At 67.2% G+C, this 113,094-nt stretch carries 101 protein-coding genes and 1 tRNA gene (2 of these 102 only partly in view); 53 read left to right on the top strand and 49 right to left on the bottom strand.

Features of this window, described 5'->3' with window-relative positions; translation table 11 throughout:
* From RM543_RS09615 to RM543_RS09585, 7 genes are all read left to right on the top strand, one after another.
* A protein-coding gene (locus tag RM543_RS09615) for an ABC transporter permease (protein WP_311690958.1) crosses the window boundary here: on the top strand, positions 1-743 show its 3' portion. Its footprint begins 283 nt before the window's first position; the window shows 743 of its 1,026 coding nt (coding positions 284-1,026); the start codon falls outside the window, past its left edge; it ends in the stop codon at positions 741-743.
* Positions 740-1,705 carry a galactofuranose ABC transporter, permease protein YjfF gene (gene yjfF / locus RM543_RS09610; protein ID WP_311690956.1) on the top strand — a complete coding sequence of 322 codons (966 nt, stop codon included), beginning with the start codon at positions 740-742 and terminating at the stop codon, positions 1,703-1,705. Before RM543_RS09615 ends, yjfF begins: the two co-directional genes overlap by 4 nt.
* Before the next feature lie 23 nt (positions 1,706-1,728).
* The gene (locus tag RM543_RS09605; protein WP_311690954.1) at positions 1,729-2,670 is read left to right on the top strand and encodes a Gfo/Idh/MocA family protein; all 942 of its coding nucleotides are present in this window, start codon (positions 1,729-1,731) and stop codon (positions 2,668-2,670) included.
* A 138-nt stretch (positions 2,671-2,808) separates the two neighbouring features.
* Positions 2,809-3,675, top strand: a complete 867-nt coding sequence (locus RM543_RS09600; RefSeq protein WP_311690952.1) for an SMP-30/gluconolactonase/LRE family protein — start codon at positions 2,809-2,811, stop codon at positions 3,673-3,675.
* Between the two features lie 117 nt (positions 3,676-3,792).
* Positions 3,793-4,806, top strand: coding sequence for a TRAP transporter substrate-binding protein (locus RM543_RS09595; RefSeq protein WP_311690950.1), 1,014 nt, complete (start codon positions 3,793-3,795; stop codon positions 4,804-4,806).
* Entirely contained in the window at positions 4,806-5,303 is a 498-nt protein-coding gene (locus RM543_RS09590) for a TRAP transporter small permease (protein ID WP_311690948.1), read from the top strand. The genes RM543_RS09595 and RM543_RS09590 overlap by 1 nt, the downstream gene beginning before the upstream one ends.
* The gene (locus tag RM543_RS09585) at positions 5,300-6,547 is read left to right on the top strand and encodes a TRAP transporter large permease (protein WP_311690946.1); all 1,248 of its coding nucleotides are present in this window, start codon (positions 5,300-5,302) and stop codon (positions 6,545-6,547) included. The genes RM543_RS09590 and RM543_RS09585 overlap by 4 nt, the downstream gene beginning before the upstream one ends.
* A 33-nt stretch (positions 6,548-6,580) precedes the next feature.
* Here the strand turns inward: RM543_RS09585 and RM543_RS09580 are convergent, their stop codons facing one another.
* Positions 6,581-7,042 (bottom strand): MarR family winged helix-turn-helix transcriptional regulator, encoded by a 462-nt coding sequence (locus RM543_RS09580; protein ID WP_311690944.1) that lies wholly within the window; start codon positions 7,040-7,042, stop codon positions 6,581-6,583.
* A 179-nt stretch (positions 7,043-7,221) separates the two neighbouring features.
* On the opposite strand from RM543_RS09580, the gene RM543_RS09575 reads away from it, so the two are divergent.
* The gene (locus RM543_RS09575) at positions 7,222-8,601 is read left to right on the top strand and encodes an NAD-dependent succinate-semialdehyde dehydrogenase (RefSeq protein ID WP_311690942.1); all 1,380 of its coding nucleotides are present in this window, start codon (positions 7,222-7,224) and stop codon (positions 8,599-8,601) included.
* Between the two features lie 101 nt (positions 8,602-8,702).
* Here RM543_RS09575 and RM543_RS09570 read toward each other — a convergent pair whose 3' ends face one another.
* Positions 8,703-9,482, bottom strand: coding sequence for a DeoR/GlpR family DNA-binding transcription regulator (locus RM543_RS09570; RefSeq protein ID WP_311690940.1), 780 nt, complete (start codon positions 9,480-9,482; stop codon positions 8,703-8,705).
* 340 nt (positions 9,483-9,822) lie between these two features.
* On the opposite strand from RM543_RS09570, the gene RM543_RS09565 reads away from it, so the two are divergent.
* The 7 genes from RM543_RS09565 to RM543_RS09535 all read left to right on the top strand — a co-directional run bounded on the left by RM543_RS09565 (position 9,823) and on the right by RM543_RS09535 (position 16,217).
* Positions 9,823-10,908, top strand: a complete 1,086-nt coding sequence (locus RM543_RS09565; RefSeq protein ID WP_311690938.1) for an ABC transporter ATP-binding protein — start codon at positions 9,823-9,825, stop codon at positions 10,906-10,908.
* On the top strand, positions 10,908-12,014 hold the full coding sequence (locus RM543_RS09560; protein ID WP_311690936.1) for an ABC transporter ATP-binding protein: 1,107 nt from the start codon (positions 10,908-10,910) through the stop codon (positions 12,012-12,014). The genes RM543_RS09565 and RM543_RS09560 overlap by 1 nt, the downstream gene beginning before the upstream one ends.
* A complete protein-coding gene (locus RM543_RS09555) occupies positions 12,011-12,883 on the top strand; it encodes a carbohydrate ABC transporter permease (protein WP_311691368.1) in 873 nt (290 codons plus the stop codon). The genes RM543_RS09560 and RM543_RS09555 overlap by 4 nt, the downstream gene beginning before the upstream one ends.
* Positions 12,883-13,776 (top strand): carbohydrate ABC transporter permease, encoded by an 894-nt coding sequence (locus tag RM543_RS09550; RefSeq protein ID WP_311690934.1) that lies wholly within the window; start codon positions 12,883-12,885, stop codon positions 13,774-13,776. The genes RM543_RS09555 and RM543_RS09550 overlap by 1 nt, the downstream gene beginning before the upstream one ends.
* Positions 13,776-14,006: a DUF1413 domain-containing protein gene (locus RM543_RS09545; protein ID WP_311690932.1), complete on the top strand. Its 231-nt coding sequence runs from the start codon at positions 13,776-13,778 to the stop codon at positions 14,004-14,006. Before RM543_RS09550 ends, RM543_RS09545 begins: the two co-directional genes overlap by 1 nt.
* 1 nt (position 14,007) lies before the next feature.
* Positions 14,008-14,433 carry a DUF2160 domain-containing protein gene (locus RM543_RS09540; RefSeq protein WP_311690930.1) on the top strand — a complete coding sequence of 142 codons (426 nt, stop codon included), beginning with the start codon at positions 14,008-14,010 and terminating at the stop codon, positions 14,431-14,433.
* Positions 14,434-14,498: 65 nt separating this feature from the next.
* Positions 14,499-16,217 (top strand): ABC transporter substrate-binding protein, encoded by a 1,719-nt coding sequence (locus RM543_RS09535; RefSeq protein ID WP_311690928.1) that lies wholly within the window; start codon positions 14,499-14,501, stop codon positions 16,215-16,217.
* A 1,587-nt stretch (positions 16,218-17,804) separates the two neighbouring features.
* Here RM543_RS09535 and katG read toward each other — a convergent pair.
* Both katG and RM543_RS09525 read right to left on the bottom strand, forming a co-directional pair.
* The gene (katG, locus tag RM543_RS09530; protein WP_311690926.1) at positions 17,805-20,012 is read right to left on the bottom strand and encodes a catalase/peroxidase HPI; all 2,208 of its coding nucleotides are present in this window, start codon (positions 20,010-20,012) and stop codon (positions 17,805-17,807) included.
* 228 nt (positions 20,013-20,240) lie between these two features.
* Positions 20,241-21,284, bottom strand: a complete 1,044-nt coding sequence (locus RM543_RS09525) for an Ldh family oxidoreductase (RefSeq protein ID WP_311690923.1) — start codon at positions 21,282-21,284, stop codon at positions 20,241-20,243.
* Positions 21,285-21,500: 216 nt separating this feature from the next.
* Between RM543_RS09525 and RM543_RS09520 the strand changes: the two genes are divergently transcribed.
* Entirely contained in the window at positions 21,501-23,042 is a 1,542-nt protein-coding gene (locus RM543_RS09520) for a malonate--CoA ligase (protein WP_311690922.1), read from the top strand.
* 67 nt (positions 23,043-23,109) lie between these two features.
* Positions 23,110-23,186 (top strand) — tRNA-Arg (locus tag RM543_RS09515).
* A gap of 165 nt (positions 23,187-23,351) precedes the next feature.
* Here the strand turns inward: RM543_RS09515 and RM543_RS09510 are convergent.
* From RM543_RS09510 to iscR, 9 genes are all read right to left on the bottom strand, one after another.
* Positions 23,352-24,575: a cysteine desulfurase gene (locus tag RM543_RS09510; RefSeq protein ID WP_311690920.1), complete on the bottom strand. Its 1,224-nt coding sequence runs from the start codon at positions 24,573-24,575 to the stop codon at positions 23,352-23,354.
* Positions 24,572-25,186 (bottom strand): YIP1 family protein, encoded by a 615-nt coding sequence (locus RM543_RS09505; RefSeq protein ID WP_311690917.1) that lies wholly within the window; start codon positions 25,184-25,186, stop codon positions 24,572-24,574. Before RM543_RS09505 ends, RM543_RS09510 begins: the two co-directional genes overlap by 4 nt.
* The gene (locus tag RM543_RS09500; RefSeq protein WP_311690915.1) at positions 25,183-25,686 is read right to left on the bottom strand and encodes a YIP1 family protein; all 504 of its coding nucleotides are present in this window, start codon (positions 25,684-25,686) and stop codon (positions 25,183-25,185) included. Before RM543_RS09500 ends, RM543_RS09505 begins: the two co-directional genes overlap by 4 nt.
* Before the next feature lie 2 nt (positions 25,687-25,688).
* Positions 25,689-26,981 (bottom strand): SufB/SufD family protein, encoded by a 1,293-nt coding sequence (locus RM543_RS09495; protein WP_311690913.1) that lies wholly within the window; start codon positions 26,979-26,981, stop codon positions 25,689-25,691.
* Positions 26,981-27,733 (bottom strand): Fe-S cluster assembly ATPase SufC, encoded by a 753-nt coding sequence (gene sufC / locus RM543_RS09490; RefSeq protein ID WP_311690911.1) that lies wholly within the window; start codon positions 27,731-27,733, stop codon positions 26,981-26,983. Before sufC ends, RM543_RS09495 begins: the two co-directional genes overlap by 1 nt.
* A gap of 79 nt (positions 27,734-27,812) precedes the next feature.
* The gene (locus RM543_RS09485; RefSeq protein WP_311690909.1) at positions 27,813-28,130 is read right to left on the bottom strand and encodes a heavy metal-binding domain-containing protein; all 318 of its coding nucleotides are present in this window, start codon (positions 28,128-28,130) and stop codon (positions 27,813-27,815) included.
* A 32-nt stretch (positions 28,131-28,162) separates the two neighbouring features.
* The gene (gene sufB / locus RM543_RS09480; RefSeq protein ID WP_311690907.1) at positions 28,163-29,686 is read right to left on the bottom strand and encodes a Fe-S cluster assembly protein SufB; all 1,524 of its coding nucleotides are present in this window, start codon (positions 29,684-29,686) and stop codon (positions 28,163-28,165) included.
* Between the two features lie 35 nt (positions 29,687-29,721).
* Entirely contained in the window at positions 29,722-30,771 is a 1,050-nt protein-coding gene (locus tag RM543_RS09475) for a cysteine desulfurase family protein (RefSeq protein WP_311690905.1), read from the bottom strand.
* A 40-nt stretch (positions 30,772-30,811) separates the two neighbouring features.
* Complete coding sequence (gene iscR, locus RM543_RS09470; RefSeq protein ID WP_311690903.1) at positions 30,812-31,270, bottom strand: Fe-S cluster assembly transcriptional regulator IscR; 459 nt, start codon at positions 31,268-31,270, stop codon at positions 30,812-30,814.
* Between the two features lie 242 nt (positions 31,271-31,512).
* On the opposite strand from iscR, the gene RM543_RS09465 reads away from it, so the two are divergent.
* From RM543_RS09465 to RM543_RS09455, 3 genes are all read left to right on the top strand, one after another.
* Positions 31,513-32,166, top strand: a complete 654-nt coding sequence (locus tag RM543_RS09465; protein WP_311690901.1) for an alpha/beta hydrolase — start codon at positions 31,513-31,515, stop codon at positions 32,164-32,166.
* A 7-nt stretch (positions 32,167-32,173) separates the two neighbouring features.
* Positions 32,174-32,407 (top strand): hypothetical protein, encoded by a 234-nt coding sequence (locus tag RM543_RS09460; RefSeq protein ID WP_311690900.1) that lies wholly within the window; start codon positions 32,174-32,176, stop codon positions 32,405-32,407.
* Between the two features lie 111 nt (positions 32,408-32,518).
* Positions 32,519-33,733 carry an NADP-dependent isocitrate dehydrogenase gene (locus RM543_RS09455; RefSeq protein WP_311690898.1) on the top strand — a complete coding sequence of 405 codons (1,215 nt, stop codon included), beginning with the start codon at positions 32,519-32,521 and terminating at the stop codon, positions 33,731-33,733.
* 76 nt (positions 33,734-33,809) lie between these two features.
* On the opposite strand, the gene RM543_RS09450 is transcribed toward RM543_RS09455, so the two are convergent.
* The 6 genes from RM543_RS09450 to RM543_RS09425 all read right to left on the bottom strand — a co-directional run bounded on the left by RM543_RS09450 (position 33,810) and on the right by RM543_RS09425 (position 41,995).
* Positions 33,810-34,607, bottom strand: a complete 798-nt coding sequence (locus tag RM543_RS09450; protein ID WP_311690896.1) for a glycosyl transferase — start codon at positions 34,605-34,607, stop codon at positions 33,810-33,812.
* A gap of 129 nt (positions 34,608-34,736) precedes the next feature.
* Entirely contained in the window at positions 34,737-35,897 is a 1,161-nt protein-coding gene (locus tag RM543_RS09445; RefSeq protein ID WP_311690894.1) for a M20 aminoacylase family protein, read from the bottom strand.
* A 13-nt stretch (positions 35,898-35,910) separates the two neighbouring features.
* Positions 35,911-36,498: a hypothetical protein gene (locus RM543_RS09440; RefSeq protein ID WP_311691367.1), complete on the bottom strand. Its 588-nt coding sequence runs from the start codon at positions 36,496-36,498 to the stop codon at positions 35,911-35,913.
* Between the two features lie 113 nt (positions 36,499-36,611).
* Positions 36,612-38,774 carry an esterase-like activity of phytase family protein gene (locus RM543_RS09435; RefSeq protein WP_311690892.1) on the bottom strand — a complete coding sequence of 721 codons (2,163 nt, stop codon included), beginning with the start codon at positions 38,772-38,774 and terminating at the stop codon, positions 36,612-36,614.
* A 196-nt stretch (positions 38,775-38,970) separates the two neighbouring features.
* Positions 38,971-40,410 (bottom strand): NAD(P)(+) transhydrogenase (Re/Si-specific) subunit beta, encoded by a 1,440-nt coding sequence (locus RM543_RS09430; RefSeq protein WP_311690890.1) that lies wholly within the window; start codon positions 40,408-40,410, stop codon positions 38,971-38,973.
* 13 nt (positions 40,411-40,423) lie between these two features.
* The gene (locus tag RM543_RS09425; protein ID WP_311690888.1) at positions 40,424-41,995 is read right to left on the bottom strand and encodes a Re/Si-specific NAD(P)(+) transhydrogenase subunit alpha; all 1,572 of its coding nucleotides are present in this window, start codon (positions 41,993-41,995) and stop codon (positions 40,424-40,426) included.
* 268 nt (positions 41,996-42,263) lie between these two features.
* Between RM543_RS09425 and RM543_RS09420 the strand changes: the two genes are divergently transcribed.
* Positions 42,264-42,605, top strand: coding sequence for a DUF3140 domain-containing protein (locus tag RM543_RS09420; RefSeq protein ID WP_311690886.1), 342 nt, complete (start codon positions 42,264-42,266; stop codon positions 42,603-42,605).
* Between the two features lie 239 nt (positions 42,606-42,844).
* Here the strand turns inward: RM543_RS09420 and RM543_RS09415 are convergent, their stop codons facing one another.
* From RM543_RS09415 to RM543_RS09385, 7 genes are all read right to left on the bottom strand, one after another.
* Positions 42,845-43,873, bottom strand: coding sequence for a GGDEF domain-containing protein (locus tag RM543_RS09415; protein WP_311690884.1), 1,029 nt, complete (start codon positions 43,871-43,873; stop codon positions 42,845-42,847).
* The gene (locus tag RM543_RS09410; protein ID WP_311690883.1) at positions 43,851-44,351 is read right to left on the bottom strand and encodes a methanogen output domain 1-containing protein; all 501 of its coding nucleotides are present in this window, start codon (positions 44,349-44,351) and stop codon (positions 43,851-43,853) included. The genes RM543_RS09415 and RM543_RS09410 overlap by 23 nt, the downstream gene beginning before the upstream one ends.
* 162 nt (positions 44,352-44,513) lie before the next feature.
* Positions 44,514-45,908: a dihydrolipoyl dehydrogenase gene (gene lpdA, locus RM543_RS09405; protein ID WP_311690882.1), complete on the bottom strand. Its 1,395-nt coding sequence runs from the start codon at positions 45,906-45,908 to the stop codon at positions 44,514-44,516.
* 87 nt (positions 45,909-45,995) lie between these two features.
* On the bottom strand, positions 45,996-46,595 hold the full coding sequence (locus RM543_RS09400; RefSeq protein ID WP_311690880.1) for a DUF924 family protein: 600 nt from the start codon (positions 46,593-46,595) through the stop codon (positions 45,996-45,998).
* Positions 46,592-47,893, bottom strand: coding sequence for an MFS transporter (locus RM543_RS09395; protein ID WP_311690878.1), 1,302 nt, complete (start codon positions 47,891-47,893; stop codon positions 46,592-46,594). The genes RM543_RS09400 and RM543_RS09395 overlap by 4 nt, the downstream gene beginning before the upstream one ends.
* An 81-nt stretch (positions 47,894-47,974) precedes the next feature.
* Positions 47,975-49,039 (bottom strand): tRNA preQ1(34) S-adenosylmethionine ribosyltransferase-isomerase QueA, encoded by a 1,065-nt coding sequence (gene queA / locus RM543_RS09390; RefSeq protein WP_311690876.1) that lies wholly within the window; start codon positions 49,037-49,039, stop codon positions 47,975-47,977.
* 109 nt (positions 49,040-49,148) lie between these two features.
* Complete coding sequence (locus RM543_RS09385) at positions 49,149-52,604, bottom strand: AsmA-like C-terminal region-containing protein (protein ID WP_311690874.1); 3,456 nt, start codon at positions 52,602-52,604, stop codon at positions 49,149-49,151.
* A 69-nt stretch (positions 52,605-52,673) separates the two neighbouring features.
* Here RM543_RS09385 and bcp point away from each other — a divergent pair, with 69 nt between their 5' ends.
* The 3 genes from bcp (at position 52,674) to RM543_RS09370 (ending at position 55,234) form a co-directional block, all read left to right on the top strand.
* Positions 52,674-53,135, top strand: a complete 462-nt coding sequence (bcp, locus tag RM543_RS09380; protein WP_311690872.1) for a thioredoxin-dependent thiol peroxidase — start codon at positions 52,674-52,676, stop codon at positions 53,133-53,135.
* A 214-nt stretch (positions 53,136-53,349) separates the two neighbouring features.
* Positions 53,350-54,669 (top strand): DUF5930 domain-containing protein, encoded by a 1,320-nt coding sequence (locus tag RM543_RS09375; protein ID WP_311690870.1) that lies wholly within the window; start codon positions 53,350-53,352, stop codon positions 54,667-54,669.
* Entirely contained in the window at positions 54,659-55,234 is a 576-nt protein-coding gene (locus RM543_RS09370) for a bactofilin family protein (protein WP_311690868.1), read from the top strand. Before RM543_RS09375 ends, RM543_RS09370 begins: the two co-directional genes overlap by 11 nt.
* Positions 55,235-55,693: 459 nt before the next feature.
* On the opposite strand, the gene prfB is transcribed toward RM543_RS09370, so the two are convergent.
* The 5 genes from prfB to tgt form a co-directional block, all read right to left on the bottom strand.
* Positions 55,694-56,818 carry a peptide chain release factor 2 gene (prfB, locus tag RM543_RS09365; RefSeq protein ID WP_311690867.1) on the bottom strand — a complete coding sequence of 375 codons (1,125 nt, stop codon included), beginning with the start codon at positions 56,816-56,818 and terminating at the stop codon, positions 55,694-55,696.
* A 109-nt stretch (positions 56,819-56,927) separates the two neighbouring features.
* Positions 56,928-59,462: a penicillin-binding protein 1A gene (locus RM543_RS09360; protein ID WP_311690865.1), complete on the bottom strand. Its 2,535-nt coding sequence runs from the start codon at positions 59,460-59,462 to the stop codon at positions 56,928-56,930.
* 327 nt (positions 59,463-59,789) lie between these two features.
* Positions 59,790-62,207 (bottom strand): endopeptidase La, encoded by a 2,418-nt coding sequence (gene lon / locus RM543_RS09355; RefSeq protein WP_311690863.1) that lies wholly within the window; start codon positions 62,205-62,207, stop codon positions 59,790-59,792.
* Between the two features lie 269 nt (positions 62,208-62,476).
* The gene (locus RM543_RS09350) at positions 62,477-63,577 is read right to left on the bottom strand and encodes an alkene reductase (protein ID WP_311690861.1); all 1,101 of its coding nucleotides are present in this window, start codon (positions 63,575-63,577) and stop codon (positions 62,477-62,479) included.
* A gap of 320 nt (positions 63,578-63,897) precedes the next feature.
* On the bottom strand, positions 63,898-65,028 hold the full coding sequence (tgt, locus tag RM543_RS09345; RefSeq protein WP_311690859.1) for a tRNA guanosine(34) transglycosylase Tgt: 1,131 nt from the start codon (positions 65,026-65,028) through the stop codon (positions 63,898-63,900).
* A 129-nt stretch (positions 65,029-65,157) separates the two neighbouring features.
* Here tgt and RM543_RS09340 point away from each other — a divergent pair, with 129 nt between their 5' ends.
* From RM543_RS09340 to RM543_RS09325, 4 genes are all read left to right on the top strand, one after another.
* Positions 65,158-65,511, top strand: a complete 354-nt coding sequence (locus RM543_RS09340) for an SUF system Fe-S cluster assembly protein (RefSeq protein WP_116082527.1) — start codon at positions 65,158-65,160, stop codon at positions 65,509-65,511.
* 72 nt (positions 65,512-65,583) lie between these two features.
* A complete protein-coding gene (locus tag RM543_RS09335) occupies positions 65,584-67,308 on the top strand; it encodes a mechanosensitive ion channel family protein (protein WP_311690855.1) in 1,725 nt (574 codons plus the stop codon).
* 97 nt (positions 67,309-67,405) lie between these two features.
* Positions 67,406-67,756, top strand: coding sequence for a HesB/IscA family protein (locus RM543_RS09330; RefSeq protein WP_311690853.1), 351 nt, complete (start codon positions 67,406-67,408; stop codon positions 67,754-67,756).
* A gap of 1 nt (position 67,757) precedes the next feature.
* The gene (locus RM543_RS09325) at positions 67,758-68,159 is read left to right on the top strand and encodes a TfoX/Sxy family protein (protein WP_311690851.1); all 402 of its coding nucleotides are present in this window, start codon (positions 67,758-67,760) and stop codon (positions 68,157-68,159) included.
* Here the strand turns inward: RM543_RS09325 and RM543_RS09320 are convergent.
* Entirely contained in the window at positions 68,134-68,997 is an 864-nt protein-coding gene (locus RM543_RS09320) for a fumarylacetoacetate hydrolase family protein (RefSeq protein ID WP_311690849.1), read from the bottom strand. The genes RM543_RS09325 and RM543_RS09320 overlap by 26 nt on opposite strands.
* 106 nt (positions 68,998-69,103) lie before the next feature.
* On the opposite strand from RM543_RS09320, the gene RM543_RS09315 reads away from it, so the two are divergent.
* Positions 69,104-70,117 (top strand): NAD-dependent epimerase/dehydratase family protein, encoded by a 1,014-nt coding sequence (locus RM543_RS09315; protein ID WP_311690847.1) that lies wholly within the window; start codon positions 69,104-69,106, stop codon positions 70,115-70,117.
* A gap of 3 nt (positions 70,118-70,120) precedes the next feature.
* Here RM543_RS09315 and RM543_RS09310 read toward each other — a convergent pair whose 3' ends face one another.
* Complete coding sequence (locus tag RM543_RS09310; protein WP_311690845.1) at positions 70,121-71,005, bottom strand: dihydrodipicolinate synthase family protein; 885 nt, start codon at positions 71,003-71,005, stop codon at positions 70,121-70,123.
* A gap of 176 nt (positions 71,006-71,181) precedes the next feature.
* Here RM543_RS09310 and RM543_RS09305 point away from each other — a divergent pair, with 176 nt between their 5' ends.
* From RM543_RS09305 to hflX, 6 genes are all read left to right on the top strand, one after another.
* Positions 71,182-71,742, top strand: a complete 561-nt coding sequence (locus RM543_RS09305; RefSeq protein WP_311690843.1) for a type 1 glutamine amidotransferase domain-containing protein — start codon at positions 71,182-71,184, stop codon at positions 71,740-71,742.
* Between the two features lie 132 nt (positions 71,743-71,874).
* A complete protein-coding gene (locus RM543_RS09300; RefSeq protein ID WP_311690841.1) occupies positions 71,875-72,750 on the top strand; it encodes a lysophospholipid acyltransferase family protein in 876 nt (291 codons plus the stop codon).
* 93 nt (positions 72,751-72,843) lie between these two features.
* On the top strand, positions 72,844-74,220 hold the full coding sequence (gene trkA, locus RM543_RS09295) for a Trk system potassium transporter TrkA (protein ID WP_311690839.1): 1,377 nt from the start codon (positions 72,844-72,846) through the stop codon (positions 74,218-74,220).
* 4 nt (positions 74,221-74,224) lie between these two features.
* Entirely contained in the window at positions 74,225-75,727 is a 1,503-nt protein-coding gene (locus RM543_RS09290; protein ID WP_311690837.1) for a TrkH family potassium uptake protein, read from the top strand.
* A 183-nt stretch (positions 75,728-75,910) separates the two neighbouring features.
* Positions 75,911-76,144, top strand: coding sequence for an RNA chaperone Hfq (hfq, locus tag RM543_RS09285; protein WP_116082543.1), 234 nt, complete (start codon positions 75,911-75,913; stop codon positions 76,142-76,144).
* Positions 76,141-77,430, top strand: coding sequence for a GTPase HflX (hflX, locus tag RM543_RS09280; RefSeq protein ID WP_311691364.1), 1,290 nt, complete (start codon positions 76,141-76,143; stop codon positions 77,428-77,430). The genes hfq and hflX overlap by 4 nt, the downstream gene beginning before the upstream one ends.
* A 54-nt stretch (positions 77,431-77,484) precedes the next feature.
* Here the strand turns inward: hflX and RM543_RS09275 are convergent, their stop codons facing one another.
* Positions 77,485-78,474 carry an aldo/keto reductase gene (locus tag RM543_RS09275; protein WP_311690835.1) on the bottom strand — a complete coding sequence of 330 codons (990 nt, stop codon included), beginning with the start codon at positions 78,472-78,474 and terminating at the stop codon, positions 77,485-77,487.
* A 64-nt stretch (positions 78,475-78,538) separates the two neighbouring features.
* Positions 78,539-80,998, bottom strand: a complete 2,460-nt coding sequence (locus tag RM543_RS09270) for a penicillin acylase family protein (protein ID WP_311690833.1) — start codon at positions 80,996-80,998, stop codon at positions 78,539-78,541.
* Between the two features lie 227 nt (positions 80,999-81,225).
* Between RM543_RS09270 and RM543_RS09265 the strand changes: the two genes are divergently transcribed.
* Positions 81,226-81,921 (top strand): HAD-IA family hydrolase, encoded by a 696-nt coding sequence (locus RM543_RS09265; RefSeq protein WP_311690831.1) that lies wholly within the window; start codon positions 81,226-81,228, stop codon positions 81,919-81,921.
* A 4-nt stretch (positions 81,922-81,925) separates the two neighbouring features.
* On the opposite strand, the gene RM543_RS09260 is transcribed toward RM543_RS09265, so the two are convergent.
* The gene (locus tag RM543_RS09260) at positions 81,926-82,420 is read right to left on the bottom strand and encodes a D-galactarate dehydratase (protein ID WP_311690829.1); all 495 of its coding nucleotides are present in this window, start codon (positions 82,418-82,420) and stop codon (positions 81,926-81,928) included.
* A gap of 121 nt (positions 82,421-82,541) precedes the next feature.
* Between RM543_RS09260 and moaA the strand changes: the two genes are divergently transcribed.
* Complete coding sequence (gene moaA, locus RM543_RS09255; RefSeq protein ID WP_311691362.1) at positions 82,542-83,549, top strand: GTP 3',8-cyclase MoaA; 1,008 nt, start codon at positions 82,542-82,544, stop codon at positions 83,547-83,549.
* Positions 83,550-83,623: 74 nt separating this feature from the next.
* Here the strand turns inward: moaA and RM543_RS09250 are convergent, their stop codons facing one another.
* Positions 83,624-83,944, bottom strand: a complete 321-nt coding sequence (locus RM543_RS09250; RefSeq protein ID WP_311690827.1) for an Hpt domain-containing protein — start codon at positions 83,942-83,944, stop codon at positions 83,624-83,626.
* A gap of 47 nt (positions 83,945-83,991) precedes the next feature.
* The gene (locus RM543_RS09245; RefSeq protein ID WP_311690825.1) at positions 83,992-85,005 is read right to left on the bottom strand and encodes a response regulator; all 1,014 of its coding nucleotides are present in this window, start codon (positions 85,003-85,005) and stop codon (positions 83,992-83,994) included.
* A 228-nt stretch (positions 85,006-85,233) separates the two neighbouring features.
* Between RM543_RS09245 and ku the strand changes: the two genes are divergently transcribed.
* Both ku and ligD read left to right on the top strand, forming a co-directional pair.
* Positions 85,234-86,139 (top strand): non-homologous end joining protein Ku, encoded by a 906-nt coding sequence (gene ku / locus RM543_RS09240; RefSeq protein ID WP_311690823.1) that lies wholly within the window; start codon positions 85,234-85,236, stop codon positions 86,137-86,139.
* Entirely contained in the window at positions 86,136-88,595 is a 2,460-nt protein-coding gene (gene ligD / locus RM543_RS09235; protein WP_311690821.1) for a DNA ligase D, read from the top strand. The genes ku and ligD overlap by 4 nt, the downstream gene beginning before the upstream one ends.
* A 541-nt stretch (positions 88,596-89,136) precedes the next feature.
* Here ligD and RM543_RS09230 read toward each other — a convergent pair.
* Complete coding sequence (locus RM543_RS09230) at positions 89,137-90,147, bottom strand: GGDEF domain-containing protein (protein WP_311690819.1); 1,011 nt, start codon at positions 90,145-90,147, stop codon at positions 89,137-89,139.
* Positions 90,144-90,761, bottom strand: a complete 618-nt coding sequence (locus tag RM543_RS09225; protein ID WP_311690817.1) for a heme NO-binding domain-containing protein — start codon at positions 90,759-90,761, stop codon at positions 90,144-90,146. The genes RM543_RS09230 and RM543_RS09225 overlap by 4 nt, the downstream gene beginning before the upstream one ends.
* A 105-nt stretch (positions 90,762-90,866) precedes the next feature.
* Between RM543_RS09225 and RM543_RS09220 the strand changes: the two genes are divergently transcribed.
* The gene (locus RM543_RS09220) at positions 90,867-91,751 is read left to right on the top strand and encodes a DMT family transporter (RefSeq protein ID WP_311690815.1); all 885 of its coding nucleotides are present in this window, start codon (positions 90,867-90,869) and stop codon (positions 91,749-91,751) included.
* Between the two features lie 5 nt (positions 91,752-91,756).
* On the opposite strand, the gene RM543_RS09215 is transcribed toward RM543_RS09220, so the two are convergent.
* Together RM543_RS09215 and RM543_RS09210 are read right to left on the bottom strand one after the other, a co-directional pair.
* Entirely contained in the window at positions 91,757-92,428 is a 672-nt protein-coding gene (locus RM543_RS09215) for an NUDIX hydrolase (RefSeq protein ID WP_311690813.1), read from the bottom strand.
* Positions 92,409-92,840 carry a DUF983 domain-containing protein gene (locus RM543_RS09210; RefSeq protein ID WP_311690811.1) on the bottom strand — a complete coding sequence of 144 codons (432 nt, stop codon included), beginning with the start codon at positions 92,838-92,840 and terminating at the stop codon, positions 92,409-92,411. The genes RM543_RS09215 and RM543_RS09210 overlap by 20 nt, the downstream gene beginning before the upstream one ends.
* 254 nt (positions 92,841-93,094) lie before the next feature.
* Here RM543_RS09210 and RM543_RS09205 point away from each other — a divergent pair, with 254 nt between their 5' ends.
* The 4 genes from RM543_RS09205 (at position 93,095) to RM543_RS09190 (ending at position 95,320) form a co-directional block, all read left to right on the top strand.
* Positions 93,095-93,697, top strand: coding sequence for an EF-hand domain-containing protein (locus RM543_RS09205; RefSeq protein ID WP_311690809.1), 603 nt, complete (start codon positions 93,095-93,097; stop codon positions 93,695-93,697).
* Between the two features lie 123 nt (positions 93,698-93,820).
* On the top strand, positions 93,821-94,414 hold the full coding sequence (locus RM543_RS09200; protein WP_311690807.1) for an RNA polymerase sigma factor: 594 nt from the start codon (positions 93,821-93,823) through the stop codon (positions 94,412-94,414).
* A complete protein-coding gene (locus tag RM543_RS09195) occupies positions 94,411-94,824 on the top strand; it encodes a hypothetical protein (protein ID WP_311690805.1) in 414 nt (137 codons plus the stop codon). The genes RM543_RS09200 and RM543_RS09195 overlap by 4 nt, the downstream gene beginning before the upstream one ends.
* Positions 94,817-95,320, top strand: coding sequence for a periplasmic heavy metal sensor (locus tag RM543_RS09190; RefSeq protein WP_311690803.1), 504 nt, complete (start codon positions 94,817-94,819; stop codon positions 95,318-95,320). Before RM543_RS09195 ends, RM543_RS09190 begins: the two co-directional genes overlap by 8 nt.
* Positions 95,321-95,419: 99 nt before the next feature.
* Here the strand turns inward: RM543_RS09190 and RM543_RS09185 are convergent, their stop codons facing one another.
* Positions 95,420-96,949, bottom strand: coding sequence for a diguanylate cyclase (locus RM543_RS09185; protein ID WP_311690801.1), 1,530 nt, complete (start codon positions 96,947-96,949; stop codon positions 95,420-95,422).
* A gap of 89 nt (positions 96,950-97,038) precedes the next feature.
* Between RM543_RS09185 and RM543_RS09180 the strand changes: the two genes are divergently transcribed.
* Positions 97,039-97,317 (top strand): DUF3572 domain-containing protein, encoded by a 279-nt coding sequence (locus RM543_RS09180; RefSeq protein WP_311690799.1) that lies wholly within the window; start codon positions 97,039-97,041, stop codon positions 97,315-97,317.
* A 22-nt stretch (positions 97,318-97,339) separates the two neighbouring features.
* Here the strand turns inward: RM543_RS09180 and RM543_RS09175 are convergent, their stop codons facing one another.
* Positions 97,340-98,386: an aldo/keto reductase gene (locus RM543_RS09175; protein WP_311690797.1), complete on the bottom strand. Its 1,047-nt coding sequence runs from the start codon at positions 98,384-98,386 to the stop codon at positions 97,340-97,342.
* Positions 98,387-98,496: 110 nt separating this feature from the next.
* On the opposite strand from RM543_RS09175, the gene RM543_RS09170 reads away from it, so the two are divergent.
* On the top strand, positions 98,497-99,144 hold the full coding sequence (locus RM543_RS09170) for an ImuA family protein (RefSeq protein WP_311690795.1): 648 nt from the start codon (positions 98,497-98,499) through the stop codon (positions 99,142-99,144).
* A 4-nt stretch (positions 99,145-99,148) separates the two neighbouring features.
* Here RM543_RS09170 and RM543_RS09165 read toward each other — a convergent pair whose 3' ends face one another.
* Positions 99,149-99,502: a DUF6476 family protein gene (locus RM543_RS09165; RefSeq protein WP_311690793.1), complete on the bottom strand. Its 354-nt coding sequence runs from the start codon at positions 99,500-99,502 to the stop codon at positions 99,149-99,151.
* 20 nt (positions 99,503-99,522) lie between these two features.
* Between RM543_RS09165 and RM543_RS09160 the strand changes: the two genes are divergently transcribed.
* The 4 genes from RM543_RS09160 to RM543_RS09145 all read left to right on the top strand — a co-directional run bounded on the left by RM543_RS09160 (position 99,523) and on the right by RM543_RS09145 (position 103,839).
* Positions 99,523-100,536 (top strand): RluA family pseudouridine synthase, encoded by a 1,014-nt coding sequence (locus RM543_RS09160; protein WP_311691360.1) that lies wholly within the window; start codon positions 99,523-99,525, stop codon positions 100,534-100,536.
* A gap of 197 nt (positions 100,537-100,733) precedes the next feature.
* Positions 100,734-101,633: an RNA polymerase sigma factor RpoH gene (gene rpoH / locus RM543_RS09155; RefSeq protein ID WP_311690791.1), complete on the top strand. Its 900-nt coding sequence runs from the start codon at positions 100,734-100,736 to the stop codon at positions 101,631-101,633.
* Positions 101,634-102,081: 448 nt separating this feature from the next.
* Positions 102,082-103,059, top strand: a complete 978-nt coding sequence (locus RM543_RS09150; protein ID WP_311690789.1) for a Gfo/Idh/MocA family protein — start codon at positions 102,082-102,084, stop codon at positions 103,057-103,059.
* Positions 103,060-103,125: 66 nt separating this feature from the next.
* A complete protein-coding gene (locus RM543_RS09145) occupies positions 103,126-103,839 on the top strand; it encodes an NAD(P)-dependent oxidoreductase (RefSeq protein ID WP_311690787.1) in 714 nt (237 codons plus the stop codon).
* A gap of 63 nt (positions 103,840-103,902) precedes the next feature.
* Here the strand turns inward: RM543_RS09145 and RM543_RS09140 are convergent, their stop codons facing one another.
* The 4 genes from RM543_RS09140 to RM543_RS09125 form a co-directional block, all read right to left on the bottom strand.
* Positions 103,903-105,723 (bottom strand): M3 family oligoendopeptidase, encoded by a 1,821-nt coding sequence (locus RM543_RS09140; protein WP_432280445.1) that lies wholly within the window; start codon positions 105,721-105,723, stop codon positions 103,903-103,905.
* A 142-nt stretch (positions 105,724-105,865) separates the two neighbouring features.
* Positions 105,866-107,464: an ATP-dependent DNA ligase gene (locus RM543_RS09135; protein ID WP_311690783.1), complete on the bottom strand. Its 1,599-nt coding sequence runs from the start codon at positions 107,462-107,464 to the stop codon at positions 105,866-105,868.
* A complete protein-coding gene (locus RM543_RS09130; RefSeq protein ID WP_311690781.1) occupies positions 107,461-108,486 on the bottom strand; it encodes a ligase-associated DNA damage response exonuclease in 1,026 nt (341 codons plus the stop codon). Before RM543_RS09130 ends, RM543_RS09135 begins: the two co-directional genes overlap by 4 nt.
* 201 nt (positions 108,487-108,687) lie before the next feature.
* Entirely contained in the window at positions 108,688-109,284 is a 597-nt protein-coding gene (locus RM543_RS09125) for a riboflavin synthase (protein ID WP_311690779.1), read from the bottom strand.
* Between the two features lie 204 nt (positions 109,285-109,488).
* Here RM543_RS09125 and RM543_RS09120 point away from each other — a divergent pair, with 204 nt between their 5' ends.
* The 3 genes from RM543_RS09120 to RM543_RS09110 all read left to right on the top strand — a co-directional run.
* Positions 109,489-110,799, top strand: coding sequence for a capsule polysaccharide biogenesis protein (locus RM543_RS09120; protein ID WP_311690778.1), 1,311 nt, complete (start codon positions 109,489-109,491; stop codon positions 110,797-110,799).
* 147 nt (positions 110,800-110,946) lie between these two features.
* Positions 110,947-112,092 carry a polysaccharide biosynthesis/export family protein gene (locus RM543_RS09115; RefSeq protein ID WP_311690776.1) on the top strand — a complete coding sequence of 382 codons (1,146 nt, stop codon included), beginning with the start codon at positions 110,947-110,949 and terminating at the stop codon, positions 112,090-112,092.
* A gap of 7 nt (positions 112,093-112,099) precedes the next feature.
* Positions 112,100-113,094, top strand: the beginning of a protein-coding gene (locus RM543_RS09110) for a capsule polysaccharide biogenesis protein (RefSeq protein ID WP_311690774.1). It continues 1,036 nt past the right edge of the window; only the first 995 of its 2,031 coding nucleotides appear in the window; it begins with the start codon at positions 112,100-112,102; its stop codon lies beyond the right edge, outside the window.

Raw genomic sequence — 113,094 nt, 5'->3', positions numbered from 1 at the left:
GGCCCGCAATCCTTCTGGCGCTCGCGACCGGCCTCGTCTGCGGGCTCTGGAACGGCTGTCTCGTCGCGATCATCGGCATCCAGCCGATCGTCGCGACGCTGATCCTGATGACCTCCGGCCGCGGCATCGCGCAGCTCATCACCGAGGGACGGATCCTGACCTTCAACGATCCGGCCTTCTCCTGGCTCGGCTCCGGCAGCCTCGCCGCCGTGCCCGTCCCGATCTTCATCTGGGTGCTGACGGCGATCGCCTTCGCGGCGCTCATGCGGCGGACGGCGCTGGGGCTGCTGGTCGAGGCCATCGGCATCAACCGCTCCGCCTCGGCCCTCGCCGGGATCAACGCGAAGGTGCTCCTGATCGCGGTCTACATGGCCTCCGGCCTCTGCGCCGCGCTCGCCGGGATCATCGCGACGGCGGACATCCGCGGCGCGGACGCCAACAATGCCGGGCTCTGGCTGGAGCTCGACGCGATCCTCGCAGTGGTGATCGGCGGCAACTCGCTCCTCGGAGGGCGGTTCTCCATCGCCGCCTCCGTCCTCGGCGCGATGATCATCCAGACCATCGACACCGGCATCCTGCTCTCGGGCTTCCCGTCCGAGTACAACCTCGTCATCAAGGCCGGGCTGGTGCTGACCGTCCTCGTCGTGCAATCGCCGAACATGGCCCGGCACTGGTTCCTTCTGCGCCGGCGCGCGCAGCGCCTTCGCGAACCGGCCCCGGCCGAAGGGAGCGCACCGCGATGAGCCTCAATCCCCGCCTCTACCCGCTCCTTGCGACGATCGGCATCTTCGTCGCCGCTTATATCGTCTGCTGGTTGCAGTTTCCCTACATGCTCTCCACCCGCGTCGCCGGGAACCTGCTGACGGACAACGCCTATCTCGGGATCGTCGCGGTCGGCATGACACTCGTCATCCTGTCGGGCGGGATCGACCTGTCCGTCGGCTCGGTGATCGCCTTCTCGGGCGTCTTCATCGCCGTCGTCCTGCGCGAGACGGGGCTGCATCCGCTGATCGTCTTCGCCCTGCTTCTGTCGATCACGACGGCCTTCGGCGCCGCGATGGGCGGGATCATCCACGGCCTCGCCATGCCGCCGTTCATCGTCACGCTGGCGGGGATGTTCCTCGCACGCGGCGCCTCCTACATGCTGACCATCGACTCCGTGCCGATCGCCGATCCGTTCTACGACGCGCTGAAGGACGCCTACTGGCTGATGCCGGGCAAGGGGCGACTGACCTTCATCGGCATCGTGATGCTGCTGTCGGTGGCGGCGGGGGCCCTCGTCGCGCATCGCACCCGCTTCGGCGCGTCCGTCTTCGCCATCGGAGGCGGAGAGCAGACGGCCCGGCTGATGGGCGTGCGCGTGGGCCGGGTGACGGTCGGGATTTATGCGTTCTCGGGGTTCATGGCGGGCCTCTCCGGCATCGTCTTCTCGATCTATACCGGCTCCGGCTACCCCCTCGCGACGGTGGGCGCCGAGCTCACCGCCATCGCCGCGGTCGTGATCGGCGGCACGCTCCTGACTGGCGGTGCAGGCTACATGGTTGGGACGCTCTTCGGGGTCCTGACCATGGGCCTCATCCAGACCTACATCGTGTTCGACGGCTCGCTGTCGAGCTGGTGGGCCAAGATCGTCATCGGCGTGCTGCTGCTTCTGTTCATCCTGCTCCAGCGCGGCCTCCTTCGGGTCACCGCGCTGCGGGCGTGATCCCTGCTTCTGACGGAGAAACCATGTCCTCCTCCCTGCCCCGCCCCCTGCCCGTCGCCCTCGTTGGCATCGGCAAGATCGCCCGGGACCAGCATGTCCCTGCCCTTGCCGGATCGGACGCCTTCGCCCTCGCCGCCTGCGTCAGCCGCTCCGGCGGCATCGAGGGCATCGAGACCCACGCGACGCTGGAGGCCCTTCTGGACGCGCGGCCGGACATCCCTGCCGTGTCGCTCTGCATGCCTCCCGTCCCCCGGTTCGCAGCCGCGCGCGCCGCGATCGCCGCGGGCAAGCACGTGATGCTCGAGAAGCCGCCCGGCGCGACGATCGCCGAGGTGCTGCGCCTGCGGCAGATGGCCGACGGCGCCGGCGTCACCCTCTTCGCCTCCTGGCACTCGCGCATGGCCGGTGGCGTGGCGCCGGCGAAGGCATGGCTCGCGGACAAGAGGGTCCGGCGCATCCGGATCGACTGGAAGGAGGACGTCCGGAAGTGGCATCCCGGCCAGGAGTGGATCTGGGAGGCGGGCGGGCTCGGCGTCTTCGATCCCGGCATCAACGCGCTGTCGATCCTGACCGAGATCTGTCCGGGCCTGCTGCACCTGACCGCCGCGACGCTCACCTTCCCGGAGAACCGCGACACGCCGATCGCCGCCGATCTGACCTTCACGGGCGGGGACGATGTGGAGGCGACAGCAGGGTTCGACTGGCGCCAGGAGGGGGACGACATCTGGCAGATCGAGGTGGAGACGGATGCCGGACCCTTGCGCCTGACCGAGGGTGGCTCGCGTCTCTTCATCGATGGCGCGGAGCAGGAAGCCGGCACGCTAGGCGAGTATCCCGCCCTCTACGCCCGGTTCGACGAGCTGATCGCCGGGCGTCACTCGGATACGGATGCAGCCCCGTTGATCCATGTCGCCGACGCGTTCATGCTCGGGCGCCGGGTGGCGGGCGCCGCCTTTCACGACTGATCGGGACACCGACCCCCACACGGAGCTTCGAATGACCGACCTTTCAGGACGCCGCTGCATCGGCGGGAGCCGGACCGGGACCGACGCCCCCTTCCGCGTCGGCGCCCCCCTGAACCGGCGCCTCGCGGATATATGCACATGAGCGCGGCGGACATTCACGACACGACCCGCTGTCTTCTCGGAGAGGGTCCGCTCTGGCACCCCGAGCGGGAGCAACTCCTGTGGTGCGACATCCTTTCTCGCCGCGTCCTTGGACGACAGGACGGAGCGCTGCAGGACTGGTCCTTCGACCGGTTCGTGTCCTGCCTCGGCTGGGTGGACCGCGCTTCGGTGATCGTCGCGACGCAGACCGATCTGACCCTCCTCGATCTGGACAGCAACGCGCGGGAGCGCGTCTGTCCGCTCGAGGCCGAGAACGTCGCGACCCGCTCCAATGACGGCCGCGCCGATCCGTGGGGGGGCTTCTGGGTCGGAACGATGGGCATCGACAAGGCGGACGGCGCCGGCGCGATATACCGCTATTACAAGGGGGAACTGACCTGCCTTCGCCCCGGCATCACCATCCCCAATGCCATCTGTTTCAGTCCCGACGCCCAGTTCGCCTATTTCGCCGATACCCCGACCTCCTGCATCTTTCGCTGGGAGCTGGACGACGAGGGCTGGCCAATGGGGGAGCCCGAGATCTTCATAGACGAACGCGCCTCCGGCAGCTTCCCCGACGGGGCCATCACCGACCGCGAGGGGCGTCTTTTCGTGTCCCATTGGGGCGCCTCCCGGATCGGGGTCTTCACCGCGGAGGGAAGGCCGGAGACGGCGGTCAGCGTGCCAGCAACCCAACCCTCCTGCCCCGCGTTCGGGGGCGATGACCTTTCGACGCTCTACTGCACCACCGCCGCGATCGGGCTGTCCGAAGAGACCCTGACCGAGCGGCCGGGGGAGGGATTGACCTTCGCCCTCCGCGGAGCGGGGACGGGACGCCGGGAATACCGGGTGCGGGTGGACTGAGGGCCGCGCCCGAAGCCGCGGGGCGCCGCCCCCTCGCCCCGATCGTCCTTCCGTATGGTTGACGCTCCGGCGCAGAATGGACATTGCTCGTCCAGCACTTGAGGAGGAGATTTTCCGATGCTGCGACGTTCATTCCTTGCGACCGCGTCGGTCGCCGCCCTTGCCGGTCTGATCGGCTCCGCCGCCAGCGCGGCTCCCGAGGATTTCGCCGACATGGAGCCCGTCTCCCTGCGTCTGGCCCACGTGGTCAACGAGCAGGACGGCTTCCACGTCGCCGCCGAGCGCTTCGCCGAACTGGTCTCCGAGCGGACCGGCGGCAAGATCGAGGTCGAGATCTTCCCGAACGCCACGCTGGGCGACGAGCGCACGCTTCTCGAAGGCATGCAGATCGGCAGCATCGACATGGGCGTGATCACCAACGGCCCGGTCTCGAACTTCCTGCCCGAAATGGCGGTGTTCGAACTGCCGTTCCTGTTCCCCTCCAACGAGGACGCCTACGAGGTGCTCGACGGCGAGATCGGGCAGGAGCTGCTCGACCGCCTCGAGACCGTGAACCTCAAGGGGCTGGCCTATGCCGAGCGCGGCTTCCGCAACCTGACCAACTCCGTCCGTCCGGTGGCGAGCCCCGACGACATGGGCGGCCTGCGCATCCGCGTCATGGAGAACCCGGTCTACATCGACACTTTCCGCGAGCTCGGCGCCAACGCCATTCCCATGGCTTGGACCGAAGCCCTGACGGCGATGCAGCAAAGCACGATCGACGGGCAGGAAAACCCGGTCAACGTCGTGCACAGCTTCAAGCTGGACGAGACGCAGAGCTACATGACGATGACGCGGCACAGCTACGCCCCTGCCATCTTCGTGATGGGCCAGCCGGCCTGGAACAAGGTCCCGGAAGAGGCGCATGACGTCCTCGTCGAAGCCGCGCGCGAGGCCTCCGCGCACGAGCGCGAGGTCAATGCCGAGATGGAAGCCCAGCAGCTCGACGAGCTGCGCGAGCGCGGCATGGAGATCGACCTCGATCCCGACCTCGATGCGTTCAAGGCCCAGATCCAGCCGGTCTACGACGAGTACGGCGAGAAGTTCGGCGAGCTTCTGGAGCGCATCCAGGCGCAGACCACGGCGAACTGATGGAGCGGCTCGCGAGCTCTCTGGAGCGCGGTCTCGCCGCCGTGCTGCGCCCGGTGGTCTTCGCCGGGATGGCGGCCCTCGCGGCCGTGATCACGCTCCAGATCGTCTCGCGGGTCCTCTTCACGGCGGTCAGCTGGACGGAGGAGGTCGCGCGCTTCCTGCTCGTCTGGCTGACCTTCCTCGGCGCCACGCTCGCCCTCGCCGAGAAGCGCCATATCGCCGTGACGATCGTGACCGACCGGTTGCCCGCCGGGCTTCGCCGCGGCGCCGTGCTCGCGGGTCTCGTCGCCATGACGGCCTTTCTCATTGCGCTGACGTGGATCGGCTGGACCTACATGTCCATGCAGTCCTTCCAGCGCTCCGCCTCCATGCAATTGCCGATGATCTACGTCTATGCCGTGATCCCGATCAGCGGCGCGCTCATGGCCGCCCTCTGCCTCGCCGATCTCGCGGCGACCGCATCGGGACGGGACACGGGCCCGAAGGACCCCGCATGAGCCTCGTTCTGTTCGGGATCTTCGCCGTCCTCATGGTCATCGGCGTTCCGGTCGCCATCGCCATCGGCGCCGGCACCCTTGCCGCGATCTGGGCCAGCGGCACGCCGCTCCTCGTCGTGCCGCAGCAGATGTTCTCCGGCGTCAACAGCTTCGCTCTCGTTGCCGTGCCGATGTTCATCCTCGCCGGGGACATCATGGCGGCGGGCAAGATCAGTACCCGTCTCGTCCAGCTTGCCGACGCTCTGATCGGCTTCCTGAAGGGCGGGCTCTCCATCGTCTCCATCCTCGCGGCTATGTTCTTCGCCGCGATCTCTGGGTCCGGCGCCGCGACGACCGCCGCCGTCAGCGCGACGCTGGTGCCCGAGCTGAAGGCGAAGGGCTACGACGCGGCCTCCGCCGCCAGCCTCATCGCCGCCGGCGGCACGATCGGCGTCGTCATTCCGCCCTCGGTCCCGATGATCCTCTACGCGGTCATCGCGCAGGAATCCGTGGCGGAGCTGTTCCTGAGCGGCTTCCTGCCGGGTGTGGCCATGGGGCTCGGCCTGATGGCAATCGCGCTCTGGCAGGGCTATCGCCGCGCCTATCCCAGCGGCAGCGCCTTCTCGCTCCGGACCATCGCACGCAGCTTCGTCTCCGCGTTCTGGGGCCTGATGACGCCCGTGATCATCCTCGGCGGCATCTTCTCCGGGATCTTCACGCCGAGCGAGGCGGCCGTGGTCGCCGTCGACTACGCGATCCTCGTGTCGCTCTTCATCTACCGGGACCTCACCTTGCGGGACATCTACCGCATCGTGATCCGCTCCGGCGTGACGACGGCGGTGGTGATGTTCGTCATCGCGGCCTCGGCGGCCCTGAGCTGGGCGCTCTCCAACTGGCAGGTGCCAGCGAGCATCGCATCGGGCGTTCTCTCGCTCAGCCAGGAGCCGATGGTCGTCCTTGCGATGATCCTCGTCGTGGTTCTCGTCACGGGCATTTTCATCGAGACCGCCTCGGCGCTCATCATCCTGACCCCGATCCTGCTGCCGCTGGTGATGCAGCTCGGCATCGACACGATCCATTTCGGAATCATCATGGTGGTGGGATTGTCGATCGGAATGATCACGCCGCCGGTGGCGATCAATCTCTACGTGGCGGCCTCGGTCACGAATATCGGGCTGGAGCGGATCGCGAAGGCGGTCCTGCCCTATCTTGCCGTGCTGATCGGGGTGCTGATCATGGTGACGTACCTGCCGCTGGTGCTCTGAGGGCGCAGGGTCCGCCTGCGGGCGCGCCCGGCTTCAGGGGATGCCGGCGCCCCTCGGCGTCTCCAGCGCCTTCACCAGTGACCACACGCTTCGGCGCAACGCCTCGAACTCCGCTTCGCTGAGGCCCAGATCGCCGGCGAGCTTCCGCGGGATTGGCTCGGCACGCGCGCGCAGGGCGGCGCCGGCCTCCGTCAGGGAGACCTTCACCCTCCGCTCGTCCTCGGCATCCCGCGCGCGCGCAACGTAGCCCGCGGTTTCCAGACGCTTCAGGAGCGGCGTGAGGGTGCCGCTGTCGAGATGGAGCCGGGCGCCGAGGGAAGACACGCTTTGCGGCGCCTCTTCCCAGAGGACCAGCATCACGAGGTACTGGGGATAGGTCAGCCCGAGCGGGCCGAGAGCCGGCCGGTAGAGCCGCGTCAGCATGTTGGACGCGGCGTAGACGGGGAAGCAGATCTGTTGCCCGAGCGCCAGGTCGTCCGTGCTCTTCTCGGTCATCGCGCGCCGCCTCTCCCCCCCGGGTCGCTCCTGCCGCCGATGCCGGAGATCGGCGCGGCCGCATCGCCGGAACGACGCAGCGTCGCGAAATGAATTGCACGCAATTGGGTCCCGCACAAGGAAACATTTCCCGCGCCCCGCGTTGCCTATCCGACATTCCATATACGACGAGGCGCGACATGGGCGACCAGATCAAGACGATCAATCCCGCCACCGAAGAGGTCCTCGAGACCTACGACTACATGACGGACGCCACGGCCAAGGCCGCGGTGGAGGCCTGCCACGAAGCGTTCCTGTCCTGGAGGCTGAAGAGCCACGACGACCGCGCCGAGATCATCCGCGCGATCGGCAAGGAGCTGAAGGCCAGCAAGGACGCGTTCGCGGAGCTGATGTCCCGCGAGGTCGGCAAGCGGATCGGCGACAGCAAGCAGGAAATCGACCTCTGCGCGCAGATCTGCGAGTTCACCGCGGCGAACGGGCCGAAGGAACTGGCCGACGAGGAGCGCGAGATCCCCGGCGGCACAGGCGTCGTCACCCAGTCGCCGATCGGCGTGATCTACGGCATCCAGCCGTGGAACTTTCCCTGCTACCAGGTCGTGCGTTATGCCATCGCCAACCTCATGGCGGGCAACGGCATCCTGCTGAAGCACGCCGAGAGCTGCACCGGCAGCGGCCTTTTCCTCCGCGACGTGATGGAGCGCGCGGGCCTGCCGAAGAACCTCTTCACCGTCCTGATCATCGACCATGACCAGTCCGACAAGGTCATCGAAAACGACCTCGTCCGCGGTGTGACCCTCACCGGCAGCGACGGCGCCGGCCGGGCCGTCGGCCAGAAGGCCGCGGAGCAGCTCAAGAAGTCCGTTCTCGAGCTTGGCTCGAACGATGCCTACATCGTCCTCGACGACGCCGACCTCGACCTCGCCGTGAAGACTTGCGTCATGGGACGGATCTACAACAACGGCCAGACCTGCGTGAACGCCAAGCGCTTCGTCGTGACCGAGAAGCATTACGACGCCTTCGTCGAGCGCTTCACCCAGCAGATGAGCGCCATCGAGATGGGCGATCCGTTCGACGAGAAGACCGGGCTCGGCCCGATGTCCCGCACCGAGCTGCGCGACGAGCTGGCAAAGCAGGTGGACGACAGCATCGAGAAAGGTGCGCGGGCGCTCTGCGGCGGCAAGGTTCCGGACCGGATGGGCGCCTATTACCCCGCCACGGTGCTGGTGGACGTCGCACCTGGCCAGCCGGCCTATGACGACGAACTCTTCGGCCCTGTCGCCTCCGTCATCAAGGCGAAGGATGACGAGGACGCGATGCGCATCGCCAACGACAGCCGCTACGGTCTCGGCGGCGGCATCTTCTGCAAGGACGAGGGCCGCGCGCGGGAGCTTGCGAGCAAGCACTTCGACACCGGCATGGTCTCGATCAACGGCTACAACATCGCCATTCCCAACATGCCCTTCGGCGGCGTCAAGAACTCGGGCTACGGCCGGGAGCACGGCGGCTTCGGCATGAAGGAATTCGTCAACACCAAGTCGGTCTACATCACCGGGCAGTAACGGGGTTGGAGAGGCCGGCGGCCTCTCCCTGCCCCTGCCTGTATAAAGCGGCCCGGCGTGCTGATGCGGCCGGGCCGTTTGCCGTTTTGCCGGTCCTGCTGTCAGTCCAGGACCGTCTCCTCACCCGCGACATGCACGTCGACGGAATGGTCCGCGCAGCGGCGGAGGAACGCCTCCGGCAACGCGCGGTCGGTGAAGAACGCATCGAGGTCCGCCAGCGTCGCGACGCGGACGGGTGCCTTGCGCAGGAACTTCGAATGATCGGCGACAAGCAGGATGCGCCGCGCCTGGTCGATGATGGTGCGGGTCACACCGACCTCCTGCATGTCGAAATCGAGGACGTCCCCCTCGTCGTCGAGGGCGGAGCAGCCGATGACGGCAACGTCGAACTTGAAATGCCGGATGGTCCGCGTTGTGAGATCTCCGACCAGCCCGCCATCCGAACGCCGCAGCGTTCCGCCCGCCACGACGATCTGGCAATCGGGGTTCTTCTCGAGGAGTGCGGCGACGTTGATGTTGTTCGTCACGGCGAGAATATTGCGGTGCGCGAGCATCCGGGAGGCCACCGCCTCCGTGCTCGTGCCGATGCTCAGGAACACGGAGCAGTCGTTCGGGATCGCTGCGGCGCAGGCAGCGGCGATCGCGCCCTTGGCGCCGGCATGCAGGCCGCGGCGGTCCTCGTACCCGATATTGGTGACGCCCGACGGCAGGACCGCTCCGCCATGCACCCGCTCCAGCCGTCCGGTCTCGGCGAGGTCCGCCAGATCCCGCCGGATGGTCTGGAAGGTCACGCCGAAATGCTGCGCGAGCGCGTCGACTGTCACCTTCCCGTCGCGGCGGGCAATTTCGAGAATCTCGGGGTGTCGGATCGTCTGGGACATCGATGGGTTCACCGGTTCGGGACGCGCGAGACGGTTATACGTCCCCGGACGCCCGGCAGAAGACATAAAAATCAATCTCGCCCTGAAAATACGCCATAAACGCACATTTACGAACGTTGACGCGACCATATTCTGAGTGTCGCGGCGTAAAACGAACATTGGCGAAAGTTAAAACTTGCCACATCGAGAGCGCCCCGCTAGCGTTGACGGGACCGTGAGGCTTGGGAGGGCCGATGACCGTTCGGGAGGAGCTCATATCAAATCCGGCCGCCCTCGGCGGCAAGGGCGCGCCCCTGCGGCGCCATCTCTCGCTGCATGCGGCCGCATTCTGGAGGGCCATATGAGCCTGACGCTCGAGAACGTCTCCAAGGTCGTCGGCGGGGCGACGCACATCCACAAGACGGACCTTACCCTCAATCCCGGAACGATGAACGTGCTCCTCGGCCCGACCTCGTCCGGCAAGACATCCCTGATGCGCCTCATGGCGGGGCTGGATCAGCCGACGACGGGCCGCATCCTCTGGAAAGATGAGGATGTGACGGGCCAGAGGGTACAGGATCGCAAGGTGGCGATGGTGTACCAGCAATTCATCAACTACCCGTCGATGAGCGTCTACGACAACATCGCCTCCCCCTTGCGCCTTCTGAAGCTGGACAAGAGCGAGATCGACCGCCGGGTGCGGGAGGCCGCGGAGCTGATGCAGCTCACGCCCCAGATAGACCGCAAGCCGCTGGAGTTGTCGGGCGGGCAGCAGCAGCGCTGCGCCCTGGCGCGGGCGCTCGTGAAGAATGCGGGCCTCGTCCTGCTCGACGAGCCGCTGGCGAACCTCGACTACAAGCTGCGCGAGGAGCTGAGGGCGGAAATTCCGAAGATCTTCGAGCGCTCCGGCTCCATTTTCGTTTACGCCACGACCGAACCCGAGGAAGCGCTGCTCCTCGGCGGGCATTGCGCGACGCTCTGGGAAGGCCGCGTGACGCAGTTCGGGCCCACCCCGTCGGTCTATCGCCGCCCCGTGGATGCGACGACGGCGCGGGTCTTCTCGGACCCCCCGATGAACTTCGTCGATGTCGAGAAGCGGGGCGCCATGCTCCGGTTCGGCAAGGGGGCGGAGGTTCCGGCCGCGGCCCTCGGCGGCGATCTGGCGGACGGCACATACAAGGTGGGGTTCCGGCCCAACCACTTGAGCCTCGAGGGCGGGGAGGACACGCTGACCTTCGACACGACGCTGATCGTGACCGAGATCACGGGGTCCGAAACCTTCGTCCATCTCGACCACGAGGGACAGCGCTGGGTCGGCCTCGTCCACGGCGTCCGGCATCTCGAGCCGGACCAGCCGCTGCGCGTCCACCTGCATCCGCGCCATGTCTATCTCTTCGGCGAGAGCGGCCGTCTCGTACAGCCCGCGCCCTATGCGGAGGCCGCGTAATGGCCAAGATCACCCTCCAAGGCCTCGCCCATTCCTACCTCGAAACACCGACATCGCCCGAAGACTTCGCGCTTCAGGAGCTGAACCACGACTGGACGGACGGCGAGGCCTACGCGCTTCTCGGCCCCTCCGGCTGCGGCAAGTCCACGCTTCTGAACATCATTTCGGGCCTGCTCATCCCCTCGCACGGCCGGGTGCTTTTCGACGGCAAGGACGTGACACACCTGTCGACCGCGGATCGCAACATCGCCCAGGTGTTCCAGTTCCCGGTGGTCTACGACACGATGACCATGCGCGAGAACCTCGCCTTTCCCCTCAAGAACCGGGGGCTTGCAGCCTCCGAGATCAACGCGCGGGTGGAGCGCATCGGCCGCATGATCGACATGACGGACGTGCTCGATCGCCGCGCCGCCGGCCTGACCGCGGATGCCAAGCAGAAGATCAGCCTCGGTCGCGGGATGGTGCGGGACGACGTCAACGCCCTGCTGTTCGACGAGCCCCTGACGGTAATCGACCCCCACATGAAGTGGGAGCTGCGCACGCAGCTGAAGAAGCTGCACCACGAGTTCGGCCATACCATGATCTACGTCACCCACGACCAGACCGAGGCGCTGACCTTCGCCGACAAGGTGGTCGTGATGTATGACGGGCGGGTGGTGCAGATCGGAACGCCGGACGAGCTCTTCGAGCGGCCAGCGCACACCTTCGTCGGGTACTTCATCGGCTCGCCGGGCATGAACCTCTTCGACGCCGAGGTTCAGGGCCGGACGGCCGGGATCGGCGGCGCCGAGATCGATCTGGGCGAAGGCTACAGGCCCGGACCCGGCGCGACGAAGATCGGTGTGCGTCCCGAATACATCCGCCTGGGTCAGACCGGCATTCCTGCCCGCGTCACCCGCGTCGAGGATGTCGGGCGGCACAAGATCGTCCGGCTCGATGCCGGCGGAACGCAGGTCGCCGCAATCGTCGGCGAAGGCGCCCCCGTCCCGGACGGCGGCACGCACATCGTCTTCGCCCCCGGCGGCGTGAACGTCTACGAGAACGAATGGCGCGTGGTGCCAGAGGGCGGCGAAGCGCCGCTCGGCGCAGGCAGGGAGGCCGCCTGATGAAGACGGACAATCAGAAAGCCTGGCTCCTCGTCCTGCCCGTGCTGATCCTCGTCGCGTTCTCGGCGGTGATCCCGCTCATGACCGTGGTCAACTACTCGGTGCAGGACACGTTCGGGAACAACCAGTTCTTCTGGGCCGGGCTCGCCTGGTTCGAGGACATGATCCATTCGGAGCGGATGTGGAACGCGCTCGGCCGGCAGATCGTCTTCTCCGGCATCATCCTCGCCATCGAGGTGCCGCTCGGCATCTTCATCGCGCTCAACATGCCGAAGAAAGGCTTCTGGGCGTCCTTCTGCCTCGTCCTGATGTCCCTGCCGCTCCTCATCCCATGGAACGTGGTGGGCACGATCTGGCAGATCTTCGGCCGCGTGGATATCGGCCTTCTCGGCTACACGCTCGATGCGCTGGGGGTCGACTACAACTACACGCAAGGTTTCTACGCCGCGTGGGCGACCGTCATCGTCATGGATGTCTGGCACTGGACCTCGCTCGTCGCGCTTCTGGCCTATGCCGGGCTGCAATCGATCCCGAACGCCTATTACCAGGCCGCCAAGATCGATCAGGCCAGTCGCTGGGCCGTCTTTCGCTACATCGAGCTGCCGAAGATGAAGGGGGTTCTGACCATCGCCATCCTCCTGCGCTTCATGGACAGCTTCAAGATCTACACCGAGCCGTTCGTGCTCACGGGCGGCGGGCCGGGCAACGCGACGACGTTCCTGTCCATCGACCTCGTGAAGATGGCGCTCGGGCAGTTCGACCTCGGCCCCGCAGCCGCCTTCTCGCTCATGTATTTCCTCGTGATCATGGTGATTTCCTACGTGTTCTACATCGTCATGACCAATGCCGACAAAGAAGGAGGCGCGTGATGAGCGACGAGACCGCAGCCGCGCCCGGCGCCGCCCATCTGCCGGGCGATCTTTCCCCCGAGGACGCGAACACCAAGCTCAGGCGCGGCTCCCGCTTCAGCGGCTCCGCCGTGGTCATGACACTCTATCTTCTGTTCCTGCTGGTGCCGATCTACTGGCTGCTCAACATGAGTTTGAAGACCAATGCCGAGATCCTCGGCAGCTTCTCCCTCGTGCCGCAGAACCTGACGCTGGCCAATTACGAGACGATCCTCACCGATCCATCCTGGTACATGGGCTACGTGAACTCGCTGATCTACGTGGTGATGAACACGGTCATCTCGATCACCGTGGCGCTTCCCGCGGCCTATGCCTTCTCCCGCTACAATTTTCTCGGGGACAAGCACCTGTTCTTCTGGCTGCTGACGAACCGGATGGCGCCGCCGGCGGTTTTTGCCCTGCCCTTCTTCCAGCTCTATTCCTCGGTCGGTCTTTTCGACACGCATATCGCCGTGGCGCTGGCGCACTGCCTCTTCAACGTGCCGCTCGCGGTCTGGATTCTCGAAGGCTTCATGCGCGGCGTGCCCAAGGAAATCGACGAGACGGCCTATATCGACGGCTTCTCCTTCGGGCGGTTCTTCGTGAAGATCTTCATGCCGCTCATCTCCTCCGGGATCGGCGTCGCGGCGTTCTTCTGCTTCATGTTCTCCTGGGTGGAGCTGCTCCTGTCGCGCACCCTGACGAGCGTGAACGCCAAGCCGATCGCAGCCACGATGACCCGGACCGTCGGCGCAGCCGGCATCGACTGGGGTGTCCTCGCCGCGGCCGGCGTCCTGACGATCATCCCGGGCGCACTCGTGATCTACTTCGTGCGCAACTACATCGCCAAGGGCTTCGCCCTGGGGAGGGTGTGATGACCGGCGAGGAGATCGAGACCCTTGCCCGCAAGGCAAAGGATCAGCCCGCGGGCGAGTTTCACCTTCCCGACCTCTACGGCGACGGCTGGGACGCGCTGCCGATCGGGCAGAAGGTCGCCAAGGGCAATGCCTTCCTCCGTCTCGTGCGTCGCGGCGATGTCCCGGACATCGAGGATACCGGGACGAAGGCCGGCGGCGGCCGCATCTATCGCAAGAAGGACAGCTGACATGGCCGCCACGTCCCCCGTCTCCCGCGGCCACAAGGGCCTCTTCGCAGGGCTCGTCCTGCCATGGCTCGCGGCCGGCATCTTCATCCTCGTCGTCGCCATGGGCGCGAGCGGCGAGAACAGCGCCATCGCCTGGACCGACAGTCTGGCCCCCGGTGGCTGGATGGCATGGGTCCTGCCGACGGCGCTCTTCTTCTGGCTGGTGGCGGGGGTGCTGGTGACGCTCTCCATCCTCGCCATCCGCTACCCCGAGACGCCCCGACGCGGAATGCTCGGCATCGAGACCACGCGGGGAGACAGGCTCTTCATCGCCCTTCTCGCATCGGGCTTCATCAATCTCGCGTGGCTGGGACTGGCCTTTGGCCCCCAGTGGATCGCGCTGATCGTATGTCTTGTCGTTGCGGCAGGCATATTCCGGTTCGTCTGAAAGGGCGAACCCAAAACCAAGGCCAAGACTAACGCTCACCACACGTTCACCCAGGGAGGACCAACATGAACGTCTCACTCAGATCGACCACCGCGCTTGCGGCGGCGCTGGGGCTGCTCTCGGCCCCGGCCTTCGCCGACATGGACGCGGCGATGGAATTCCTCGACACCGAAATCGACGGCGTCACCACCCTGTCCCGCGAGGAGCAGGAAGCGGAGATGCAGTGGTTCATCGACGCCGCGGAACAGTTCCAGGGGATGGACATCAACGTCGTCTCCGAGACCATCACGACGCATGAATACGAAGCCCAGGTGCTGGCTCCGGCCTTCTCCGCGATCACGGGGATCAACGTCACGCACGACCTGATCGGCGAGGGCGACGTGGTCGAGCGTCTGCAGGTGCAGATGCAGTCCGGTCAGAACGTCTACGATGCGTTCGTCAACGACAGCGACCTGATCGGCACCCACTGGCGCTACGGCCAAGCGCGCAACCTCACCGAATGGATGGCCGGGACCGGCGCGGACGTGACCTCGCCCACCCTCGATCTCGACGACTTCATCGGCACCGAGTTCACCACCGGGCCGGACGGCAACCTCTACCAGCTTCCGGATCAGCAGTTCGCGAACCTCTACTGGTTCCGCTACGACTGGTTCAACGACGAGAAGAACAAGACGGATTTCCAGGAGGAATACGGCTACGAGCTCGGCGTTCCGGTCAACTGGGCGGCCTATGAGGACATCGCGGAGTTCTTCACCGGGCGCGACCTAAGCCACATGGGGATCGACGACGAGATCTATGGCAACATGGATTACGGCAAGAAGGACCCCTCCCTCGGCTGGCGCTACACCGATGCATGGATGTCGATGGCCGGCATGGGCGACACGGGCGAGCCGAACGGCCTGCCGGTGGACGAATGGGGCATCCGGGTGAACGAGAACTCCCAGCCCGTCGGCGCCTGCATGGATCGCGGCGGCGCAACCAACTCGCCCGCCGCCGTCTACGCCGTCGACAAGGCGATCCAGTGGCTTCAGGACTACTCGCCGCCCGCCGCCGCCGGCATGACCTTCTCCGAGGCCGGCCCGGTCCCGGGACAGGGCAACATCGCTCAGCAGATGTTCCTCTACACCACCTTCGTCGCTCCGCTCGTCGACAGCCCGGCGGTGATGAACGAGGATGGCACGCCGAAATGGCGCCTCGCCCCCTCGCCCCACGGCGTCTACTGGGAAGAGGGCATGAAGGTCGGCTATCAGGACGTGGGCTCCTGGACGATCCTCGACTCGACGCCCGACGACCGCGCCAAGGCCTCCTGGCTCTACGCGCAGTTCGTCACCTCCAAGACGGTCGACGTGAAGAAGGCCGACGTGGGTCTGACCTTCATCCGGGACAGCACGATCAACTCGGAGCACTTCACCGAGCGTGCGCCGAACCTCGGCGGTCTCGTCGAGTTCTACCGCTCGCCCGACCGCGTGCGCTGGTCCCCCACCGGCACGAACGTTCCCGACTACCCCAAGCTGGCGCAGCTGTGGTGGCAGAACATCGGTGACGCCATGTCCGGCGCCAAGACCTCGCAGGAAGCCCTCGACACGCTCTGCTCCGACATGGAGGACGTGATGGAGCGCCTTGAGCGCGCCGGCGTTCAGGGGGACCTCGGCCCCGCGCTCAACGAGCCCGAAACGGCCGATTACTGGCTCGAGCAGCCCGGCGCCCCCAAGCCCGCGCTCGAAAACGAGGACGAGGAGCCCCAGACCATCCCCTACGACGATCTGGTCGCCTCCTGGCAGTAACCCCCGGCTCCCCGCCTTCGGGGATCAGCCGAGACAAGAGCACCCCCGCGAGAGATCGCGGGGGTGTTTTTTTCATGCGGCGCCGGATGTGCCCAGTCGCTGCGTCCGGGACCTGGTCGACCCGGGCCGCCTCCACACTGCCGCGGGCCGCACCATGGGTGCCGGAGAGGACAACGCGGACGCCACCGCAATCCCCTGCCCCGCCATTGTCAGGTGCCAGACAAAAGTGCCTTTACTGTCAGGTCGCTGACCCAGATCGCATGTGCAAAGGAAGAGCTGTCGTCCTTGCCCCACGCAGCGAAGGTCGGCTTCGAGCCCCTTCCTCCTCATTCGACGGGCTGCAGCGAACGGCCGCTCTCGCGAGCAGCCCAAAAACGTGCCAGAACCATATGGGTTTAAATTGGGGTTATGTCCCGGCTAACCTTCGGTAGACGCAAGCACCCCTAGGGAGGGCAGAAACGTCCGATTTAGGACGGATGGTTCTGGGAGGAGGTTTGTTTCCGCTATCGTTGTTCGTTAAGTTCGCGACGAAAGTCTGGACAGAGCTTTGAGTGACGGGTGGCTTGAATCGCGCTGGCCGAGATTTGGCGCGTGGCTTGCTGTGGACCCTTGGTTTTCTATATTGAATGGCGGCTTTCGTCGGTGCGATTTGTAAGGCGCCCTGGGCATGTTGTCGGCGTCACATTAGTCAATCCTCGAAAGGAAGTTCTGGATGAATAATATCTGTCGCTTTGGCCTGCTGAGCGTTGCTTTCTGTGGTGCTATCGTCCTGACGACCGCCTCCTGCGAGCGACAGCTGCGGCGCTCTCTTGACCCGAACGGCAGCACGCGCCAGTCGTGCAATGCCGAAAATTATGTTCAACTTCTCGGTCAGGAATTCGCGACCTTTGATCGTAGCGTCCTACCCCGGCGGTGGTCGCGGGTTCCGTTCGGCTCTGCACCACCCGAGAGAATTGTCGCTGACAACGTCCTGCGGCTATACCTCGGCCGTGACAATCGCATCGTTGCGATAGATTGCGACGATGGCGGACCGATTTATCGGCAGGCGGGATAGCAGACATGTCCGCGGATCGTCGCTGGTCCAGATGAAACCTGTCGTCAGTTTGTTTCGCAGCACCCGTCAAGCCAAGCTCTATCTAGGTCTTCACCGCAAGCGCGTGACGTGACAAAGCTCATGCGTTTGTGTCACCGGCGATAAGGACCGTTTTTGACCGGCTCTGCTCACTAAAGCGGCCATTGGCGCAACCGCAGCGAAAGCTCACTAAGTCCCGCATCGCTGACATTCCGGCTGTCCCGCGCCCTAGGTCCGGTCTGGGTCGGAAGTGCTCGGCGGTTGGGTCGGGATAGCTTGCCACGGCAAGCTGTCGCGACCCGGAAGACCCTGGCTTCGATTCCCTCTCGCTTGACCTTCGACAGCCATCACGGTGCTACGGGAGGCCAAGGCCCGACACCTTCGGGACATGTCGATCCCGAAGCGGCAAGCCGATGCGCCGGCACCGTCCTCACCCCCCGGGCGAAAAAGCCCGGGGCGACCTGCATCGCCCCGGGCTATCTCAAGTCATGGCGCCTCTCACAGAGGCGGGACCGTTACGTCAGGTCGAAGCGATCGGCGTTCATGACCTTGGTCCAGGCGGCGACGAAATCGCGGGCGAACTTCTCGCCGGCGTCGTCGGCGGCATAGACTTCCGACAGGCTCCGGAGCTGCGAATTGGAGCCGAAGACGAGGTCGACGCGGCTCGCGGTCCACTTCAGCTCATCGCTCGCGCGGTCCCGGCCCTCGTAGACGTGCTCGTTCTCCTCGGACTTCTTCCATGCAACGTCCATGTCGAGCAGATTGACGAAGAAGTCGTTGGTGAGCTGACCCTTGCGGGCGGTGAAGACCCCATGGGGCTGGTCCCCGTAGGTCGCGCCGAGGACGCGCAGGCCACCGACGAGGACGGTCATCTCGGGCGCCGTCAGGGTCAGGAGCTGCGCCCGGTCCACCATGATCTTCTCGGTGGGGACGGTGATCTGCGCGTGGACGTAGTTGCGGAAGGCATCTGCATGCGGCTCCATCGCGTCGAAGGAGGCGGCGTCCGTCTGCTCCTCGGTGGCATCCGTCCGGCCGGGCGCGAAGGGCACCTCGATGGGGTGACCTGCGTCCTTCGCCGCCTTCTCCACCGCAGCGCTGCCGCCGAGGACGACGAGGTCCGCCAGCGACACTTTCTTCGGCGCGTTGGCTGCGTCGAAGTCCGACTTGATGCCGTCGAGGGTGCCCAGAACCTTGCTGAGCCGGGCCGGCTCATTGACCTCCCAGTCCTTCTGCGGCGCGAGCCGGATGCGGGCTCCGTTCGCCCCGCCCCTACGGTCCGAGCCGCGGAAGACGGAGGCAGAGGACCACGCGGTGTAGACCAGGTCCGCCACCGAGAGGCCGGAGCCGAGAATGGTCACCTTCAGCGCCGCGACGTCGGAGGCGTCGATCTGATCGTAATCCGCCTTCGGCAGCGGGTCCTGCCAGATCAGGTCCTCGTCCGGGACCTCCTTGCCGATGTAGCGGACCTTGGGGCCCATGTCCCGGTGCGTCAGCTTGAACCAGGCGCGGGCGAAGGCATCGGCGAACTCCTCGGGATTCTCGTAGAACCGGCGGGAGATCTGCTCGTAGGCGGGATCGACCCGCAGGGCGAGGTCCGTCGTCAGCATGTTCGGCGTGCGTGTCTTGCCGGGCTCGTGCGGATCGGGAACGGTCCCCTCCCCTTCACCACCCTTCGGCGTCCACTGGTTCGCGCCGGCCGGGCTCTTGGTCAGTTCCCACTCGTACTCGAAGAGGATGCGGAAGTACTCGTTGCTCCACTCGGTGGGCTTCGTGGACCAGATCACCTCGAGGCCGGAGGTGAAGGTGTCGTTGCCGTGCAGCCCGTGCTTGTGTTTCCAGCCGAACCCCTGCTCGGTGATGTCCGCGCCCTCGGGTTCGAAATCGACATCATCGGGGCTGCCGGCGCCGTGGGTCTTGCCGAAGGTATGCCCGCCGGCGATCAGCGCGACGGTTTCCTCGTCGTTCATCGCCATGCGGCCGAACGTCTCGCGGATGTCCTGCGCGGAGGCCATCGGATCGGGCGTGCCGTCCGGCCCCTCGGGATTGACGTAGATCAGGCCCATCTGGACCGCCGCCAGCGGGTTCTCCAGCGCGCGGCCTTCGGAATAGCGGCTGTTCGGCTTGTCGGAGGTGGCGAGCCATTCCTCCTCGGAGCCCCAGTAGATGTCCTCGCCCGGCTCGTGGACGTCGGCGCGTCCGCCCGAATATCCGAACGTCTTGAAGCCCATGCTTTCGAGCGCGACGTTACCGGCGAGGATCATGAGATCCGCCCAGGAGATCGCCCGGCCGTACTTCTTCTTCACCGGCCAGAGCAGGCGCCGGGCCTTGTCGAGGTTGGCATTGTCCGGCCAGGAGTTCAGCGGGGCGAACCGCTGCGAGCCGCTCGTCGCGCCGCCCCGACCATCGCCGATGCGGTAGGTTCCGGCGGAATGCCAGGCCATGCGGATGATGAAGGGCCCGTAATGACCCCAGTCGGCCGGCCACCAGGGCTGGGTATCCGTCATCAGCGCGGTGAGATCCTGCTTCACCGCATCGAGGTCGAGCGCCTTGAAGGCCTCGGCATAATCGAAATCCGGATCCATGGGATCGGACAGGTCGGACTGCTGGTGCAGGATCTTGAGGTTAAGCTGTTCGGGCCACCATTCGCGATTGCCGCGTCCCATCTGTTTCGGCGTATGGATGACGGGGCATCCGCCCGCCCCTTGTGCGTCGTTTCCGTCCATGTCGGTCTCCCGTGGCTTTCGTCGTGTCGGCTGCGGTCTCGGGGGCCGGGGCCGTCGCGCGCCCCTTTCCGCCTCCCCTTGAGAGAGCGCCGCGGAACGGGGCGACGTGTCCGGCGCGGTCCCGATCGGTCCGAGCGTCGTTCTGCGCAACCGTCTAACCGATGGACCCCATCGGTTTAAGTTATTTTTCCTGATGCAATCTGCAAGTTTCGCTTATGACTGCGCGCATCAGCCCGGCTCCCTCACGGCATCCAGACCGCCTTCGGAGAGCCGATCCAGGGTTGCCATCTGCTCCGCGCTCAAGGCGATGCCGTCCGCCTCCGAGATCTTCCGGGCGGCGTAGCGGCGCTGTGACGGCAGGCGGCCGGTCTGTCCGCCGAGCGCTTCGATCAGGCGTTCCCCCTCCCGGCCCGGATCGCGGCCGGAGCCGGCGGCGAAGGTGCCGGGATCGAAGGCGAGGATCAGCGCGCCATGGCGCGGCGGCAGCGCGGCGCCGCCGGCGAACTCCCGCGCCTCGACGCTCATCCTGTCCCCCAGCATCGCGCCGGCCAATAGCTCGATCATCGCCGAGATCGCCGTGCCCTTGTGCGCCCCGAAGGTCAGGAGCGCCCCATCGAGCGCGGCTTGCGGCTCTCTCGTCGGTGCGCCTTTGGCGTCGACGGCCCAGCCCTCGGGCAGTTCCGTACCGGCCTTGCGATGCAGTTCGACCTCACCGCGCGCGGCGACGCTGGTGGCGAAGTCGAAGACGTAGGGATCGGCGTCCGGCCGAGGCCAGCCGAAGGCGAAAGGGTTGGTTCCGAGTAGCGGTTCGGTGCCGCCGAACGGGGCCACGGTGGCATAGCTCGGACACATCGAGATCGACGCGAGCCCGGCCCGCGCGAGATCCTCGACCTCGGGCCAGAGCGCCGCGAAATGCAGGCAATCGGTGATCGCGAGCGCCGCCAGACCCAACTCCCGCGACCGCGCGATCAGGGCCGGGCGAGCCAGTTCCCATGCGGCGGACGCGAAGCCGCCACCGGCATCGACCCTGAGGATCGGCCCCTCGCCGGCGGCGAGGCGCGGCTCGGCCTCCGGCTCGACCTGCCCCGCCTTCAGGACCTGAAGGCATTGTTCGAGCCGGTGCAGGCCGTGCGAGGCGCAGCCATCCCGCTCCCCCGCCACGATGACCCGCGCAACGGCACCTGCGGGCATCGGCGCGACCCCGCAGATCTCCAGGATCCCCTGGACCCGTGCCTCCAGCGCTGCAATCCCGACCCTCACAGAGTCCCCCATCGACATCTCCCCCTCGCGATCTGGACGATGAACGGTTTAACCCATGTCGCCTCGGGAGAACATATCGGGCCGGGATCGACGGCGGTGCGGGCGCGTCCGCCCGTCCCTGTCCGCCCGCCTTCCACCCCGCGCGTCCAGGCGCGCCCGCCGATGGACAGACCGTCCCGTTCCATGGAAGAAGGGGGCGGAATGACGAGCGAAGGAGCACCCCCCCGGATGACCACGCTGACCGGAAACGCCCTGTGGGATACGCTGTTCGCCCCGCACGAGGGTTCGGAGTCGATCTTCCTGCACCTGCCGGACGGACGGACGATCTCCTACGCCGAGTTCCTGGGCCACTCCGCCCGCCTCGCAGGCGCGCTGCGGCAGGCGGGGCTCGCGCCGGGAGACCGCGTCGCGGTGCAGGCTGCCAAGTCGGCGGACGCCCTCGCGCTCTATGCCGCCTGCGTGCGCACCGGATTGATCTACCTGCCGCTCAATACCGGGTACACGGCGGCCGAGGTCTCCTACTTCGTCGAGGACAGCGCCGCGCGGATCCTCGTCTGCGATCCCTCCTCCGAGGAGACGCTCGCTCCCGTCTGCGAGGCTGCGGGTGCGCGGCTCCTGACGCTGGACGCGGCCGGCACCGGGACGCTGGCAGATCTGGCCATTGATGCCGCCGCCTTCCCCGGCGCCGAGCCCCGGACGGATGACGACCTTGCCGCCTTTCTCTACACCTCCGGCACCACGGGGCGCAGCAAGGGCGCGATGCTGACCCATGCCAACCTCGCGTCCAACGCCCTGACGCTCCGGGAGCACTGGCAGTTCACCGAGGCCGACACGCTGCTTCATGCGCTGCCGATCTTCCACACCCACGGCCTCTTCGTCGCCACCAACGTGACCCTCGCCGCCGGCGGCGCCATGGTGCTCATGCCGAAACTCGACACCGCCGAGCTGGTCCGCTGGATGCCCGAGGCGACTGCGCTCATGGGCGTGCCGACCTTCTATACCCGCCTTCTGGCCGATCCGGGCTTCACGGCGGAGGTCGCGGGGGGGATGCGTCTCTTCATCTCCGGCTCCGCGCCGCTTCTGTCCGAGACCCATCGGGACTTCGAGGCCCGCACGGGGCACCGCATCCTGGAGCGCTACGGCATGACGGAGACGAACATGTCCGTCTCCAACCCCTACGAGGGCGCGCGCAAGCCCGGCACGGTCGGCCGCCCCCTGCCCGGCGTCGAGCTGCGCGTCGTCGACCGGGAGAGCGGCGCGCCCGTGCCGCAGGGCGAGACGGGCATCGTCGAGGTACGCGGACCGAACGTTTTCAAAGGGTACTGGAACATGCCCGAGAAGACCGCCGCCGAGTTCCGCCCCGACGGGTTCTTCATCACCGGCGATCTCGGCCGGCTGGACGAGGACGGCTACCTCACGATCGTCGGCCGGGACAAGGACCTCGTGATTTCGGGGGGATACAACGTCTACCCCAAGGAAATCGAAGAAATTCTGGACGAGATGGAGGGCGTTCTCGAAAGCGCGGTCATCGGCTGCCCCGATGCCGATCTGGGCGAGGTTCCGGTCGCCATCCTCGTTCCCTCGCCGGGCGCCACCCCGGATCTGGACGCGATCGCGGCGCGGCTCGGCGAGACACTCGCGCGCTACAAGCAGCCAAGGGGCTACGAGGTCGTCGAAGAGCTGCCGCGCAACACCATGGGGAAGGTCCAGAAGGCAGAGCTCCGGCGCCGCTTTTCGGCCAGCCGAGGGGGCGAAGAGGCCCCGCGTTGACGCCGCAGGCAGCCCTCCGATCTTACGCTTGCGGAGGATGTCCGCATCCAGTAGGAGACGCCCCAAGGCACCCGTAGCTCAGCTGGATAGAGCGCTGCCCTCCGAAGGCAGAGGCCATAGGTTCGAATCCTATCGGGTGCACCATTTACTGACATGATCGCTTTCGATTGACGCGCCAGACGCCTCGCCGTGCAGCGATGTCGCGTGAGGCCTGGGGTCGGCCCGTTGAGCCTCACGCTGTTCCTGGTCAGAGCGCAACAGGCCCTGCCCGCGCCGCTGAAGCCGTCACCCCTTAGGCCTGCGTCCGCGTCAGGCGAAAAGGTCGTGGCAGAGCTCCAGGGCGTCCACCAGCGTGTCGACCTCCGACTTGGTGTTGTACATCCCGAAGGACGCGCGGCAGGTGGCGCTGACGCCGAGCCTGTCCATCAGGGGGCCCGCGCAATGGTGCCCCGCTCGAACGGCGACGCCCTTCTTGTCCAGAACGGTCGCGATGTCATGCGGATGCGCGGCGCCGTCGAGCGTGAAGGAGAAGATCGCGCCCTTGCTCGGAGCCTGCCCCTGGATGTGCAGCCAGTTCAGACCCGTCAGCTTCTCCCGCGCATAAAGCGCGAGCTCGGCCTCCCACGCCGCGATGTTCTCCATGCCGATCGCGGAGACGTAGTCGATGGCCGCACCGAGGCCGATCTGGGCGACGATGGAGGGGGTGCCCGCCTCGAACAGCATCGGCGGATCGGCGTAGATCACCTCGTCCTTGTGGACCTCGCGGATCATGTCGCCACCCCCGAGGAAAGGGCGCATCTCGGCGAGCCGCTCGGGGCGGACATGCATCCCGCCCGAGCCGGACGGTGCGTAGAGCTTGTGGCCGGTGAAGAGATAGAAATCGGCGCCGATCGCGGCAACGTCCACCGGGCGATGCACGGCCGCCTGGCTGCCATCCACGAGGACCGGAACGCCGGCCTCATGCGCCCCCTCGACGATGGCTTCGACGTCCACCACCGTGCCGAGGACGTTGGACATGTGAGTGACGGCGACGAGCTTGGTCTTCGGGCCGATTGCATCGATCACGGCCTGCGGATCGAGCGCGCCGCTTTCGTCCACGTCGACCCACTTGATGACGACGCCCTGACGCTCACGCAGGAAGTGCCAGGGAACGATGTTGGCATGGTGCTCCATCACGGACAGGACGATCTCGTCCCCCGCCTCCATGCGTGGCATCGCCCAGGAATAGGCGACGAGATTGATCCCCATCGTCGTGCCTGTGGTGAAGATGATCTCGTCTTCCGACGGGGCGTTCAGAAAGCGCGCGATCTTGCCGCGGACGCTTTCGTACTTGTCGGTCGCAACATTAGAAAGGTAATGCAAGCCTCTGTGAACGTTGGAATATTCTTCAGCGTACCCGCGCGTCACGGCATCGATCACGGCCTGCGGCTTCTGCGCCGAGGCTCCGTTGTCGAGGTAGACGAGCGGCTTGCCGTTCACCTCGCGGGAGAGGATCGGGAAGTCGGCGCGGATCGCGCTCACGTCGTAGGTCATGCGGGAACGCCCCCGATGAAGAGAATGAGAATCGCGTAGAGGATCGCCATCCCGACCGCGAGGAAGAGCAGCGCGGTCATGGCCCCGCCGAGGACGAGCCACGGGGAGCCGAAGCCGTAGAGCGCGGTTCCGAACTGGGCGAGCAGCCAGAAGAAGATCAGGACGGCGGCCAGGCCGAGAAGTCCGGAGAGGCCGGGAGCGACGGGCAGAAGCAGCGCCTGGATCGCCTGGATGCAGACGAGGACGAACTGAAGCCAGGCGGAGATCGCGACGGCATCCGAAAGCTCTCCCCGTCCGCCCATCCGCTCGGCGACCTTGTGCAGGAACACCGTTCCAAGCGCGAGAAGCCCCCCTTGCATGGCCGCGAGGATCATGGGGTTGCCGAAGAGCATCAGGATGGCGGCGTATTCGTCGTCCTGCGGCAGATCCGTCGTCGCGACCCCGGCCGACATCGTCGCCAGAAGCGTGCCGAGGATGACGGACAGCGCGAGGGCCATCCATGCCGCATGGAGCGGAATCCCGAGCGCACGAATGACCGCGACGGTCGCTTTCGGATCGCGCAGGGAGAGGCCGAGGAGGGCGGGGACGGATGGGAGTTCTCTGTCGCTCATGCGGCCACCCTGCCCCGTCCCCGCTCCGCTTCCCAGAGACACGCGCCCCAGATCGCGAAAAAAGCGAGCGTCGCGACCGAGGCGACGATCGTGAGGATCGGCCCGGGCCCGGCAAGCCCGGCGGCAAGACCGTGAAGAAGCCAAAGCGGCGCGGCGGCGAGGAGAGACCAGAAGAGCGCGAGGCGCGCGGCGTAGAAACTCCCCCGTCCACCGAACGGCCGCAGGGCGAGGTGGGACAGGCCGGCCACGGCATAGAAGACCAGCGGCGCGAGGCAGACCCAGCCGAGGAGCGCGCCCCCGAGGCGCATGTCGAGCGGCGGCCCGTCCGGATCGAGATGCGCCGCGCGGGCCAGGATCGGCCAGGACGACACGAACAGAAGCGCGCAGGCGAGGAGAAGGAGGGCCGCGGCGCGATCCTCCCTCTGCCCCGCGGAGAGACGCCGCCGGAACACGGCCCGCGGCGCGCGCCAGCTTGCGAGCATGTCGGCGGCGACGCCCATGGTCAGTCGCCCCGGCGCCGGGCCAGCCAGTCCTCGAGACGCGCCAGCATCTGCTCGCCAAGGGAGCTGTCCTCGATTTCCGCGATAGCTTCGGCGATGAACGCGATGGTCATCAGGTCCGTCGCCTGGTCCTCCGGGATCCCCCGCGAGCGAAGGTAGAACTTGCCTTCCTCGTCGATGGCGCCCGACGTCGAGCCGTGCGAGCAGACGACGTCGTCGGCATAGATTTCCAGTTCCGGCTTCGCGAGGAAGGTGCTGTCCTCGTCCAGAAGGAGCGACTGGCTGATCTGGTAGCCATCCGTCTTCTGGGCCCCCTCGCGGACAAGGATCTTGCCCTGGAAGATCCCGGTCGCACCGTTGCGCAGCACCTTCTTGAAGACCTGACGGCTCTCGCAGCGCTCGGCTCCGTGGGTGACGAAGACGGTGTCGTCGTGGTGGAAGTCCTTGCCGTCCCCGAGGCAGGCGCCGGCAACGTGGGCGGCCGCGTCGTCCCCGGTGAACTCGATCACCGCCTCGTTGCGGGTGAGAGCGCCATTCGCGGTCAGTGTGAACGACTTGAAGGTGCTCTCCTGCCCGAGCCGCGCGAAGACATGGGTGATCGCCCGCCGCTCGGGCGCCCTGCCCTGCGCGCGGACATGGTGGAAGGCGCCGGTGGAGGCCACGTCCACTTCCATCACCATGTTCATCCGCGCCGCGGCCGGTCCGTCTTCCAGGATCGTCAACTCGGCGCCGCTCTCGACGCGCACGACGAGACGCACCATCGTGTCCGCCCCCGCCTCGGATCGGGCGTGATGGATGTGGATGGGTCTCGCCGCCTTGCCGGTCGCCCGGATCACGAGGCCGCTCGTCGCATAGGCCGTGTTCAGCACCGCGAAGGGCCGCGCCACCGGGCTTTGCCCGGCCGCCTCGAGCTGACCGTAGACGTCCCGCGCCCAGTGGATATCCGCCGAGCCCGCACCCTCCAGCGTCTCGATCTCGACGCCCTCGAGCGCCAGATCGTCCGATTTGCCCGTGTCGAGCACGCCATCGGTGAAGACGAGGGTCAGGCGATCATGCTCGCCGAACAGCATCTCCGACTCGCCGTCGTGGAGCGCCGCGGTGTCCGCCTCAGGGGCGTTGAGCGTCGCAGGATTGGTCCAGCGCCAGTATTCGTCCCTCCGGCCGGGAAGCCCCATATCGGCCAGACGCGAGCGGGCCGCCTCACGGATCTGGGTGATCCATGCGCCCCCGGAGGGCATCGTGAGCGCGGCAAGCCGTGCGTCGGTCGCGTCCTGTTTCGCCTGCGGCAATGCCATCACGCGTCCTCCAGGAACTCGGCGTAGCCGTTCTTCTCCACCTCGAGGGCGAGATCCGGACCGCCCGTCTTCACGATCCGGCCGTTCGACATGATGTGAACCACGTCCGGCACGATGTGATCGAGAAGGCGCTGGTAGTGCGTGATGACGAGGAAGGACCGGCCCGCATCCCGCAGCTTGTTCACACCGTCGGCGACAAGGCGCATCGCGTCCACGTCGAGACCGGAATCGGTTTCGTCGAGGATGCACATCTTCGGCTGGAGAACCGCCATCTGCAGGATCTCGTTGCGCTTCTTCTCACCGCCGGAGAAGCCCATGTTGACGGGCCGCTTCAGCATGTCGGCATCGATCTGCAGCTCGGCCGCCTTCTCGCGGATGAGCTTGAGGAACTCGGCCGCGCTGATCTCGGGCTTGCCGCGCGCCTTCTGCTGGGCGTTGTAGGCCGTGCGCAGGAACGTCATGTTGCCGACGCCGGGGATCTCCACCGGGTACTGGAACGCGAGGAAGAGGCCCGCGGCGGCGCGCTCTTCGGGCTCCAGCTCCAGGATGTCCTCGCCCTCGAGCTGGGCCGACCCGTCCGTCACCTCGTAGCCGTCCCGGCCCGAGAGCACGTAGGAGAGCGTGGACTTGCCGGAGCCGTTCGGCCCCATGATGGCGTGGACCTTGCCGGTCTCGACTTTAAGATCGAGCCCCTTGAGGATCGCCTTGTCCTCTTCCTCGAGCTTCACGTGCAGGTTCTTGATATCGAGCATGTCTTTGTCGTCCTCGTATGTCGGGGAGGCGGCCCGCGCATGGGGCCCCCTCGCTGTCTGTCATGGTGCGCGGGTGGCGCTAGAGGCGGACCGCGGTACCCGAGGCGCTGACCATCAGCATTCCGGATTCCTTGCCGACGACCTCGTAGTCGAGATCGACGCCGATCACGGCGTTGCCGCCAAGGCGCTCCGCCTCTTCCTTCATCTCCGCAAGCGCGGTCTCCCGAGCCTCGCGCAAGGACTTCTCGTAGGCGCCCGAACGGCCGCCAACGATGTCCCGCACCCCGGCGAAGAGATCGCGGAAGATGTTCGCCCCGAGGATCGCTTCCCCGGTGACGATGCCGAGATACTCGGCCACCGGCCGGCCCTCGACACTCTGCGTGGTGGTCACGAGCATGTCGCGGCTCTCCCTGCCTCCGAACAACGCCATCAGCCCACGGACCCCTCGAGCGAGATCGCGACGAGCTGCTGCGCTTCCATCGCGAATTCCATGGGCAGCGCCTGCAGCACTTCCTTGCAGAACCCGTTCACCACGAGCGCAACGGCCTCCTCCTCGTCCATGCCGCGCTGGCGGCAGTAGAAGAGCTGGTCGTCATCGACCTTGGACGTGGTCGCCTCGTGCTCCACCCGGCTCGAATTGTTGCGCACCTCGATATAAGGCACCGTGTGCGCCCCGCATTCGGAGCCGATCAGAAGGCTGTCGCACTGGGTGTAGTTGCGGCTGTCCTTCGCTTTGGGATGCATCGCCACCTGCCCGCGATAGGTGTTCTGGGCATGTCCGGCGCTGATCCCCTTGGAGACGATGCGCGAGCGCGTATCCCGGCCGAGATGGATCATCTTGGTGCCGGTATCGGCCTGCTGCCAGTTGTTGGTGATGGCGATGGAATAGAACTCGCCCTGGCTTTCGTTGCCGCGCAGGATGCACGACGGGTACTTCCAGGTGATTGCCGAGCCGGTCTCGACCTGCGTCCACATCACCTTGGAGCGGTCGCCCCGGCAATCGGCCCGCTTGGTGACGAAGTTGTAGATGCCGCCCTTGCCGTTCTCGTCGCCCGGGAACCAGTTCTGGACGGTGGAGTACTTCACCTCCGCGTCCTCCTCGGCGATGATCTCGACGACCGCCGCGTGAAGCTGGGCGGTGTCCCTCTGCGGCGCGGTGCACCCTTCGAGATAGGAGACGTAGGACCCCTTGTCGGCGATGATCAGCGTCCGCTCGAACTGGCCGGTATTCTCGGCGTTGATGCGGAAATAGGTGCTGAGTTCCATCGGGCAGCGCACGCCCGGCGGGACATAGACGAACGAGCCGTCGGAGAAGACCGCGGAGTTCAGCGTGGCGAAGTAGTTGTCCGACTGGGGCACGACGGAGCCGAGGTACTTCTTGACGAGTTCGGGATGCTCGCGGATCGCCTCGGAGATCGAGCAGAAGATCACGCCGGCCTTCGCCAGTTCCTCCTTGAAGGTCGTGCCGACCGAGACGCTGTCGAAGACGGCATCGACGGCCACGCGACGCCCCTCGGCCGGAGCGTCCTCGGCCCCATCGACGCCTGCGAGGATCGCCTGCTCCTTCAGCGGAATCCCGAGCTTCTGATAGGTTTCGAGGAGTTTGGGATCCACCTCGTCCAGCGATTTCGGCTTTTCGCGCATGGTGGCGGGCCGGGCGTAGTAATACTGCTCCTGGTAATCGATGGGCGTGATGTTGAGCATCGCCCAGTCCGGCTCGGTCTTGGTCTGCCAGCGCTCGAACGCCTCGAGACGCCACTCGGTCATCCAGCCCGGCTCCTCGTTGCGCTCGGAGATCAGCCGGACGATGCTCTCGTCCAGACCCTTCGGCGCGAAATCCATTTCGATTTCGGTATTCCAGCCGTGCTTGTAGGCGCCCATGTTCGCGACGGTTTCCACCGTCTCGCGGTCGACGCCCTCGCGAACCTCCAGCTTTCCATCGGGTGCGGTCATCGTGTGATCCCTGTCATTCGTCGGGGAAGCGGCCCTCAGGCCGCCCTCTCCCGCCATTTGCGGTACCGCGCCGTCCACGCCTCTGCGAAGCGGCGCACATCTTCTTCCGTCGTCTCCGGTCCGAGGGAGACACGGATCGCGCATCCGGCCTCGTCCTCGTCGTATCCCATCGCCTTGAGCACGCCGCTCGACCGGACCTTGCCGCTCGAACAGGCCGATCCGGCGGACACGGCGAACCCGGCGAGGTCCATCTGCATGACCTGTGTCTCTCCTCGCCAACCGGGAACGAGAAACATGCTCGTGTTCGGCAGGCGCGGCGCGTCTCTGCCCACGCAGATAACATCTGTCACGGCATCTTCCAGCCGACTTTCTAGAATATCTCTAAGTTTCGCCACCCCGGCCCAGACATCGGCATCGAGATCCCGCGCCGCCTCTTCTGCCGCCGCGCCGAACCCCGCGATCGCGGACACGTTCTCCGTCCCCGCCCGCCGGCCCTCTTCCTGGCCACCGCCGCGGATCCGCGCGGCAAGCTCCGTGCCCCGCCGCATCACCAGCGCGCCGATTCCCTTCGGCCCGCCGATCTTGTGCGCCGAAATCAATGCCATGGACGCGCCGCTCCAGTTGAACGCCACCGGAAGCTTGCCGAAGGCCTGAGTCATGTCGCTGACCGCGATACCGTCCGGCAGGTCCTGCAGGATCCCCGTCTCGGAGTTCGCCGCCTGAAGCGCCGTCCGTGGCGCATCGAGGACCGTCACGCGGCCGGCGGCATCCACCGGCAGGGTCCCGTCCGTCCAGGCGCCCACGGCATCGTGTTCCACCAGCGCAGAGCTGAGGCCCCGTCCCTCGAGCGCCAGCGCCGCAGCCTCCGTTGCGCCAGAGGTGAAGACGATATCCGCCCCGTCCGCCCCGAACGCCGCGGCGACCTGCGCCCGCGCCCGCTCCACGATGGCGCGTGCCGCCCGGCCCTCGGCATGGACCGAGGACGGATTGCCGACGGCATCCATCGCGGCAAGCATCGCCTGCCGCGCGCCGGGCCGCAGGGGGGCCGTCGCATTCCAGTCGAGATATGTCCTGTGTCCGTTCACGTGCCCGCCTTCGCCTTTCCCAAAGAGCCCCCGCCGCAGCTCACTCATCCACCACCTGGAACAGGTGCGGCACGGCCGGACAAGGCGCGAGCGCGTTCTTCGTCACGTCGGACAGCCGCGCCTGATGCAGGAAGACGTAGACATGGGCCGACAGCCCCTCCCAGAGCCGGTTGGTCATGGATTGCGCCCGGCTGCCGGATATCGCGCCCTTGGCGCCGGCGCCCGTGTGCAGCGCGCTCACCGTCTCGTCCACGGCGTCCAGTATCTCCGACACGCGGATCTCTGCGGCGGGACGCGCCAGCTTGTAGCCGCCTCCCGGCCCCCGCACCGACGCCACGAGACCGGCCCGGCGCAGCTTGACGAAGAGCTGTTCGAGGTAGGGCAAGGAGATATTCTGGCGCGAGGCGATGTCCGACAGCGTCAGAAGCCGTTCATCCGATGCAAGCGCCAGATCGACCAGCGCGACCATCGCGTATCGTCCCTTCGTGCTCAGCTTCATAATCCCTGCCTCTCCGTCAGACCCGTTCAAGTCCCGAAGCCGGCGCCTGCTCCCCGCCCGTGATCCATTGACGTCGCCCCGTCTGGGGCGTAACTGCCATTGACCCGTGGCGGCGGACCCTGAGCGGTTCGCCTTCAGATTAGAATTATTCTAGAATGCGGCGCGTGTCCGGTCAAGCGGACCCTGCCGCCCCCCGCCGCCCTCAAGGGCGAGGAGGCGGTGGCCGCTGATAAGAGGTGTGGATGCCCGAGGTTATCTTCCCCGGACCCGAAGGACGGCTCGAAGGCCGCTACCACCCCCAGAAGCAGAAGGATGCGCCGATCGCGATCATGCTGCACCCCCATCCGCAATTCGGGGGCACCATGAACAACAAGGTCGTCTACAACCTTCATTATACCTTCTACCGCATGGGCTTCACCGTGATGCGGTTCAATTTCCGCGGCGTCGGCCGGTCCCAGGGGGAGTACGATCAGGGCGTCGGCGAGCTGTCGGACGCGGCCTCCGCCCTCGACTACCTCCAGTCGCAGAACGCCAACGCCAAGCATTGCTGGGTCGCGGGCTTCTCCTTCGGCGCCTGGATCGGAATGCAGCTGCTGATGCGGCGGCCGGAGATCACCGGATTCATCTCCGTCTCTCCGCCGGCGAACATGTACGACTTCTCGTTCCTCGCCCCCTGCCCCTCCTCCGGGTTGATCATCAACGGCTCGGCGGACCGCGTCGCTCCGCCGAAGGACACGCGCACCCTCGTCGGCAAGCTGCAGGAGCAGAAGGGCATCACCATCACCCACGAGGAGATGGAAGGCGCCGGGCACTTCTTCGAGGATCCCTACATGGATCCGATGCTCTCTTCGGTGGACACCTACGTCCGCCGCCGCCTCACCGAAACAACGCGCTGAGACGGGCGTGGGGATCACTGAGGATATCGCGGACGGCCTCGCGAAGGACGCCATCGAGGCCGCCGACAGGCTCGGCGACGACAGGGTGATCGACGAGGTGTCCCGAACCCTCTCCAACACCTCACAGACGACGCAGGAGGCCTTCCTGACGGCCGTCCGCGTCCGTCTCGCCGAGCGGCGGGCGCGCGGCGTCCTGCTGTCGTTCCTGAAGGATGCCCCCGAGGCGCCGAAGCCGGACTAGCGCTCCCGGTTCATCCTGTCCCCACGCTTGCCTTTCATTCTCCCCTTCTGCGCGCTAGGTCGATCCCGCGTGCGGGAGGACGACCTTCAAAGCGGACCAGAGGGACATAAGATGAGCAAGATCAAGGTGGACGGCCCCGTCGTCGAACTCGACGGCGACGAGATGACCCGCATCATGTGGGACTTCATCAAGCAGAAGCTCATTCTGCCGTATCTCGACATCGACCTGCTCTATTACGACCTCGGCATCGAGGAGCGCGATCGGACCGACGACCAGATCACCGTGGACGCCGCGGAGAAGATCAAGGAGGTCGGCGTCGGCGTCAAATGCGCGACGATCACGCCCGACGAGGCCCGCGTGGAGGAGTTCGGCCTGAAGAAGATGTGGCGCTCTCCCAACGGGACGATCCGCAACATCCTCGGCGGCGTCATCTTCCGGGAGCCGATCATCTGCCGCAACGTGCCCCGCCTCGTGCCGGGCTGGACGCAGCCCATCGTCGTCGGCCGGCACGCCTACGGCGACCAGTACAAGGCGACCGATTTCCACTTCCCCGGCAAGGGAACGCTGACGCTCAAGTTCGTCGGCGAGGACGGCGAGACGATCGAACGCGAGGTCTTCCAGGCGCCCGGTGCAGGCGTGACCATGGCGATGTACAACCTCGACGAGTCGATCCGGGACTTCGCCCGTGCCTCCTTCAATTACGGCCTGCTGCGGGGCTGGCCGGTCTACCTCTCCACCAAGAACACGATCCTCAAGGCCTATGACGGCCGCTTCAAGGACCTGTTCCAGGAGATCTTCGAAGCCGAGTTCGAGGCCGATTTCAAGAAGGCCGGCATCTGGTACGAGCACCGCCTGATCGACGACATGGTCGCCTCCTCTCTCAAGTGGTCCGGCGGATATGTCTGGGCCTGCAAGAACTACGACGGGGACGTGCAGTCCGACACCGTCGCGCAGGGCTTCGGCTCGCTTGGCCTGATGACATCCATCCTGATGACGCCCGACGGCAAGATCGTCGAGTCCGAGGCGGCCCATGGCACGGTCACGCGCCACTACCGCCAGCACCAGGCCGGTAAGCAGACCTCGACCAATTCCATCGCCTCGATCTACGCCTGGACCGGCGCCCTCAAGCATCGCGCCAAGCTCGACGACAACGCGCAGCTCAAGACCTTCGCGGAGACCTTGGAGAAGGTCATCGTGGATACCGTCGAGAGCGGCCACATGACCAAGGATCTCGCCCTCCTCGTCGGCCCGGAGCAGTCCTGGCTGACCACGATGGGCTTCCTCGAGAAGCTGGACGAGAACCTAGACAAGACCCTCCAGATCTGAGTCCCGCGGCGGCGTCCAAGGGGCGCCGCCCCCTCTACCGGGCCGGGAGCGGTCGGGACAGGAGTGGACTGCGGGCCTAGCCCCAGCCCTCCCCGAGATCGGCGCGGGTGCGGTCGATCCAATGATCCTTCAGCCAGCCGCATGGCCGAGCGCGGCGCAGGCCGCCCATCCCGGTCCAGCCTGCCACGGCCTCCTCCATCTTCGGCCGTCCGTGGAAACACACGACGGACGCGCCCGCCGGCAGATGCGGCTCGCGGAGGTAACTCATCGGCGGCCAGCGCAGGCAATCGTGCTTGAAGCTCACAACCCGGTCCTCCGGCAGGTAGGCGAACGCGCCGCGCTCCTGCGCGAGCGTCGACGTATATCGCTGCTCGGAGCCGCGCGCCCAGGCGACGCGGGAGGCTGGATCGGCGGCCAATTCCTCGTAGAGCCAGGGATGGAGGGCCGGATCGTAGCGGAAGACCGAGCCGTGCCCCGTCGCCCGCCCCCGCCGGGCCTCGACCCAGTCCGCCCGCATGGCGACGCAGCCCGGAGCGACGTCCACGAGATCGTCCAGCGGCCCCGTGACGACGACGTCGAGATCGAAACCGAGGACAGGTCCCTCCAAGTCCTCGATCAATCCCGGACGAAAGAGAGACACCTTCCGCATCGCCCCCTTGCGATCAGCGACCGCCAGAGCGGCCTCCATCTCCTCCGCGAAGGGCTCCCGCGGAAGCTCCAGCACCTCGACATCGGGGTGCAGGCCCTCCGAGTGCTCCGTCATGCACAGAAAGCGCACCGGACTGCGCAGGTTGCGCCGGACGCCCGAATAGAGCCGGTTCACATAGGCCGGCCCGAAGGCCGTCCCCCACTTGATGCATACGACAGTCGCCATGCCGGGGGGCTTAGCCGCGGCGGCGCCGGAAGGAAAGCCGGAGGCCGGGTCGGCCCGCGCGCCGGGGGGCACTGACGCGCCGGTGCAAGCGCGCCTGCCTTCCCCGAGGGCGATCGCCGCCGGCCTCGCTCATTGCCGGCCGAGACGGCGCTCCGCGACCTCAACCCACCAGGACACGCCCATCGGGATCGCGGCATCGTCGAATTCGTATTCGGGATGATGGACCGGCGCGGTGTCGCCGTTGCCGAGGAGGATATAGGCCCCGGGCCGCTCCTCCAGCATGTAGGCGAAATCCTCGCCCCCCATGACAAGGGGCGCCTCGGCGCAATCGCCGGAGACCGCCGTGGCGGCCTCGGCGGCGAACACGGTTTCCCCGGGATGGTTCGCCATGACCGGGTAGCCATCGAGGTGGGTGACATCCGCCCGCGCCCCGAACGCCGCCGGCACATGGGCGCAGATCTCGTCCAGCCGCTCGCGCGCCAGCGCCCGCATCTCGCGCGACATCGTCCGCACCGTACCGCGCAGGGACACGCGCGGCGGGATCACGTTGAAGGCCTTGGAGAAGCTCTCGATCGCCGTCACCGAGACCACCAGCTGCTCCACCGGATCGGCATGGCGGGAGGCGATGGACTGGATCGCCAGAACGAGATGGGACGCCGCGACCACGGGGTCCACCCCCTCGTGCGGCTTGGCGGCATGGGCGCCCTTGCCCACCACCTCGATCTCGAACTGGTCCGTCGCGGCGAAGAACGGGCCGGCTCTGATGGCGAAGGTGCCGAGCGGGACGCCCGGCCAGTTGTGCATCCCGTAGACCTCCTCGATGCCCCAGCGCGTCATCAGGCCGTCCTCGCACATCTCCCGGCCGCCGCCGCCGCCCTCCTCGGCCGGCTGGAAGATCAGCACGATGCGACCGTCGAAATTGCGCGTCTCGGACAGGTAGCGCGCCGCCCCGAGGAGCATCGCGGTATGCCCGTCATGGCCGCAGGCATGCATCACGCCCGGAGCGGTGGAGGCATGGGGCACGCCGGTCGCTTCCGTGATCGGCAGCGCGTCCATGTCCGCGCGGAGCCCGATGGTGCGCCCCGGCCCCCTGCCCTCGATCACGGCCACGACGCCGGTCCCCCCGATCCCTTTCGTCACCTCGTCGCAGCCGAACTCCTCGAGCTTCCCCGCCACGATCCCGGCGGTACGGTGCACATCGAAGAGGAGCTCGGGGTTCGCGTGGAAATCCCGTCTCCACGCCGCGATCTCGTCCTGCAGCTCGGCGATACGGTTGCGGATGGGGGCCAAGGGCGATCTCCTCTCAGGAAAAGTAGGTTTCTGCGGGAACGTAGCCGGCCAGCATACCGGCCGCGCACCATTCGCGCTCGAAGCTGGTATCACCGACGAGGACCACGCGTCCCGGCGAAAGGCGCTCCGGTGCGAGCGCCGCGAGCAGGGCCCCCCGCTGTTGGCCCCATCCGGCCGGGAAGCCCGGCGCGGGGCGGGCCGCATCGAGAGGTGCGCCGCTCTCTCTGAGCCGCGCCTCCAGCCGCGCCGCCTCGAGAGGGGGACAGGCCAGCGCGATCCGCCCCGCCCGTTCGATCGCGGAGAGTTTTGCCGTGTGCGCCTTCGGCAGCTCGTCCCTCTCCCGCAGGAGGCGCAGGGCGTTGCTCGAGAACAGGAACGCGACGATGTCGCCGCCGCCAGTCGCCCGGATCGTCGCATAGGTGGGATAGTCGAGGCCGAGCGCCTTGGCCCGAGCCACCCGTGTCCGGATGACCTCGAGCGGAAGCGTGGGCAAAAGCTGCCGCCGCGCCGCGCCCCAGCAGTGCCGGCGCCAGGAGGCGCCCCGCTCCAAAGTCGGCCCGCCATTGTGACCAAGCCCTCCGCGCACGCCGCGATCCGTCATCTCGCCCACCTCATCGTCCTGCAGGGAGCGGCAGCGTGGGACCCGCTCCCCGGAACGTCAAGCGGCGGCCCCTGCCGGGGGCCGCCGCGCGTTGCGTCATTCTGCCAAGGCGATCAGTCGCGCGGAACGCTCCAGAGCATCGTCTCGCCGGAGCTGTCGTCCACGCCGTCATTGTCCGTGACGATCCACATCGTGCCGCCTTCGGTGATGGCGAGGCCCTCGACCTTGTCCTGAACATAGCCGTTCGTGGCGACAAGATCCGGGATCAGATCCCGAACGACTTCCTTCTCGACCAGCGGCAGCTCGCCTCCAAGGGGGGCAGGTTCGAGGGCCGAGGCCGCGACGCGGGTGATCTGCTTGACCGCCGCGCTCTGCCCGAGCTGGTTGTCACGCTCGATCAGGTACACCCACTCACCGTCCGCGACGATTTCGGACAGGCCGGTCCAGCCCGCCTCCGGGGTCTCCAGCGGGTAGCGCACGCCGCCCCACTCGCCGCTCTCGGGATCGTAGGAGACGAGCTTGACCTCGCCCTTGGCATCGTCCGCCCATTCGCGCTGAACGGCCATCCAGAGGCGCCCCTCCAGCATCGTGATCCCCTCGAAGCCGAACCGCTTCTCGACATGGGACAGCTCTTCGGGCAGGCCGATCTCCCGGTCGATCTCGCCGCCCGCGTCCACGTGGTAGATCGCGTGCGGGATCGCGCGCTCGGTGCGTCCCTCGGAGGCGAGCCAGTAGCCGCCCTCACCGTCGAGTGCGATGCCCTCGAGATCCAGCTTCTGGGCTGCATCGCCATCGCGCGTGACGAGCATAGCATCCGTGATCCGAGCCGGCGTCCGGGAGACGTCGATGGTGAAGATCTTCGGCTCGAGGCCGTAGAAGCTGTCGGAGATGGCAACGAGCGTGCTGTCGTCCACCGCCGCGAGGCCGGACAGGGCGCCCCAGCCGGTCAGCTCGTCCATGCCCTCGGAGGTCAGGTGCGGGTAGACCGCCGGGCCATCCTGCAACTCGTAGATCATCACGTGGCTGCGCGCTCCGCCATCCTCGATCAGGTCTTCCTCGTTCGCGGTGACGAGAAGGTTGCGGGACGGGATGGCGAGCAGACCCTCCGGCCCGATGCCAGACGGCAGCATCTGGCGCAGGACCGGCGCCCCGGGATCGGTGATGTCGTAGACGCCGACGACACTGCCCCGCTCGGAGCCGACGAAAGCCATCGGCAGATCGCCGAATGTTCCGATCTCGACGGATTCGGGCTCGACGCCCTTCGCGTCGGAGCGCTTGTCGGGATAATGACCGATCATCACCGCGGCGTGCTCGAAGCTCGCGCCGGCCTCCCAGGCCACGGTGCCGTCGCGGTTGAAGACCGTCCAGCCGCGGGAGCCGCCCTCGTAGTCGCCTTCGTCGGCGGTCGCGATGTAGTCCGTTCCGATCCAGGCGATGGCGTCGGGCTCGCGGCGGCGCTCGTCCTGCGCCCCGTCGAACACCAGCGCGCCGTCATCCTTGGTGTCGATCCCCTCGAGATCCGTGGTCCCGGCCGTGAAATCCGCGAGGATCTCGCCGTCCCGGCTCACGATGACGAGGTGGTTGTTCTCCTGAAGGGAGACGACCGTCTCTCCGTCCTCGTTGATGTCGACGAATTCGGGCTCCGGATCCGAGGGGCCGACCTCGGCAAGTCCGGTCAGGTCCACCTCGGTCAGGCTGTCGCACTCCGCACCGGTCTCGCCGAGATCGATCATGGAGAGGTAGCCCGCCGGCATCTGCGGCAGGACGCCGTCATCCAGATCCTCGTCGCGCTCGTTCTCGATGGCGATGGACAGGAAGGCGCCGTCCCCGGACGCGGCGATGGAATCGGGCTGCCCGCCGAGATCGCAGCGGGAGACGATCTCCTGCGTCGCGACGTCGATCGTCAGAAGCTCGCCCGAGGTGTTCACGTAATCCTCGGAGGTGTTGACCGCGACATAGGCGGTCTGCCCCACGACCGCGACGGAGGTCGGCTCGCCCTCGAGCTCGATCCGCCCGAGCGCTTCGGGGGAGGCAGGATCCTCGATCCCGATGAAGCCGACGGTCATCGCCGGGCTGTCGGTGTAGACGAGGGTCATCCCGTCTTCGGTCGCGGCGATGATCTCGGAGGATGTCATTGCATCCCCGGATCCCTCGGGCGCGTTGAGCGCGACCGGGAAGGACGCGATGCGATTGAAATTCTGCTCCGTACCCTGCGCATGGGCGGCGCCGGCAAGAAGCGCGGCTGCGGACGCAGCGGATAGAAGTTGGCGTGTCACTCGGATTGTCCCCCTTGGTTATCCGGACCGGCACCGCGACTTGATCGCGGTGCTCGCGGGGTCCATGCCAAAGGGATGTAACGCAGCCGTGACGACGCGCCCCTTCCTTGCGATCACGGGAACGCTTGCGGGAGGCGCCACGAAAAAGGGCCGCCCCCTTGGGACGGCCCCTTGTCTTGATCCCGAATGGGCCCGCTCAGCCGAGCTTGGTCAGGAGCTTGTTGAGCGAGTCCTTGGCGTCACCGTAGAACATCCGCGTGTTGTCCTTGAAGAACAGCGGGTTCTCGATGCCCGAATAGCCCGTGCCCTGACCGCGCTTGGACACGATGACGTTCTTCGCCTTCCACACTTCGAGGACCGGCATCCCCGCGATGGGGGAGTTCGGATCGTCCTGTGCGGCGGGGTTCACGATGTCATTCGAGCCGATGACGATGGCGACGTCCGTGTTCGGGAAGTCGTCGTTGATCTCGTCCATCTCCAGCACGATGTCGTAGGGCACCTTCGCCTCGGCGAGGAGCACGTTCATGTGCCCCGGAAGACGGCCGGCGACGGGGTGGATCGCGAAGCGCACTTCCTTGCCCTGACCGCGCAGACGGCGGACGAGCTCGGACACCGATCCTTGGGCCTGCGCCACGGCCAGACCGTAGCCCGGCACGATCACGACGCTGTCCGCATCCTCGAGCAGCGCCGCGACGCCGTCCGCATCGATGGCGACCTGCTCCCCTTCGATCTCTGCCGCCGGGCCGGACGTTCCGCCGAAGCCGCCGAGGATGACGGAGACGAACTTCCGGTTCATCGCCCGGCACATGATGTAGGACAGGATCGCACCCGAGGAGCCGACGAGGGCCCCCGTGACGATCAGCAGGTCATTGCCGAGCGTGAAGCCGATCGCCGCGGCCGCCCAGCCCGAGTAGCTGTTCAGCATGGAGACGACGACCGGCATGTCCGCCCCGCCGATCCCCATGATGAGATGCCAGCCGATGAAGCCCGCGATGATCGCGACGAGGACCATGGTCCAGAGACCCGCCCCGCCGAAATACATCAGGCCGAGGATGACGCAGGCCGCCAGCGCCGCGGCATTGATCATGTGCCCGCCCGGCAGCTTGTTCGGCTTGCCGTCGACACGGCCCGCCAGCTTGCCGAAGGCGACGACGGAGCCGGTGAAGGTCACCGCGCCGATGAAGATGCCGAGGAACACCTCGACCTTCATGATCGCGATCTCGACACCGTCCTTCATCGCAAGCGCCGCCGAGAACCCGGACAGCTCCAGAACGGAGCCCCCTTCGGCGATGGTGCGCTGCACCTCGGTCAGCTCCAGATCGGCGTTCAGACCGATGAAGACGGCCGCGAGTCCGACGAAGGAGTGAAGCGCCGCGACGAGCTGCGGCATTTCCGTCATCTGCACCTTGGCGGCGACGTATTGCCCCGCGAAGGCGCCCGCCGCGACCGCGAGCAGGATGAGGATGATGTTCTCGACACCCGGCCCGAAGACCGTCGCGATCACCGCGATGGCCATGCCGATGATCCCGTACCAGACAGCGCGCTTGGCGCTCTCTTGGTTCGACAGACCGCCGAGCGAGAGGATGAAGAGGATGGCGGCGGCGACGTAGGCCGCTGAGGTCATACCGATGGACATTTCCCGCGCCCCCTCAGGATTTCTGGAACATTGCGAGCATCCGGCGCGTGACCAGGAAGCCGCCGACGACGTTGATCGTCGCGATGAACACCGAGACGAAGGCGAGGATCACGACCAGCCACGAACTCGACCCGATCTGCAGGAGCGCGCCGAGGATGACGATGCCGGAGATCGCGTTCGTCACCGCCATGAGCGGCGTGTGCAAGGCATGGGACACGTTCCAGATGACCTGGAACCCCACGAAGCAGGCCAGCGCGAAGACGATGAAGTGCTGCAGGAAGCTCGCCGGCGCGAACGCCCCGATCAGGAGCATCAGCAGGCCACCCGCGACGAGCAAGCCGACCTGGAAGCGGGTCTGCTGGCGGAAGGTCTCCGCCTCGGCCGCCTTCTTCTCCTCGGGCGTCAGATCCCGTGCCGCTGCCTTCTTCGGTGCCGCGGCGATCGCCTTCACCTTCGGCGGCGGCGGCGGGAAGGTGACCTCTCCGGCATGGGCGACGGTCGACCCGCGGATCACGTCGTCCTCCATGTTCTGGTTGACCGTGCCGTCCTTCTCGGGCGTCAGGTCCGTCAGCATGTGCCGGATGTTGGTGGCGTAGAGGGTCGAGGACTGCGTCGCCATCCGCGAGGGGAAGTCGGTGTACCCGACGATCGTGACGCCGTTATCGGTCACGATCTTCTTGTCCTTCTGCGTCAGCTTGCAGTTGCCACCCTTCTCTGCGGCGAGGTCGACGATCACGGAGCCCGGCTTCATGGCCTTGACCATGTCCTCGGTCCACAGCTCGGGCGCCTCCCGGTTCGGGATCAGCGCCGTGGTGATGACGATATCCACATCGGGGGCCTGCTGGCGGAACAGCTCGAGCTGCTTCTCGCGGAATTCGGGGGAGGACGGCGCGGCGTATCCGCCGGACCCGGAGCTGTCCTGGCTGTCCTCGAAGTCGAGGAAGAGGAACTCGGCCCCCATCGATTCGATCTGCTCGGACACTTCGGGGCGCACGTCGAAGGCGCGCACGATGGCGCCGAGAGACGTCGCCGTGCCGATGGCCGCGAGACCCGCGACACCGGCGCCGACCACGAGCACCTTTGCCGGAGGCACCTTGCCCGCCGCCGTCACCTGCCCGGTGAAGAACCGTTCGAAATTGGCGCTCGCCTCGATCACCGCGCGATAGCCGGCGATGTTGGCCATGGAGGACAGCGCGTCCATTTTCTGGGCGCGGGAGATCCGCGGGACCATGTCCATCGCGATGATCGTGGCACCGCGCTCCGAGGCGCGCTCCAGAAGATCCTCGTTGGCCACCGGCCAGAAGAAGGAGATCAGCGTCTGGCCGGAGCGAAGCATGTCCACCTCGGCATCGCTCGGTGGCTGCACCTTGGCGATTATGTCCGCCTCGTCGTACAGCGCCTTGGCATCCGGTACGACGTCTGCGCCGGCGGCCTCGTAATCGGCGTCCGAGAAACCCGCGGCCGCACCGGCCCCGGTTTCGATCAGACAGGAATGGCCGAGTTTCGCGATGTCCTCGACGCTCTTCGGCGTCATCGCGACCCGCTTCTCGCCCTCGAACGTCTCGACGGGCGTTCCGATCAGCATTCTTGCCGTCCTCCCTCGATGTGGAATGGTCCAATATGCCCGGGCTTGGGCGCCCGCACTTTAGGTCAGCGCCTGCTGGACCACAATCGCGTCGGCCAAGTTCCTGTGATCAGCCCCGCGTTTCGGCGGCGCTCGTGCCTCGGGATTAGCCGTCATGCGGTCCGGGGCGGCGCCTGTCGCCCGGCGCGCCGGGGATGCTCCGACAGAGGTCCGGGAACCTCTCGGCGCACCGGGGTTTGGGAAAAGCGCAAAGTTACGGGAGACGCCAATGGCCGAACGCGACGACGACGACCGCACCGAGATCCGCAAGGACTTCCGCGACGCGGTGAACATGAGCCCCTCGGAGCTGGAGGACTGGCTGGAGACCGACGAGAGCAAGGCCGTCGGGGATGACAGCGACGGCGAAAGCACCGGCCATTATTCAGGGCGCCGCATCGTCGAGATCAAGCGCAAGACCGTTGACGAGCTCACCGAGGACGACCACGACTGGATGAAGAAGGCTACGGGCTACGTGCACCGGCATCTCAAGCAAGGCGGCCCGAAACAGGACGTGGAGACCTCGAAGTGGCGCTACAGCCTGATGAACTGGGGCCACGACCCCTGCAAGTGAACCGGGCGTTCGGGGCGTTCCGGAGGACGGGCCCAGGGGCCTGACGGACGCTGGTTCCGGCGCGTCGTGCTTGCGCTGGAGCACGCGAAAAACGTCCGATGAGGTGCATCGCACCGCTCGCGTTGAGCGGGGTGCTGTTACGGGACGACCTGCCGGCCCGCTCGGGGATCGCCAGCACCCCATGAGGCACCACTTGCGCGGATGACAGGCCGGGCAAAAGCACACCCGTAAAGGGCTTGTCAGTTGCGGCGCGAGCAGGACCTCTCGACCTTCAGCTCCCTCAGGTCCGGCAGGTCCGTCAGGTCCGTACTCGGCACGGTCCGCACGGCCCGCACCTCTGCGCGGCAGCGCTTGTCCTCGTACATCCTTTCATCGGCGATGCGCAGCAGCGCCTCGTAGGTGGCATTGGCGCTCGGCGCATGGGCGATCCCTATCGATGCATCGATCACGATCGGGGGCGCGCCGGACGGCGTGTCAAAAGGCGACAGCGGTGCCGAGAAGGACTTCAGGAGCCGCGCCCTCAGCGCCAACTCGTCGTCCTCCCGGGAGTCCGGAAACCAGACAGCGAACTCATCGCCGCCGAGGCGCGCCGCCGTATCGCGCTCACGGATCGCAGTCGACAGGCGTTGTGCAACGATGCGGAGCACGTGGTCCCCCGCCTCGTGGCCCATCGTGTCGTTCACTGCCTTGAACCCGTCCAGGTCGATATAGGCCAGTGTGCCGGTCCGTTCGGCCTTGAGATCGCCGCGCAGGACGCGCTCGAAGCCGACCTCGTTGCGCAATCCCGTCTTGGGATCGGTCAGCGTTTTCTGTTCCAGCCGCTCCGCCTCGTCGCGCAGACGGTCATTCTGGAACCTGGCCCGGTCCAGGGACTTCGCGAGGCGTCGCGTCTCCACCGCGTCCTCCGCCAGCTTTCCAAGCGGGATACAGGAGCGATCCGCCTGCAGAACGTTGATCGGCCGGCCCGTGCCGTCAGGCCGGATGCGGCGCAACATGAAAGGAGCGTCCTCCCCCGCCCAGTCCAGCAAGACGCGGATCGGGAAGGTGCTGCGGCGTGCGCGCCGGATCGCCTTCAGCAGGCGATTTGCCGTCCGCCCGACATGGTCCGTCAGGTGGCATCCCCGCTTCACAGCCCAGAACGGCGCGTCCAATTCGGAGCTGCAGGCGAGAACGACCGCCTCGTCATCGATGAGGAAGGTCGTCACCGGCATGGCCGCGATCAGTTCGACGACGAGCGGAAACTCCTTATCGAAAGAACTCGAAGCCATTGGGCGTACCTTCACGGCGCAGTTTCACCGTCACCCGGCAGCCCGCGTCACCGCGCGCGAGTGCCTCGTCGATCACGACGTCCGCATAGCCCGAGGCACGGGACACGATCGTTCCGAAGACGGTCGTCGTCATCATGCACAAGGAGGGCCGGCCCCGAACGCGGTGGGCGAAGGGGCAGCGCGTTGCGGTCAGGACGATTTCACCGTCCGAGGCGTGCTCCACCTCAAATTGCCCGCCGATCCGCGCCTTCAGCTCGCACAAGACCTCCCCGATTTCCTGCGGTGTCCAGTCACCGTCCTTCCGCGCGGCGTCGAACTTGTCGAAGAGGTCGTCGCCGATCTCTGTTCCCACCTCGCCGATGAAGGCGGCGGATCCCTTGAGACCGATGTTCTCCTCCAGCCCGCCGGCAAGACCGCCGACGATATCGGCGAAGAACGCGTCCGGTGTGAGGCCAGTATCCTGTCGTCCGGTTGCCATCGAACCTGTCCTGTGGCTTGCCAATCTGTCCCCCATCATTGCGCACGAAGCGTGAAGGACTGCTTAACGGATTGTGGCAAAACCGCGGATGTTCCTCGGATTGCGCATGAAAAAGGCGCGCCCCGGAGGACGCGCCTTTACGGATCCGAAAGAACCGGCGTGCTAGATGTGGATCACGCGGTCATAGGCATCGAGCACGCTCTCGTGCATCATCTCGGACAGCGTCGGGTGCGGGAAGACCGTGGACATCAGGTCCTCTTCGGTCGTCTCGAGCTGGCGGCCGACGACGTAGCCCTGGATCAGTTCGGTAACCTCGGCGCCGATCATGTGTGCCCCGAGGAGCTCGCCGGTCTTGGCGTCGAAGACGGTCTTCACCATCCCCTCCGCCTCGCCAAGTGCGATCGCCTTGCCATTTCCGATGAACGGGAACCGCCCGACCTTGACCTCGTAGCCCATCTCCTTGGCCTTTTCCTCCGAATAGCCGACGGAGGCGACCTGCGGCTGGCAGTAGGTGCAGCCGGCAATGCTCTCGGGGCGGACGGGGTGGACGTCGTTCTTTCCGGCGATCAGTTCGGCCACCATGGTCCCCTCGTGGGACGCCTTGTGCGCGAGCCAGGGCGCGCCTGCGATGTCCCCGATCGCGTAGAGACCCTCGACACCGGTGCGGCAGTACTCGTCCACCACCACGTGCGTCCGGTCGACCTTGACGCCCATCTCCTCGAGGCCGAGATTCTCGACGTTGCCGACGATGCCGACCGCGGAGATCACGGTGTCGAATTCGTGCGTCTCGACCTTGCCCTTCACCTCGATATGAGCGGTGACCTTGTCCTTCTCACGGTCCAGCTGCTTGACGATGGCCTTCTCCACGATGGTCATCTTCTGCTTCTGGAACGCCTTCTTCGCGAAGGCGCTGATCTCGGGATCCTCGACGGGCAGGATCCTGTCCATCACCTCGACCACCGTCGTTTCGGCGCCCAGGGTGTTGTAGAAGCTGGCAAATTCGATTCCGATGGCCCCAGAACCGATGACCAGGAGCTTCTTCGGCATGTGCGGCGGCTGAAGAGCGTGCTTGTAGGACCAGACGCGTTCGCCGTCCGCCTCGAGGCCGGGCAGGTTCCGCGCACGTGCACCGGTCGCGAGCACGATGTTCTTGGCGGAGAGTTCCTCGGTGCCCTTGTCCGTCTTGACGGACACCTTGCCCTTGCCGGTGAGCGTGGCCTCGCCCATCACCGTCGTGACCTTGTTCTTCTTCATCAGGTGGCCGACGCCGGAGGCCAGCTGCTTGGCCACGCCGCGGGAGCGCTTTACGACCGCATCGAGGTCGTAGCCGATACCCTCGGCGCTCAGGCCGAAGTCCTTGGCGCGCTCCATCAGGTGGAACACCTCCGACGAGCGCAGCATCGCCTTGGTCGGAATGCAGCCCCAGTTGAGGCAGATCCCGCCCATGTGCTCGCGCTCGACGATGGCGACCTTCAGGCCGAGTTGCGCGCCCCGGATCGCGGCGACGTAGCCGCCCGGTCCGGCGCCGATGACGATCATGTCGTAGGTGTCGGCCATGAGGGGACCTCCCGATTCTGACGAATAGTTAAGCGTTAAACTATTCCAGCGGGCGCAGGATGACACCCCCCTGATCGGGCATCCCGGTCATGCGGCCGAAGCAGCACCGTTCTTGAGCCGGCGAAGGACCGCGCCGTAGCCGCCTTCGTCCATGTAGGCACGCTCCGCCGGCGTGGACTGGCGGCCGAGCTCGTCGTTGCGATGTGGGAACCGGCCGAAGGCGCGGATGATGTCGCGGTGCGCCCGGGCATGCAGGACGTTGTCCGACCCCGGCATGTGCATCAGGAACATCCGCACGGACCGGGCCTGGTTCTCGAGGCTCTCGGCATGCATCCACGGCATGTAGAAGAACTGCCGGGCCGGTATGTCCACCTCCATGTCCCGCCCCCGCGTCAGCGCACAGCGGGAGACGGCGCGCGCGGCGCCATCGGTGGAATAGGCCCTCCCGTCGTCGCGGAACATGTTTCGGGGGAACTGGTCGAGAACGATCAGGAGCGCGAGGCACCCCGGCGTGGTCCCGTTCCATCGAAAGAGATGCCCGTCCCGCGCAGCTTCCCAGGTGGCCATGAAGCGCTCCCGGATCGTCCTGTCGAGCGCGTCGCTCTTCTTGTACCAGCCCTCGGGCCCGACCTCGTCCACCCAGAAGGTACATACCTCCTCCGGAGTGGCTACCGCGGCTGATGTCATGCTTCGACCTCTCGATGGGAATCTTCGGCCAGCGCCTTCGCAGCGTCGGCAGCGTCGTCTTCGCGTTCCTGATCCTGCCAGTCTTCGACCCATTCCTCCAGAGCCACCGCCGTCGCGGAGGGAAGGATCGGTGCGTAACTCGTATTATCCAGGTTCTCGGGCGTCGCGCGCTGCGTCATCCGCCACGCGGCGTAGACCGAGAGGCCGGCCATCAAAGCCACGAGGAACAGAAAGTAACCCGGGGCGCCGAGCGTTCCCATGATCCAGCCTGTCGCCAGCGGGCCGACGATCGCCCCGATCCCGTTGAGGAACATCAGTCCGCCGGACGTCGCGGCCATCTCGTCGAACTCGACGTAGTCGTTCGTGTAGGCCAGCAGGAGCGCATAAAGCGGGTTGGACGTCCCGCCGATGACGAACGCGGCGACGAGCAGCAGGGTGAAGATATCTCCGAAGAAGAACGCCCCGAGCGAGGCGACCGCGCCGGCGATTCCGAGGGCCAGGATCAGCACGCGCCGGTCCACGCGGTCGGAGGCCCATCCGATGGGGAACTGGCAGACCAGCCCGCCCACATAGATCACCGCGATGAAGGCGGAGATCTGCGGCACCGTCATTCCGACCGCGGCGCCGTAGACGGCTGCCATGCCGAAGAGCGCCGAATAGACCCCGCCGGTGATCATGATCCCGATGCAGCCGAGCGGAGAGACCTCGTAGAGCCGCCTGAGCTTCATCCGCTTCACCGTGCCGAAGGCCGGCGCGGGAGAGACGGACAGCAGGATGGGCGCGAAGGAGACCGACACGAGGACCGACGGCACGATGAACATGATGAAGCCGGACGGATCGCCCAGCGTCAGAAGGCCCTGGGCGGCGACGATCCCGGACATCTGGACGATCATGTAGAGCGAGAGCGCCTTGCCCCGGTTCGCGTTGTCGACCGAATTGTTCAGCCAGCTTTCGGCGGTCACGTAGACGCCGGAGAAACAGAACCCGATCACCACCCGGCCAACGGTCCACGCAAGCGGATGCGTCATGGCGGGGTACAGGATCAGGATCGCCGAAACGAGGGAGCCGAGCGCCGCGAAGACGCGGACATGCCCCACCCGGCGGATCAGTTCCGGCGCAAGCTGGGAGCCGCCGAGAAAGCCCACGAAATAGGCCGACATCACCACGGAGATCTCGAAGGTGCTGAACCCCTCGATCTCGCCGCGGATGCCCAGCAGCGTGCCCTGTATGCCGTTGCCGACCATCAGCAGCAGCATCCCGAGCATCAGCGCCCATGTGGCGCCAAGAACCTTAAACATGTCCGTCTCCTGTCAAGGTTCGCCCGATACCGCGAACCCGCATCGCCTTTATCCGCTTATCGCGACGCCTTGATGTCGTGTTCAGCCCATTCCGCGAGGGAAGAGGAGCGAGCTGTCCCCGTACGAGAAGAACCTGTATCTTTCGTAAATGGCGTGGTCGTAGATCTGCCGCACGCGGTTCATTCCCATCAGCGCCGAGACGAGCATCATCAGCGTCGATTTCGGCAGGTGGAAGTTGGTCATCAGCGCGTCGGCGGCGCGGAACCGGAAGCCGGGCGTGATGAAGATGTCCGTCGCGCCCTGCCAGGGCCGGATCCCGCCGCCCGCCGCCGCCGTCTCGATCAGTCGCAGCGCGGTTGTGCCGACAGGAATGATGCGCCCGCCGGCCGCACGGGTCTCCGCGATCTCCGCCGCGGCCCTGTCCGTCACCTCGCCCCGCTCCGAATGCATCCGGTGCTCGGAAATGTCGTCGACCTTGACCGGCAGGAACGTGCCCGCGCCGACATGAAGCGTCACGTGGCTCATCGCGACGCCGGCGCCGCCGAGCTCGGCGAGAAGCGCGTCGTCGAAATGCAGGCTCGCGGTGGGCGCGGCCACGGCGCCGGGGGTGCGGGCGAAGACGGTCTGGTAATCCTCGCGATCCGCCTCGTCCGCCTTGCGCCGGGCGGCGATGTAAGGCGGGAGGGGCATCTGCCCGGCCTCCTCCAGCGCCCGGTCGAACGCCTCCCCCTCCGCGGAGAAGCGGAGCGCCGCCTGTCCTTCGCCGAAGCTCTCCCGAAGCTCCGCCTGAAGGCCGCCTGCGAAATCGATCCGCTCGCCGGCCTTCAGTTTGCGAGCCGGTCGGATCAGCGCGTGCCAGAGGCCATCGGCGCCGGGCTCGAGCAGCGTGACCTCGATCCGCGCCTCCGCCACGCCGCCATCTGGCAGCGGCCGCCGCCGGGTGCCGGAGAGCCGTGCGGGAATGACGCGGGTGTCGTTCAGAACGAGACGGTCGCCCGGCCTGAGCCAGCGGCCGATCTCGCTCACCCGCGCATCCTCGATCCTCTCCGGCGACGCCACCAGCAGGCGCGCCGAGGTGCGCGGCCGGGCGGGCCGCGTGGCGATGAGGTCCTCCGGGAGCTCGAAGTCGAAGTCACTGAGTTTCATGGGTCGCCGCATACTGCGTCTCGCCGGGACGGGCCAGAGAAGACCATGGCGATGGGCTGCCCCCCGCCTCCGCCCGTCAGATCGTGCCGTTGAGGCGGGGCGCGCCGCCCTACTGCGTCTCTCCGGGCCGGGCCAGTCGCGGAGGATCGGCGCGGAAGATCTCGCGGAAGATGCCGGGGGTGAAGACGGAGAGCGGGTTCACCGAAATCTCCGGAGCGGAGGACGGCCCGCGCAGCGAGTAGTTCACCCCGATGAGCCCTTCGCCCGGTCGGCTGATGATCTGACCGATCCCGTTCACGGCGTAGATCGGCGAGAAGACACCCTGTATCGCGAGCCGGTCGCGGGAGATGTCGTAGACGCCGGCGGCGGAGATGCCGATGGAGGGACCGGTGCCGCTCATCCGCTCGATCTCCACCGCCCCCGGCACGAGCCGGAACTCGGCCCGCACGTCGTCCATCAGGAGGCCCGGGCCGTTCACCTGCTCGATCAGGCCGACGACGGAGATGGTGTTGAGGAGCGCGACCAGCCCCGGCGCGCCCTGAACCCGCGTTCCCTGCACGATGGCGGTGCCATCGAATCGCCCCGGTCCGCCGGCGGAGACGAGCGTCAGCGACAGATCCCCTCCGAGCGCCCGGCGGAAGAGACCCGCGGCGCGCAGGACCGCGCCCGCATCGCCCGAGGTCACGCGAACGGCCTGCTGGCCCGACGCGGTCTTGCCGATGAGGCCCGCCACCGGCGCCGCGCCGTTGACGGAGCCGGTGATGCGGCCGTCGACACCGTCTCCCAGGAGGAGATCCCCGTTCACCCCGGTCAGGGAGATACCGCCCGACACGATCAGCCGGTCGAGGGAGACCGAGAGCGGAACGCCGGGTCCACCAGTGCCGCCGCCCTCCCCGCCAAGTCCGTCCGGCAGCTCGCGCAGGTCCACCGTGCCGCCGGTGAGGACGAGGGACGGCGGCACGCCCCTGCCCCGCCCGCGTAAGGTCACGGCCGCATCGAGCCACCCGCCCGTCCTGATGCGGGAGAAGACCGCCCGGTCGAGCCCCCCGCCGCCGGCCTTGAGCGAGACCGCGCCCGTCGCTTCCAGCCCCGGCGCGTCGAGGACGAGACGGTCCACCCGCGGAGGCTTGCCGAGCGAGCCCGTCACCGTCAGCTCCGCCGCCGTGGCCGGCGCCTTCGACCAGCCGATCTGCGACACCGACAGGCCGACGCCCCGAAGCTGCGAGGTCAGGCGGAACTCGGGCGGCGTGCCCTTGCCGAGCGTGAGCGTCAGCTCCCCCGTTCCCGACCCCATCACCGTGCCGGGCGGCAGGCCGATGTTGAACGTCTCGATGGTGCGGGGCGAAATCTCGACGCTGCCGGTGACCGTTCCCGGCCCGCGCGTCTCCGGAGGGCCAAGGGGCTGCCGCCAGCGAGCGGTCAGCGGCACACCGTCCAGCGCGCCAGGCCCGCCGATGACGATGGCGTCGTTCGAGGCGTCGAGCGTCAGGGTCCTGGCGGTCAGGGTCTTGCCCTCGACGATCTTGCCGGAAGAAAGGTCGCTGAGACGTCCCTCCATCCGCCACTCGACCTCGTCCGGTTGCACCCCCTTGCGCAGCGGCGTCCGGATCGTCCCTTCCAGGATCGCCGTGCCGGTCGCGATGTCCACCGGCCGGTTCGCCTTGGTCATCACCTCGAACGGCTTCTGATCGAGAAGGGACAGCGTCGCCGTGAGGGGCGAGGTCGAGCGCCAGAGGATCTCGCCCGTCGCGGGGCGCTGGCGGATGTCGGGAATGCGGAAGACGGAGCCGGCGACGTCGATGCTCCCGCCCTCGGGGGCGACGACCTCCCCCGCATCGAGGGACATCGAGTAGGTATCCCCCATCATCGTGGCGTAGCCCTGGGCGCCCGTGATCGGGGGCAGCGTGTCGAGCGGCTGGACCACGGCATTTCGGAATTCCCAGCCGAGAGAGATGACCGGGCGTTCGTCCGCCGCGATGCGGATCGCGGCCCTCGCGTTCGACAATGTGCCGGAGCGCACGCGTTCATCGACCCAGGATCGCGTCCGTGCGACCGCATCGAGCGGCCAGAGGGCGAGAAGATCGTCTGCCCCGATCTCGTCGACCGACAGGTCCACGGCCCCGTCCCATCCATCCGGCCCCGCCTCCGCACGCCCCGTGGCGACGAGCCGGGTAAGCGCGCCCTCGCGGGAGAGGACCGCCTGCCCCACCTCGACGCGCAGGGGATCGAGGCTGACCTTCACGTCGAGCGCGCCCTCGTCGAAGAGCGCGGGCCGCGCCATCAGCCCCTCGGGATCGAGCCTCAGATCGGAGAAGGCCAGCTGGGCCACGAGGGTGTCCGGCCAGGCATCGCCATCGTCCCGCGCGCTCGACATGTAGGCGTGCCCTGACGCCGCGATATCGAGCGCAGGCGCGGTGACGGACAGCTCGTCGAAGATCAGCTTCTGCTCGGCCGGCTCGTAGCGCAGGTAGGCGCGGGCCCCGTCGAACGCCACCGGATCGGCGCCGGACCCCGGTACCAGCGAGCCGGCTCCGAGCTCGAGCGTGGTATAGAGCGCACCGAGCCCGTCGCCGCCGATATTGGCGAGCAGCGATCCCGACACAGGCGCTGAGAGCGGCGCAAGAAAGGCCAGCGCCGGCGATTGCGCGGCGAGCCCCTGCGCCGGCAGGTCGTCCACCGTGGCGGAGATGCTCGCCGCGGGCTCTCCCTTGCGCTTCGTGATGTTGAACGCGACACGGCTGGGCTCGGGCCAGATGCCGTCTCCGCCGGGCGCGTCCTTGCCGCCACGGGCCTCGGCGATGCGCAGGGCCGCGTCGATGGTGAGGTCCTGCTCGCCCTGCGTCACGGTCACGGTGCCGCCGCGGCCCTCCCAGATCCGTCCTGCCCGCGCATCCACGAGCCGCGCCGTCACGTTGTCGATGGACACGGTCTCGATACCGGCGAGGCTCGGAAGTTCGAGGAAATCGTCGACGGCACTCATGGCCTCGGCGATGGAGCCGAATCGCGCCTCCCCGGTTCCGAGCGCACCGAAGCCGAAATCGAAGCGGCCGTCCCGGTCCCTGCGGATCACGAGGGAGGGGCCGCTCACGCCGAGGTCACGCGGCTCCAGCCGGCCGCGCAGGAGCCGCCCCTTGGCGATGGAGACCGAGATCCGCGGCACGTCGGCGATGGTGCGCCCGGCCTCGTCCACCACGGAGACATCCCTCAGGACCGCGCGGGGCAGCCCGGGATCGGCGAGGGAGAGGGCGACGCCGCCGATCGTCAGATCACCGCCGCCGAGGCCGCCTTCCACCCGCGTCTCGATCCTATCCGCCAGCCAATCCGGAGCCGGCAGCTCGCGCCCCGGCGCCAGCAGCACCGCGAGAAAGAGCGCCAGGGCCACCAGAACCACCCCGTCGAAAAGCAGGATCGCCACCCGGACGAGCGGATTGCGGCGCCCCGAGAGAGGCGCCAGCACCAAGCCGAGCCAGGTCAGGCCGCGCCGCGTGCGCGGCGTTGCCTGCTGGCTCGGTTCTGCCGCCTCCTGCCCGGATCGGGCGGCCCTGCTGTTGCCTGTTCTTTTCATTCGGCGTTTATACTCGCCGCGCTGCGGCTGGAATTGAAGCCGCGTTAACGCACCGAGGATGACAAACACATGATCGAGACCGGCCGGCCCGCGCCCGACTTCACCCTGCCCCGCGATGGCGGGGGCGAGATCACCCTGTCCGATCTGAGGGGCGGCAAGGTCGTGCTCTACTTCTATCCCAAGGACGACACCCCCGGCTGCACCAAGGAGGCGATCGCCTTCACCGAAGACGCGGACGCCTTCGCCGAGGCCGGAACTACGGTGCTCGGGATCAGCAGGGACAGCGTCGCCAAGCACGACAAGTTCAAGGCAAAACACGAGCTTGGCGTCACTCTCCTCGCCGACGAGGACGGCACGGTCTGCGAGGAGTACGGCACCTGGGTCGAGAAGAGCATGTACGGAAAGACGTATATGGGCGTCGACCGCGCCACGTTCCTGATCGATGCGGACGGGGCGATCGCGGAGGTCTGGCGCAAGGTCAAGGTCCCTGGGCATGTCGAGGCCGTGCTGAAGGCCGCGCGCGACCTTTGATCGACCGGCTGTCGGGCGCCCCGGGTTCCATAATCCCTGCCGCAATCGGCGGACTTTCGCCGCTTTCAAGCGACTTTGGGCGCCATTTGGGCCCCACGGGACCGGCGAACTTGCGAAATGTCCGCCGCTTTGCAAAGACCTGACCCCAAGGTGACCGTTGCTTGCGAGGAACAGGTCAGCCTGAAAATGACAGGGGCAAGGTGGGGTTGGACATTTGCACACGCGTATCATGAACCGCTTGAACGCAATTCTGGAACGCTACCTGCCGGAGCAGCGCCTTTTCCTCCGCTCCGATACCGAAACCCGATTCATCCGCCTCCGGCCCGGCACGCAGACCGTCGCCCTCTTCGGATGCTCCGCCCTCGTCGGCTGGACGATCATCGCCACCGCCATCCTGATGATGGACAGCATCGGCGCCGGATCCGTCCGCGAGCAGGCCGAGCGTGAGCAGATCACCTACGAGGCCCGGCTGAACGAACTCTCCGCCGAGCGGGACGCCCGCGCCGAAGAAGCCGTCGCCGCGCAGGAGCGCTTCAACGCCGCCCTCGACCAGATCTCCAAGATGCAGTCGCAGCTGCTCGCCTCGGAAGATCGTCGCAAGGAGCTCGAGACCGGGATCGGCGTGATCCAGGCCACGCTCCGCCGGACAATGACCGAGCGGGACGAGGCTTCCGACGAATCCGAGCGCCTGGCGGCCACGCTCGCCGGCGAAGTCGCCGTCGAGGGCAAGACTGCCAACATCGCCGATCCCGACCGCACGGTCGAATTCCTCAACGACGCCCTGCAGGCGGCCGCCTCCGAGCGGGACGAGATGTCCGATCTGGCGACCCTCGCGCAGGAGGAGGCCCGCGAGATGGCCTTCCAGCGCGACCTGATCCTCGACCGCAACGACAAGATCTTCACGCAGCTCGAAGAAGCGCTGACCGTGTCCGTCGAACCGCTCGAGAAGATGTTCTCGGCCGCGGGCCTGCCGCCCGACAGCCTGATCAACTCCGTGAAGTCCGGCTATGCCGGTCAGGGCGGCCCGCTCACTCCGATCAGCTTCTCCACCAAGGGCGCGCCGCCGTCCGAGGAGGAAGACCGCGCCAACGCGATCCTCCGCGGGCTCGACCGGATGAACCTCTACCGCATCGCGGTCGAGAAGGCCCCCTTCGACATGCCCCTGAAGACCGCCTACCGCCAGACCTCTCCATTCGGGCAACGGTGGGGCCGGATGCATGAGGGCGTGGATTTCGCCGGCGCCCACGGATCGCCTGTCCTCTCCACCGCCGATGGCGTCGTCACCCACGCCGGGTGGTCTTCGGGCTACGGCAAGCTCGTGAAAATCAAGCATGAATTCGGAATCGAGACGCGCTACGGCCACAATTCCGAAATCTTCGTCAAGGTCGGGCAAAGAGTCTCGCGCGGTGACAAGATTGCTGCTATGGGCAATACCGGCCGCTCGACCGGGACGCATCTCCACTACGAGGTGAGGGTCGGGGGCACCGCCGTGAACCCCATCAAATTCATCAAGGCAGGGAAGAATGTTTTCTAAGAGCCGCATTAACGAGCCCGCGAAGCCGGGCGAGACCGAGGCCCCCTCCCGCTCCGAGACGACCCATGTCCCGACCGGAAGCAAGTCCGGGACAGACCAGAAGCCGCCGCAAAGCGCTCCCAAGGCCAAGCCGCCGGCATCGGTCCTGTCCTCGGATCTGACGATCACCGGGAACATCAAGACGACCGGCGACGTGCAGGTCGAGGGCACGATAGAGGGTGATATCCGCGCGCACCTGCTGACCGTTGGCGAAGGCGCCACGATCCGCGGCGAATGCATCGCCGACGACGTGGTGGTCAACGGCCGCATCATCGGCCGCGTGCGCGGTCTCAAGGTGCGCCTGACGTCCACCGCACGCGTCGAGGGTGACATCATCCACAAGACGATCGCGATAGAGAGCGGTGCCCATTTCGAAGGCTCCGTCCAGCGCAGGGACGACCCGCTGGCGACCCAGAGCGGTGGCGCCCGCGCCCAGGCGACGTCGGCCCAGGCGACGTCGCACGGCAGCGACGATGACGGCGCCCGGCAATCGCAGCAGCCCCGGCCCCAGAAGGCGACGAGCTGACGCCGCGAGCCGCTTGAGGCATGAGACGGATGAAGGCGGGCCCTGCGGCCCGCCTTTTCTTTTGCTGTCAGGGGGGCTGTACCGCCGGCCGGGTGGCAGCTGCACCGTGAGGTGCCTGGCAGCGAGGATAGAAAGGGCAAGGAGGGCGAGCGACCGCGGGATACCTCATCGCTCTTTGAGGGACCCTTGCACGTAGCAGACGACCAGGACCGCCGAGTTCACTGCTGCGAGCGAGCTCTCGGCCACAGGCCGGATCCGTCGACGGATGCGCAAGAAGACCCGACCTGCTTCATGCACGACCAGAACGTCGAAGGTCGGGCAAAGTCGCTGATGATGAGAGCCTCGCGTCAGCCCTTGCCCCCATCATCTGGGTGCGGGCTCGCGGGCTGGGACGGCGCCGGCCACCCAAATGATCTGCGATGCGCCCTCCCGAGAGCGTCCGGCCGCGCGGGCGCCTGCCTAGTCGGCCTGCGCTTCGCTGCGGCTCTTGCCGGAGACTTCGAGAGCGAGGGTCGCGCCCATCAGGCCATCGAGGTCACCGTCCAGCACGCCTTGCGTATCCGAGGTCTCGAAGTTCGTCCGGAGGTCTTTGACCATCTGGTAGGGCTGAAGGACATAGGACCGGATCTGGTTGCCCCAGCCAGCCTCTCCCTTGGCCTCGTGGGCCTCCTGGATCGAGGCGGTGCGACGGTCCAGCTCCATCTGGTAGAGCCGTGATTTCAGCGCCTTCATGGCGATGTCCCGGTTCTGGTGCTGGGACTTCTCGGAACTCGTCACGACGATACCGGTCGGGATATGCGTGATCCGGACGGCGGAATCCGTCGTGTTGACGTGCTGGCCGCCGGCGCCCGAGGAGCGGTAGGTGTCGAGGCGGATATCGGCCGGGTTCACCTCGATCTCGATATTGTCGTCCACCACCGGGTAGACCCAGACCGAGCTGAAGGAGGTGTGGCGCCGCGCGGAGCTGTCATAGGGCGAGATGCGCACGAGACGGTGGACACCGCTCTCCGACTTCAGCCAGCCATAGGCGTTGTGCCCGGTGATCTTGTAGGTGGCGGACTTGATACCCGCCTCTTCGCCGTCGCTTCGCGCCTGCAACTCGACGTCATAGCCCTTGGATTCCGCCCAGCGGACGTACATCCGGGCGAGCATGTTGGCCCAGTCGCAGCTTTCCGTGCCCCCTGCCCCGGCATTCACCTCTAGGAACGTGTCGTTGGAATCGGCCTCGCCGTCCAGAAGCGCTTCGATCTCCTTGGCGGCGGCGGTCTCGGCGAGGGACTTCAGCGCTGCCTCGGCTTCGGCGACGACCTCGTCGTCCCCCTCCGCCTCGCCAAGCTCGATCAGTTCGATCTGATCCTCGAGGTCCTGTGCGATGCCGTCATGGGTTCCGATCGCGTCGACCAGACCCTGGCGTTCCCGCATGAGCTTCTGCGCGGCAGCCGGATCGTTCCAGAGATCGGGGTTCTCGACGCGGGCGTCGAACTCCTCGAGCCGGTGATCCGCGGTCTCGCGATCCAACCGCTGGCCGATCAGCTTCAGCGATTTGCGGATCCGCTCGGCGGTGTTCTGGGCTTCGGCCCGCATGGCGTTTCTCCGGAGTTCGGGTCGGACACAGCTTCTATCCCGCGCGGCGCGGCGCGGCAAGCGGACGCCCTCTCGCAGATGAGAGAGCGTCCGGCTCGTCCGGCGATGGTCAGTACAGGCCGCCCGAGCTCATGGAGCCGAAGGAAGCCTTGGGGGCGATCTTCACCTGCCGGCCGGTCGAGGTGGTCACGACCTCTCCCGATCCGCGGTCGGTTTCCCCGCGGGAGAACATAGGCAGGTTGCTGCCCATGGCGAAGCCGCCATCGACCACGGCGCCGCCGAAGCCCATGAGCGGATCCGCCCCGTCACGGAAATACTCCGCGACGACATTGGGACCGGAGGCACTGTCCGGCAGGCGGGCCCCCGAGAAGCGATCGATCTTCACGAAGTGACCGCCCGGCGGGACCTTGAACTTGCCGCCACCGTATTTCGCCGTCGCCTTCTTCATGAACCGGTCGAAGACCGGACCGCAGGTGGTTCCGCCATAGGCGCGGCCAAGGCTGCGCGGACGGTCATAGCCGATATAGCAGCCCGCCGCGATGTTGCTGGTGAAGCCGACGAACCAGACATCCTTCGCGTCGTTCGTCGTGCCGGTCTTGCCGGCGACTGGAACGGGCAGCGTGACGATGCCTGCGGCGGTGCCGCGCTGTACGACGCCCTGGAGCATCGAGGTAAGCTGGTAGGCGGTGATCGCGTCGATGACGCGCTCGTTGTCGGCCACGATGCGCGGCGCTTCGCCGGAAGGCAGCGAGGCGAGCGTGCAGTCGGCGCAGGAGCGCTGGTCATGGCGGTAGACGGTCTTGCCCCAGCGATCCTGGACCCGGTCGACAAGCGTCGGCTCCACCCGCTGGCCGCCATTGGCGAACATGGAATAGGCCGCGACCATCTTGAAGATCGTGGTTTCCTCGGAGCCGAGGGCATTGGCGAGGAAGGGGCTCATGTCGTCGTAGACGCCGAACTCCTCGGCATAGCGCGCGACGGTGTCCATCCCGACTTCCTGCGCGAGACGGACGGTCATCAGGTTCCGGCTCTGCTCGATGCCCGTGCGCAGCGGCGTCGGGCCGTAGAACTTATTGGACGAGTTCTTCGGTCGCCAGACGCCCTGCGCGGTGTCCACCTCGATGGGCGCGTCGACGACGATGGTGGCGGGCGTATAGCCTGAGTCGAGTGCCGCGGCGTAGACGAAGGGCTTGAAGGCGGAGCCGGGCTGACGCGTGGCCTGGGTTGCGCGGTTGAACACGGAGTGCTGATAGGAAAAGCCGCCCTGCATGGCGATGACGCGACCGTTATGCACGTCCATCGCCATGAACCCGCCCTCGACCTCCGGCACCTGGCGCAGCGTCCAGCGGATGAAGGAGCCGTCATCGTCAGAGGTCATCTTGCGGACATGGACCACGTCCCCGACCTCGAGGATCTCGGAGGGGCGCGAGGCGCGGGAAATCCAGCCCATGTCGTCGGACGTGACCCAGTTGCCCTCCTCCGTCTCCTCGACGCCCTCGATCCCGAGCCGCGCATTGCCGGCATCCGAAAGGGCGAGGACGACGGCGGGGTGCCACTCGTTCTCGAGGTCGATGTCGCGCGCGATGTCCACCTCCGCGAGGGCCGCGCGCCAGGCGTCTTCGGAGCCGAGGCGATCCGCCTCGATCGTCTTGCCAGAGCCGCGCCAGCGGCCAAGGGCGCGGTCGTAATCCTCGAGCGCCTCGCGCAGGGCCGCCGCGGCCTCGATCTGCAGCTCGGGGTCCACAGTGGCGCGGATCGTCAGCCCTCCGCCAAAGAACTCCTCTTCCCCGAACGTGCCCGAAAGCTGGCGGCGGATCTCGTCGGTGAAATAGGTGCGGGGGGGAAGCTCGGTGCGGTAGCCTTCGAGATCGTCGCTCTGGACGGTCTGAAGCGGCGCTCCCTTGGCTGCCTCGTAGGCCGCATCGCTGATATACCCGTTCTCGAGCATCTCCCGCAGGACGAAGTTCCGGCGCGCGATGGCGGCATCGTAATCCCGGACGGGGTGAAGATTGGAGGGCGCCTTCGGCAGCGCGGCGAGATACGCCGCTTCGCCGGGCGACAGCTCGTCGAGATCCTTGTTGAAGTAGGATTGCGCCGCGGCGGCGACGCCGTAGGAGTTCACGCCGAGGTAGATCTCGTTGAGATAGAGTTCGAGGATCTTGTCCTTCGGCAGGGCTTCCTCGACGCGGGAGGCGAGGATCAGTTCCTTGATCTTCCGCTCGACCGAACGGTCGCCCGAGAGCAGGAAGTTCTTCATCACCTGCTGGGTGATCGTGGATGCGCCGCGGAGGCGGCCGCCCTGCGCCGCGTCGACCGCCGCGGCCACCATGCCGAGCGGGTCGTAGCCGCGGTGGGAGTAGAAGTTCTTGTCTTCCGCCGAGATGAAGGCCTGCTTCACCAGGTCCGGGATATCGCTCGCGGGCACGAAGAGACGCCGCTCGACGGCGAACTCGTCGATGATCCGTCCCTCGGTGGAGTAGATCCGGGAGATCGTCTTCGGCGCGTAGGTCGCGAGATCATCGTGGTCGGGCAGCTCCCGGCCATACATCCAGAAGATGCCGCCGATCAGCAGCGCGGCGAACAGCGCCCCCGTGGTCAGGAGCGTGAACAGGCCGCCGAAGAGCGAAGTGAGAGCCCTGAGCATGATGGTGCAATCTCCGGAAAAAGCTCGCCGATGTATAGGGCGTCGCGCCCCTCTGGTCAAAACCTGGCTGGCCCGAAGCCCCCCGGTCCGGCGGTCACGATCACGTATGCCGTTTGCGGTTAAAGGCGGATGAAGACAAGGGGACGAGCCGGCGGACCAGCGGATTGATGCGCGCGGCCTCCACGGCACCGCCGACGCCCCGAGCCGGCCCCGACCACGACCGCGCATCCTTCCGCGCAGTGTCGTGAAACCTCGGGACGCGATCCAGAAAAAAAGGGCGCCCGCCAGTTACGGCGAGCGCCCCCTCTTCGTTGGATCGGATCCGCGTCAGTGCGTGGTCTGCGCCGGATCGCCCATCCGCGCGGCAAGCTCCGCCGCGCGTGCCGCGGCCGCGGCTTCCTCGGCCGCCTCGTCCCATTCGATGGGCTGCGGCTCCCGCACGAGGGCGTGCTCCAGAACCTCGCGGACGTGGGAAACGGGGATGATCGTGAGCCCCTCCTTCACGTTGTCCGGAATCTCCGGCAGGTCCTTCTCGTTCTCTTCCGGGATCAGCACGGTCGTGATCCCGCCCCGAAGCGCCGCGAGAAGCTTCTCCTTCAGCCCGCCGATGGCGGAGGCATTGCCGCGCAGGGTGACCTCGCCCGTCATGGCGATATCCTTGCGGACCGGGATCTGCGTAAGCGTCGAGACGATGGCGGTGACCATGGCGAGACCCGCCGACGGACCGTCCTTGGGCGTCGCCCCGTCCGGCACGTGAACGTGGATGTCCATCGTGTCGAACTTCGGCGGCTTCACCCCGATCGACGGGGCGATCGAGCGGACGTAGGAGGAGGCCGCGTCGATCGATTCCTTCATGACGTCACCGAGCTTGCCGGTGGTCTTCATCCGGCCCTTGCCCGGCAGACGAAGCGCCTCGATCTGCAGCAGGTCCCCGCCGACGGAGGTATAGGCAAGACCGGTGACGACACCGATCTGGTCCTCCTTCTCGGCCAGACCGTAGCGATGACGCTTCACGCCGAGCAGGTCCTCGAGGTTGTCCGTCGTGACGACGAGGCTCTCGACCTCCTTCTTGACGATCCGGGTCACGGCCTTGCGCGCGAGCTTGGCCAGCTCCCGCTCGAGGTTCCGCACGCCCGCCTCGCGGGTATAGGTGCGGATGATCTCCGTCAGCGCCTCGTCCTCGATGCGGAACTCGGCCTTCTTCAGCCCGTGATCCTTCACCTGCTTGGGGATGAGATGCCGGCGCGCGATCTCGGCCTTCTCCTCCTCGGTGTAGCCGGCGAGCGGAATGATCTCCATCCGGTCGAGAAGCGGTCCGGGCATGTTGTACGAGTTCGCCGTCGTCAGGAACATCACGTTCGACAGGTCGTACTCGACCTCGAGGTAGTGGTCCGAGAAGGTCCCGTTCTGCTCCGGATCCAGCACTTCGAGCATGGCCGACGCCGGATCGCCCCGGAAATCCTGACCCATCTTGTCGATCTCGTCGAGCAGGATGAGCGGGTTCGTGGTCTTCGCCTTCTTCAGCGCCTGGATGATCTTGCCGGGCATGGAGCCGATATAGGTCCGGCGGTGCCCGCGGATCTCGCTCTCGTCCCGCACGCCGCCAAGCGAGATGCGGATGAACTCACGCCCCGTCGCCTTCGCGACCGACTTGCCGAGGGAGGTCTTGCCGACGCCCGGAGGGCCGACGAGGCACATGATCGGCCCCTTCAGCTTCTTGGAGCGCTGCTGCACCGCGAGGTACTCGACAATGCGCTCCTTCACCTTCTCGAGGCTGTAGTGATCGTCATCGAGGACCTGCTGGGCGCGGCCAAGGTCCTTCTTGACGCGGGACTTCGTCCCCCACGGGATGGACAGCATCCAGTCGAGGTAATTGCGCACGACCGTCGCCTCGGCCGACATCGGGCTCATGTTCTTGAGCTTCTTCAGCTCGGCCTCGGCCTTTTCGCGCGCCTCGGTGGAGAACTTCGTCTCGGCGATCTTCGCCTCGAGCTCGGCCACTTCGTTCTGGCCGTCCTCGCCGTCCCCGAGCTCCTTCTGAATGGCCTTCATCTGCTCGTTCAGGTAGTATTCCCGCTGGGTGCGCTCCATCTGGGACTTGACGCGGGTCTTGATCTTCTTCTCGACCTGCAGGACGGACATCTCCCCCTGCATCAGGCCATAGACCTTCTCCAGCCGCTCGGCGACGGAGAGCGTTTCCAGCAGCTCCTGCTTCTTGCCCACGTCCACGCCGAGATGGCCCGAGACGAGATCGGCCAGCTTCGCGGGCTCCTTCGTTTCGGAGACGGCGGCAAGCGCGTCCTCGGGGACGTTCTTCTTCACCTTGGCGTAGCGCTCGAACTCCTCGGAGACGGAGCGCAGGAGGGCTCGGGCGGTCTCCTCGTCCCCTGCCGTTTCCTCGAGCGGCTCGGCCCGCGCCTCGAAGAAGTCGTCATCGCGGACGAACTCGGTGATGGTCACGCGGCTACGGCCCTCGACCAGCACCTTCACGGTGCCGTCGGGCAACTTCAGGAGTTGCAGGACATTCGCCAGCACGCCGGCGCGGTAGATACCATCCGCATCGGGATCGTCCTCGGCCGGGTCCTTCTGGCTCGACAGCAGGATTTCCTTGTCATCCTGCATGACCTCCTCGAGCGCGCGCACGGACTTGTCGCGACCGACGAAGAGCGGAACGACCATGTGCGGAAACACGACGATGTCACGAAGCGGCAGGACCGGATAGGATTGGCTCTTTTGGTCAGTCATGCTCGGGTTCCTTTGTTCTCTTTGGCAAGAAGGGTCAGGTCCCGCCATGCGGCAACCTCTCGCCCTTCTCCGGGTAACGGCATCAAGGTGGGTATGCCGGCCGCCCCGTTCAATCGCGGATCTTCTGGACAGGGGCGCAGTCTGCCTGTCGGGAGCGCCCTCGGCAAGCGCATCTCACACGTCGGAGAGGAGGTTTCGGCGATATGCGAAGGGGCGCAGCAGGTGCGCCGCGCCCCTCCGCCTGTCTCCGTAGGCCCTTGAGGGCCAGATCAGGCCGCCCGCGTCTCGGCGAGCGTCGGGTAATCGGTGTAGCCCTCTTCCCCGCCGCCATAGAACGTCTTGGGGTTCGGATCGTTCAGCGGCGCATCGGCCTCCAGACGCTCGGCGAGGTCGGGATTGGCGAGGTAGGCCCGGCCGAAGGCCACGGCATCGACGGAACCCGACTCGACGGCGTCGATCGCAATATCCCGATCGTAACCGTTGTTGCCGATATAGACACCGGACCAGAGCGCCTTCAGCGCCTCGAGGTCCTGCCCGTCGGAAAGCTCCCGGCTGCCACCCGTGGCGCCCTCGATCACGTCGAGGAACGCCAGGCCGCGGTCGTTCAGTTCCTTCACGACGTAGGCGAACTGCTCCTGCGCGCCCGTCGTCGGCGCATCGTTGGCCGGCGAGAACGGGGAAATCCGGGTGCCGGTGCGATCGGAGCCCCAGATTTCGGTCACGGCGTCCACCACCTCGAGGGGCAGGCGCGCGCGGTTCTCGATGGAGCCGCCATACGCGTCCTCACGGGAGTTCAGGTCCTCGCGCATGAACTGGTCCAGAAGGTAGCCGTTGGCCAGGTGCACCTCGACCCCGTCGAAACCGGCACGTTTGGCGTTCTCGGCGGCTTTCCTGAAATCGTCCACGATCCGGGGCAGCTCGTCCGTCTCCAGGGCGCGCGGCTCGGAAACGTCGACCATCTGGGTGCCGTCGAAGGTCTGCACACCGGCCCGGACGGCGGAGGGGGCAACCGGCTTCTCTCCGTCTGGCTGAAGAGAGACGTGGCTGATCCGGCCGACATGCCAGAGCTGCATCACGATCTTGCCGCCGAGGGCATGGACCGCATCCGTCACCTCTTTCCAGCCAGCGACCTGCTCGTCCGAATGGATGCCGGGGGTAAAGGCGTAGCCCTTGCCTTCCGGGCTGATCTGCGTCGCCTCGGTGATGATCAGGCCGGCGCCGACGCGCTGACGGTAATACTCGACGTTCATCGCAACCGGCGCGTCCGTCTCATGGTCCGCCCGGTTGCGGGTCAGCGGCGCCATGACGACGCGGTTCTTCATTTCGATCGCGCCCGCCTTGAGGGGCGAGAATAGCTTTTCACCTGACATGGGTAGAACTCCTGTCAATTGTCTCGGACCCGCGGGGAAGATGCGGGAATTGCGAGATGACTTAATGGGGTGCGGCCACTGTACAACGTGCACTGACGCACCGTCGCGTTGGCCGGAACGAGCGGACGGCGGCGGAACCCGGCCCGGCGACAGGCCTTCGCGTGGCGCGGGGTAGGCAACGCCGGCAACCACCTCGGACGTGTCGCCGGCGGGGAAACCAGAGCAGTCCGAGAACCCCCACCGCGGATATCTTCTCGCCGGGGCCGCGCCCGCCACGATCATTCAATAACGTTTTAAGTCAAATGCTTGCGGCGTGATCCTTAAACGGGATCGATATCGCCCTCGCCCCGTGCCGCGTGGAACTCCCGCTCCCACGCCTCGAAGGTACCGGCGGCAATCGCCTCCCGCATCCCCTGCATGATCTGCTGGAAATAGTGCAGGTTGTGCCAGGTCAGCAGCATTCCGGAGATCATCTCGCCCGCCCGGAAGACGTGATGGAGATAGGCGCGGGAGTAGTGGCGGCAGGCGGGACAGGTGCACTGCTCGTCCAGCGGGCGCGGATCGTCGGCGTGGCGCGCGTTCTTGATGTTCACCGCCCCCCGGCGGGTGAAGGCCTGCCCGGTCCGGCCAGACCGCGAGGGCAACACGCAATCCATCATGTCGACACCGCGCTTCACCGCGCCCACGATATCGTCCGGCTTGCCGACCCCCATGAGGTAACGCGGGCGATCCTGCGGCAGCATGGCGGGGGCATAGTCCAGCACGTCGAACATCGCCTCCTGTCCCTCGCCCACCGCGAGCCCGCCGATGGCGTAGCCCGGAAAGTCGAGCGACGTCAGCGCCTCGGCGCTCTCCTGCCGCAGATCGCGGTAGACGGAGCCTTGCTGGATGCCGAAGAGCGCATGGCCCGGACGGTCCCCGAACGCGTCGCGGCTGCGCTCGGCCCACCGCATCGACAGCGCCATGCTCGACGCCGCGACCTCCTTCTCGGCCGGGAACGTGGTGCATTCGTCGAACGCCATCACGATATCCGATCCGAGGAGGCGCTGAATCTCCATCGAGCTTTCCGGGGTGAGCTCGTGCTTGGAGCCGTCGATATGGGAGCGGAAGGTCACCCCCCGCTCCGTCATCTTGCGCAGATCGGCAAGGCTCATCACCTGGAAACCGCCCGAATCCGTCAGGATCGGCCGCTCCCAGTTCATGAAGGCGTGAAGCCCCCCCAGCCGTGCGATCCGCTCCGCGCCGGGGCGCAGCATCAGGTGGTAGGTATTGCCGAGCAGTATGTCTGCGCCCGTGGCGCGCACGCTTTCGGGCATCATCGCCTTCACCGTGGCGGCCGTCCCGACCGGCATGAAGGCGGGCGTGCGAATCTCGCCGCGCGGAGTTTCGATCCGGCCAAGGCGCGCAGCGCCGTCCGTGGCCTCGAGCGTGAAGGAGAAGGTGCGGGTCATGGGACTGCCTCTAGGCGCGCGCGCGCGTCTTGCCAAGCGCCCCTCACCCGAGACCCTCGGCTGGTCGGCGACGGTGGACGGGCCCGGAGGGGTTTCCTATATGGGGCTGACATTCTCGAAAGGGCAGCCATGACCGATCAGATCGAAGGCGAGCCGCTGATCCGGCCGTCCAGCACAGACCATCCGCTCTACGACACCGTCGTGGACGCCTGCCGCAGCGTATACGATCCGGAGATTCCGGTGAACATCTACGACCTCGGCCTCGTCTACACGATCGACATCAACGAGGCGAACGAGGTCGGCATCCTGATGACGCTGACCGCGCCGGGCTGCCCTGTCGCCGGGGAGATGCCCGGCTGGGTCGCCGACGCGGTGGAGCCGCTTCCGGGGGTCAAACAGGTCCAGGTCGAGCTGACGTGGTCCCCGCCCTGGGGCATGGAGATGATGAGCGACGAAGCCCGGCTCGAGCTCGGCTTCATGTGACATCGGGCGCATTCCTTCGGTCAATCTCGCGACCGGAGGGAACATTTGCGTGATCACCCGGTTCGGACCGTCATGATCGCATCATTTCTCCGTCCGCTCGCCGGCATGTTCCTGCTGTTTCTCGTGGCGGGGCTTCCAGCCCATGCACAGCAGGGTGCCGGAAGTCTTGCCACCGGTCCCGGCAGCGGGGGGAGCGGCAGTTCCAGCGAATCCGGAGAGTTCTTCAGCCAGGACACCGTCAATGCCGGCCTCGGCGAGCTGCCGGGCTGGGTGGATCGCTCGACCCCGCAAGGCACAATGGAGAGCTTCCGCGCCGCCGCGGAGGCCGAGGACTGGCAGGCTGCGGCGCATCTTCTGAACCTCGGCGATTACAGCGAGGACGAACAGGCTGCCGGGGGGCCCGTGCTCGCGCGCTCCCTGGCGTCGGTCATAGACCGCAAGGTGCTGCTCGACTGGCATGACCTTCCCGACCGCCCTGACGGCATCGACTTTTCCGCGTCCGGCAGCGATCCCGCCTCCTCCGCCCGCCGGTCCATCCGGATCTGGGTCCTGTCGATGGACAAGCGCTCGGTGCCGATCCTGCTCAACCGGGTGAAGCCCGAGAATGGCGACGCGGTCTGGCTCTTCTCCAAGACGACCGTCGCGAACGTTCCGCGGCTGAACGAGCTCTACGGCCCCTCGAGGATCGAGCAGAAATTGCCCGGAGCATTGAGGGAGCGGGCATTCTGGGGCCTCAGGTGGTGGGAGGTCCTCGCGCTGCCCATTCTTGCCGGTGCAGCTGCGATCGCCGGTTTCGCGACCTCGCACGTGATCCAGGCGATCTCGCGCCGAACCCGTCGCCGGCTTCTCCAGGACGTGATCGACGCCAGCCGCTGGCCCGCGATCATCGCCGTCGTGACGTTCGTCATCTCGACGATCACCGCCAATCTCTTCGTCTTCTCGGGGCAGGTGGACGTCTTTCTCCAGCCGCTCACGGTGCTCGGCTTCACCATCGCGATCATGCTCCTTCTGGTGAACGGCATCGACCGGATCCTCGACCGGATCGTGTCATTCGACAACGAGACGCTCTCCGCCAGCGGACCTGAATTCGAGTATCGCCGGTCCGTGGCCACGCGGCTCGCGGCGTTCCGCCGGGCGGCCGTGGTCATCGTCGTGGTCGTGGCGGCCGGGATCGTGCTGTCGAGCGCCAACGTCTTCCGCAGCGTCGGCTTCACGCTTCTCGCCTCCGCCGGCGCGCTGACGATCATACTGGGCTTCGCGGCGCGCAACGTGCTGTCCAACATCATGGCCAGCCTGCAGATCAGCCTGAACCAGTCCGCCCGCATCGGGGACCGTCTCCTCTTCAAAGGCTACATGGTCGTCGTGGAGCGGATCAACTTCACCTATGTCCAGCTCCGCGTCTGGTCGGGCGAGCGGCTCATCGTGCCGGTGACGGAGTTCACCTCCGAGGTCTACGAGAACTGGACCCTGAAGAATTCGGACATGGTCCGCCCGGTGATGATCCGTCTGTCCCACTCCGCGAATGTCGAGAAGCTGCGGGACGCCTATAATCGCATCCTCGACGAGGGCTGCGAGAAGGAGGACTGGGAAATCGGTCCGAAGGAAGATCGCGGAGTCCACGTCGCTGGCCACGACATCTTCGGCCAGGAAGTCATGTTCAAGGTTCCGACGACCGATCCGTCGACCTCCTGGGTCATCTCCTGCACGGTGCGCGAGCGTCTTCTCGAGGCCGCGACACGGATGCAGGAGGAGGGCGAAACCGTCTTTCCCGAGGCGAACCCGGCCGAAGCCGCCTGAGGCGGGCGGTCCCTGCGCGTCATCGCCCCGTTGAGCCGGGCGGCCTCCGGCCTTATGTTGTCCCTTCAGGACCCAGAAGCAGGAAGGGCGCCTTGCGATGTTCGGCATACCCGGAAAACAGGCCGTCACACTCACCCCCGCCGCAACCGCGCAGATCGCGCGACTGATGGAGCGGGACGGAACGACGGGCCTTCGCATCGGCATCAAGAAGGGCGGCTGTGCCGGCATGGAATACACCATGGACTACGCCACCGAGATCGATCCGAACGACGAGGTGGTCGAGCAGGACGGTGCGCGGGTGATGATCGCTCCGATGGCCCAGATGTTTCTCTTCGGCACCGAGATCGACTACGCGACCTCGCTTCTCGAAAGCGGTTTCCGGTTCAACAACCCGAACGTCACCGAGGCCTGCGGCTGCGGGGAATCGATCAAGTTCGCCGAAACCTGACATGGCCGCCGATCCCGGCCTGATCGCGCTTGCCAGGGATCTGTTCGAGGCGTTGGGAGAGATCCGCCCCCGCCGGATGTTCGGCGGAGCCGGGCTCTATATCGGCGATGCGATGATCGCCGTCGTGATCGATGACGTCCTTTACATGAAGGCCGGAGGCGATCTGAGCGCCTCCTATGCAGAGGCGGGCGCCCTGCCCTTCGCCTATGACACCAAGCGCGGTCCGCGGAAGATCCCCGGCTTCATGTCCCTCCCGGGCGATGCACTCGACGACCCCGAGGAAGCGCTCCGCTGGGCCCGCCTCTCCCTCACCGCGGCGGAGGTTGCCGCCGCCGAACGAGAGGAGAAGAAGGCCCGCAAGACGGCGAGAGGGGCGTCTAGTCCGCCTGCACGACGGGATTGACGAGGGTGCCCACGGCGCCTGCCTGCACCTCCACCACGTCTCCCGCCTTCATGTAGAGCGGCGGATCGCGCCGCTCGCCGACGCCGGAGGGCGTGCCGGTGACGATGACGTCGCCGGGTTGGAGGGGCGTGAAGCCGGAGATGTACTCGATCACCTCCTCGATGGAGAAAAGGAGTTGGTCGAGCGAGCCCCGCTGCACCACGTCGCCGTTCAGCCGCGTCTCTATCGGCAGCTCGCGGTAATCGCCGATCTCGTCCGGCGTCACGAGGGCCGGACCGAAGGCGCCAGATCCGGGGTGATTCTTTCCGGGCGTGAACTGGCTCGTGTGGCGCTGCCAGTCGCGCGCGGAGCCGTCGTTGTAGCATGAATAGCCCGCGACATGCGCCATCGCGTCCTTCGCGCCGATATGCCGGCCGCCACGTCCGATCACCACGGCAAGCTCGCCCTCGTAGTCGAACCGCTCGCAGCTGCGCGGCACGACCATCGCCTGTCCATGGCCGACCTGGCTGTCGGCGAAGCGGGTGAAGACGGTCGGATGCCCGACCTCCTTGCGCCCGGTCTCCTCCCGGTGCGCGGCATAGTTCACCCCGATGCAGAAGATCTTCGCCGGGTCCGGGATCGGCGGCAGGAGCGTCACGTCCGAGAGCGCGAATTCCGCCGGGCGGCCCGCGGCATACTCCGCCGCCTCCGTCAGCAGTCCGCCGGCGATCGCGCCTTTCAGCGTTCCGCGCGAACGCCCTCGCCCCGGAACCGGTACGATGCCGTCCTCCGTAAGCGCGCCCCAACCGAGCCGTCCGGCCCTCGCGAATGTCGCAAACCGCATCTCGCTGTCCTTCATTCCGGATCGTCCCGCGGACAATCTCCGCGGCGGCGGGCGGCGTCAACTGGCCCCCGCGCTGCCGGGCTGCTAAGCGCGGGGCAAGGGACCCCAAGGAGCGAACCCCATGAGCGAACGCGTGCTGATCACCGGAACCGCCGGCTTCATCGGTTACCATCTCGCGAGGCTGCTCCTTTCGGAGAACTACGTCGTCCGCGGCTATGACGGGATGAGCGATTATTACGACGTCGCCCTGAAGCGCCGCCGCCACGCCATGCTGCTGCAGGATCCGAACTTCACCGCGACCGAAGGCCAGCTCGAGGACGCCGAGCTCTTCAACCGCGTCGCGGAGGAGTTCCAGCCGGACGTCATCGTCCACCTCGCCGCGCAGGCAGGCGTGCGCTACAGCCTCGAGAACCCCCGCGCCTATATCGACAGCAACGTCATCGGCACCTTCAACGTGATGGAGGCCGCGCGCCGCCTGAAGGTGAGACACCTGATGATGGCCTCGACCTCCTCCGTCTACGGCGCCAACGAGGACATGCCGTTCGCCGAGACCGACAAGGCCGACACGCAGCTCACGATCTACGCCGCCACCAAGAAGGCGAACGAGAGCATGGGCCATTCCTATGCGCATTTGTGGGACCTCCCGACGACCATGTTCCGCTTCTTTACGGTCTACGGGCCGTGGGGGCGGCCGGACCTCGCGCTGTTCAAGTTCGTCGACCGGATCCTCGATGGACGGCCCATCGACATCTACAATCACGGCGAGATGTACCGCGATTTCACCTATGTCGAGGATCTCGTCCGCGGCATTCGCCTGCTGATGGATGCCGCGCCCGTGCGGCCGGTGGACGGCGTGGTGCCCGAGGGCGACAGCCTCTCCCCCGTGGCGCCGTTCCGCGTGGTCAACATCGGAAACTCGGACAAGGTCCGGCTGATGGACTTCGTCGAGGCCATCGAGCAATCGCTAGGGCAGGAGGCGATCCGCAATTACATGGACATGCAGCCAGGCGACGTGCCGGCGACCTGGGCGAACGCGGACCTTCTGCACACGCTGACCGGCTACAGGCCGCAGACCGACGTGAGGGACGGGATCGAGCGGTTCGTCGCGTGGTTCCGCGAGTACTACGACAAGTAGACCCTAGTCCCGCAGGCGTTCGAGGGCCGCCGACAGGGCGTCCTGGGCATCGGGCGACATCGGTTGGAGCGGGCGTTGCGGGGGCCAGTCCTCCCGCGTCTCCAGTTCCATCGCCGCATGCGCGACGCGGAGCCCGCCCCACTCACGAAGCAGGTCCCAGAGCGGCGCCCCCCGTCCATGGAGCCGCGCAAGCTCGTCCTCGTCGCCGGACCGGGCGGCCGACCAGAGCGCCCGGGCATAGTCCGGCGCGAAGCCGGCGAGAATGCTGTGCCACCCGTCCGCACCCATGGCGAGCCCCGCAGGGCTGTTCGCATCGCCGGCAAACCCGATCGCGAACGCCTCGGGGAGCGCGCGCCGGTAGGCGGCCAGTTGCTCCCCGATCCGGTCCTGGTCCTCGGCGATGAGCTTGATGCCGGTCACTGTGGCAAGGGCGGAGAGCCGCCCGGCAAGTTCGGGCGTGTAGGCAAAGCGTGTCGCGGCGGGATTGTCGTAGAGGCAGAGAGGCAGGTCCGTCGCCTGCGCGACCTCCGTCACATGCGCCTCGACCTCCTGCGCGCGCAGTGGGGTGTAGGATACAGCGGCAAGGAGCAGCCCGTCCGCCCCCGCGCGGGCCGCGTCCCGCGCCGCCGCAGCCGCCTCGTCGGTCCGCAACGCGCCGGCGCCGACGACAAGCCGGGCCCTCCTGCCGATCGCCTCGGCGGCGGCCGCGACGGCCCGGCGTCGCTCGGCCGCTTCGAGGAACATGTAGGACCCGGTGCTCCCGAGAAGCCCCACCGCGGCAATCCCGGAAGCGGCGAGGCGATCGAGATGCCTGCCGAGCGTCTCGCTCCGCACCTCGCCATCCGCATTCATCGGCGTGGCGACATAGGCAATCAACCCGGTGAACATGCGTTCAAACTTCCCCTGGCATTCGTTTGGCCGCACCATGCCGCGTCGACCGCGGGGACGCCAGTGCACCGGCCCCCCTCCTCACGATCCTGCGTGGCATGCGGGGGCCATTGGAACAGCACCCTCCCCCAAGCCGTTTTACGTTCCAAATGACACAAGACGAACGGAGGCTTCACATGCCCACCATCGGAACCGCCAAGATTGCCATCCTCGCCACCGACGGCTTCGAAAAGGTCGAACTGACCGTGCCACGGGACGAGCTGAAGAAAGCCGGCGCCACGGTCCACATCATCTCTCCCGAGGGCGACGATGTGCGCTCTTGGGACGAGACGGATTGGGGCAGCACCGAGCCTGCGGACCTCTCCTTGAAGGACGCGAACGCGGCCGACTACGACGCGCTCGTCCTGCCGGGCGGCCAGATCAATCCCGACAAGCTGCGGACGATTCCCGAGGCGGTCTCATTCGTGAAGGCCTTTGCCGAAAGCGGCAAACCGCTCGCCGCGATCTGCCACGGGCCGTGGCTCCTCGTCGAGGCGGACGTGCTGAAGGGCCGCCGTGCGACGTCCTTCCCGTCCATCCGCACCGATCTGAGGAATGCCGGGGCCGAGGTCGTAGACGAGACAGTCGTCCATGACGGGAACCTGATCACCAGCCGCAACCCCGACGACCTCGACGCCTTCATCCGCACCATCAAGGATGCGGTCGAACAGGGCGCATCCGGCCGTGACGCGGCCTGACTTTCGGCAGATCGGCGCGCCTCCCCGCGCGCCGCATTGTCACCGGGCGGCGCGGCCTATATCTAGGGCCGTGCCGCCTTTTTTATGTGCGCGGTGTTCTTTGGACGAGCCAGCTGAGGCCGAGGGATCCAGATGCGTGACAGAATAGATCCCCTTATCGCCGAGCGCGCGAAGTGGCTGTTCAAGGATAACGCGTTCTGCCGCTCCGCGCGTCATCTGCTCGACAAGACCCTGAGCTATGACAAGACGCTCGAGCTCGGCTCCGAACTCCGCGACGCGCCCAATGCGGAGATTATGGACCGCGTTGCAGGAATCATTGCGCGTGATGTCAAAATCACCGGGCTTGACCGCATCCCCGCCAGCGGTCCCGCGCTCGTCGTGGCGAACCATCCCACCGGCATCGCGGACGGCGTCATCCTGTGGCACGCCCTCAGGGCGAAGCGCCCGGACCTCTTCGTCTACGCCAACAGCGACATCCTTCGCGTCATGCCGCAGATGGAGACGATGATCTGCCCCGTCGAATGGCGGGAGGACAAGCGGACCCATGCCAAGACCCGCGAGACGATGGCCTACACCCGCAAGGCCATCAAGGACGGACGGATCGGCGTGATCTTTCCGTCGGGCCGTCTTGCCAAGCGCCGCGGCCTCAGCCTGCACGAGCGTCCATGGATGGCCTCGGCGGCGATGATCGCGCGCAAGTTCGATCTGGACGTGATCCCGATCAACATACGCGCCCGCAATTCGGTGCTGTTCTACCTCTTCGACCTGCTCCACCCGTCGCTGCGGGACATCACCCTCTTCCACGAAACGCTGAACAAGGGCAGGCAACCGTACCGCCTGACCGTCGGCCGTCCGATCCCGGCGAAAACCCTGCCGGCGGGGTCTTCCGAAGCCATCGAGGAGCTGCGGGCACGGACCCTGCGTCTCGGCGGTCCGAACGCTCCGGCCGTGTCGCTCGCGGAGATGACGCGCCGCCCGCGCCTCTTGAAGCCCACGCTGACACAGTAAGGGACCGCCCCCGGCCCGGAGCGCCGGGCGGCGTTGACGCTTCCCCTCCCCTCTGCCATCCCTGCCGGCGTTGGGGCTGAACACCGAGGTGCCATGAAGGTCATCATCTGCGGGGCGGGACAAGTCGGCTGGCAGATCGCCCGCCACCTGTCGGGCGAGCAGAACGACGTCACGGTCGTGGACAGCAATCCCGATCTCGTCAACCGTGCCACCGATTTGCTGGACGTTCAGGGCATCGCCGGTTTCGCGAGCTATCCGGACGTCCTCGAGGCTGCCGGCGCCCGCGACGCGGACATGGTCATCGCCGCGACCCATTCGGACGAGGTGAACATGGTCACCTGCCAGGTGGCGCACTCCGTCTTCGCGGTACCGCGCAAGATCGCCCGCCTGCGGGCGCAGTCCTACCTGACGGCCATCTATTCGGACCTCTATCGCCGCGATCACATGCCGATCGACGTGGTGATCTCGCCCGAGCGGGAGGTGGCGGACGCAGCGATCCAGCGCCTCTCCGCCCCCGCCGCCTTCGATACGGAGCAGTTCCTCGACGGCGAGGTGCAGCTTCTGGGGCTCCAGCTCGGCCCCGAATGCCCCGTCCTCGACACGCCGCTGCGGCAGCTGACGGATCTCTTCTCCACCCTCGCCGCCATCGTCGTCGGCATCCGGCGGGACGGGACGCTCTTCGCGCCAGACGCGCGGGACCAGCTTTTCGCCGGCGACCAGATCTACGTCGCGGCAAGCCAGACGGATGTGGACCGGACGCTCGATATCTTCGGCAAGTCCACCCGCAAGCAGGAGCGCGTCGTCATCGTCGGCGGCGGCAATGTCGGCCTCGCGGTTGCGCAGGCGCTGGAAAAGCAGGCCCGCCGCATCCGCGCGAAGGTCATCGAGCGGGACCGCGGCAATGCCGAGCGGGCCGCCGACGCCCTTGAGCGGACGATCGTGTTGAATGGCGACGGGCTGGACATGGGCCTCCTGATGGAAGCGAATGTCGACCGGGCCGACGCCGTCCTCTGCGTCACCGACGACGACAAGGTGAACCTCCTCGCCGCCGTTCGCGCAAAGACCGCAGGCAACCCGCTGACCATCTGCCTCGTCAACGATCCCACGCTCGTGCCCCTGATGGCCCCGCTCGGCATCGATGCCTACATCAACCCCCGCGCCACCACGGTCTCCTCGATCCTGCGCCACATCCGGCACGGCAGGGTGCGGGGCGTGTACTCGATCGGCGATGCCGAGGCGGAGGTGATCGAAGCGCAGGTCCTGTCCACCTCCCCCATCTCCGGGCAACTCGTGCGGGAAACCGACTTTCCCGAAGGCGCGCTCATCGGGGCGATCAAGCGCGGCCGGAAGATCATCCATCCCCAGGGCGGAACGCGGATCATGGAGGGGGATATCGTGATGATCTTCGCCCTCGCCGCGGACGTGCCCGAGGTCGAGCGCCTGCTTCAGGTCTCGATCGACTTCTTCTGATCCCATGCGCGTCCCGCGCCTTCCCCTGATCGTGGTCCTGTCCGGCATCGCATCGCTGGCGATGTTCCTGCCGGTCTTCCATGCCGCCGCCGTCGAGGATGCGCAGTCGGCGCGCGCCTTTCTGCTCGGCGGCGCGTTCGGCCTGATCGGAACCACGCTGCTCGGCCTTGCCACCTCCGCCGCGCCGGTGCGGAACGTCTCGCGCAGCCATCTTCTGACCCTCGTCGCCGCCTACACGATCCTGCCGATCTACCTGGCCCTGCCGGTGCAGGCGGCAGCGGGCGTGAGCCTGCCCGATGCGTGGTTCGAGATGGTCTCCTCCCTCACCACCACCGGCGCGACGCTGTGGCGGCCGCTCGCGCTTCCCGACACGGTGCATCTGTGGCGCGCGACCGTCGGCTGGCTCGGCGGGTTCCTGATCTGGGTCGCGGCGTTCGGGCTTCTCGCGCCGATGAACCTGGGCGGGTTCGAGGTCACCTCCACCCTGCGCGCGGGAGCGGGGGCCCGCGCGGACCGGATCAGCGCCGAGGAGGCGGACCGCCGGCTGTACCGCGTCGCCGAGACGCTCGCGCCGATCTATGCGGGTCTGACGGGCGTCCTCTGGCTCGCCCTCGCCATTGCCGGGGAACGGCCGCTGACTGCGATCTGCCATGCGATGTCGACCCTCGCGACGAGCGGCATCAGCCCGACGGGGGGGACGGCCGCCTCTGTCTCCGGCATTCCGGGGGAGATGATCATCTTCGTCTTCCTAGTCTTTGGCGTCTCGCGCGCGACGTTCTGGACCGAGGGGCGCCTGCCGACGTGGGAACGCCTGTCGAACGATCCCGAATTGCGAATGGCGACGGCCTGCGTGACCCTCGTGCCGGTGCTTCTGTTCCTGCGTCACTGGATCGGTGCCTACGAGGGCCGCCTCGAAGCGGATCTCGGCTCCGCCATCGGTGCGCTCTGGGGCAGCATCTTCTCGCTGCTGTCGTTCCTGACCACGACAGGCTTCGTCAGCGCCGAGTGGGACACCGCGCGGTGGTGGTCGGGCCTGCAATCGCCGGGCCTCATCCTGCTTGCCGCGGCGCTCGTCGGCGGCGGCGTCGCGACCACGGCGGGCGGCGTGAAGCTCTTGCGGGTCTTCGCGCTCTACAAGCATGGCGTGCGGGAGATGGAGCGGCTGGTCCATCCCCATTCCATCGGCGGCGCGGGTCGGGAGGCGCGGCGGATCCGCCGGCAGGGCGCCTTCATCGCATGGATCTTCTTCATGCTCTTCGCGATTTCGCTGGCGGTCTGCTCGGGGCTTCTCGCCGCCACCGGCATGAGCTTCGATGAGGCCATGGTCCTGTCCGTCGCCGCACTCTCCTCCACCGGCCCGCTTGTCGGCGTGATACAGCAGCCGGAGTATTCGTTCGCGCTCCTGACGGACTGGGGAAAGGCCATCGCGGCGGTCGCCATGGTCGTGGGGCGGATGGAGACGCTGGCCATCATCGCCCTCTTCAACCCCGAATTCTGGCGCGGCTGACCGCCGATCCGCCGGGTCTGCCCTTGAAAAATGCGGCTGAATACCCCTGTTCGGGGGTGGAAACCCGTTCCGCGCCTCTCCATAGTGCGAACGCAGAACGCGGGGGCATTCGTCACCGCCGCCGATCCCGGCCGCGGGGAAGGGACGATCGCGGCGATGCACGATGAACAAAGGCTACACAGAATGGCTGCCGATAAGCAGAATCTACAAGATGCATTCCTCAATCATGTCCGGAAGACCAAGGTCCCGGTCACGATTTTTCTCATCAATGGTGTCAAGCTGCAGGGTGTGATCACCTGGTTCGACAATTTCTGCGTGCTCCTGCGCCGGGATGGACAGTCCCAGCTCGTCTACAAGCATGCGATCTCGACCATCATGCCCTCCCAGCCGATCAACCTGCACGAGACTGAAGACTGACCGACCACGAGCCCCAGGACCGCCGCACGAAGCCCACGCGGGCCCTCGTGCTTCACCCCGACATCCGCGGAGCGGAGCGTCGGAAGGAACCCATCCATGCCTTGGACGAAGCGGTGGCCCTCGCGGCCGCCCTGCCCGGTCTCGACGTCGTGGAAGCCGACGTCGTGCCGCTCCGCGAGGTGCGCCCCGCGACGATCTTCGGCACCGGCAAGATGGACGAGATCAAGACCACGATCGAGGCCCGGGAGGTCGAACTCGTCCTGATCGACGGTCCCGTGACCCCGGTCCAGCAGCGCAATCTCGAGGACGCCTGGAAGGTCAAGCTGCTCGACAGGACCGGCCTGATCCTCGAGATCTTCGCGGACCGCGCCGCGACGCGGGAAGGCGTGCTGCAGGTCGAGCTTGCGGCCCTGTCCTATCAGCGGACGCGGCTGGTGCGCGCCTGGACCCACCTCGAGCGACAGCGCGGCGGCCTCGGGTTCGTCGGCGGTCCCGGTGAAACCCAGATCGAGGCGGACCGCCGGGCCCTCGACGAGGCGATCACCCGTATCCGCCGCCAGCTCGAGAAGGTCACCCGCACCCGGGGGCTACACCGCGCCGCCCGCGCGAAGGTGCCGTTCCCGGTGGTTGCCCTCGTCGGCTATACCAATGCCGGCAAGTCCACCCTCTTCAACCGGCTGACCGGCGCCGAGGTGATGGCGGAGGACATGCTCTTCGCCACGCTCGATCCGACCATGCGCGGTGTGACCCTCGAAGGCGGCACCCGCGTGATCCTGTCGGACACCGTCGGTTTCATCTCGGACCTTCCGACACAGCTCGTCGCGGCGTTCCGCGCAACGCTGGAGGAGGTTCTGGCAGCGGATCTCATCTTGCATGTCCGCGACGTCGCCCATCCGGACACGGACAGCCAGGCGGAGGACGTGGACACGATCCTCGGCGACCTCGGCGTGCCGGAGGACGTCCCCCGCATCGAGCTGTGGAACAAGGCGGACATGCTTCCGGAAGACGCCCGCGCCGCGCTCGAGGCGATCGCGGACCGGTCGGAGGATGCACTTCTGATCTCCGCGCTCGACGGCACCGGCGTCACCGAGGCCGTCGATGCGATCACCGCCCAACTCGAGGGCGTCCGGCGGCGCCAGACGGTCGATATTCCCTTTTCGGAAGGCCGCCGCCGCGCCTGGCTTCACGAGCGGGACGTGATCGAGGCCGAGCGCGAGACCGATGAGGGCTGGTCGCTGGACGTCCGCTGGACCGACCGACAGCGCATGGACTTCGAGGCGCTGTAAGTCGCCACAGCCGCGACGCGCCCGCCCCCCTTGCCGGGCGCGTCATCTCAGGCATCAGGGTTTCGCGGCTGATCCCGCTTCGCCTTGGCCCTCCTGGCCCGCCTCGTTCAGCGTTTGCATCTGCTGCGGGCTGAGTTCCAGCGTCGCGCCCCGAACGAGGCTCTTGAGCTGCTCTTCGGATGTCGCCGACGCAATGGGCGCCGTGACGCCGGGGGACTGGCGGACCCAGGCCAGGGCCACCTCGGCATGTGCGGCGCCGGTACTTTTCGCGACATCGTCCAGAGCCTCGAGAACGCGCATGGCGCGGGGATCGTCCAGATACTTGCCGGCAAATCCTGCACGGCTCTTCCCCTCGAGATCATCCTTGCTGCGGTACTTGCCCGTCAGGAAACCCGAGGCGAGGGAGAAATAGGTGATGACGCCAATCTGCTCGCGGTCCACCAGATCGCGCATCGGCCCTGCAAGTGCGTCCCGCTCGATCAGGTTGAATTCCGGCTGGATCACCGAATAGCGCGGCAACCCGCCCTGCCGCGAGACGGCGAGCGCATCCCCAAGCTGGTCCGCGCTGTAGTTGGAGGCGCCGCAGGCGGTGATCTTGCCCTTCTCGATCAGGCGCTGGTAGGCGCCGAGCGTGTCCTCGTGGGGCACGCTGTCGTCCGGGAAATGCGAGAGATAGAGGTCGATCCGGTCGGTCTGGAGCCGGGTCAGGGAGGCATCGACCTCCTTCTCGATCCAGGCCGGTGAGAGGCCGCGCCCCTCATCCCCCATCGTGCCGCCGACCTTGGTGATCAGGACGATCCGGTCCCGCCGGCTCTGATCCTCGGCGAGCCATTCTCCGATCATGGTCTCGGAGGCGCCGTATCGGCCCCCGTCCACACCCCCGAGATAGATGTCCGCCGTGTCGATCGCGTTCAGCCCGGCATCGGTGAATCCCGAGAGAAGGCGGAACCCCGTTTCGCGGTCCACGGTCCACCCAAGGACGTTTCCGCCGAAGACGACGGGGGCGATGTCGAGGCCGGTTTCGCCGAGGGGTCTGCGGTCCATGCTGTTCTCCGATGACGTGCGCTTGTTCGCAGATCAATGAGCCCGAGGTCGGCGCGGTTCCGCCCTAGCGGGGGATGAGCCTTGTGATGCCGGTCGCGCCGGCCCGCGCCAGTGCCGGATCGAGCGTCATCGGGATGTACTCCCCCCGCCGCCAGAGTTCTCCCAGGTCGTCGTAATGGCGGCTGAGCGGATGCCCCGACTGGCCCGTTGCGGTGATGAAGACCGACGAGTCGGGGTCCGCGAAATCGTAGACGCCGCGATAGCCCGCACCGTGCACGCTGGAAAACGGGTCCGGCCCGGTCCCGGCGGTCCGACCGCGGCGCAGGGTGAAATCCCCGCCCGATGTGCTCTGCCGGATATTGACGAACCACTTCAGGATCGGCGCATCCCCGAGGACGGGATGGTCGTGATGCGCTTCGTGGGCATCGCCCCAGCGCAGGGATTCGAGCGAGCCGCCCCATGTCTCCTCGATCTCGATCAATGCCTCGTCGAGGGCGATCCGGGCGATGTCCGTACAGGTTTCGGTGAAGGAGCTCTGGCGAATGTCGCACCAGCGCGCGGCGCCTCCGGTATTGCGGAACACCCGTTCGAGGAAAACCGGATCGGGATGGTCCCACGCTGCGGCCAGCGGACCGAGATCGTCCACGATCAGCTTGTCCTGCAGCCGCTTCATCCACGCGGCATAGATCAGCGGCTCCGGCAGGTGCTCGTTCATCTCGCCGTTCCAGTTGGCCAGCATCTCGAGCGCGACCTGACGCTGCCGCTCCGCCGTGCCATCGGGCGCCGCCTCCCCCTGATACCAGAGGTCCCTCGCAACGAGCGGCAGGAGTAGGCGCGCTGTCGGGCTCACGGTGTCGAGCTGCGCGGCGATGAAGCTCTCGCGGGTATGAACGTCCCGCTCACCCATCAGGCGGGTGAGGCGCTGGATACGCTGGGTGTCGCCCCAGACGTAGGAGACGTGGTTCGGGAATGGGCGATCCACCGTCTTGTTGTTGGTGTTGCCGAGGACACCGCCCTCCGGGTCGGCCTGGCCGGGATTGTCGTCATAGGGCATGCGCCCCTGCCAGCGGTTCTCCTCCTTCCAGCCGAGGGACGGCATCCGGCCCTGACTTTCATGCGCGGGATCGCGGGCCGGAACGACCCCGAAGGTGCGGAAGGCGATGCGCTCGCGGTCCACCAGCGTCACGTTCTGGGCCGGGGCGATGAACTCCTCCCCCGCCGCGATGGCCGCGTCCACGTCCCGCGCCCGCATCAGGCGCATGCCGGCGTTGGCGGTCGTGTCGTCCGGGCTGAGCGCGGTCCAGGCGAGGGCGGCGACATGGCCCGGCGGCGTGACGGAGCCGAGGTCCCAATGGGAGCCGGGGATCACGGGGCCGTTCTCGGTCCACCGCAGCGTGATCGTGACCGGCGGGGCATCCTTCACGCGGATGATCGACCGTTCGGTGCGGAACGGCTGCCAGCCGCGGGGGGTACGGTACTCGGAGGCATCCCCGGGGTTCAGTTCCTCCATGTAGAGGTCCTGATCGTCGACATAGGCCGAGGTCATGCCCCAGCCGAGGTTGGCGGACCGGCCGAGCATGACGAAGGGCATGCCGGGAATCGTGCCGCCGATGACGCCGCCTGTCGAAAGGTCGAGCCGTGCAAGGTACCAGATGGAGGGTGCGGTGAACTCGAGGTGCGGATCGTTCGCGAGAAGCGTGCCGCCCGCCGCCGAGCGGGACGGCGCCGCGGCCCAGGCGTTGGACGCGCCCTCCTCACCGATCTTCGGAACCGGGCTCATGAAGGGCGCCTGCGAAGGCGCGCCGAGCGCCGACGCCACGTCCAGCCCGTCCATGATCTCTGCGTAGGCAAGCTCGATCCGTGCCGTCCCCGGATCCCGCGGCATCAGGTCCTGCAGGAATTCGGGCTCGAGCGCGAGGGAGGCTCGGGCGCGCAGGACCTCGTGCTGCGCCTGCGCCGAGAGCTGAAGCCCCATCAGCTTGATCACCGCGAGGCTGTCCGCCGGGCGCCAGGGCGCGATCTCCGGCGCGAACAGGAAGAACTCGGGCGCGCCGCGGCCGAGCGCCTGCGCGTTGACTTGCGCCAACCACGCATTGACCCCGTCCGCGTAGGCTTCGAGCGCGGCTTTGGTCTCCGCGTCCTGGTCGGGAACGCTGGCCTCAGCCGCACCGTAGAGATCGAGACGCCTCAGAAGCTCGTCCGTCTTCACCGTCCGCGCCCCGAAAAGCTCGGACAGCCGTCCCTGCGCTGTGCGGCGCAGCAGCATCATCTGCCAGAGGCGATCCTGCGCGTGAGCGAAGCCCAGACCGTAGAAGACGTCCTCGTTCGCGGCGGCGAAGATATGGGGCACGTTCGCGGTATCGCGCACGATCTCCACCTCGCCGGCCACGCCGTTCACCCGCCAGTCCGCCGAGTAGTCCGGCAGCGAGCGGGAGGCGAAGTAGTAGACGAGGCCAAGCGCGATGGCCCCGAGCGCCATGACGACGAGGAGGATCCGCAGTGACCAGCGGAAGATGCGTTCCATGTTCGTCCCTTCGCTTGAAGGCTCCGGGATCTGCTCGCCCGATTGCCGCGCGCCGGAACATTATGCGATGGCGCGCGAAGGTAAAAGCGCGCTGCCTGCCGCGTCGGTCGTGGCCGCCGCGCACAAGATCGGTCGGATGTTCGGCGATGGCGCGCGGGAACCTTTTCTTCCCCTGCGGCATGTGACCATCAAGGCGCGCCGCACGTTCACACAAGGATGCATCTGCGATGATCCCGACCCCGCCCAAGGCGATCCTCTTCGGATCCGTCGGCACATTGGCCGAGATGTCGGAGGTGCATCGCCGTGCTTACAACACGGCATTCGCAGCCGCCGGACTGGACTGGAACTGGACGCCGGAGATCTACGCCCGGCTCCAGGCTCATGCCGAGGGCGCCGAACGGATCGCGAGGTTCGCGCGGGAGCGAGGCGAAACGGTCGAGCCGATCCTGCTCTATCGCGAGCAGAACCGTGCCTACATGCGGATGATGCGCTCCCTCGGAGTGCCGCTCCGGCCCGGCGTCGCCGCGCTGATCGCGGCGGCGAAGGCGGACGGGCGAGCCGTCGCACTCGTGACCACCGCGCCGCGATCCGGGGTCGATGCGCTCCTGTCCTGCACGCATCCGCCCGTGACGGCGGAAGATTTCACCTGCATCGTCACGGCCGAACTCGTGACGCGAGGCAAGCCGGACCCCGAATGCTACTTCACGGCGCTGAAGACGCTGGGTCTCGCGCCCGGCGAAGTCGTCGCCGTCGAAGACAGCCCCTGCGCCGCCGCCGCCGCGATCGCCGCGGGCATCAAGACGTTCGGATTTCCCGGCCGGTACCACACGGCGAGCCTTTTTTCCGGGGCGCAGGCCGTCGTCGCCGAGCTGGACCCGGCGCATTTCGGTCTCTCCCGCGCGGGACTGCGCGATACCGCCTGACGGCTCAGAGCCCGAAGACGGCGATCTCGGGCAGGTCCGTCAGCCCGGCCCCGATGAGCCGCATGGCGGGAAGAGAAATCCGGGAGCCGGAGCCGGACGCACCGCCGGAGGGTCGAAGCTCGACCTTCACGCTTTCGCCCTGGTACTCGATCCGGCCCTGACGGACCTCGGGCACCAGCGGCGTTTCCAGCCAGAAACCGGGCTCCGTCGGATCGCCGAGGGACGCGATCGTGGTTCCGAGGTCGGACGCTCCGCTCTCCTCGGGCTCCGGGGGGGCCTTGGCGGCGGCGCGCTCTTCCGCGGAGGTCGTATCGAACTCATCGACCGTGGTTGCGCGGGCGGGCGGCGGCGCGGAGGCGGTCCCTGCGCCCGTACCGGTCCCCTGCTCTTCGCTCGCCGCCGGCTGGTCCGGCGCGGCGGCACTGACGGGCGTTTCCCGTGCACACCCGGCGGTGATGGCAGTGGCGGCGAGGAACGCGAGTATCAGCGTTTTCTGCATTGGTCCGGCTCTCCCGCGGCACATGTCTCTGGCGTTCCGTCCTAGCGGCTCGACCGTGATCGGGCAACAGTTCGCACCGCCCCGCCTTGCGGCCCCGCGGCCCCACCTCTACCTCTGGGACATGGATGCACCCCTCATCGATCCGTTCCAGCGCGCGATCAGCTACCTGCGCGTCTCCGTCACAGACCGCTGCGATTTCCGCTGCGTGTACTGCATGGCCGAAAACATGCAGTTCCTCCCCAAGAAGGAGTTGCTGACGCTGGAAGAGCTCGACCGGATGTCCAGCGCCTTCATCCGTCTCGGCGTGCGCAAGCTTCGGATCACCGGCGGGGAGCCGCTCGTCCGGCGCGATATCCTGACCTATTTCCTCGCCATGTCCCGCCATCTGGACAGCGGCGCTCTCGATGAGTTGACCATCACGACGAACGGCTCGCAGCTTCATCGCTTCGCAGACGACCTCGCCGCCATCGGCATACGCCGCATCAATGTCAGCCTCGACACGCTGGATGAGGAGAAGTTCGCCCGCGTCACCCGCTGGGGACGCCTGCCCCAGGTTCTGAAGGGGATCGATGCGGCGCAGAAGGCCGGCATTCGGGTCAAGATCAACACCGTCGCGCTCAAGGGCTTCAACGAGGACGAGCTCTTCGACCTGCAAGCCTGGTGCGCCGCGCGGGACATGGACCTGACCTTCATCGAAGTCATGCCGATGGGGGATCTGGGCAACGAGGATCGCGTGGGCCAGTACTGGTCCCTGAAGGATCTGCGCCGCCAGCTGGCCGAGCGCTTCACCCTCACGGACCTCGCCGAGCGCTCGGGCGGGCCGGCGCGCTACGTCAGGCTAGAGGAGTCGGGGCAGAAGATCGGCTTCATCACTCCGCTGACCCATAATTTCTGCGAAAGCTGCAACCGGGTCCGCCTCACCTGCACGGGCGAGCTGTTCATGTGCCTCGGGCAGGAAGATCAAGCAGATTTGCGACAGCCATTGCGCGCTCATCCCGGAGACGACGCGCCGCTCGAGGCGGCGATTCGTGGCGCAATTTCGCGCAAACCGAAGGGGCACGATTTCGATTATTCGCGATCGGAAGCCGGCGGGCAGATGTCACGTCACATGAGCCACACCGGCGGCTGATGGAGCGGGACTGGGTCGGGGGGAAGCTCAGTCGTCCAAGCATCTGGTACTCCGTCATACTGACAAATTTTTGTTTAACCGCGAGCGGTTAAGATACGATCCATCTCGTCGAGAAAATCTTCGACATGTCGGCGTGCATCCTCGCCGAGGCGCTGGCCGGGACGTGCCGCAGAATGCGAGCGCAGTGCATCTTCCGCGTCAGACGCCAATCGCCCGAGGTCGTCGTAATCGATGGAGGCCGCGAGGCCGCGGATGCGGTGAGCCTCTTCCTCGATGCGGGGCAGAACCTCTCCCGGCGCCTCCTCGGACCGGTCCATCAGCGCGTCTAGCCGCTCCAGCCGTGCGCCGAGGCCGGCGAGGAACGATGCGCGCACGGATTTGATCGTCTCGACCATCTCCGGGGAGAGGGTCGAGGACCTCGCGTAGTCCGTTTGATGCATGGTCACGTCATCCGGGACAGGCGCTCGGCATGCGCATCGAGCCGGGCTGCATCATCCGACGGCCGGCGGAAGGCGAAGCCCGGGATACGCCCCTCGCGGTGCCGCACATCGTCGAGCGCCGCATGGACCATCGCCATGGCGCTCGAGCCGAAGAAGATCGAGTTGGTCTGAGGCAGGCCGGTGGCGACGGTGATCTCGCAGGGGATACCGTCCTCGGTGCTGAGCTCCATCGCGTCCACCGCGCCCTGAACCGCGTCCTGCAGTTCCGGTCCGATGGCCGGGTCCCCGCGGGAGGTGACGAGCCCGTACATCCCGTTGCCCATGTAGGCCATCAGGAAGGAGGAGTTCCGGAACTGCTCCGAAATCGCCTCGGCGACGTCGGCGAGCGTGTAGTAGAGATCCGGCGCCGAGAGGGAGCCGAAAAGCCGGTCGAACTCGACGATGCGGAAGCCGATCGCGGTGGAGAGGAAGGACTGTCCGCGCGACAGCTGAAGCACGTAGTTCTCGAGAACGAGGTGATCGACCACGCCCGGCACGTCCTCGATGCTGATCGCGGTCTCGCGCTTGAAGCGGTAGGCCTCGTTCACCTTGGTCTTCAGCGTGTTGAGCGCGAAGACCTTGTCCGTCACGGCCTTTCGATCCTCGACCATGCGCTGCGCGATCCGCAGACGGGTCCCGACCTCGAGGCCGTCGAACGGCTTGGTGATGTAATCCACGGCGCCCGCGGCGAAGGCCTTGTCGATGTAGGCCCGGTCGGTCATCGCGGTGAGCATGACGATGGGCGTCGTCTTGTAGTCATCCAGCATCCGGATCATCGAGCAGAGCTCGATGCCATCCGTCTCCGGCATCTGGATGTCGAGGAGGATGCATTCGTAGGGCTGCGGAGCATTCATGATGATGTCGAAGGCTTCGCGCGCCGAGAGCGCCGTATCCACATCGGTGTAGCCCATGTGGGCCATGGAGGGGACCAGAAGGTCGAGCAGCATCTGATCGTCGTCGACCGCGAGAATTCGCATGATCGCTCCTTTGGTCTGCGCCCCGGCGGGTGATCCGGGGGCGTGAGTCGTTGCCCGGTTCGGGCCTTGCCGTCGGTTTGACCCTCCAAAAGGGACCAGATTGTGACGGCTTTCTGGTGTTTTCCGCGCTTCGGCTCCAAGCTCTCCATGGCGCCCCCGCTGAACCGAAGCGGCGCCCCGGGCGTTGCCTCGACGTCTGGATCACCCAGCGGCAAGGAGATCGTTTTCATGGCACCTCGCGCTCTCTGGAAAGGCCAGCTGCGCCTCTCCCTCGTTTCGATCCCCGTCGAGATCTTCAGCGCGACGAAGACGGGCGCGCGCGTCTCCTTCCGGCAGATCCACGAGCCGTCGGGCGAGCGGATCCGGTACCAGAAGGTCGCCAAGGGCGTGGGGCCGGTGAAATCGGATGACATCGTGAAGGGCTACGAGGTCGGCGACGAGTATGTCCTCATCGAACCCGAGGAGCTCGAGGAGATACGGCTCGAGACGAAGAGGACGCTCGAGCTGGTCCAGTTCGTGGATGCCTGCGAGATACCGCCGCTCTACTTCGACAAGCCCTACTACATCGTCGCCTCCGACGATCTCGCCGCCGATGCCTACCGCGTGGTGCGAGATGCGCTCCGGTCGGCGGACAAGGTCGGCCTCGGGCAACTGACCATGCGCGGCAAGGAATATCTCTGCGCGATAAAACCCTGCGGCGACGGGCTCTTGCTGGAAACGCTGCACTATGCGGACGAGATCCGGAACGCCGATCCGCTGTTCTCCGGCATGGAGGATGCCGAAAGCGACGAGGAGCTTCTCGATGTCGCCACGACCCTCATCGAGAAGAAGACCAAACCGTTCCATGCCGAGGCCTTCGAGGACAGCTACGACGAGGCGCTTCGCAAGCTTCTCGATGCCAAGGTCAGGAACAAGAAGACGCCGCGAGCCTCCGCCGACAAGGACGAGGATAGCGACGGAGACAACGTCGTCGATCTGATGAGCGCGCTGAAGCAGAGCCTGAAGGAAGAAGGCGGCGGCTCTTCCTCCCGGCGCAAGGCGTCCGGGTCGAAATCCTCATCCTCCAAACCGTCTTCCTCGGGTTCCGGCCGAGGCAAATCGAAGACCGCATCCTCCCGGAAAAAGGCCTCATGACAGGCGATGCAGACCGTCTGAAGCGCTACAACGAAAAGCGCGACTTTGCCCGTACGAGCGAGCCGAAGGGTGAGGCCGGCCGTTCGGGCGCGAGACTGAAGTTCTACGTCCAGAAGCACGCCGCAACCCGCCTGCACTGGGATTTTCGCCTCGAATGGGACGGCGCCCTGCTCTCCTGGGCGGTGACTAAGGGGCCGTCGGACGATCCGGGCGAGAAGCGTCTCGCGGTGCGCACCGAGGATCATCCGCTGTCCTACGGCACCTTCGAGGGCACGATCCCGAAGAAGGAATACGGCGGCGGCACCGTCATGCTCTGGGATCGGGGCGACTGGGAGCCGCTGCACGATCCGGCCGAGGGCCTCGAGAGCGGAAAGCTCCACTTCCGCCTCGGCGGTGAGCGGATGGAGGGCGGATGGGCGCTGGTCCGCATGCGCGGGAAAAAGGGCGAGACGCGGGAGAACTGGCTGCTGATCAAGGAGAAGGACGATCTCGCCGGCGATGACGGCGATCGCCTGACGCGGGACTTCACCACAAGCGTGAAGACGAGCCGCGGGATGGACGAGATCGCGGAAGGCCGCAATGCCCCGAACGGGCCCGGTACGGCTGCCCCGAAATCCGCCCAGCGCGGCAAGCGCCCCGCCTTCGAGGGTCTGCAGCTCGCCACGCTGGTGGAGGAGGCCCCGGAGGGCGACGATTGGTGGCACGAGACCAAGTTCGATGGCTATCGCTGCCTGATCGCGCTCGGCAAGGGCGGGCCGGTCTTCTACACCCGCTCCGGCAAGGACTGGTCGGACAGGTTCGCGGACCTCGAGGAAGCCGCCGCCGCCCTGCCCTGCAAGTCCGCCCTGATCGACGGCGAAGTGATGGCCGCCCGGATCGACGGCTCCCCCTTCTCTTCTCTTCAGGCCGCACTTTCGGAAGGCGGCCCACTTGTCTTTCATGCATTCGACTGTCTCGCGAAGGACGGAACGGATCTGCGCGGAAAACCCCTGACGGAGCGCCGCGCGGCGTTGGAGGCGCTGCTCGCGGACGAGCCTAAGACCGGCAAGATCCGCCTGACGGAAATCATCACGGGCGACGGCGGCGAGGTCTTCGCGGCTGCCTGCGAGGAGGGCGCCGAGGGGGTCATCAGCAAGCGGACGAATGCTCCTTACCGCGCCGCTCGGTCCAAGGCCTGGGTCAAGGTCAAATGCACGAAACGACAGGAATTCGTCATCGGCGGGCTCTCCCCGTCCGACAAAGCCGGCCGCCCGTTCTCCTCCCTGCTTCTCGGTGAGTTCCGGGACAGGGCGCTGATCTATCGCGGCCGCGTCGGAACCGGTTTCAAGGCCCGGGATTTCGAGGCCATCGGAAAGGCCGCGAGACCTCGCAAGACGTCCCCCTTCGAGGATGTCCCCAAGGGGATGGCCAGGGGCGCGATCTGGGTCACGCCCGACATGATCGCCGAGGTCGATTTCACGGAACTGACGCGGGACGGGCATATCCGGCACGGCGCCTTTCTCGGCCTGAGGTCGGACAAGGACGCAGCGGAGGTGCGAATGGATCACGAGACCGCGGAGGAAAATGCCGTCGTTGCCGGTATCGCCATCACCCATCCCGGACGGCAGCTGTTTTCTGGAACTGGTATCACCAAGCTCGACTTCGCGCGCTACTACGAGATGGCCGGCGAACGGATGGTGGAGGCGGCCGGAGACCGGCCTCTCTCCCTCCTGCGCTGCCCATCGGGCCCGGAAGAGGCCTGCTTCTTCCAGAAGCATCCGGGCAAGGGGTGGCCCGAAGACATGCCCCGCGTGGAGATCGAGGAGAAGGACGGCATGGAGGATTACCTCTACGCCACCCGGCCCTCGCATTTCGTCGCGTCCGCGCAGATGGGCGCGATCGAGTTCCATATCTGGGGCGCCAGACGGGACAGGCTGGATCGGCCGGACCGCGTCGTCTTCGACCTCGACCCCGACGGGGGCCTCGACTTCGCCGATGTGAAACACGCGGCCTTCGACGTGAAGGACCGGCTGGAGGATCTGGGGATCGCCGCGTCCGCCATGGTGACGGGCGGCAAGGGCGTCCATGTCTGGGCGCCGCTTCGTCGGACACGCAGCTGGGAGACGGTGAAACTCTTCAGCAAAACGGTCGCACACGTGATGCAACAGGACGCTCCGGACCGCTACGTGGCCACGATGTCCAAGGCCAAGCGGAAGGGGAAGATCTTCATCGACTGGCTGCGCAACGAACGCGGCAGTACGGCCATCACCCCCTATTCCGTCCGTGCCCGCCCCGGGGGGCCGGTCGCGCGGCCGGTCACGTGGGACGAGCTGGACACGCTGGGCTCGGCGAACGCCTTCACGCTGGATGCCGCGGAGAGCTGGTGGCCCAAGACCTGCCCCTACCTTGCCGCTCAGGACGCGCTTCAGTCCATTACCGACAGGACCATCGAAGCGCTGGAGAAGATGACGTCCTGACGCGACGCTAGGGTGCGTTGCATCCCGCGCCCGGCCCTCATCCTCCTGCTCGCGTCCAGCGCGGACCCGAGCCTGTGTCAGGCACGTGGGCGCGGAGGTCGGCGGGACGACGTTATTGGCGGGACGGCAGAGACCGTCGCGGCGGGCTACGCCGGTCGCGGCCGACGCCCGGATGCCTGCCAGCAGCAGCGGAAACGCGCGGCGGGAGCTTGGGTTTCCGCGCCTGCGAGACCGCCGGGGTATGGCAAGTCTTCCCGTCCGAAGAGATCCGCCCGCCGTACAGCGCGTCGGAGTTGAACTGGCGGCGTCCCGGCTGATCCCGAGCCCCGATGCTCCCAAACGCACATGATCGCCGAGCGGCGCCCTTCCATGTTCTTCGACCCAGCCCCCGACCCAGGTCGCCTCCGCCGTTCTCCGACCGTTGCCGCGGGTTCCGTCGCGCCAGAGGCCTGCCGCCGGACGCCGAACGCCGAACGCCGAACGCCGAACGCCGCCGAGTACTCTCTCATCGGCGCATTCGCCACCTTCTCGCCAATGCCCGTCACCCCTCTTCCTCGGCGAAGGTACATCGTCCGCGCCCGGCATGCTTGGAGGCGTAGAGGGCGGCATCTGCCCGGGAGAGAAGCGACGCGGGGTCCGCGTCCGTCCCCCGAGACACCGCAACGCCGATGGAGGCCGACACGTGGCAGGTGACCCCACCAGCCATGATCGGCTCCTCGATACGGGCGATCAGGGTTTCGCCGAGAGCCGAGAGCCGGCCCGGATCGACGGTGCCCGGCAGGAGCAGGCAGAACTCGTCACCGCCGAGGCGCGCCGCGATGTCGCCCGTCCGGATCTGCCCCGAGAGTATCGCGGCGACCCTCAGCAGCACATCGTCGCCGGCGGCATGGCCGTGGGTGTCGTTCACCGCCTTGAAATGGTCGAGGTCCATCTGGAAGACCGCGAAGGGCCGGCCACCGGCGACCAGAGCCTGCAATGCGCTGTCAAACGCGCGGCGGTTCCGAAGCCCGGTCAGGGCGTCGGTCGCTGCCTTCTCCTCGGCAGCCTGCTGCGCGCCGTAGATCTGCGCGGTCAGGCGCTCCGAGTCGCTCATCACCGCGTGTTTCGCCTCGACGAGGTAGAGCATCTCGATGGCAAGATCGGTCTCGGCGAAGTCCCCGGCGCTCAGGTCATACTGCCGGACCGCATCCACGATCGAGATCCCGAAGGAGAGATTCACAAGCGCGCCGCCGCCCTCGGGCAGAGGAACCGCGGTCGCCTTGAAGGCCGTGCGGGGAAACTCGCGGAAGCCGAGACGCAGGCGCCCCTCCCCGGCGACAAGATCGGAGACGCTGCACGCCCCAGCCGGTCTGCGCAGGTCGAAGGCCTCGAAGAGGTTCTGCCCCGCGAGCCCGGCACGCAGCCGCGTCATCGTTCGCCCCGCTTGTTCAATCGTGCCATCCGCACCCACGACGAGGTGCATCGGCATCAGCCGCTCGAGCGCTTCGGGCGCAAGGCCAAGCGGCGGCGCGGAACGCGCCTTTCGGAGGTCGCTCTGCCCGGACGCCGTCATTCGCCGCGCTCCGGACCCACGAGCGAGAACGCCCTTGCCTCGGCGAAGGTGGTATCGATCAAGGTCAGCCCGAGATGGAAACTGCCGGCACCGAACGCACCGTCTTCCGGTTCCTCCGGCGGCGGATCGAGAAGCGCGAGCGTCCCGTAATCGTCCGCCAGGGCGCGCAGGATGCCGCACAGAACGTAACCGTAACCGCCATGCGGCGCGTCGATCGCGATCGTGTAACGCCCGTCGCGGCCCTGACCGAGGCGTATCGTCGGCAGTTGAAGGCCGGAGACGGCCAGGCGGGCGCGGCCCGGAAGATCCTCGAGGGAATGCAGGAAATCGGGGAACGTCTCGCCGCCGAAGCGCAGGAGGCGGCGGATCGGCGCGGTCCCCCGACCGGCGACGAGCCACGTCCCCAGATCCTCCAGCACCACGGGAGCCGGCTTTTCGAGGACGCGGGATGTTGCCTCGAGAAGGCGGTGCGTCACCGGCGTGTTGCGGACCATGAGCGGCATGAAGGGCTGGTTGGGATCAATGTCCGCCTCCCGTGCCACGCGGCGCCATGCATCCGGTCCCGCCGTATCGACGGCGAACCCCTGGATCGCCCTGTTGATCAGACCGTGCATCCGCCTCGAATCCCGTCTCTGCCCCCACTGCACGTTAGGGCCCAATCCCTAACGAGAGGCAAATACGCGCTTTCGCCCTTCCCGCGCGCATGCCAAGGACACGCGATGGAGCCCTGGATCCTCGCCACATTCGCCGCAGCCCTCTTCCAGACGGTGCGCTTCGCACTGCAGAAGCGGCTGAACATGGGCGGCCTGTCCTCTGCCGGCGCCACGTGGGCCCGCTTCCTCTGGGCGGCGCCTTTCCTCGTCCTCGGCCTCGGCGCCGCGCTTGTCGCAGGACAGGAGATGCCGGCCGCCGCGCCCTCCTTCTGGCTCTTCGCCCTCGGCGGTGCGGTTGGGCAGATCGCGGCAACGATCTGGGTGGTGAGCCTCTTCCGCCTCAGGCATTTCGCGGTGGGGATCACGCTGAAGAAATCCGAGATCCTGATGACGGCGGCCATGGGCTGGGCCATCCTCGGCGACACGCTCCCGCTCCTCGCGGTGCTGGCGATCCTCATCGGCGCATGCGGTCTCGTGGTCCTGTCCCTCCCTGAACGCGGCCTGCGCCCGGACGGGCGGGCGCTGATGCTGGGCCTCGCCTCCGGAGCGGCCTTCGCGGTGGCGGGCGTGTCGTATCGCGGGGCGACGCTGGCGCTCATGGACGGTTCGGTGGCCCTCCGCGCCGGGGTCGCGCTGACCATCGTCGTCGTGATGCAGACCGCGATCATGGCCGCGTGGTTCGCCCTCAGCGACAGGCCGCAGATCGTCGCCGTGCTGCGCGCATGGCGGCCGGGACTGCTCGTCGGACTGACATCGCTCGCGGGAAGCTATTGCTGGTTCGCGGCCTTCGCGCAGATGAATGCCGCCGTGGTGCAGGCGGTCGGACAGGTCGAGCTGCTATTCGGGATCGCGGGCGGCGTTCTCTTCTTCGAAGAACGGATCACCCTGCGCGAGGGCACGGGAATCGCTGCGCTCGGCGCGTCCATCCTGGCGCTGATCGTGCTGACCTGACGGGATCAGCCGAGGCGGCTCGACCGGGTCAGGCGCGCTTCGCAGGCAACGAGGCGCGGCGGAAGGTCTGGGCTCTCGAAGCGATCGGCGAGCTCGCCCAGCGCGAGGCGGGTTATGAAGGGCGGATCGTCGGCGAGGGCCGCCTCCATCGGCACCCAGGCAAGGCTCGAGAGCTCCCCGTCCCCCGCGTGTCCCGCCTCGATGAGCGCCGCGGCCGGCGCGCTGAAGATCCGCGCGTCGAAACGGCGGGGCCGGTCCGGCGGCGTGACCGCGCGCAAGACGAGACGAAGCGCGGAGGCGTCGGGGAGGTAGCCCGCTCTAGCGAAGCCGCGCCAGCCTGCGGGCGGATCCTTCCACGCCCCGGCCGCGCCGAGAATGAGGCCCGTCTCCTCCCACGTCTCCCGGATCGCGGCGACGAGGAGCGCCCGCGGCGCAAGCCCGGAGCGCAATCCGAGCCGGTGCAGCTCGCGCTCCGGCGGCATCGCGGCCAGCGGAATCTCCTCATCGGCGTCTTCGACAGCGCCCCCGGGAAAGACCATGCGGCCCGGAAGGAAGGCCGCGCGCCCGCCTCGCCGGCCCATCAGCACCTCCGGCCCGGACGCGGCCTCGCGATGGAAGATCACCGTCGCCGCGGGGCGGACCGGGATATGCGATGCCTCAGTCAGTGGCCGGCTCACCCTGCCCGAAGCCATGCATCCTGCGGGACCACTGAAGGCCGACGAACGCCCCCTTGATCCTCGGCAGGAGCCAGAGCGACAGCACGATGACGCCGGCCGACAGCGTCAGCGCCATCGTCAGCGGACTGGGCCGCAGGTGGACCCAGACGAGATGGATCACGACACCGAGGATGTGCCCCACGAGGAGGATGGTGACGTAGGCCGGGCCGTCATCGGCGCGCTGGTGGGACAGATCCTCCCCGCAGACGGGACAGGCCGGCCGCACCTTGAGGTACTTGAAAAGGATCTTCCCCTCGCCGCAATTGGGGCAGCGCTGGCGGAAGCCGCGCAGGACGGACTGGCCGAGGGGACGGTCGTCCTCGTCCCGTACAGGCGCGGCCGGGCGCTGTTCTGTGCCGTGTTCGAGATCCATGGCGGTGGCTCCTTCGGTGCTGCTCGCAAAACCATACATAGGGAAGATCGGGCCTCATGGCGACCGGTGCATCGGTCGCAGGGTTTCGGGACCGCCGGCGCGGGCGGCTGGCATCTGACGAAACCGTGACGACGGAATGCGGCGCGTGCTGCGTGGAACCCTTTGAAGCGCCGGGCGGTGGCGTCCCCCACGGGACCAAAGCGGACCGGGGCTTCGAAGCGAACGACATATTCCCCCAGAGGACCTGTTCCAAGATGACACGGATGACCCTGATCGCCTCCCTGATCGCCGCCGGCCTCGCCCCGGCGGCCTTCGCCCAGAACGCCGGCCCCGAGCGCGCCGACCGCCCGGCCTTTGCCGATCTCGATGCCGATGGCGACGGCGAACTCTCCCTCGAGGAGCTCTCGAGCCGGGCCCGCGCCCGTGCTGCCGCGATGTTCGACGCCGCCGATAGGGACGGCGACGGCGAGATCAGCCTCGAGGACATGCGCGCCGCGGCGGAACGCCGGGAGGCCGAGCGCTTCGAACGGCGCGTGGGCCGGATGTTCGGCAAGCTCGATACGGACGGGGACGGCGCGGTGACGCGTCAGGACGCCCTGGACGCGGCGGAGCGAGCGGAGATGCATGGGCATCGCGGCGGGCCCGACATGCGCGGCGCGCATCCCGGCAAGCGGGAGCACGCTGAGGATGGCGGTAGGCCGCATCGCGGCACTTGGCGCGGCGGGGCGGAGAGAGGCGGCATGGCCCGCGCCATGATCCGCCTTGGCGATACGGACGGCAACGGATCGCTGAGCCAGGCCGAGTTCGACGCGCTCAGGGCACTGCGTCCGGGGCCCGCCGGGCAGGACTCCGAGTGACGCGGCCCCGCGACTGAGCACATCCCGCGCGGCGGGGCCGGCGCGGATCTCCGCCCGGCCCCGCCCTGACCGCCCCGCCCGCCATTGCCGGGCGACGAACCGGCAGGATACCAAAGCCGAAGGATGGACATGCCGCTCGACTTTATCGAGGAGAGGTCCGACGAGGACCTTCTCGCGCTCTATGCCGGCGGAGACCGCACGGCGGCCCGCGCGCTGACGCTGCGCCTCGCCCCGCGCATCCATGCGCTGGCGAGCCGGATGCTCGGCGATGGCGCTGAGGCGGAGGACGTCACGCAGGAGGCGATGCTGCGGCTGTGGAAGATCGCGCCCGACTGGCGCCCGGGGGAGGCGCAGGTCTCGACATGGCTCTGGCGGGTCGCGTCGAACCTCTGCACCGACCGCCTGCGCCGACGTCGCTCGGTCGGCTGGGACATCGCGTTCCCGGAGGGAACCGAGCCCGCCGCGGACGCCCCTAGCGTCGAGACGGGCCTCCAGCACCGCGCCCGCGCTGCCGCGCTCCGGGCCGCGCTGGCGAACCTGCCCGAGCGGCAATGCACCGCCATCACCCTTCGCCACCTGGAGGGGTTGCCCAACCCCGAGATCGCGGATGTGATGGGTCTTGGCGTCGAGGCGGTGGAAAGCCTGATCGCGCGCGGCAAGCGCGGCCTGTCCGCGATCCTCAAGGGGCGTCGCGACGAACTGGGGTTCGAGGAATGAACACGAGGAACAAGACAACGGGGACCGAACCGGACGCGCCGCAGGATGTCGAGCTGGACGCCCTCTTCGTGGCGGCGCGGCAGCAAGGGGCCGCGCCCTCGACCGCCCTGATGGGCCGCATCCTCGCCGATGCCTACGACGTCGCCGAAGCGCGGGAGATCGACCCCGGGGACGCACCGGCGCCATCGCTCCCGGCCCGCGGGCGCATCAGGCGCGCGCTCGCCGCCCTCGGCGGCTGGCCTGCCGTCGCGACCCTCGGCGCGGCGACGCTGGCGGGTCTCTGGATCGGCTACGCTCCGCCTTTCGCCATGTCCCTGCCGGGCGTGACCGGCGGCGAGGAGACCACCCTTGCGTGGGCGATGCCCGATATCTCCCCCCTTCTGACCGAGGATGCCGCCGTCGATGGCTGATACGCCCGCCCCGCCCCGCCGCGCGCCGATCTGGCTGCGTGGCCTTCTCGTCCTGTCGCTGGCCCTGAACCTGCTCGTCGGCGGAATCGTCATCGGTGCGGCCCTGAAGGACCGGCACCATCCTGCGCGCGTCGAGGGCGAACTGGGCCTCGGCCCCTATCTGTCCGCCTTCGGCCAGCGGGATCGGGAGGCGCTGCGCGGCGCGGCGGCGGAGGGCCGTGACGCCTTCCGGACGGATCGCCGGGAAATGCGCGCAACCTTCGCCGAGACGATCGAGGCGCTCCGCGCGGATCCGTTCGACCCCGCCCGGCTGGAAAGCCTGCTCGCCCGGCAGGGGGAGATCGTCGACCGGGGCCGGAGGCGCGGCCACGCGATCATGATCGAGCGCCTCTTGATGATGGACGCCGCCAATCGCGCGGCGTTTGCGGACCGGTTGCAACAGGCGATCCGCCGCGGACCAGGACGGCGCGGCCCTCCGCCAAGGGAGCGGAACTGACAGCCTGCACCGGCCGGCACCCGGTCCCCGAAAACCATTTCGTCGCAACGCCCTGCGCCGAACGATCGAGAAGGATCCGGCTGCCGCTCGCGCCCCCCCTCATCCAGCGGGCACCACGTCCTCCCCTCTCGAGCCCTTGATGCTTGCGCAGGATCGTATGACCCGGTTGCGGCCCGCGGTCTTGGCGGCGTAGAGCGCCCGGTCCGCATCCGCGAGAATGTCCGCCGAACTGCGGCCAGCCTCCCCGCAGAACGTCGTCAGGCCGATCGAGATCGTCTGTCTCAGGGAATGCGCCTCGCGCTTCATCGTGCTCCCCGCCGGCGTCGACGCCAAGGCGACGGGGCGGCTGCTTGCCGCCCGCCGCAAACGTTCCGCCATGGCGAGCGTTTCCGCCAGGTCCGTCTCGGAAAGGATCACCAGGAACTCCTCACCGCCGATCCGTCCGATCAGGTCGCCCGTCCGGCAGACGCGGAACAGGCGGCTGGCGATCTCTGACAGGACGATGTCCCCCGCCGCATGGCCGAACGTGTCGTTGACGGCCTTGAAGTTGTCGAGGTCGACCACGAGGACGCCGCAGCAGGATTTGGTCCTGGCCGCATTCTGCAAGGTGTCGGCCAGCACGGCGAGGACGGCCCGGCGGTTGGCAAGACCCGTGAGGGGGTCGAGGACGGCAGCCTCGAGTCCGTCGCGCATCGCGCGGCGGCGACGGTCGGCACCCCGCTTCCGGGCAATCTGCCGGGACAGGAGGATGGCGCAGGTCTCGAAATCCACCGGCAGGCCGATCACGTCCCAGGCTCCGATATCGAGGGCGTAGGCGGCGATCTCGGGATCGGACGTGGCGACGATGATCCCGCATTGCCGCGTCGCCTCGTTGGAGCGCAGATCGTTCACGAGGCCGAGCACCTCGCCCGGCATCGCATCGCGCCGCGACAGGACGAGGAAGAGGTCCGGCGGGGTCCGGGCTTCGGCGTCGCGGCCGCGCGGCCTGCCCCGTCGCTCCTCCCAGGCGTCGAGCGCATCGGTCCGGTCCATGATCTCGATCGCGTGGTGGCAGAAGCGCGCGAGGCGCCCGCGCCAGAGAATCGCCTCGCCGCGATCCGCAGCGACGATCACCACCCGCCCCGGCCGTTCGAAGGTTTGGGCGGCTTCTGCCGGCCCCGTGCCGAACCAGGTCTGCGCCGATGCACTCGTCGCGAAGGATTCCGGGCCGAGTACGGCGTCCGGCGTCATGTCTTGCGCCTCCGCCGCCACGCGCCGCAGATTGCGGATCCGCGCCAGCAGCAGTGTGGCATCGACGGGTACGCTCATCACGTCCTCCGCCCCGGCGTGAAGTGCCCCCCGGCGGATCGCCGGCGCGTCGTTGGAAGTGCCCTCCTCCCCCATCCGCAAGATGGCGATGATCGGCACGTGCGCGAGCAACGGGTCCGTCTTCATGCGGCGGCAGAGGCTCACACCCAGCCTGTCGTCCCCCACGGACAGAAGAACGATTTGCGGACGCGTCCGCCGCGCCTCCCGAAACCCGTTGCACAGCGTCGCCTGAACGAAATCATGACAACTCTCACCAAGCTGCGCCTTGAGGGCGATACGGTTGGTTGCGAGATCATCGATGATGAGAATAGGACCGGACATCTTGGTAAAAATTCACCTCGCCCTAGGGATACGTTCACTCTTGGGTAGAAATGGTTAACAAATGATGACCAGACCTCCGGGGATCGATCATGTCGCAGGATAGCGCCGAAATTCTCGCCATCAGGGCATTGGGCTGGCTGGCGCGGGAGGACGATCTGCTCGACGTCTTCCTCGGCTCGTCGGGCCTGGCGCGGGACGAGCTGGCCGAGGGCGCCGCGGATCCGGAGTTCCTCGCCTCGGTGCTGGATTTCGTCATGATGGACGATGCCTGGGTGATGCGCTTTGCCGAGGCCGAGAACGTCGCCCCCGAAACGCTGCGGCTCGCCCGGTCCGAACTGCCCGGCGGCGCCCTGCCCGAATGGACCTGACGCCGCCGGGTCGCGGGCTCGTTCAGTAGGGCAGCGGGTGGGCCCTGTGAGCCTTGCCGATCTCGGCCATCACCTCGCCCGTCAGCGTCACGTCAGCCGCGCCGAGAGCGGTCTCGAGCTGCTCTGGCGTCGTCGCGCCGATGATCGTGGAACCCATGAAGGGCCGGGTCATGCAGAAGGCCAGCGCCATCTGCGCAAGGTCCAGCCCGTGCGCCTCGGCGATGTTCGCATAGGCTTCGACCGCCGCGTGCACCCCGTCCGTCATGCGCCCGCCAAGGCCGGAATTGATCGATTGACGGCTGCCCTCAGGCACGGCGCCGCCGCGATACTTGCCGGTCAGCAGGCCGGCGGCGAGCGGCGAGTAGCACAGCAGCGGCACGTCCTCGGTGACCGAGAGTTCGGCGAGGTCCGTGTCGTAAAGGCGGCAGAGGAGCGAATACTCGTTCTGGATCGAGGCCATCCGCGGCAGGCCGTCCCGCCGGGCGATCTCCAGCCACTTGGCTGTCCCCCAGGCGGTCTCGTTCGATAGCGCGATCTCCCGCAGCTTGCCTTCCGCGCGAAGCTCGGCCGCGGTGCCGAGAACGTCCGCCATGTGCTGCTCGGTCTCGGTCCGGGAGATGCCGGTGGGATCGAAGTCCCAGTTCTGGCGGAAGTGGTAGGAGCCGCGGTTCGGCCAGTGAAGCTGGTAGAGGTCGATGCGGTCGGTCCCGAGGCGCCGAAGCGAGGCCTCGAGCGAGGAGCGCATCGTGTCGGGATGGACGCCGCGCCCGTCATGCGCGAAGCCGCCGTTCGGCCCGGCGATCTTCGTGGCAATCAGCATCTTCTCCCGCCGGCCGCCGGCGCCCGCATACCATTCGCCGATGATCTCCTCGGTGCGGCCGGTGGTGGCGTCCCGCCGCGGGGTGGTGGGGTACATCTCGGCCGCGTCCATGATGGTCACGCCGGCCTCGACCGACCGGTCGATCTGGGCATGGGCCTCGGCCGCGTCGTTCTGGCTGCCCCATGTCATGGTGCCGAGGCAGATTTCGCTGACCTCGAGGCCGCTTTCGCCGATCTTTCTCGTCTTCATCGCAGCATGTCCTTCGCAAGGGATCTCTTCTCCACCGGACTACCCGACGGAGCGCCAGCCGCAAGAGGAGCAGGCTTGAGAACGAAGTGTGAACATTTTAAACTTGGACCATGACCGAGTCGCTTCACACCCTCCTCTCCCGGACCTCTCGCAACGCGCGTCCCGCGATGACGCTCCTGCCCGGAATGGACCTCGCCCTCGGCCGGACGCACGAGATCTGCGGCCCCGCCAGGCGGACCCTCGCCGTCGCCATCGCCGGCGCCCGCCCCGGCCCGGTCATCTGGATCGTGCCGGCCTGGTATCCCGAACGTCTGAACGGCGAGGGGCTGACCCGCTGGATGGATCCCGCCCGCATCTACACCGTGACGCCGCGGCGGGAGGAGGATCTGCTGTGGTGCATGGAGGAAAGTCTGCGCTCGGGCTCCGTCCCCACCGTGGTGGCCGAGCTGCCCCGTCCGCCGGGACTGACGCCGGTGCGGCGGCTGCACCTCGCCGCGGAGACGGGGTCCGAGCGGAAGGACGATCCGGCGCACTGGCCGATGGGGCTGATCCTGACGGCGGACGGCGGCTCCGCCGGGATCGAGACGCGCTGGTCCCTGGCCTCGCGGCATTCGGAGGCGCCGAGGAAGAGCTTCGGACGCTGGCGCATCAGCCGCCTCAGGGCCCGCTCCGCACCGACGGCGGACTGGATGCTCACCGCGCGCGAGGGACCGGACCGGCGCCTGAGCCTCGTGCCGCTCCTCGACGGGCTCGCCTGAGCGCTCAGGGCAGCGCGACGGCGACCTCGTCCAGCACCGTTCCGTCCGCCCCGAGGATCAGGATGCGGCCGTCATCCGTGACCACCGCCCACCATCCGTCGCCGCGGGTCACCGCAAGGGGCGTTGCGCCCGGCGGCAGGTCCGGGCTATCGGGGAAGGCCGGCGGCGCCGAGGGGGCCGACAGGCGCAGCGCGACGAGACCGCTCACGGTGCCGACACCGAGGATCATCGTCACCAAAAGCGCCATGACGAGCCCCCTCAGCCAGCGCAGCGCGCGCAGGTCGGCCGGGTCCGGCGGCGGACCGGCCGGGAGCACCTCCCCGGCATCTGAATCGGGCGTGAGCGAAGGGCGGTTCATTGGAAGACCTCGAAGACGCGATATGGGTGACGATCGGAGCCGAGCCGCCGCGTCGGCTTGATAAGGCGCTTTCGCGGGATGTGCCAGAGAGCGCCGCGCTCAGCCGCTCGCGCCTCGCGCGGCTCATAGAGGACGGCCATGTCAGCTTGGGCGGTGCGCCCCTCACCGATCCCAGGGCCAGGGTGGCCGAGGGCGATCGTCTTCGCATCGACGTGCCGCCCCCTGCCCCGACCCACATGACGGCCGAGGACATCCCGCTCGACATCGCCTTCGAGGACGCTCACCTGATCGTGGTGAACAAGCCCGCCGGCATGGTCGTCCACCCCGCCCCCGGAACCCCCTCGGGCACCCTCGTCAACGCGCTCCTCGGCCATTGCGTCGAGACGCTCTCCGGCGTCGGCGGGTCGGCCCGTCCCGGCATCGTGCACCGGATCGACAAGGATACGTCGGGGCTTCTCGTCGTCGCCAAGTCCGACGCCGCCCATCATGGCCTCGCCGCGCAGTTCGAGGCACATACCGCCGACCGCCGCTACCTCGCGATCTGCCACGGCGCGCCGGATCCGGCCGATCCCCGTCTCGGCGGGATGTCCGCCGCGGCTTGGGAAGACGGCGGCATCCTCAGGATCGAAACGCGCCTCGGCCGTCATCCCAAGGACCGGCAGAGACAGGCCGTCCAGCAATCGGGCGGCCGCCGGGCCGTCACCCGCGCCCGTGCCCGCGAGACCTTCGGGACGCCTCCTGCCGCCGCTCTTCTGGAATGCCGCCTCGAAACCGGGCGCACCCACCAGATCCGCGTCCACCTGTCGCACCTGGGCTTTCCGCTTGCCGGGGATCCGGTCTACGGAGGTCGCCGCAGGGCCCCGCAGAAGTCCCTCGGCGCCGCGGCCGAGGCGATGGATCGCTTTGAAAGGCAGGCGCTTCACGCCGCGACCCTGGCGTTCGTTCACCCCGTGAGCGAGGAGCGGCTGTCCTTCGAGGCCCCCCTCCCGGAGGACATGACGGCGCTTCTCGAAGCCCTCCGCGCCTCGGGCTAAGCCTGACATATGCCTCATTTCGACGTGAGACTGCGACGGTAACCCTTCATTAATGCGTTGTTTCCATGTTCGATGCGGACACGGCAGAAATCCGGACCGGACGAACTTGAACTGATCGGTTTAGTTCTTATATCTGATCCAACAGGCGAGGCATGCCTTCGAACATGTGCCCGCCCGCTCGACACGGAGGGAAGGTCATGGCCAATTTTGCAAGTCTCCCGGCACCGTCGCCGGAACAGGGCCTCAACCGCTATCTGCAGGAAATCCGGAAGTTCCCGATGCTGGAGCCGGAGCAGGAATACATGCTCGCCAAGCGCTGGACCGACCATGAGGACAGCGAGGCGGCGCACCAGCTCGTCACGTCCCACCTGCGTCTCGCGGCGAAGATCGCCATGGGCTATCGCGGCTACGGCCTGCCGCAGGCAGAGGTGATCTCGGAGGCGAATGTCGGCCTGATGCAGGCCGTCAAGCGGTTCGACCCGGAGAAGGGCTTCCGCCTCGCGACCTACGCGATGTGGTGGATCCGCGCCTCCATTCAGGAGTACATCCTCCGGTCCTGGAGCCTCGTGAAGCTGGGCACGACCAGCGCCCAGAAGAAGCTGTTCTTCAACCTCCGCAAGGCCAAGGCCCGCCTTGGTGCGCTCGAAGAGGGCGATCTGCGGCCGGACAACGTCAAGCGCATCGCCACCGATCTCGGGGTCACCGAGGACGAGGTGGTCAGCATGAACCGCCGGATGTCCGGCGGGGATGCCTCGCTCAACGCGATGATCGGCAGCGACGGCGACAGCTCGACGCAGTGGCAGGACTGGCTCGAGGACGAGGAGGCCGACCAGGCCGAAGCCTACGCCGAGAATGACGAGATGAGCGTCCGGCGGGAGCTTCTGATGGAGGCGATGGAGGTGCTGAACGACCGGGAGAAGGACATTCTCACCCAGCGCCGTCTCTCCGAGCCGTCAGTGACCCTCGAAGACCTCTCCGGCGTCTACAATGTCAGCCGGGAGCGGATCCGCCAGATCGAGGTCCGCGCCTTCGAGAAGCTCCAGAACCGGATGCGCTCCCTCGCATCGGAGCGCGGCGTGGTGGCCGAACCGGCCTGATCCGGCTGTAGATTTAACCGTAAGAGCACTCGGCCGCAGATGATGCGGCCGGGTGCTCTTGCTTGGAGGGGGAATATGCGTCGGCGCGCATGTCCGGGCATGCACCGAACGAAGAGCCATCGGCGCCCACTTTTCGCCTGACGCCATGCGACGGAGAGGCGGCACCCCCGAACAGTGCCAGACCCGGGCGGCCGCCTCGCCTCGGTCCAATTCGTCGAAAGCCGGACAGGACGGGCCGGGCTATCCGCCACAGGCCTTCGTTCCACCGGAACGCCGGAGCGACACTCGGCCTCCCGATCCCGAGAGAAGCGGGCAATGCTCCCTGAGCGCGCGCGGCCTCAAACCGGGCCCCGCGCAGGCCGCGCCTCTTTCGCGCGCATCGCCAGCCCTTTTCCCCTCCTCCCCCCTCCGCTACCGTCCGCGAAGCTGGTTCACGGGAGGAAAACGCATGAGCGAACAACCGATCCGCTGGGGCATCCTCGGCGCAGCAGACTTCGCGCAGCGGCAGATGGCCCCTGCGATCCACAGCGCAAGGGGCGCCGTTCTCGCCGCGCTCGGCACCTCCTCGCCCGAGAAGGCCGCGCCGTTCCAGTCCCTGAACCCGGATCTGCGCATCCTCGACGGTTACGATGCCGTCCTGCAGGACCCGGACATCGACGCGGTCTATATCCCCCTGCCGAACGCGCTCCATGTCGAGTGGACCGAGAAGGCGCTCCGAGCGGGCAAGCACGTCCTGACCGAGAAACCCATCGCCATGAAGGCCGAGGAGATCGACCGGCTGATCGCGGTGCGGGACGAGACCGGATTGCAGGCCGCCGAGGCCTACATGATCGTGCATCACCCCCAATGGCAGCGCGTGCGGGAGATGCTGAAGGGCGGCTCGATCGGGACGCTGCGGCATGTCACGGGCTTCTTCGGCTTCAACAACGTCGATTTGTCGAACATCCGCAACCGCGCCGGTGACGGCGGTGGGATCATTCCCGATATCGGGGTCTACCTCTACGGCTCGACACGCTGGGCCACGGGGGAAGAGCCGGCCGAGATCACCGCCGCGGATCTGACATGGGAGAACGGCGTCGATGTTTCTGCCTCCGTCGCCGCCCGTTTCCCGGGATTTACCGCGAACTGGCTGACCACCATGAGGATCGACAATGCGCAACGCATGGTCTTCCTGGGCGACGCCGGCGCGATCGAGGTGCACACACCGTTCAACGCGCAGTCCTACGGCGAAGCACGGATCTCCCTGCGCCATGGCATGACGGTGACGGAAGAGCGCTTCCCGGACGCCGCCCAGTACGTGCTCCAGGTCGAGGCATTCGGCGCGGCGATCCGCGGCGAGCGGCCGTTTCCCTGGACGCTGGAGGACGCGCGGGGCACCCAGGCTGTCATCGACAGCGTCTACGCGGCGGGAAATCCGCCGAAATAGCGCCCCAGGGGAACGCAAGGCGCCTGGGCCTGTTGGGCTGCGGATTTGAGCTTCAGGAGAGGCGCGATGAGCGAACCAGGGCGAAAGACCATCCTTGTGATCGGGGCGAACGGCGCGACGGGACGCGACGCGGTGCAGGCCGCCCGCCGCCGCGGGCACAAGGTGATCGCGTGTGAACCGCATTGGTCACAGGACGAGACGCCGCAGGACCCGGATATCGAGGCGCGGGACCTGGACGTGATGTCGGGAGACCTCGCGCCGCAGCTCGAGGGCGCGGATGCCGTCGTGTCGGCCATCGGCGTGCCCCTGTCGCTGAAGACGGCCTTTGACCCGCCACCGCTCTATACTCGCGGCGTGCGCAATACGATCACGGGGATGCGGAAAGCCGGTCTCTCCCGCCTCATCGTCATATCCGCGGCGTTCGTGGAGCAGCGGCGCCATGGCCCAATCTGGTTCCAGATGTCCGCGATGAATGCCCTCCGCCGGGTCTACGACCAGATGGGCGCGATGGAGCACATGCTGGAGGCGTCGGACGACTGGCTCAACTGGACCGCGGCCCGCCCCGGGTGGCTCATGGATGGCGAGGTCACCGGCGATTACCAGGTGTTCCCGGACAGTCTGCCGAAAGAGGTCGTGCGAACCCGCCACGCCGATCTCGGAGACTTCATGGTGCGCCTTGCCGAGAGCGGCGAATGGTCCCGCCAGACCCCGGCAATCGGGCGACGGGAAGCGTCCGAGAAGTCCTCGCCGAAGGAGCTGTTCAAGGAGCTGGCGGGATAAGAGCTTCCAGCGACCGGGCGCGCGTCGGCACGCCCGGTCCCGCTCTGGGGTGCAGCCGGGCGCTCAGTCTTCCATCGCCTCCAGCTCGTCGATGAAGCCCGAGATCATCGACAGGCCCTTGTCCCAGAACGCGGGGTCGGAGGCATCGAGACCGAACGGCGCCAGAAGTTCCTTGTGGTGCTTGGAGCCGCCGGCCTTCAGCATCTCGAAGTACTTCTCCTGAAAGCCCTCCGGCGCTTCCTCGTAGGAGGCGTAAAGCGCGTTCACGAGGCCGTCCCCGAAGGCATAGGCATAGACGTAGAAGGGCGAATGCACGAAGTGCGGGACGTAGGTCCAGAACGTCTCGTAGCCCTCCATGAAGGAGAATGCGGGCCCGAGGCTCTCCCCCTGCACGCTCATCCACAGCGCGTTGATGTCCTCCACCGTAAGCTCGCCATGGCGACGCGCCTCGTGCAGCTTGCATTCGAAATCGTAGAACGCGATCTGCCGGACGACCGTGTTGATCATGTCCTCGACCTTGCCCGCGAGCAGGACCTTGCGCTCGGCATCGGTCCGGGCGGCGGCGAGCATCTTGCGGAAGGTCAGCATCTCTCCGAAAACGGACGCCGTCTCGGCCAGCGTCAGGGGCGTGTTGGCCAGGAGTTCCCCCTGCCCGGCCGCGAGGCGCTGGTGGACGCCGTGGCCAAGCTCGTGCGCCAGCGTCATCACGTCGCGCGGTTTGCCGAGGTAGTTCAGCATCACGTAGGGATGCACGTCGACCACGGTCGGATGCGCGAAGGCGCCCGGCGCCTTGCCCGGCTTCACCGCGGCATCGGTCCAGCCCTTAGAGAAAAACGGCTCGGCCAGCTCCGCCATGCGCGGGTCGAACCCGGCATAGGCGGACATCACCATCTCCTGCGCCTCGTTCCAGCCGATGACGCGCTCGGTCTCCATCGGCAGGGGCGCGTTGCGGTCCCAGACCTCCAGCGTGTCCAGCCCCATCCACTTGCGCTTGAGCTCGTAGTACCGGTGCGAGAGGCGCGGATAGGCGTTCACCACGGCATTGCGCAGCGCTTCGACCACCTCGGGCTCGACATGGTTGGACAGGTGCCGGCCCGTCTGCGGCGTCGGCATGGAGCGCCAGCGATCCTCGATCTCCTTCTCCTTGGCGAGGGTGTTGTGCACCCGCGCGAAGAGCCGGACGTTCTGCCCGAAGACGCGCGCCAGTTCGCGCGCCGCGGCCTCGCGGGTCTCGCGGGCGCGGCTCGTCAGGAGGTCGAGCGTCGCTTCGAGGCTCCGTGTCTCGCCCTCGACGGTGAATTCGAGGCCCGCCATGGTCTCGTCGAAGAGGCGGTTCCAGGCGGAGGCGCCGACGGTCGACTGGTCGTGCAGGAACTTCTCGAGCTCGTCCGAGAGCTGGTAGGGCCGCATCGCCCGCATCCGCTCGAAGATCGGGCGATAGCGCGCCAGATCGTCATTGTGGGACAGAAGATCCTCGAGATGGGCATCCTCGATCCGGTTCATCTCCAGCGAGAAGAAAACGAGCGGCGTGGTGTAGTCCGTCACCTTCTGCTGCGCATCGCCGATGAACTTGGCGCGTTCGCCGTCGGTGGTGTTCTGGTAGTAGCGCAAGCCGGCATAGGACATCAGGCGCCCGGCGACGATGTCGATCCGCTCGTAGCGCAGGACGCAATCGAGCATCCCGGCGCTGCCCAGCGAGGCCAGCTTGCCCTCGAAATCCTCCGCGAAGGAGCGGCACGCCTCCTCTAGCCAGTCGAGATCGCGCTTGAACTCGGCACTGTCCGGCGCGGGGTAGAGATCGCTCAGATCCCATTCCGGCAGATCGCCGAAATCGCGCTCCCCGGCCGTGGCATTTGCATCGCGGAGCGGCTTGGGGTCGAACATCGGGGCCTCCATGGCGTGGCAGCGTCGTTTGAGGGTCCAAGGGTTAGGAGGGTTGGCGGCGGGAGGCAAGACGGGGCGGCGAGACGGTCCTGGCGCCCTGCCCTCGATCAAGGGCCGGCTGGTCAAGTCCGCCCGGCGGCTCTCATCCGTACGCCGCCAGCATCTCCTTCAGATCGTCCAGCGTGTTTGCCTCCTCGGCGGGCTTGTCGAGGCGCCAGCGGCTCATGCGGGGGAAGCGGAGCGCCACGCCGGACTTGTGCCGCGGGCTCTTCTGGATCCCCTCGAAGGCGATCTCGAAGACGTGGACCGGCTTCACCTGCCGCACCGGCCCGTAGCGTTCCAGCGTGTTCTTGCGCACCCAGGCGGTGATCTTGCGGAATTCCGCGTCGGTCAGGCCCGAATACGCCTTGGTGAACGGGACCAGCGCCTCGCCGTCCCGGACTGCGAAGGTGAAATCTGTGAAGAGGTTGGCGCGGCGGCCATGCCCCTGCTGGGCGTAGATCATCACCGCGTCGATCATCAGCGGATCGACCTTCCATTTCCACCAATCCCCTTTCTTCCGGCCCGAGAGGTAGGGGGACGCGCGGCGCTTGAGCATGACGCCCTCGGCCTGCCGCTCCCGGCTCTCTGCGCGCAAGGCCGCAAGCGCGTCCCACGTCTCGAACGTCAGGAGCGGCGAGGGCCTGATCGGGCATTCAGGGGGCAGGTCCGCCAGAGCCGCGTCGAGCAGCGCCCGGCGCTCGTCGAAAGGCCGGGCGCGGATGTCCTCGCCGTCCCATTCCAGAAGGTCGTAGGCGCGGATCACGACGGGGGCGTCGCGCAGGAGCGCCTTCGGCACCGTCTTCCGCCCGATCCGCTTCTGCAGCGCATTGAACGACATCGGGGCGTCCGCCCCCTCTTCCCAGGCGAGGAGTTCACCGTCGATCACGGTGCCTGGCGGCACGAAATCCCGCGTGACGGCGAGCTCCGGGAACCGGTCCGTCATCAGCTCCTCGCCGCGGGACCAGACATGATGCTCCCCGCCGCGCAGGACGAGCTGTCCGCGGATGCCGTCCCACTTGTACTCCGCCGCCCAGTCCGAGGGCGCGCCCAGCTCCTCGGGTCCGGCGTCGAGCTGGTAGGCGAGATAGAAGGGATAGGGCCGCGACAGGTCCGCCGACGGGTCATGCGCGACGATGAGGGCGTCCCATGTCGTCGTCTGCGGCGACCAGTCCCCCATCAGGCGGTGCGCGAGGTCGGGCTCGTCGATCCCGGTGGCCTGCGCAAGCGCCCGCGTCATCAGCTTCTGCGACACGCCCATGCGGAAGCCGCCGGTCATCAGCTTGTTGAAGACGAACCGCTCGACCGGTCCCTGCCCGTCCCATGCGGCGAGAATGGTCGCCTTGCGCTCCGCCTCGTCCATCTTCGGCAGCGCCTGTATCACGGCGATCCACTCCGCCAGTGGACGGTCGTCGCCGCCCCCTCCCTCTGGCAGGATGAGCGCGATGGTCTCGGCCAGATCGCCGACGATGGGATAGCTTTCCTCGAACAGCCAGAGCGGCAGGCCCGCCCGCTCCGCCGCCCATTCGCGCAGGAGCGTCGAGGTGACCGTCCGCTTGGGGCGACGGCCGGAGAGGAGCGCGACGGTCCAGAGCCTGTCCGCCTCGGGCGCCTCCTGGAGGTACGCCGCAAGCGCAGCGACCTTGGCGTTGGTCTTCGTCGTCTGGTCGAGGGCGGTGAAGAGCCGCGCGAACCGCTTCATGCCGCCTCCTCCTCCTCGCCCTGCCCCTCGAGGCTCTCGCCCTCGTACTCGGTCTCGACGATGCGGGCGTCGTACCCCTGCTCTTCCAGCCAGCGGCGGAAGATCGACGTGTACCCGTGGGTGACGAGCACCGTCTCCGCGCCGGTCTCTCGGATGGCCGCGTTCAGACCGTCCCAGTCGGCATGGTCGGACATGACGAACCCGCGGTCCGCCGAGCGCCGCCGCCTGACCCCGCGCAGGCGCATCCATCCCGAGGCGAAGGCCGAGGAGGCGGCGCCGAAGCGGCGCATCCAGGGTGTGCCGAGCGCCGAGGGCGTCGCGAGGACGAGCGCGCCGGGGTAATCCTTCGGCTTCGTCTCGGGGGTGACGCGGATCGTCTCGGGGAGCGCGATCCCCTGCCCCCGGAGGACGTCGTTCGTCGCCTCGACAGCCCCGTGCGTCAGGATCGGACCCTGTGACGCGTCGATATTCGCGAGGATCCGCTGCGCCTTTCCAAGAGCATAGGCGCCGAGGACCGACGTCCGGCCCTCCGACTGGTTCGCCGCCCACCAGGCATTGATATCGGCGATCACCTCCGCCTGCGGGTCCCATTCGAAGATCGGCAGTCCGAAGGTGCATTCGGTGACGAAGGCATGGCAGCGGACCGGCTCGAACGGCTCGGACAGCCCGTCCGCCTCCGTCTTGTAATCTCCCGAGACGACCCAGACCTCGCCGCCGACCTCAACCCGGACCTGCGCCGAGCCCGGCACGTGGCCCGCGGGATGGTAGGACACCTCTGCGTTCCCGATGGTGCGCACCTCGCCGTACTCGATCTCGTCGAGGCGGATATCCCCCAAGCGATGTCGCATCACGGGCGCCGCCGCTCGCGTCGCGAGATAGCGCGCGTGGCCAGAGCGGGCGTGATCCGCGTGACCATGGGTGATCAGCGCCCGGTCGACGGGGCGCCACGGGTCGATGAAGAAGTCGCCGGCGGGGCAATAGATCCCCTTGTCCGTGACGGTAAGAACGGGAGTGCTGGCCATGCGAGGGTAGATAACCCGCGTGGCCGCCGCGTCACGCCCCGTTCGAGGGATGGAGGCGGGTGCGGAGGCGGGCCGGGCGGCCGCGGCGGAACGTGGGTCCGGGGCAGACCGGATCGCGCCCGCCCGGCGGAGGCCCCTGCGTCCCGGTGCCTGCGACCCGCGATTGCAGTGCACCGCCCCGCCAGCGCGGGGCGGCCCAAGTCACATCGCGCCGCCGGCCTCGACCATGCGGGCCACATAGCGCGCGAGCGTGTCGATCTCGAGGTTGATCAGATCGCCCTCGGCGACACGCCCCCATGTGGTGACTTCGCGGGTATGTGGAATGAGGTTCACGCCGAACTCGGCGCCCTCGACCTCGTTCACCGTGAGCGACGTGCCGTTCAGGGTCACGGAGCCCTTGGGCGCGATGAAACGGGCGAGCTCTTCCGGCGCGCGGAACGTCAGGCGCAGGCTGTCGCCCTCCGGCGCCATGCGGATCACCTCGGCCACGCCGTCCACATGACCGGACACGATATGCCCGCCGAGCTCGTCCCCGACCCGAAGCGCACGTTCGAGATTGATGCGCCCCCCGGCCTCCCACGTGCCGAGGTTGGTCTTGGACACCGTCTCCGCCGAGACGTCCACGTCGAACCAGTCCGGGCCGGTCGTGACCACCGTCAGGCAGCAGCCGTCGCAAGCGATGGAGGCGCCGAGGTCGATGTCGGAGGTATCGTAGGAGGTGCCGATCCTGGCGCGCAGATCGCCGCGCGCCTCGAGCTGGGTGATGGTGCCGATATCGCTGACGATCCCGGTGAACATGGCGCAGCTCTCCCCTGAAGACGGTTGTCGCGGCGCCGTCCGGCCCCGCTATGCTCCCGAGGTAACTGCGGCGCGGTCGGCGGACAAGTCCTGCCACTCAAGCGAACGGTCGCCGCCGCCCTCCGGTCCCAATCCTGCCCTTTCGAGCGGGTTTACCCGGAGCGTCGAACCGGTTTTAAGTAAAGCATGTTGGGGTGTTGGTAGATGAGTACGATGACGTTCGACAGTTTCCCGCCCGCGCCTCAGCGACGCTTCCTGTTCCTTCAGGGCCCGCACGGACCGTTCTTCCACCACCTGGGCCGTATGCTGCGCGCGGCGGGGGCTGAGGTCTGGCGCGTCGCGTTCAACGCCGGGGACGATGCGTTCTGGTTTCACCGCCGTTCGCTGATCCCCTTCAGGGAAACGGCGGAGGAGTGGCCGGCTTTCTTCTCCATGCTGCTCCATGACAAGGGGATCACCGACATCGTCCTCTACGGGGACACCCGCGCCATACATGCCAGAGCCGTGGAGATCGCGCGCGACCGCGGCGTGACGGTGCATGTCTTCGAGGAAGGCTACCTGAGGCCCTACTGGGTCACCTACGAGCGCGGCGGGGCGAACGGCCATTCGCGCCTGATGCGCCTTTCCGTACCCGACATGCGCCGGGCGCTGGACCAGTCCGAGCTGGAGCAGCTCCCCGCTCCGGCGCGCTGGGGAGACATGCGCCACCACGTCTTCTACGGCGCCCTCTATCATGGGGTGCTGCTGATGCGGACCGGACGCTACGCCAATTTCCGTCCTCACCGCACACTGACGGCATCGCAGGAATTCCGCCTCTACCTCCGCCGCCTCATGCTCATGCCCTTCCACTGGATGGACAGGATCGTCGCCACGGGGCGGATCCGCGGCGGCGGGTTTCCCTATCATCTTGCGCTGCTGCAACTGGAGCATGACGCGAGCTTCCAGCAGCATTCGCCCTTCTCCTCCATGACCGAATTCCTCGCCCTTCTGATCGAGGGGTTCGCCAGCGGCGCACCGAAGCATCACCACCTCGTCTTCAAGGCACATCCGCTGGAGGACGGCCGGAAGCCACTGCGCACCGAGATCCGTCGCCTCGCCCGCGAACACGGCGTCTCGGGCCGCGTGCATTACGTCCGCGGCGGCAAGCTCGCCGGTCTGCTCGACCACGCCCGCTCCGCCGTCACGGTGAATTCCACGGCGGCGCAGCAGGTGCTCTGGCGCGGCCTGCCGCTCAAGGTGTTCGGCAAGGCGGTCTATGCCAAATCCGAATTCGTCTCGGACCAGCCGCTGCCAGCCTTCTTCGCCCGTCCCGCCCGGCCCGATGCCCGCGCCTATCGCGACTTTCGCACCTTCCTGCTCGAGACCAGCCAGATCGCCGGCGGCTTCTATTCCGCCGCCGCCCGCCGCCAGCTTTTGCGCCAGGTGGTGGACATGATGCTGGCCGCGGACGATCCGTACGACGCCCTCGCGAGCGGCAACGCCCATCCCCGCCAGCACCTTCAGATCGTGCGCTGACGTCTGCCCAGGCGCGGCGGTTTCGCGACAGCAAAGCCACACATTGGCCGGTCGCCGCCGGTGGGCCGCTTCCCTTCGCCCCTCCTTGCTGTAGCCTTGATCCCAAAAATACCGAGGCAGAGATAACGGTTCGAAGGAGCCAGAGCAGTGAAAATCGCAACATCACGGTGGGCGCGTCTCGCCGCCCTTGTCGTGCTTGCGGGTCTCGTTTCGGCCTGCGGGCTGCCGCGGTCGGGCCCCAACAAGCGCGAAATCTACGCAGGCTCCGTTCAGAGACAGGGCGACGCCTTCATCGTTTCGGTCAACAGCCGCGTCACCCGCGCGACCTCCGTGGTGCCGTCCTACGGCCTGACCGCCGGTTTCCTGAATGCCGGCGTCATCGGGTCGGACACGATCCGACCCGGCGACACGCTCGGTCTCACCGTGTACGAGAACGTCGATGACGGCCTTCTCGTCGGCGAGGGGATGAACAGCACGATCCTCGACGAGGTCCAGGTCGACGCGGAGGGCTTCATCTACGTGCCCTATGCCGGCCGGATCCGGGCGGCGGGCAATTCGCCCGACCGCGTCCGGACGCTGATCACGGAACGCCTCGACACGCAGACCCCCGACCCGCAGGTCCTCGTGCGCCGGCTGGCGGGCGACGGGGCATCGGTTTCCGTCGCGGGCGGCGTCGGCGCGCCGGGCGTCTTCCCGATCGAGCGGCCGACGCGAACGCTCGGCGCCATGCTGGCCCGCGCCGGCGGCGTTGTGATCCCGACCGAGATCGCCGTCGTCACGATCACGCGCGGCGCCCATACCGGCAAGGTCTGGTTCCAGGACCTCTACTCCGAACCGCGCTACGACGTCGCGCTCCGGGACGGCGACCGCCTCCTCGTGCAAGAGGACACGAGGGACTTCACCGTCCTCGGCGCCACCGGCACCCAGAACCGCGTTCCCTTCGAGAACCAGACGATCAGCGCCATCGAGGCCATCGCGCAGGTGGGCGGGCTCCAGACCAATCTCGCCGATCCGACCGGCGTCTTCGTCTTCCGCAACGAGCCGCAGGAAATCGCGCAGCAGGTCCTCGGGCGGACGGACCTCATCGGGCCGCAGCGCATGGTCTACGTTCTCGACCTGACCGAGCCGAACGGCATCTTCGAGGCGCGGGACTTCGCGATCAGGGACGATGACACGCTCTACGTGACCGAAGCGCCCTTCGTTCAGTGGCAGAAGACGCTAGCGGCGCTGACCGGCTCCCTCGGAACGGTCGACTCGGTCGCCTCGACCGCCGCCGCCGCCGGCGGAAATTGATCCGGCAATGACGGAGCCGCAGGGCGACCGTCAGGGAGCCGCCGTGTCCCCCGAGGCGCGGCGGCTCTTCGTTTATAACGGCGGATTTCTCGCGCCCCGCATCCGCCGGATCCTCGCCTCGGCCGGCTGGCGCGTGACGACGGGACGGCCGGGCCCCCAGGACTGGGTCGGCGTCTGGGGGGCCTCCCCGACAGCCCGCCGCGGGGAACATGTCGCGTCACGGACCGGTGCGAAGATCCTGCGGGTGGAGGATGCGCTTTTGCGGTCGGTGAAGCTCGGCCGGGACGGCGCGCCGCCCATCGGCCTCACGCTCGACGAACGCGGCCTGCATTTCGATCCTTCGCGCCCCTCGGATCTGGAGCACCTTCTCGCCACCCATCCCCTCGACGACACCGCCCTGCTGGACCGCGCGCGCGTCGCAATGGCGCGCCTGCGGGAGGCTGACCTGTCGAAATACAGCGCCCACGATCCGGCGCTCGAACCGCCCGAACCCGGGTACGTTCTCGTAATCGACCAGACCGCGGGGGATGCCTCCCTCGGCTCCATCCGCGACGTGCGGGGCCGGTTCGCGGAAATGCTGGGCACGGCCCAGATCGAACATCCCGGCGCGCGGATCCTTCTGAAGGTCCACCCCGAGACGCTGGCCGGACGCCGCGCCGGGCATTTCGGGCCGGAGCACGAGAGCGGCCGGGTGCACCTCTTCGCCGATCCCGTCTCCCCCCACCGTCTCCTCGATGGGGCGATCGCGGTTTATACCGTCAGTTCGGGACTCGGGTTCGAGGCGATCATGGCAGGGCACCGTCCGGTCCTCTTCGGCCAGCCGTTCTATGCCGGCTGGGGGCTGACGGAGGACGCGTTCCCCGTGGACCGTCGACAGCGCAGGCTGACGCGGGCGCAGCTCTTCGCCGCCGCGATGATCCTGCATCCGGTGTGGTACGATCCCTGCCGCCGCCGCCGCGCCACGCTGGAGGAGGCGATCGACCAGCTGGAGGCGGAAGCACG

The sequence above is a fragment of the Tropicimonas omnivorans genome, from assembly GCF_031846565.1.
Taxonomy (GTDB): Bacteria; Pseudomonadota; Alphaproteobacteria; order Rhodobacterales; family Rhodobacteraceae; genus Tropicimonas_B; species Tropicimonas_B omnivorans.
The sequence above is the reverse complement of the archived record's forward strand: the minus strand, read 5'-3'. Positions and strand labels throughout refer to the sequence as shown.

What these genes read in the sequence shown, in the direction of transcription:
- RM543_RS09425 (WP_311690888.1), bottom strand. Translation starts at nt 41,995, where the DNA reads ATGCTGATCGGAACGCCCGTCGAGACGTTCGAGGGCGAGAAGCGGGTC.
- RM543_RS09185 (WP_311690801.1), bottom strand. Translation starts at nt 96,949, where the DNA reads ATGTCCGGTCCTATTCTCATCATCGATGATCTCGCAACCAACCGTATC.
- RM543_RS09165 (WP_311690793.1), bottom strand. Translation starts at nt 99,502, where the DNA reads ATGAACCGCCCTTCGCTCACGCCCGATTCAGATGCCGGGGAGGTGCTC.
- RM543_RS09605 (WP_311690954.1), top strand. Translation starts at nt 1,729, where the DNA reads ATGTCCTCCTCCCTGCCCCGCCCCCTGCCCGTCGCCCTCGTTGGCATC.
- RM543_RS09335 (WP_311690855.1), top strand. Translation starts at nt 65,584, where the DNA reads ATGATCGCATCATTTCTCCGTCCGCTCGCCGGCATGTTCCTGCTGTTT.
- tgt (WP_311690859.1), bottom strand. Translation starts at nt 65,028, where the DNA reads ATGACCCGCACCTTCTCCTTCACGCTCGAGGCCACGGACGGCGCTGCG.
- ligD (WP_311690821.1), top strand. Translation starts at nt 86,136, where the DNA reads ATGACAGGCGATGCAGACCGTCTGAAGCGCTACAACGAAAAGCGCGAC.
- RM543_RS09190 (WP_311690803.1), top strand. Translation starts at nt 94,817, where the DNA reads ATGGCTGATACGCCCGCCCCGCCCCGCCGCGCGCCGATCTGGCTGCGT.
- RM543_RS09360 (WP_311690865.1), bottom strand. Translation starts at nt 59,462, where the DNA reads ATGCTCAGGGCTCTCACTTCGCTCTTCGGCGGCCTGTTCACGCTCCTG.
- katG (WP_311690926.1), bottom strand. Translation starts at nt 20,012, where the DNA reads ATGGACGGAAACGACGCACAAGGGGCGGGCGGATGCCCCGTCATCCAT.
- ku (WP_311690823.1), top strand. Translation starts at nt 85,234, where the DNA reads ATGGCACCTCGCGCTCTCTGGAAAGGCCAGCTGCGCCTCTCCCTCGTT.
- RM543_RS09125 (WP_311690779.1), bottom strand. Translation starts at nt 109,284, where the DNA reads ATGTTCACCGGGATCGTCAGCGATATCGGCACCATCACCCAGCTCGAG.
- moaA (WP_311691362.1), top strand. Translation starts at nt 82,542, where the DNA reads ATGGATGCACCCCTCATCGATCCGTTCCAGCGCGCGATCAGCTACCTG.
- RM543_RS09410 (WP_311690883.1), bottom strand. Translation starts at nt 44,351, where the DNA reads ATGGCAACCGGACGACAGGATACTGGCCTCACACCGGACGCGTTCTTC.
- sufB (WP_311690907.1), bottom strand. Translation starts at nt 29,686, where the DNA reads ATGACCGCACCCGATGGAAAGCTGGAGGTTCGCGAGGGCGTCGACCGC.
- RM543_RS09590 (WP_311690948.1), top strand. Translation starts at nt 4,806, where the DNA reads ATGGAGCGGCTCGCGAGCTCTCTGGAGCGCGGTCTCGCCGCCGTGCTG.
- RM543_RS09485 (WP_311690909.1), bottom strand. Translation starts at nt 28,130, where the DNA reads ATGCTCGTGACCACCACGCAGAGTGTCGAGGGCCGGCCGGTGGCCGAG.
- RM543_RS09560 (WP_311690936.1), top strand. Translation starts at nt 10,908, where the DNA reads ATGGCCAAGATCACCCTCCAAGGCCTCGCCCATTCCTACCTCGAAACA.
- RM543_RS09275 (WP_311690835.1), bottom strand. Translation starts at nt 78,474, where the DNA reads ATGGACCGCAGACCCCTCGGCGAAACCGGCCTCGACATCGCCCCCGTC.
- RM543_RS09205 (WP_311690809.1), top strand. Translation starts at nt 93,095, where the DNA reads ATGACACGGATGACCCTGATCGCCTCCCTGATCGCCGCCGGCCTCGCC.
- RM543_RS09270 (WP_311690833.1), bottom strand. Translation starts at nt 80,998, where the DNA reads ATGGAACGCATCTTCCGCTGGTCACTGCGGATCCTCCTCGTCGTCATG.
- RM543_RS09175 (WP_311690797.1), bottom strand. Translation starts at nt 98,386, where the DNA reads ATGAAGACGAGAAAGATCGGCGAAAGCGGCCTCGAGGTCAGCGAAATC.
- RM543_RS09180 (WP_311690799.1), top strand. Translation starts at nt 97,039, where the DNA reads ATGTCGCAGGATAGCGCCGAAATTCTCGCCATCAGGGCATTGGGCTGG.
- RM543_RS09300 (WP_311690841.1), top strand. Translation starts at nt 71,875, where the DNA reads ATGCGTGACAGAATAGATCCCCTTATCGCCGAGCGCGCGAAGTGGCTG.
- RM543_RS09505 (WP_311690917.1), bottom strand. Translation starts at nt 25,186, where the DNA reads ATGAGCGACAGAGAACTCCCATCCGTCCCCGCCCTCCTCGGCCTCTCC.
- RM543_RS09385 (WP_311690874.1), bottom strand. Translation starts at nt 52,604, where the DNA reads ATGAAAAGAACAGGCAACAGCAGGGCCGCCCGATCCGGGCAGGAGGCG.
- RM543_RS09250 (WP_311690827.1), bottom strand. Translation starts at nt 83,944, where the DNA reads ATGGTCGAGACGATCAAATCCGTGCGCGCATCGTTCCTCGCCGGCCTC.
- trkA (WP_311690839.1), top strand. Translation starts at nt 72,844, where the DNA reads ATGAAGGTCATCATCTGCGGGGCGGGACAAGTCGGCTGGCAGATCGCC.
- RM543_RS09465 (WP_311690901.1), top strand. Translation starts at nt 31,513, where the DNA reads ATGCCCGAGGTTATCTTCCCCGGACCCGAAGGACGGCTCGAAGGCCGC.
- RM543_RS09585 (WP_311690946.1), top strand. Translation starts at nt 5,300, where the DNA reads ATGAGCCTCGTTCTGTTCGGGATCTTCGCCGTCCTCATGGTCATCGGC.
- RM543_RS09200 (WP_311690807.1), top strand. Translation starts at nt 93,821, where the DNA reads ATGGACATGCCGCTCGACTTTATCGAGGAGAGGTCCGACGAGGACCTT.
- queA (WP_311690876.1), bottom strand. Translation starts at nt 49,039, where the DNA reads ATGAAACTCAGTGACTTCGACTTCGAGCTCCCGGAGGACCTCATCGCC.
- RM543_RS09330 (WP_311690853.1), top strand. Translation starts at nt 67,406, where the DNA reads ATGTTCGGCATACCCGGAAAACAGGCCGTCACACTCACCCCCGCCGCA.
- RM543_RS09120 (WP_311690778.1), top strand. Translation starts at nt 109,489, where the DNA reads ATGAGTACGATGACGTTCGACAGTTTCCCGCCCGCGCCTCAGCGACGC.
- RM543_RS09340 (WP_116082527.1), top strand. Translation starts at nt 65,158, where the DNA reads ATGACCGATCAGATCGAAGGCGAGCCGCTGATCCGGCCGTCCAGCACA.
- RM543_RS09580 (WP_311690944.1), bottom strand. Translation starts at nt 7,042, where the DNA reads ATGACCGAGAAGAGCACGGACGACCTGGCGCTCGGGCAACAGATCTGC.
- RM543_RS09575 (WP_311690942.1), top strand. Translation starts at nt 7,222, where the DNA reads ATGGGCGACCAGATCAAGACGATCAATCCCGCCACCGAAGAGGTCCTC.
- RM543_RS09440 (WP_311691367.1), bottom strand. Translation starts at nt 36,498, where the DNA reads ATGACGGATCGCGGCGTGCGCGGAGGGCTTGGTCACAATGGCGGGCCG.
- RM543_RS09290 (WP_311690837.1), top strand. Translation starts at nt 74,225, where the DNA reads ATGCGCGTCCCGCGCCTTCCCCTGATCGTGGTCCTGTCCGGCATCGCA.
- lon (WP_311690863.1), bottom strand. Translation starts at nt 62,207, where the DNA reads ATGACTGACCAAAAGAGCCAATCCTATCCGGTCCTGCCGCTTCGTGAC.
- RM543_RS09500 (WP_311690915.1), bottom strand. Translation starts at nt 25,686, where the DNA reads ATGGGCGTCGCCGCCGACATGCTCGCAAGCTGGCGCGCGCCGCGGGCC.
- hfq (WP_116082543.1), top strand. Translation starts at nt 75,911, where the DNA reads ATGGCTGCCGATAAGCAGAATCTACAAGATGCATTCCTCAATCATGTC.
- RM543_RS09400 (WP_311690880.1), bottom strand. Translation starts at nt 46,595, where the DNA reads ATGACATCAGCCGCGGTAGCCACTCCGGAGGAGGTATGTACCTTCTGG.
- RM543_RS09570 (WP_311690940.1), bottom strand. Translation starts at nt 9,482, where the DNA reads ATGTCCCAGACGATCCGACACCCCGAGATTCTCGAAATTGCCCGCCGC.
- RM543_RS09550 (WP_311690934.1), top strand. Translation starts at nt 12,883, where the DNA reads ATGAGCGACGAGACCGCAGCCGCGCCCGGCGCCGCCCATCTGCCGGGC.
- RM543_RS09525 (WP_311690923.1), bottom strand. Translation starts at nt 21,284, where the DNA reads ATGGGGGACTCTGTGAGGGTCGGGATTGCAGCGCTGGAGGCACGGGTC.
- RM543_RS09545 (WP_311690932.1), top strand. Translation starts at nt 13,776, where the DNA reads ATGACCGGCGAGGAGATCGAGACCCTTGCCCGCAAGGCAAAGGATCAG.
- RM543_RS09305 (WP_311690843.1), top strand. Translation starts at nt 71,182, where the DNA reads ATGCCCACCATCGGAACCGCCAAGATTGCCATCCTCGCCACCGACGGC.
- RM543_RS09595 (WP_311690950.1), top strand. Translation starts at nt 3,793, where the DNA reads ATGCTGCGACGTTCATTCCTTGCGACCGCGTCGGTCGCCGCCCTTGCC.
- RM543_RS09145 (WP_311690787.1), top strand. Translation starts at nt 103,126, where the DNA reads ATGAGCGAACCAGGGCGAAAGACCATCCTTGTGATCGGGGCGAACGGC.
- yjfF (WP_311690956.1), top strand. Translation starts at nt 740, where the DNA reads ATGAGCCTCAATCCCCGCCTCTACCCGCTCCTTGCGACGATCGGCATC.
- RM543_RS09150 (WP_311690789.1), top strand. Translation starts at nt 102,082, where the DNA reads ATGAGCGAACAACCGATCCGCTGGGGCATCCTCGGCGCAGCAGACTTC.
- rpoH (WP_311690791.1), top strand. Translation starts at nt 100,734, where the DNA reads ATGGCCAATTTTGCAAGTCTCCCGGCACCGTCGCCGGAACAGGGCCTC.
- RM543_RS09310 (WP_311690845.1), bottom strand. Translation starts at nt 71,005, where the DNA reads ATGTTCACCGGGTTGATTGCCTATGTCGCCACGCCGATGAATGCGGAT.
- RM543_RS09420 (WP_311690886.1), top strand. Translation starts at nt 42,264, where the DNA reads ATGGCCGAACGCGACGACGACGACCGCACCGAGATCCGCAAGGACTTC.
- RM543_RS09245 (WP_311690825.1), bottom strand. Translation starts at nt 85,005, where the DNA reads ATGCGAATTCTCGCGGTCGACGACGATCAGATGCTGCTCGACCTTCTG.
- RM543_RS09265 (WP_311690831.1), top strand. Translation starts at nt 81,226, where the DNA reads ATGATCCCGACCCCGCCCAAGGCGATCCTCTTCGGATCCGTCGGCACA.
- RM543_RS09350 (WP_311690861.1), bottom strand. Translation starts at nt 63,577, where the DNA reads ATGTCAGGTGAAAAGCTATTCTCGCCCCTCAAGGCGGGCGCGATCGAA.
- iscR (WP_311690903.1), bottom strand. Translation starts at nt 31,270, where the DNA reads ATGAAGCTGAGCACGAAGGGACGATACGCGATGGTCGCGCTGGTCGAT.
- RM543_RS09170 (WP_311690795.1), top strand. Translation starts at nt 98,497, where the DNA reads ATGACCGAGTCGCTTCACACCCTCCTCTCCCGGACCTCTCGCAACGCG.
- RM543_RS09325 (WP_311690851.1), top strand. Translation starts at nt 67,758, where the DNA reads ATGGCCGCCGATCCCGGCCTGATCGCGCTTGCCAGGGATCTGTTCGAG.
- RM543_RS09260 (WP_311690829.1), bottom strand. Translation starts at nt 82,420, where the DNA reads ATGCAGAAAACGCTGATACTCGCGTTCCTCGCCGCCACTGCCATCACC.
- RM543_RS09450 (WP_311690896.1), bottom strand. Translation starts at nt 34,607, where the DNA reads ATGGCGACTGTCGTATGCATCAAGTGGGGGACGGCCTTCGGGCCGGCC.
- RM543_RS09455 (WP_311690898.1), top strand. Translation starts at nt 32,519, where the DNA reads ATGAGCAAGATCAAGGTGGACGGCCCCGTCGTCGAACTCGACGGCGAC.
- RM543_RS09520 (WP_311690922.1), top strand. Translation starts at nt 21,501, where the DNA reads ATGACCACGCTGACCGGAAACGCCCTGTGGGATACGCTGTTCGCCCCG.
- RM543_RS09370 (WP_311690868.1), top strand. Translation starts at nt 54,659, where the DNA reads ATGTTTTCTAAGAGCCGCATTAACGAGCCCGCGAAGCCGGGCGAGACC.
- prfB (WP_311690867.1), bottom strand. Translation starts at nt 56,818, where the DNA reads ATGCGGGCCGAAGCCCAGAACACCGCCGAGCGGATCCGCAAATCGCTG.
- bcp (WP_311690872.1), top strand. Translation starts at nt 52,674, where the DNA reads ATGATCGAGACCGGCCGGCCCGCGCCCGACTTCACCCTGCCCCGCGAT.
- RM543_RS09225 (WP_311690817.1), bottom strand. Translation starts at nt 90,761, where the DNA reads ATGCACGGTCTGATCAACAGGGCGATCCAGGGGTTCGCCGTCGATACG.
- RM543_RS09230 (WP_311690819.1), bottom strand. Translation starts at nt 90,147, where the DNA reads ATGACGGCGTCCGGGCAGAGCGACCTCCGAAAGGCGCGTTCCGCGCCG.
- RM543_RS09395 (WP_311690878.1), bottom strand. Translation starts at nt 47,893, where the DNA reads ATGTTTAAGGTTCTTGGCGCCACATGGGCGCTGATGCTCGGGATGCTG.
- RM543_RS09565 (WP_311690938.1), top strand. Translation starts at nt 9,823, where the DNA reads ATGAGCCTGACGCTCGAGAACGTCTCCAAGGTCGTCGGCGGGGCGACG.
- RM543_RS09510 (WP_311690920.1), bottom strand. Translation starts at nt 24,575, where the DNA reads ATGACCTACGACGTGAGCGCGATCCGCGCCGACTTCCCGATCCTCTCC.
- RM543_RS09415 (WP_311690884.1), bottom strand. Translation starts at nt 43,873, where the DNA reads ATGGCTTCGAGTTCTTTCGATAAGGAGTTTCCGCTCGTCGTCGAACTG.
- RM543_RS09130 (WP_311690781.1), bottom strand. Translation starts at nt 108,486, where the DNA reads ATGGCCAGCACTCCCGTTCTTACCGTCACGGACAAGGGGATCTATTGC.
- sufC (WP_311690911.1), bottom strand. Translation starts at nt 27,733, where the DNA reads ATGCTCGATATCAAGAACCTGCACGTGAAGCTCGAGGAAGAGGACAAG.
- RM543_RS09135 (WP_311690783.1), bottom strand. Translation starts at nt 107,464, where the DNA reads ATGAAGCGGTTCGCGCGGCTCTTCACCGCCCTCGACCAGACGACGAAG.
- lpdA (WP_311690882.1), bottom strand. Translation starts at nt 45,908, where the DNA reads ATGGCCGACACCTACGACATGATCGTCATCGGCGCCGGACCGGGCGGC.
- RM543_RS09535 (WP_311690928.1), top strand. Translation starts at nt 14,499, where the DNA reads ATGAACGTCTCACTCAGATCGACCACCGCGCTTGCGGCGGCGCTGGGG.
- RM543_RS09600 (WP_311690952.1), top strand. Translation starts at nt 2,809, where the DNA reads ATGAGCGCGGCGGACATTCACGACACGACCCGCTGTCTTCTCGGAGAG.
- RM543_RS09210 (WP_311690811.1), bottom strand. Translation starts at nt 92,840, where the DNA reads ATGGATCTCGAACACGGCACAGAACAGCGCCCGGCCGCGCCTGTACGG.
- RM543_RS09315 (WP_311690847.1), top strand. Translation starts at nt 69,104, where the DNA reads ATGAGCGAACGCGTGCTGATCACCGGAACCGCCGGCTTCATCGGTTAC.
- RM543_RS09220 (WP_311690815.1), top strand. Translation starts at nt 90,867, where the DNA reads ATGGAGCCCTGGATCCTCGCCACATTCGCCGCAGCCCTCTTCCAGACG.
- RM543_RS09495 (WP_311690913.1), bottom strand. Translation starts at nt 26,981, where the DNA reads ATGGCATTGCCGCAGGCGAAACAGGACGCGACCGACGCACGGCTTGCC.
- RM543_RS09540 (WP_311690930.1), top strand. Translation starts at nt 14,008, where the DNA reads ATGGCCGCCACGTCCCCCGTCTCCCGCGGCCACAAGGGCCTCTTCGCA.
- RM543_RS09195 (WP_311690805.1), top strand. Translation starts at nt 94,411, where the DNA reads ATGAACACGAGGAACAAGACAACGGGGACCGAACCGGACGCGCCGCAG.
- RM543_RS09320 (WP_311690849.1), bottom strand. Translation starts at nt 68,997, where the DNA reads ATGAAGGACAGCGAGATGCGGTTTGCGACATTCGCGAGGGCCGGACGG.
- RM543_RS09430 (WP_311690890.1), bottom strand. Translation starts at nt 40,410, where the DNA reads ATGTCCATCGGTATGACCTCAGCGGCCTACGTCGCCGCCGCCATCCTC.
- RM543_RS09140 (WP_432280445.1), bottom strand. Translation starts at nt 105,723, where the DNA reads ATGTTCGACCCCAAGCCGCTCCGCGATGCAAATGCCACGGCCGGGGAG.